90 protein-coding genes, 1 tRNA gene, 2 rRNA genes and 1 riboswitch (2 of these 94 cut by a window edge) are annotated in these 115,343 nt (G+C 71.5%); of the genes, 62 read left to right on the forward strand and 31 right to left on the reverse strand.

Annotation, left to right across the window (positions count from 1 at the left end; genetic code table 11):
- From AC5L3C_RS22350 to AC5L3C_RS22360, 3 genes are all read left to right on the forward strand, one after another.
- A protein-coding gene (locus AC5L3C_RS22350) for an SMI1/KNR4 family protein (RefSeq protein WP_493650524.1) crosses the window boundary here: on the forward strand, positions 1 to 310 show its final stretch. Its footprint begins 710 nt before the window's first position; 310 of the gene's 1,020 nt are visible here — the last part of the coding sequence; its start codon lies off the left edge, out of view; the stop codon is at positions 308 to 310.
- 8 nt (positions 311 to 318) lie between these two features.
- The gene (locus AC5L3C_RS22355; RefSeq protein ID WP_493650525.1) at positions 319 to 3,033 is read left to right on the forward strand and encodes an SUKH-4 family immunity protein; all 2,715 of its coding nucleotides are present in this window, start codon (positions 319 to 321) and stop codon (positions 3,031 to 3,033) included.
- A gap of 243 nt (positions 3,034 to 3,276) precedes the next feature.
- The gene (locus tag AC5L3C_RS22360) at positions 3,277 to 4,161 is read left to right on the forward strand and encodes a cellulose-binding protein (protein WP_493650526.1); all 885 of its coding nucleotides are present in this window, start codon (positions 3,277 to 3,279) and stop codon (positions 4,159 to 4,161) included.
- A 13-nt stretch (positions 4,162 to 4,174) separates the two neighbouring features.
- On the opposite strand, the gene AC5L3C_RS22365 is transcribed toward AC5L3C_RS22360, so the two are convergent.
- Both AC5L3C_RS22365 and AC5L3C_RS22370 read right to left on the reverse strand, forming a co-directional pair.
- A complete protein-coding gene (locus tag AC5L3C_RS22365; RefSeq protein WP_493650527.1) occupies positions 4,175 to 5,791 on the reverse strand; it encodes a sodium/solute symporter in 1,617 nt (538 codons plus the stop codon).
- On the reverse strand, positions 5,788 to 6,225 hold the full coding sequence (locus AC5L3C_RS22370; RefSeq protein ID WP_493650528.1) for a DUF485 domain-containing protein: 438 nt from the start codon (positions 6,223 to 6,225) through the stop codon (positions 5,788 to 5,790). Before AC5L3C_RS22370 ends, AC5L3C_RS22365 begins: the two co-directional genes overlap by 4 nt.
- Positions 6,226 to 6,845: 620 nt before the next feature.
- Between AC5L3C_RS22370 and AC5L3C_RS22375 the strand changes: the two genes are divergently transcribed.
- The 3 genes from AC5L3C_RS22375 (at position 6,846) to mfd (ending at position 14,302) form a co-directional block, all read left to right on the forward strand.
- Positions 6,846 to 7,634: an ABC transporter ATP-binding protein gene (locus AC5L3C_RS22375; protein ID WP_125506006.1), complete on the forward strand. Its 789-nt coding sequence runs from the start codon at positions 6,846 to 6,848 to the stop codon at positions 7,632 to 7,634.
- Positions 7,631 to 10,210 (forward strand): ABC transporter permease, encoded by a 2,580-nt coding sequence (locus AC5L3C_RS22380; RefSeq protein ID WP_493650529.1) that lies wholly within the window; start codon positions 7,631 to 7,633, stop codon positions 10,208 to 10,210. The genes AC5L3C_RS22375 and AC5L3C_RS22380 overlap by 4 nt, the downstream gene beginning before the upstream one ends.
- 558 nt (positions 10,211 to 10,768) lie before the next feature.
- The gene (gene mfd, locus AC5L3C_RS22385) at positions 10,769 to 14,302 is read left to right on the forward strand and encodes a transcription-repair coupling factor (RefSeq protein ID WP_493650530.1); all 3,534 of its coding nucleotides are present in this window, start codon (positions 10,769 to 10,771) and stop codon (positions 14,300 to 14,302) included.
- 81 nt (positions 14,303 to 14,383) lie between these two features.
- Here the strand turns inward: mfd and AC5L3C_RS22390 are convergent, their stop codons facing one another.
- The gene (locus tag AC5L3C_RS22390) at positions 14,384 to 14,569 is read right to left on the reverse strand and encodes an antitoxin (protein WP_125506009.1); all 186 of its coding nucleotides are present in this window, start codon (positions 14,567 to 14,569) and stop codon (positions 14,384 to 14,386) included.
- 166 nt (positions 14,570 to 14,735) lie between these two features.
- Here AC5L3C_RS22390 and AC5L3C_RS22395 point away from each other — a divergent pair, with 166 nt between their 5' ends.
- Positions 14,736 to 15,515 (forward strand): HNH endonuclease family protein, encoded by a 780-nt coding sequence (locus tag AC5L3C_RS22395; RefSeq protein WP_493650531.1) that lies wholly within the window; start codon positions 14,736 to 14,738, stop codon positions 15,513 to 15,515.
- A gap of 44 nt (positions 15,516 to 15,559) precedes the next feature.
- Entirely contained in the window at positions 15,560 to 16,303 is a 744-nt protein-coding gene (locus tag AC5L3C_RS22400) for a GNAT family N-acetyltransferase (protein WP_493650532.1), read from the forward strand.
- A 19-nt stretch (positions 16,304 to 16,322) separates the two neighbouring features.
- Here the strand turns inward: AC5L3C_RS22400 and AC5L3C_RS22405 are convergent, their stop codons facing one another.
- The gene (locus AC5L3C_RS22405) at positions 16,323 to 16,802 is read right to left on the reverse strand and encodes a hypothetical protein (RefSeq protein ID WP_493650533.1); all 480 of its coding nucleotides are present in this window, start codon (positions 16,800 to 16,802) and stop codon (positions 16,323 to 16,325) included.
- Between the two features lie 201 nt (positions 16,803 to 17,003).
- Here AC5L3C_RS22405 and AC5L3C_RS22410 point away from each other — a divergent pair, with 201 nt between their 5' ends.
- The 14 genes from AC5L3C_RS22410 to AC5L3C_RS22475 all read left to right on the forward strand — a co-directional run bounded on the left by AC5L3C_RS22410 (position 17,004) and on the right by AC5L3C_RS22475 (position 34,494).
- A complete protein-coding gene (locus AC5L3C_RS22410) occupies positions 17,004 to 19,103 on the forward strand; it encodes an N-6 DNA methylase (protein WP_493650534.1) in 2,100 nt (699 codons plus the stop codon).
- 307 nt (positions 19,104 to 19,410) lie between these two features.
- The gene (locus AC5L3C_RS22415; protein WP_493650535.1) at positions 19,411 to 20,043 is read left to right on the forward strand and encodes a hypothetical protein; all 633 of its coding nucleotides are present in this window, start codon (positions 19,411 to 19,413) and stop codon (positions 20,041 to 20,043) included.
- A 38-nt stretch (positions 20,044 to 20,081) separates the two neighbouring features.
- Positions 20,082 to 21,578, forward strand: coding sequence for a serine/threonine-protein kinase (locus AC5L3C_RS22420; protein WP_260605001.1), 1,497 nt, complete (start codon positions 20,082 to 20,084; stop codon positions 21,576 to 21,578).
- Between the two features lie 170 nt (positions 21,579 to 21,748).
- The gene (locus tag AC5L3C_RS22425) at positions 21,749 to 22,396 is read left to right on the forward strand and encodes a SurA N-terminal domain-containing protein (protein WP_493650536.1); all 648 of its coding nucleotides are present in this window, start codon (positions 21,749 to 21,751) and stop codon (positions 22,394 to 22,396) included.
- Between the two features lie 73 nt (positions 22,397 to 22,469).
- Positions 22,470 to 23,465 (forward strand): nucleoside triphosphate pyrophosphohydrolase, encoded by a 996-nt coding sequence (locus AC5L3C_RS22430; RefSeq protein ID WP_493650537.1) that lies wholly within the window; start codon positions 22,470 to 22,472, stop codon positions 23,463 to 23,465.
- Between the two features lie 268 nt (positions 23,466 to 23,733).
- Positions 23,734 to 25,023 carry a cytochrome P450 family protein gene (locus AC5L3C_RS22435; protein WP_493650538.1) on the forward strand — a complete coding sequence of 430 codons (1,290 nt, stop codon included), beginning with the start codon at positions 23,734 to 23,736 and terminating at the stop codon, positions 25,021 to 25,023.
- 267 nt (positions 25,024 to 25,290) lie between these two features.
- Positions 25,291 to 26,163 carry a transglycosylase family protein gene (locus tag AC5L3C_RS22440; protein WP_493650539.1) on the forward strand — a complete coding sequence of 291 codons (873 nt, stop codon included), beginning with the start codon at positions 25,291 to 25,293 and terminating at the stop codon, positions 26,161 to 26,163.
- Positions 26,164 to 26,418: 255 nt separating this feature from the next.
- A riboswitch (cyclic di-AMP (ydaO/yuaA leader) is annotated at positions 26,419 to 26,587 on the forward strand.
- Between the two features lie 4 nt (positions 26,588 to 26,591).
- Positions 26,592 to 27,293 carry a LysM peptidoglycan-binding domain-containing protein gene (locus AC5L3C_RS22445; protein ID WP_125506020.1) on the forward strand — a complete coding sequence of 234 codons (702 nt, stop codon included), beginning with the start codon at positions 26,592 to 26,594 and terminating at the stop codon, positions 27,291 to 27,293.
- 267 nt (positions 27,294 to 27,560) lie between these two features.
- Positions 27,561 to 28,847, forward strand: coding sequence for a phosphopyruvate hydratase (gene eno, locus AC5L3C_RS22450; protein WP_125506021.1), 1,287 nt, complete (start codon positions 27,561 to 27,563; stop codon positions 28,845 to 28,847).
- A 101-nt stretch (positions 28,848 to 28,948) separates the two neighbouring features.
- Positions 28,949 to 29,428: an FtsB family cell division protein gene (locus AC5L3C_RS22455; RefSeq protein WP_493650540.1), complete on the forward strand. Its 480-nt coding sequence runs from the start codon at positions 28,949 to 28,951 to the stop codon at positions 29,426 to 29,428.
- A 31-nt stretch (positions 29,429 to 29,459) separates the two neighbouring features.
- A complete protein-coding gene (locus AC5L3C_RS22460) occupies positions 29,460 to 30,047 on the forward strand; it encodes a DUF501 domain-containing protein (RefSeq protein WP_493650541.1) in 588 nt (195 codons plus the stop codon).
- The gene (locus AC5L3C_RS22465) at positions 30,044 to 31,009 is read left to right on the forward strand and encodes a Ppx/GppA phosphatase family protein (RefSeq protein ID WP_493650542.1); all 966 of its coding nucleotides are present in this window, start codon (positions 30,044 to 30,046) and stop codon (positions 31,007 to 31,009) included. The genes AC5L3C_RS22460 and AC5L3C_RS22465 overlap by 4 nt, the downstream gene beginning before the upstream one ends.
- Before the next feature lie 420 nt (positions 31,010 to 31,429).
- Positions 31,430 to 32,821 (forward strand): NAD(P)/FAD-dependent oxidoreductase, encoded by a 1,392-nt coding sequence (locus AC5L3C_RS22470; RefSeq protein WP_493650543.1) that lies wholly within the window; start codon positions 31,430 to 31,432, stop codon positions 32,819 to 32,821.
- A gap of 374 nt (positions 32,822 to 33,195) precedes the next feature.
- Positions 33,196 to 34,494 (forward strand): class I SAM-dependent methyltransferase, encoded by a 1,299-nt coding sequence (locus tag AC5L3C_RS22475; RefSeq protein ID WP_493650544.1) that lies wholly within the window; start codon positions 33,196 to 33,198, stop codon positions 34,492 to 34,494.
- Positions 34,495 to 34,575: 81 nt separating this feature from the next.
- On the opposite strand, the gene AC5L3C_RS22480 is transcribed toward AC5L3C_RS22475, so the two are convergent.
- Together AC5L3C_RS22480 and AC5L3C_RS22485 are read right to left on the reverse strand one after the other, a co-directional pair.
- Positions 34,576 to 37,104: an ABC transporter permease gene (locus tag AC5L3C_RS22480; RefSeq protein ID WP_493650545.1), complete on the reverse strand. Its 2,529-nt coding sequence runs from the start codon at positions 37,102 to 37,104 to the stop codon at positions 34,576 to 34,578.
- Positions 37,105 to 37,172: 68 nt separating this feature from the next.
- On the reverse strand, positions 37,173 to 37,943 hold the full coding sequence (locus AC5L3C_RS22485) for an ABC transporter ATP-binding protein (protein ID WP_493650547.1): 771 nt from the start codon (positions 37,941 to 37,943) through the stop codon (positions 37,173 to 37,175).
- A gap of 390 nt (positions 37,944 to 38,333) precedes the next feature.
- Here AC5L3C_RS22485 and AC5L3C_RS22490 point away from each other — a divergent pair.
- From AC5L3C_RS22490 to AC5L3C_RS22500, 3 genes are all read left to right on the forward strand, one after another.
- A tRNA-Leu gene (locus AC5L3C_RS22490) sits at positions 38,334 to 38,420 on the forward strand.
- A gap of 116 nt (positions 38,421 to 38,536) precedes the next feature.
- On the forward strand, positions 38,537 to 39,712 hold the full coding sequence (locus AC5L3C_RS22495; RefSeq protein WP_493650548.1) for a 4-hydroxybenzoate 3-monooxygenase: 1,176 nt from the start codon (positions 38,537 to 38,539) through the stop codon (positions 39,710 to 39,712).
- 227 nt (positions 39,713 to 39,939) lie between these two features.
- On the forward strand, positions 39,940 to 40,833 hold the full coding sequence (locus AC5L3C_RS22500) for a Bax inhibitor-1/YccA family protein (protein ID WP_493650549.1): 894 nt from the start codon (positions 39,940 to 39,942) through the stop codon (positions 40,831 to 40,833).
- Positions 40,834 to 40,917: 84 nt separating this feature from the next.
- On the opposite strand, the gene AC5L3C_RS22505 is transcribed toward AC5L3C_RS22500, so the two are convergent.
- Entirely contained in the window at positions 40,918 to 41,148 is a 231-nt protein-coding gene (locus AC5L3C_RS22505; protein WP_073888630.1) for a DUF4287 domain-containing protein, read from the reverse strand.
- A 101-nt stretch (positions 41,149 to 41,249) separates the two neighbouring features.
- Here AC5L3C_RS22505 and AC5L3C_RS22510 point away from each other — a divergent pair, with 101 nt between their 5' ends.
- Positions 41,250 to 41,561 (forward strand): hypothetical protein, encoded by a 312-nt coding sequence (locus AC5L3C_RS22510; protein ID WP_125506030.1) that lies wholly within the window; start codon positions 41,250 to 41,252, stop codon positions 41,559 to 41,561.
- A 60-nt stretch (positions 41,562 to 41,621) separates the two neighbouring features.
- Here the strand turns inward: AC5L3C_RS22510 and AC5L3C_RS22515 are convergent, their stop codons facing one another.
- The 3 genes from AC5L3C_RS22515 to AC5L3C_RS22525 form a co-directional block, all read right to left on the reverse strand.
- On the reverse strand, positions 41,622 to 42,413 hold the full coding sequence (locus AC5L3C_RS22515; RefSeq protein WP_493650550.1) for a hypothetical protein: 792 nt from the start codon (positions 42,411 to 42,413) through the stop codon (positions 41,622 to 41,624).
- Between the two features lie 310 nt (positions 42,414 to 42,723).
- The gene (locus AC5L3C_RS22520) at positions 42,724 to 43,944 is read right to left on the reverse strand and encodes an acetyl-CoA C-acetyltransferase (protein WP_493650551.1); all 1,221 of its coding nucleotides are present in this window, start codon (positions 43,942 to 43,944) and stop codon (positions 42,724 to 42,726) included.
- A 155-nt stretch (positions 43,945 to 44,099) separates the two neighbouring features.
- On the reverse strand, positions 44,100 to 45,155 hold the full coding sequence (locus AC5L3C_RS22525; protein ID WP_493650552.1) for an SGNH/GDSL hydrolase family protein: 1,056 nt from the start codon (positions 45,153 to 45,155) through the stop codon (positions 44,100 to 44,102).
- A gap of 161 nt (positions 45,156 to 45,316) precedes the next feature.
- On the opposite strand from AC5L3C_RS22525, the gene AC5L3C_RS22530 reads away from it, so the two are divergent.
- On the forward strand, positions 45,317 to 46,705 hold the full coding sequence (locus AC5L3C_RS22530) for a cystathionine beta-synthase (RefSeq protein WP_493650553.1): 1,389 nt from the start codon (positions 45,317 to 45,319) through the stop codon (positions 46,703 to 46,705).
- 366 nt (positions 46,706 to 47,071) lie between these two features.
- Here the strand turns inward: AC5L3C_RS22530 and AC5L3C_RS22535 are convergent, their stop codons facing one another.
- Complete coding sequence (locus AC5L3C_RS22535; RefSeq protein ID WP_493653977.1) at positions 47,072 to 47,494, reverse strand: hypothetical protein; 423 nt, start codon at positions 47,492 to 47,494, stop codon at positions 47,072 to 47,074.
- Between the two features lie 219 nt (positions 47,495 to 47,713).
- On the opposite strand from AC5L3C_RS22535, the gene AC5L3C_RS22540 reads away from it, so the two are divergent.
- Both AC5L3C_RS22540 and AC5L3C_RS22545 read left to right on the forward strand, forming a co-directional pair.
- Complete coding sequence (locus AC5L3C_RS22540) at positions 47,714 to 48,556, forward strand: MurR/RpiR family transcriptional regulator (RefSeq protein ID WP_493650554.1); 843 nt, start codon at positions 47,714 to 47,716, stop codon at positions 48,554 to 48,556.
- A 119-nt stretch (positions 48,557 to 48,675) separates the two neighbouring features.
- On the forward strand, positions 48,676 to 49,260 hold the full coding sequence (locus AC5L3C_RS22545) for a hypothetical protein (RefSeq protein ID WP_493650555.1): 585 nt from the start codon (positions 48,676 to 48,678) through the stop codon (positions 49,258 to 49,260).
- Positions 49,261 to 49,328: 68 nt separating this feature from the next.
- Here the strand turns inward: AC5L3C_RS22545 and AC5L3C_RS22550 are convergent, their stop codons facing one another.
- Positions 49,329 to 50,750, reverse strand: coding sequence for a type III PLP-dependent enzyme domain-containing protein (locus tag AC5L3C_RS22550; protein ID WP_493650556.1), 1,422 nt, complete (start codon positions 50,748 to 50,750; stop codon positions 49,329 to 49,331).
- A 144-nt stretch (positions 50,751 to 50,894) separates the two neighbouring features.
- Between AC5L3C_RS22550 and hutU the strand changes: the two genes are divergently transcribed.
- The 4 genes from hutU to hutI all read left to right on the forward strand — a co-directional run bounded on the left by hutU (position 50,895) and on the right by hutI (position 56,408).
- Entirely contained in the window at positions 50,895 to 52,565 is a 1,671-nt protein-coding gene (hutU, locus tag AC5L3C_RS22555) for a urocanate hydratase (protein WP_493650557.1), read from the forward strand.
- Positions 52,566 to 52,660: 95 nt separating this feature from the next.
- The gene (locus AC5L3C_RS22560) at positions 52,661 to 53,863 is read left to right on the forward strand and encodes an allantoate amidohydrolase (protein WP_493653979.1); all 1,203 of its coding nucleotides are present in this window, start codon (positions 52,661 to 52,663) and stop codon (positions 53,861 to 53,863) included.
- Positions 53,860 to 55,203 (forward strand): formimidoylglutamate deiminase, encoded by a 1,344-nt coding sequence (locus AC5L3C_RS22565; RefSeq protein ID WP_493650558.1) that lies wholly within the window; start codon positions 53,860 to 53,862, stop codon positions 55,201 to 55,203. Before AC5L3C_RS22560 ends, AC5L3C_RS22565 begins: the two co-directional genes overlap by 4 nt.
- A gap of 20 nt (positions 55,204 to 55,223) precedes the next feature.
- Positions 55,224 to 56,408 carry an imidazolonepropionase gene (hutI, locus tag AC5L3C_RS22570; RefSeq protein WP_493650559.1) on the forward strand — a complete coding sequence of 395 codons (1,185 nt, stop codon included), beginning with the start codon at positions 55,224 to 55,226 and terminating at the stop codon, positions 56,406 to 56,408.
- Between the two features lie 169 nt (positions 56,409 to 56,577).
- Here hutI and AC5L3C_RS22575 read toward each other — a convergent pair whose 3' ends face one another.
- Positions 56,578 to 57,492, reverse strand: coding sequence for an RNA polymerase sigma factor SigF (locus AC5L3C_RS22575; protein WP_125506043.1), 915 nt, complete (start codon positions 57,490 to 57,492; stop codon positions 56,578 to 56,580).
- Positions 57,493 to 57,755: 263 nt separating this feature from the next.
- On the opposite strand from AC5L3C_RS22575, the gene AC5L3C_RS22580 reads away from it, so the two are divergent.
- Together AC5L3C_RS22580 and AC5L3C_RS22585 are read left to right on the forward strand one after the other, a co-directional pair.
- The gene (locus AC5L3C_RS22580; RefSeq protein WP_493650560.1) at positions 57,756 to 58,133 is read left to right on the forward strand and encodes an STAS domain-containing protein; all 378 of its coding nucleotides are present in this window, start codon (positions 57,756 to 57,758) and stop codon (positions 58,131 to 58,133) included.
- 242 nt (positions 58,134 to 58,375) lie between these two features.
- Positions 58,376 to 58,933, forward strand: coding sequence for an ATP-binding protein (locus AC5L3C_RS22585; protein WP_125506045.1), 558 nt, complete (start codon positions 58,376 to 58,378; stop codon positions 58,931 to 58,933).
- Between the two features lie 239 nt (positions 58,934 to 59,172).
- Here AC5L3C_RS22585 and AC5L3C_RS22590 read toward each other — a convergent pair whose 3' ends face one another.
- Complete coding sequence (locus AC5L3C_RS22590; protein WP_493650561.1) at positions 59,173 to 60,669, reverse strand: oligopeptide:H+ symporter; 1,497 nt, start codon at positions 60,667 to 60,669, stop codon at positions 59,173 to 59,175.
- A gap of 514 nt (positions 60,670 to 61,183) precedes the next feature.
- On the opposite strand from AC5L3C_RS22590, the gene AC5L3C_RS22595 reads away from it, so the two are divergent.
- Both AC5L3C_RS22595 and AC5L3C_RS22600 read left to right on the forward strand, forming a co-directional pair.
- The gene (locus AC5L3C_RS22595; protein ID WP_493650562.1) at positions 61,184 to 61,861 is read left to right on the forward strand and encodes a response regulator transcription factor; all 678 of its coding nucleotides are present in this window, start codon (positions 61,184 to 61,186) and stop codon (positions 61,859 to 61,861) included.
- A 25-nt stretch (positions 61,862 to 61,886) separates the two neighbouring features.
- Positions 61,887 to 63,161 (forward strand): sensor histidine kinase, encoded by a 1,275-nt coding sequence (locus AC5L3C_RS22600; protein ID WP_493650563.1) that lies wholly within the window; start codon positions 61,887 to 61,889, stop codon positions 63,159 to 63,161.
- Between the two features lie 280 nt (positions 63,162 to 63,441).
- Here the strand turns inward: AC5L3C_RS22600 and AC5L3C_RS22605 are convergent, their stop codons facing one another.
- Entirely contained in the window at positions 63,442 to 63,981 is a 540-nt protein-coding gene (locus AC5L3C_RS22605; RefSeq protein ID WP_493650564.1) for a GtrA family protein, read from the reverse strand.
- A gap of 154 nt (positions 63,982 to 64,135) precedes the next feature.
- Here AC5L3C_RS22605 and AC5L3C_RS22610 point away from each other — a divergent pair, with 154 nt between their 5' ends.
- The 4 genes from AC5L3C_RS22610 to AC5L3C_RS22625 all read left to right on the forward strand — a co-directional run bounded on the left by AC5L3C_RS22610 (position 64,136) and on the right by AC5L3C_RS22625 (position 68,237).
- Positions 64,136 to 65,275: a 5-(carboxyamino)imidazole ribonucleotide synthase gene (locus AC5L3C_RS22610; protein ID WP_493650565.1), complete on the forward strand. Its 1,140-nt coding sequence runs from the start codon at positions 64,136 to 64,138 to the stop codon at positions 65,273 to 65,275.
- Positions 65,272 to 65,796, forward strand: a complete 525-nt coding sequence (gene purE / locus AC5L3C_RS22615; protein WP_125506050.1) for a 5-(carboxyamino)imidazole ribonucleotide mutase — start codon at positions 65,272 to 65,274, stop codon at positions 65,794 to 65,796. The genes AC5L3C_RS22610 and purE overlap by 4 nt, the downstream gene beginning before the upstream one ends.
- 14 nt (positions 65,797 to 65,810) lie before the next feature.
- Complete coding sequence (locus AC5L3C_RS22620; protein ID WP_493650566.1) at positions 65,811 to 66,989, forward strand: dipeptidase; 1,179 nt, start codon at positions 65,811 to 65,813, stop codon at positions 66,987 to 66,989.
- A gap of 120 nt (positions 66,990 to 67,109) precedes the next feature.
- A complete protein-coding gene (locus tag AC5L3C_RS22625) occupies positions 67,110 to 68,237 on the forward strand; it encodes a dipeptidase (protein WP_493650567.1) in 1,128 nt (375 codons plus the stop codon).
- Positions 68,238 to 68,271: 34 nt separating this feature from the next.
- On the opposite strand, the gene AC5L3C_RS22630 is transcribed toward AC5L3C_RS22625, so the two are convergent.
- Together AC5L3C_RS22630 and AC5L3C_RS22635 are read right to left on the reverse strand one after the other, a co-directional pair.
- Positions 68,272 to 68,664: a VOC family protein gene (locus AC5L3C_RS22630; protein WP_125506053.1), complete on the reverse strand. Its 393-nt coding sequence runs from the start codon at positions 68,662 to 68,664 to the stop codon at positions 68,272 to 68,274.
- Positions 68,665 to 68,679: 15 nt separating this feature from the next.
- Positions 68,680 to 69,039 (reverse strand): VOC family protein, encoded by a 360-nt coding sequence (locus AC5L3C_RS22635; protein WP_125506054.1) that lies wholly within the window; start codon positions 69,037 to 69,039, stop codon positions 68,680 to 68,682.
- Positions 69,040 to 69,170: 131 nt separating this feature from the next.
- Between AC5L3C_RS22635 and AC5L3C_RS22640 the strand changes: the two genes are divergently transcribed.
- Positions 69,171 to 69,677 carry a CGNR zinc finger domain-containing protein gene (locus AC5L3C_RS22640; RefSeq protein WP_493650568.1) on the forward strand — a complete coding sequence of 169 codons (507 nt, stop codon included), beginning with the start codon at positions 69,171 to 69,173 and terminating at the stop codon, positions 69,675 to 69,677.
- 347 nt (positions 69,678 to 70,024) lie between these two features.
- Here the strand turns inward: AC5L3C_RS22640 and AC5L3C_RS22645 are convergent, their stop codons facing one another.
- On the reverse strand, positions 70,025 to 71,368 hold the full coding sequence (locus AC5L3C_RS22645; RefSeq protein WP_493650569.1) for a UDP-glucose dehydrogenase family protein: 1,344 nt from the start codon (positions 71,366 to 71,368) through the stop codon (positions 70,025 to 70,027).
- 181 nt (positions 71,369 to 71,549) lie between these two features.
- Between AC5L3C_RS22645 and AC5L3C_RS22650 the strand changes: the two genes are divergently transcribed.
- The gene (locus tag AC5L3C_RS22650; RefSeq protein WP_493650570.1) at positions 71,550 to 72,707 is read left to right on the forward strand and encodes an acyl-CoA dehydrogenase; all 1,158 of its coding nucleotides are present in this window, start codon (positions 71,550 to 71,552) and stop codon (positions 72,705 to 72,707) included.
- Between the two features lie 52 nt (positions 72,708 to 72,759).
- On the opposite strand, the gene AC5L3C_RS22655 is transcribed toward AC5L3C_RS22650, so the two are convergent.
- Entirely contained in the window at positions 72,760 to 73,923 is a 1,164-nt protein-coding gene (locus tag AC5L3C_RS22655) for a phospholipase D-like domain-containing protein (RefSeq protein ID WP_493650571.1), read from the reverse strand.
- A 225-nt stretch (positions 73,924 to 74,148) separates the two neighbouring features.
- Here AC5L3C_RS22655 and AC5L3C_RS22660 point away from each other — a divergent pair, with 225 nt between their 5' ends.
- The gene (locus tag AC5L3C_RS22660; RefSeq protein WP_125506059.1) at positions 74,149 to 74,514 is read left to right on the forward strand and encodes a four-helix bundle copper-binding protein; all 366 of its coding nucleotides are present in this window, start codon (positions 74,149 to 74,151) and stop codon (positions 74,512 to 74,514) included.
- Positions 74,515 to 74,574: 60 nt separating this feature from the next.
- On the opposite strand, the gene AC5L3C_RS22665 is transcribed toward AC5L3C_RS22660, so the two are convergent.
- Positions 74,575 to 75,849 carry an LCP family protein gene (locus tag AC5L3C_RS22665; RefSeq protein ID WP_493650572.1) on the reverse strand — a complete coding sequence of 425 codons (1,275 nt, stop codon included), beginning with the start codon at positions 75,847 to 75,849 and terminating at the stop codon, positions 74,575 to 74,577.
- A gap of 119 nt (positions 75,850 to 75,968) precedes the next feature.
- On the opposite strand from AC5L3C_RS22665, the gene AC5L3C_RS22670 reads away from it, so the two are divergent.
- Positions 75,969 to 76,526, forward strand: coding sequence for an acyl-CoA thioesterase (locus AC5L3C_RS22670; protein WP_493650573.1), 558 nt, complete (start codon positions 75,969 to 75,971; stop codon positions 76,524 to 76,526).
- Positions 76,527 to 76,789: 263 nt separating this feature from the next.
- Here AC5L3C_RS22670 and AC5L3C_RS22675 read toward each other — a convergent pair whose 3' ends face one another.
- Positions 76,790 to 78,265 (reverse strand): LCP family protein, encoded by a 1,476-nt coding sequence (locus AC5L3C_RS22675; protein WP_493650574.1) that lies wholly within the window; start codon positions 78,263 to 78,265, stop codon positions 76,790 to 76,792.
- Positions 78,266 to 78,394: 129 nt separating this feature from the next.
- Here AC5L3C_RS22675 and AC5L3C_RS22680 point away from each other — a divergent pair, with 129 nt between their 5' ends.
- Entirely contained in the window at positions 78,395 to 79,444 is a 1,050-nt protein-coding gene (locus AC5L3C_RS22680) for a glycosyltransferase family 2 protein (protein WP_493650575.1), read from the forward strand.
- 55 nt (positions 79,445 to 79,499) lie between these two features.
- Here AC5L3C_RS22680 and AC5L3C_RS22685 read toward each other — a convergent pair whose 3' ends face one another.
- The 4 genes from AC5L3C_RS22685 to AC5L3C_RS22700 all read right to left on the reverse strand — a co-directional run bounded on the left by AC5L3C_RS22685 (position 79,500) and on the right by AC5L3C_RS22700 (position 85,421).
- Positions 79,500 to 81,080: an LCP family protein gene (locus tag AC5L3C_RS22685; protein WP_493650577.1), complete on the reverse strand. Its 1,581-nt coding sequence runs from the start codon at positions 81,078 to 81,080 to the stop codon at positions 79,500 to 79,502.
- Positions 81,081 to 81,274: 194 nt separating this feature from the next.
- Positions 81,275 to 83,047: an LCP family protein gene (locus AC5L3C_RS22690; protein WP_493650578.1), complete on the reverse strand. Its 1,773-nt coding sequence runs from the start codon at positions 83,045 to 83,047 to the stop codon at positions 81,275 to 81,277.
- Between the two features lie 244 nt (positions 83,048 to 83,291).
- Positions 83,292 to 84,503, reverse strand: coding sequence for an LCP family protein (locus tag AC5L3C_RS22695; RefSeq protein ID WP_493650579.1), 1,212 nt, complete (start codon positions 84,501 to 84,503; stop codon positions 83,292 to 83,294).
- Between the two features lie 156 nt (positions 84,504 to 84,659).
- Positions 84,660 to 85,421: a TIGR03089 family protein gene (locus tag AC5L3C_RS22700; RefSeq protein ID WP_493650580.1), complete on the reverse strand. Its 762-nt coding sequence runs from the start codon at positions 85,419 to 85,421 to the stop codon at positions 84,660 to 84,662.
- Between the two features lie 129 nt (positions 85,422 to 85,550).
- Between AC5L3C_RS22700 and AC5L3C_RS22705 the strand changes: the two genes are divergently transcribed.
- Together AC5L3C_RS22705 and manB are read left to right on the forward strand one after the other, a co-directional pair.
- Entirely contained in the window at positions 85,551 to 86,927 is a 1,377-nt protein-coding gene (locus AC5L3C_RS22705; protein ID WP_493650581.1) for a peptidoglycan recognition protein family protein, read from the forward strand.
- Between the two features lie 108 nt (positions 86,928 to 87,035).
- Positions 87,036 to 88,118 carry a mannose-1-phosphate guanylyltransferase gene (gene manB / locus AC5L3C_RS22710; protein ID WP_493650582.1) on the forward strand — a complete coding sequence of 361 codons (1,083 nt, stop codon included), beginning with the start codon at positions 87,036 to 87,038 and terminating at the stop codon, positions 88,116 to 88,118.
- Between the two features lie 165 nt (positions 88,119 to 88,283).
- Here the strand turns inward: manB and AC5L3C_RS22715 are convergent, their stop codons facing one another.
- From AC5L3C_RS22715 to AC5L3C_RS22730, 4 genes are all read right to left on the reverse strand, one after another.
- Positions 88,284 to 89,285, reverse strand: a complete 1,002-nt coding sequence (locus AC5L3C_RS22715; RefSeq protein ID WP_493650583.1) for a DNA-3-methyladenine glycosylase family protein — start codon at positions 89,283 to 89,285, stop codon at positions 88,284 to 88,286.
- Positions 89,286 to 89,391: 106 nt separating this feature from the next.
- Positions 89,392 to 90,693 carry a coenzyme F420-0:L-glutamate ligase gene (locus tag AC5L3C_RS22720; RefSeq protein ID WP_493650584.1) on the reverse strand — a complete coding sequence of 434 codons (1,302 nt, stop codon included), beginning with the start codon at positions 90,691 to 90,693 and terminating at the stop codon, positions 89,392 to 89,394.
- Positions 90,690 to 91,649: a 2-phospho-L-lactate transferase gene (gene cofD, locus AC5L3C_RS22725; protein ID WP_493650585.1), complete on the reverse strand. Its 960-nt coding sequence runs from the start codon at positions 91,647 to 91,649 to the stop codon at positions 90,690 to 90,692. The genes AC5L3C_RS22720 and cofD overlap by 4 nt, the downstream gene beginning before the upstream one ends.
- Before the next feature lie 33 nt (positions 91,650 to 91,682).
- A complete protein-coding gene (locus tag AC5L3C_RS22730) occupies positions 91,683 to 92,186 on the reverse strand; it encodes a cysteine dioxygenase (RefSeq protein ID WP_493650586.1) in 504 nt (167 codons plus the stop codon).
- A gap of 721 nt (positions 92,187 to 92,907) precedes the next feature.
- Here AC5L3C_RS22730 and AC5L3C_RS22735 point away from each other — a divergent pair.
- The 3 genes from AC5L3C_RS22735 (at position 92,908) to AC5L3C_RS22745 (ending at position 98,423) form a co-directional block, all read left to right on the forward strand.
- Positions 92,908 to 93,171, forward strand: coding sequence for a WhiB family transcriptional regulator (locus AC5L3C_RS22735; RefSeq protein WP_003975777.1), 264 nt, complete (start codon positions 92,908 to 92,910; stop codon positions 93,169 to 93,171).
- A gap of 213 nt (positions 93,172 to 93,384) precedes the next feature.
- Positions 93,385 to 96,972, forward strand: coding sequence for a glycosyltransferase family 2 protein (locus AC5L3C_RS22740; protein ID WP_493650589.1), 3,588 nt, complete (start codon positions 93,385 to 93,387; stop codon positions 96,970 to 96,972).
- On the forward strand, positions 96,969 to 98,423 hold the full coding sequence (locus tag AC5L3C_RS22745) for a DUF5719 family protein (RefSeq protein ID WP_493650590.1): 1,455 nt from the start codon (positions 96,969 to 96,971) through the stop codon (positions 98,421 to 98,423). Before AC5L3C_RS22740 ends, AC5L3C_RS22745 begins: the two co-directional genes overlap by 4 nt.
- A 243-nt stretch (positions 98,424 to 98,666) precedes the next feature.
- Here the strand turns inward: AC5L3C_RS22745 and AC5L3C_RS22750 are convergent, their stop codons facing one another.
- Positions 98,667 to 99,137 (reverse strand): metallopeptidase family protein, encoded by a 471-nt coding sequence (locus AC5L3C_RS22750; RefSeq protein WP_493650591.1) that lies wholly within the window; start codon positions 99,135 to 99,137, stop codon positions 98,667 to 98,669.
- 284 nt (positions 99,138 to 99,421) lie between these two features.
- Between AC5L3C_RS22750 and AC5L3C_RS22755 the strand changes: the two genes are divergently transcribed.
- The 8 genes from AC5L3C_RS22755 to AC5L3C_RS22790 all read left to right on the forward strand — a co-directional run bounded on the left by AC5L3C_RS22755 (position 99,422) and on the right by AC5L3C_RS22790 (position 108,048).
- Positions 99,422 to 99,841 (forward strand): DUF3499 domain-containing protein, encoded by a 420-nt coding sequence (locus AC5L3C_RS22755; protein WP_493653980.1) that lies wholly within the window; start codon positions 99,422 to 99,424, stop codon positions 99,839 to 99,841.
- 116 nt (positions 99,842 to 99,957) lie between these two features.
- Positions 99,958 to 101,325, forward strand: coding sequence for a phosphomannomutase/phosphoglucomutase (locus AC5L3C_RS22760; RefSeq protein WP_493650592.1), 1,368 nt, complete (start codon positions 99,958 to 99,960; stop codon positions 101,323 to 101,325).
- 501 nt (positions 101,326 to 101,826) lie between these two features.
- On the forward strand, positions 101,827 to 101,997 hold the full coding sequence (locus AC5L3C_RS22765; protein ID WP_079057723.1) for a Trm112 family protein: 171 nt from the start codon (positions 101,827 to 101,829) through the stop codon (positions 101,995 to 101,997).
- Between the two features lie 83 nt (positions 101,998 to 102,080).
- Positions 102,081 to 103,208 carry an SIS domain-containing protein gene (locus AC5L3C_RS22770; RefSeq protein WP_493650593.1) on the forward strand — a complete coding sequence of 376 codons (1,128 nt, stop codon included), beginning with the start codon at positions 102,081 to 102,083 and terminating at the stop codon, positions 103,206 to 103,208.
- Between the two features lie 117 nt (positions 103,209 to 103,325).
- A complete protein-coding gene (gene manA / locus AC5L3C_RS22775) occupies positions 103,326 to 104,477 on the forward strand; it encodes a mannose-6-phosphate isomerase, class I (RefSeq protein WP_493650594.1) in 1,152 nt (383 codons plus the stop codon).
- A 137-nt stretch (positions 104,478 to 104,614) separates the two neighbouring features.
- Positions 104,615 to 105,595: a cation diffusion facilitator family transporter gene (locus AC5L3C_RS22780; protein WP_493650595.1), complete on the forward strand. Its 981-nt coding sequence runs from the start codon at positions 104,615 to 104,617 to the stop codon at positions 105,593 to 105,595.
- A 266-nt stretch (positions 105,596 to 105,861) separates the two neighbouring features.
- On the forward strand, positions 105,862 to 107,319 hold the full coding sequence (ahcY, locus tag AC5L3C_RS22785; RefSeq protein ID WP_493650596.1) for an adenosylhomocysteinase: 1,458 nt from the start codon (positions 105,862 to 105,864) through the stop codon (positions 107,317 to 107,319).
- Between the two features lie 114 nt (positions 107,320 to 107,433).
- On the forward strand, positions 107,434 to 108,048 hold the full coding sequence (locus tag AC5L3C_RS22790; protein ID WP_493650597.1) for a hypothetical protein: 615 nt from the start codon (positions 107,434 to 107,436) through the stop codon (positions 108,046 to 108,048).
- A 21-nt stretch (positions 108,049 to 108,069) separates the two neighbouring features.
- Here AC5L3C_RS22790 and AC5L3C_RS22795 read toward each other — a convergent pair whose 3' ends face one another.
- Positions 108,070 to 109,032 (reverse strand): RDD family protein, encoded by a 963-nt coding sequence (locus AC5L3C_RS22795; protein WP_493650598.1) that lies wholly within the window; start codon positions 109,030 to 109,032, stop codon positions 108,070 to 108,072.
- Positions 109,033 to 109,126: 94 nt separating this feature from the next.
- Here AC5L3C_RS22795 and AC5L3C_RS22800 point away from each other — a divergent pair, with 94 nt between their 5' ends.
- From AC5L3C_RS22800 to AC5L3C_RS22810, 3 genes are all read left to right on the forward strand, one after another.
- Positions 109,127 to 110,125, forward strand: coding sequence for a stage II sporulation protein M (locus AC5L3C_RS22800; RefSeq protein WP_493650599.1), 999 nt, complete (start codon positions 109,127 to 109,129; stop codon positions 110,123 to 110,125).
- Positions 110,126 to 110,677: 552 nt separating this feature from the next.
- Positions 110,678 to 112,205 (forward strand): 16S ribosomal RNA (locus AC5L3C_RS22805).
- A 313-nt stretch (positions 112,206 to 112,518) separates the two neighbouring features.
- Positions 112,519 to 115,343 (forward strand): 23S ribosomal RNA (locus tag AC5L3C_RS22810) (it continues 301 nt past the right edge of the window).
- Together the 16S and 23S rRNA genes form the textbook arrangement of a ribosomal RNA operon.

Here is a 115,343-nt window from a genome sequence, read left to right on the forward strand (position 1 = left end):
GTGCTTGCGTGACCATCTCACCAAGGACTATCTGTGCGTGGCGTTCGTGCAGGGCGGTCTGCTGGCGGTGAAGGTGCGGGGCGAGCGGCAGGGGTCGGTGTGGTTCTGCGCGTACGACGACGTGCGGGACGTGGATCCGTCGTGGCAGCCGGCCGAGCGGGTGGAGCGGCTGTTGCTGGCGTGCGGTGACGACTTCGACGCGTTTCTGTCGCGGCTGGCGGGTTCTCCGCCGGAGTTGGAGACGGTGGCGAATCTGATGGTGGACGGCGGGTTCGCGCGTGTCGTTCCGGTTTCTTCCGCGGGAGAGTGAGTCTCGGCATGGTGACGTTCGCGCAGGCGCAGGAGCGCGCTGAGGAGTGGGTCAACGGGGATGTTCCGTCGTACCAGCACCGTGAGGTGCGGGTACGGGAGTTCGGTCTCGGTTTCGTGGTGTGGGCGGAGGACCGTGCGGACGGGCCCCGTTCGGACGGTGGCGGGCAGCGGCTGGTGATCGCCCGTGACAGTGGTGAGGCGACGCTGTGGCCCGCGCTGCCGGTGGGTGAGGTGATCCGCCGGTACGAGGAGGAGTACGGCCGTGATGCGGCGGCGCCGGCTCCGGAGCCGGCGCCGGCGGCGCGGGTGGATCTGAATCAGACGTCGTTCCTGCTGAGTCCGCCGGAGTGGTTGCAGGAGGCGGCGGACCGGCTGGGGATTCCGGACCGGCGCGGGGAGGGTGCGGGGGGCGGCCCGGAGGCCGCTCCGGCCGCGGCTTCGGCTGCGGGGTCCGCGGCGGGGCCGGTTCCGGGCGCGTCTTCGGGTGGGGCTCCGACGCAGGGTGGGGCTCCGGCCCAGGCTCCGGCTGCGGGCCCGCAGGACGCGCCGGCGGGTCCGGGGAGCGGGGCCGCGTGGCCCGCTGCCGGGACGGGCGGTGCGCAGCCGGGTGCCGGTGTGCCCGAGGGGGCGACTCCGTGGGCGGGTACGGACACCAACGCCGACGCCGGTGAGGACCGTTCCGTTCCGCTGCCGCAGACGGTGTTCGCGCCGCAGTTGAGCGAGCCCGGTGACGGCGGGGCGCCGTCCGGCCTCTCGGCGCCGGCGGATGCGCAGACCGCGCTGATGTCGGGCGGCAGCCAGCTTCCGCCGACGGCGGTCGCGCCGGCGCTTCCGGATCCCGGCGCGGGGCAGGGGACGCCGCCGCCCGCGTCGCCGCCCGCGTCCGCGCCCCCGCAGTACGGCTATCCGCAGGCCGGCGCGCCGGGTACGCCCGCGCCCGGTACGCCCGCGCCGGGCACACCTGCGCCCGGTACGCCCGGTCCGGGCACGCCCGCGCCGTCCGCGCCGACGCCTCCGCCGCCCGGTCCCGGTACGCCCGGGCGGCCGCTCGCGCCGCACGCGGGGGACATCGCCGACGCCGAGACCAGCAAGGCGGCCCCGCCGCCGCGCCGCGGCTCCGGTGCGACGCCGCCGCCTCCCGGGGCCCCCGGAACCCCGGGTGCGCGTCCGGGCGGCACGCCTCCGCCGCCGTCCGGCGGTACGCCCCCGCCCGGCGGCACCGCGGGCGGGTATGTGCCGACGCAGCTGGTGTCGTCGCTCGGCGGCCCGGAGGGGGTCGGTACGCCGCCCCCGCCCGCCCCGCCGAACGCGCCCGGCGGTACGCCGCCCGGCGGCGTCCATCACGCGGCGACGATGCTCGCCGACCCGGGAAGCATGGGCGGCGGCGCCCCGGGAACGCCTCCGCCTCCGGGCCCGCCCGGCGCCCCGGGAACGCCTCCGCCCGCGGGTCCGCCCAGCGCTCCCGGTACGCCCGCGCCTCCGGGCCCGCCCGGTGCCCCCGGGGCGCCCGGCGCTCCAGGCGCTCCGGGCGCCCCCGGCGCCGGACCGGGCGGCCGTCCGCCGGTGCACCACGCGGAGACCGTGCTGGCCGCGCCTCCGGTGTCCGGCCCCGGTACGCCTCCGCCCCCCGCTCCTCCGGGTGCGCCCGCCGGCGCTCCTCCGCCGCCCCCCGGGGCGGTGCCTCCGCAGGGGGTTCCGGGGTCCGGGCAGCCTCCGGCGTACGGCTATCCGCCGCAGCCCGGCGGTCAGCCGACGGTCGGCCCCGGCTACCAGGCGGTGCTGCGCTACCGCGCGCAGGACGGTTCCGAGCAGCAGCTGATCCGGCGTTCGGCGCCGGGTACACCGCATCCGGAGTGGCAGATCTTCCATGAGCTGCGCGGCATGAACGTGCCGCCGGACCAGGTGCTGGAGCTGCACACCGAGCTGGAGTCGTGCGAGCTGCCGGGCGCGTACTGTGCGCGGATGATCCGGGAGCAGTGGCCGCAGGCGCGGATCACGAGCATCGCCCCGTACGGCACGGATCACGCCAGCCGGCAGCAGGGCATGCAGCAGCTGCTGGCCCACCAGGGCGAGCTGCACCAGGTGGCGGACGGTCCGGCGCGTCCGGCGCCGGTGCGTGCGCCGGTTCCGCCGGTGCAGCCGGCGCCGCCGCTTCCGCCGGAGGCGGTCGCGCAGGAGCTGGCGGGGGCGTTCGGGCCGGGGGTGTTCCGGTTCGAGCAGGCGGCGGTGTCCCGGCAGGGTGTGCCGCCGGTCGTGGCGCACACGCTGGTGGTGGCGGGGCTGCCGATGGACATGGGCCCGTTCTTCTGGGCGCAGGCGCAGCCGGGCCGTCCGGTGCCGACGCTGGCGGAGCTGGCCGCGGAGCGGGGTGTGCAGGCGGCGTCGGACGCGGGCTCGTACCTGGTGATGGGCAGCGACTTCGGCAAGGCGATCTGTGTGCAGTACGGCACGGCGAACATCGTGGCGGTGCCGGTGGAGGCCGGGCCGGGCGGTGCGCCGGTGCCGCCGCAGTTCGTGAACACCGGGCTGCCGGAGTTCGCGCGCTGTCTGGCGCTGCTGGGGCGGATGTGGCGGCTGCGGTTCGGGCTGAACCAGGAGCAGGCGGGCCGCTGGACCGTCGACTTCCAGGCGCAACTGGCCGCGCTGGACCCGGCGGCGCTGGGGTCGCCGGAGAGCTGGTGGTCGGTGCTGCTGGAGCAGATGTGGGACGGACTGCTGTGACGCGGCGGCGCTGAGCCCGCATGACGCGAGGAGCCGGGTCCGGTCGTGGAGGCGACCGGGCCCGGTTTTCGCGTCTTCCCCCCGGCTCTCCTCCGCGTCCCTCCGCCCGCTCCGCTCTCCCCTCTGCGGAGTGTCGCGTTATGAACACTTCCGTGTGATCCATCAAGATGTGCGCGATTCATCCCATTTCGCACTCGGTCGTCGTGGTGGGCTTCGTGTCCGTCGGTGGAGAGGGGTTCCAGGGTGAGCAGCGCATCGGTGTCGTCGCAGGGCTTCGAGGTCGTGCGGGGGCGTGGCTACCGTCCCTTGCAGGTGATCGCCTACGTCGAGACCCTCTCGGAGGACCGTGACGCGGCCTGGGAGCGGGCGGCGCGGCTGACGGTGCTGGCCAGGGAGATGGAGGAGGACCTGGAGCTGCTGCGCGCCCGGGTGGCGTCGCTTCCGGAGCAGACGTACGAGTCGCTCGGGGAGAGTGCCCGGCGGCTGTTCGAGCTGGCCGGTCAGGAGGCGGCGGCCGTGCGGGAGGCGGCCCGGCAGCATGCGCGGGACCTGACGGATCTGGCGCGGGACGACGCGGCGGGCATGACGGAGGCGGCGCGGGCGTACGCGGACCGGGTGCGTGGGGCGTCGGACGAGCAGGCCCGGGAGCGGCTGGCCGCGGCCCGCGCGGAGGCCGACGAGATCCGGATCGCGGCCCGGCTGGAGGTGAAGGAGGAGCGCGGGCGGGCGCTGGCGGCGGTGCGGGAGATGCGGGAGCGCACGTCCGGGATGCTCGCGGAAGGGGCGCGGGAGCAGGCGGCGCGGCTGGACGAGGTGGAGCGGGAGGAGGCCGAGCGGGTGGCCGCGCTGGACGCCCGGCAGGCGGAGGCGGAGGAGCGGGCCCGGGGTGTGCTGGCGGAGGCGCAGCAGGTGTTCGCCGAGGCGGAGGAGGCGGCGCGGCGGCGTGCGGAGGAGGCGCGGGAGCGCGCGGCTGAGGTGCTTGCCGAGGCGCGCGCCCGCGCGGAGGGCATCGCGCGGGAGACGGAGCGGGTGCTGCGCGACCATGCCGACCGGCGGGAGGACGTGCAGACGCACATGGATCATGTGTGCGCGTCGCTCAGCGCGCTGACGGGCCGGGTGGTGGAGTGAGGGAGGCGGGGTGTCACATCCTCCTGCGGGTCGCTCCGGCGAGGATCCAGCCCTCCACCGCCTCGTACTGGCGCCGTTGTTCCTCCGCGCGCCCGCGGCCGGAGGCGACGGTGCCGAGCCAGCCGCAGAGGAAGCCGACGGGGATGGAGGCCAGGCCGGTGGTGGTGAAGGGGAACCAGTTGAAGTCGGCGTCGGGGAAGGCGGCGACGGGTGAGCCGGAGACGAGGTTGGTGCCCGGCATGAGCAGCAGCACGGACAGGGAGCCGCCGATGAGGGTGGCGAGCAGGCCCGTGCGGGTGTAGCGGCGCCAGAAGAGGCTGTAGACGAGGGCGGGGGCGATGGCGGAGGCGCCCAGGCAGAAGGACAGGGTGATCAGGGGGTGCAGGCTGTGGTGCTGCACCAGGGTGGCGAGCACGATCGCGGGGACGCCCACGGCCAGTGCGGACAGGCGGGCCGTCATCATCTCGCGGCGCGGTGACATCTCCTGGACGCGGGCGGCGAAGACGTCGTGGGCGAGGGAGTTGGCGCAGGCGAGGATCATGCCGGCGACGGAGGCGAGGACGGTGAGGAAGACCGCGGTGGTGACGGTGGTGAAGAGGAACGTTTCAGCCGTGGAGAGCTCCGCGCCGAACGCGGCCTGGGAGCCGAGCAGGTAGGCGGTGTTGCCCTGCGGGTCGGCCTGGGCGAGGGCGGCCCGTCCGACCAGGGCGGTCGCGCCGAAGCCGATGACGGTGAGGACGAGGACGAACAGGGCCACGCCGGAGACCGCCCACGACATCGAGCGGCGCACCTGGCGGGCGCTGTTGGCGGTGTACATGCGCATGGTGATGTGGGGGAGGCAGGCGCCGCCGAGGACGACCGTCAGATGCGACGTGATCATGTCCCAGCCGGGGCTGACGCCGCCGGTGAACTGAAGGCCCGAGGCGAGGAACGCGTCGCCGACGCCGCTGCCCGCGGCGGCCGCCTCGAACAGCGCCCCGGGGCTCCAGTCGAAGCGGTGCAGGACCAGGGCGGCCACGACGATGCCGGAGCCGAGCAGCAGCACGATCTTGAGGATCTGGATGAGGGCGGTGCCCTTCATGCCTCCGATCGCCGCGTAGCTGATCATCAGCGCGCCCACGCCGATGATGCAGCCCGTCTGCAGGGCCTCGCCGGAGAAGCCGAGGATGAACCCCATGAGCTGCCCCGTTCCGGCGAGCTGGACCAGCATCAGCGGCAGCAGCGAGGCGAGGGTGACGGCGCTGGCGGCGATCCGTATCCCGCGCTCCTGGGGCATGCGGCGGGTCAGCGCGTCGCCCATCGTGAACCGGCCCGCGTTGCGCAGGGGTTCGGCCAGCAGGAACATCAGCAGCATCAGGGACAGGGCGGTGCTCAGGGCGAGCACGATGCCGTCGTAGCCGAACAGGGCGATGATGCCGCCGGTGCCGAGCACGGTGGCGGCGGAGATGTAGTCCCCGGCGATGGCCAGGCCGTTGCGCATGGGGGACAGGGAACCGTAGCCGGTGTAGAACTCGTCGAGGTCGTCGCGGTCGGGGCCGGTCATCACACACAGCAGGAGGGTGACCGTGGCGACGGCGGAGAAGCCGACGAGGGCCATGGCCTGGGTGTCGCCGCCGAACTGGGAGTTCATCGGGTGGCCTCCCGCTTGGCGTCCAGGGCGCTCTGACGGCGGATCAGCTCCGCGAGGGGGTCGACGCGGCGGCGGGCGGTGCGCTCGTACAGGACGATCGCCAGCCAGGTGACGGGTACTTGGAGCACGGCGAGGAGCAGCCCGGTGGGGACGCCGTCGGTGACGGTGCCGGCCATGAAACCGGGGGCGAACGCCGACAGGACGAGGAAGAGGACGAAGTATCCGAGCGCGGTGAGGGTGGCCGTACGGCGTTGCAGGCGGTAGGCGCCGCGCAGCCGGCGCAGGTCGGAGTGGTGTCCGAGCGGGGCGTGCTGAGGGGCGCGGCGCGGTGCGGGGGCGGGCGGGGCCGGCGGCAGCCAGGGGTAGGTGGGGTAGGCGGGGGAGGCGGCGTTCGGCGGGTGGGGACGGGGGTGCGGGTACGGGTCGGTGGGCATCCCGTTCTCCTTGCGTGGCTCGAATGCGTGCGGGGACGGCAGGGAGGGGGTGGGGAGTGGAGCCCGCACGTTACTCGCGCGTAGGGGAGGGTGCTGCGTTTTGGCCGAACTGAGCGGTCGGTATGTGCTCTCCGCGGCGTTTCCCCGGTCTGACCTGAGGGGTTACCTGGATTAACTCATACTTTTTGAGCCATCAGGTCCCCTCGGCCGGCCCCGGCTCGGCCTCGACGCGATCGGACTTGACCCTGACGCGACGGGAGGGTGGAGCCTCGGATGCGCCGGCCGGAGGAGCCGACCCCGAGACGGACTCCTCCCGTCGGCTGAAGCCCCTAGGGGTACCTCCGTACGACGGCTCGGGGAGGGTTCGTACCGACGGAGGACGAGACGGGGCGGCAGCCGTCCTTAACCTGGCTTTACGCCGCCGGGGGGTGGGGCGGCACAGCAGCGGGGGTGGGGTTTTCCCCAGGAGAAGACTGCGCTGAACACCAGCGCGCCCGACCCCCTCCCACCGCGAGACTTGCAGCACAGGCACGAGGACGCACCGAGCGGCCGCCGCACCACGGGGGCGGCGGCCGACGGGCACCGCATTTCACTTTGCTGACCGACATAGGAGACTTACCGTGACATCGGCTGTGACCATTCCCAGGCACGGGGGTACTGGAGGGCCTACGGCCGTTGCCGCGCGGGCGCGGCAGGTCGTGAAGGCGTACGGGTCCGGCGAGACCCGTGTCGTCGCCCTCGACCACGTCGACGTGGACATCGCGCGGGGACAGTTCACCGCGATCATGGGCCCCTCCGGGTCCGGCAAGTCCACCCTGATGCACTGCCTCGCCGGGCTCGACACCGTGACGTCCGGTCAGATCTACCTGGACGAGACCGAGATCACCGGACTGAAGGACAAGAAGCTCACGCGGCTGCGCCGGGACCGGATCGGGTTCATCTTCCAGGCGTTCAACCTGCTGCCGACGCTGAACGCGCTCGAGAACATCACGCTGCCCATGGACATCGCCGGCCGCAAGCCCGACAAGGGGTGGCTGGACCGGGTCGTGGAGACCGTCGGACTCGCCGAGCGGCTCAAGCACCGGCCGACCCAGCTGTCCGGCGGCCAGCAGCAGCGCGTCGCCGTGGCACGGGCGCTGGCCGCCCGGCCGGACATCATCTTCGGTGACGAGCCGACCGGAAACCTCGACTCCCGCGCGGGCGCCGAAGTCCTCGGCTTCCTGCGCCGCTCGGTCGACGAGCTGGGCCAGACCATCGTGATGGTCACCCACGACCCCGTGGCCGCCTCCTACGCGGACCGCGTGCTGTACCTCGCCGACGGCCGCATCGTCGACGAGATGCACCAGCCCACCGCCGAGCAGGTCCTGGACCGCATGAAGGACTTCGACGCCCGGGGGCGCACGTCATGACCGTGCTCAAGACCTCGATGCGCAACTTCTTCGCGCACAAGGGGCGCATGGCGCTGTCGGCGATCGCGGTCCTGCTGTCGGTGGCGTTCGTGTGCGGCACCCTGGTGTTCACCGACACCATGAACACCACGTTCGACAAGCTGTTCGCGGCCACGTCCTCGGACGTCACCGTCAGCCACAAGGACGCCTCCGACACGGGGGAGACGGACGCCGGCAACGGCAAACCGCCGGTGCTGCCGGCGTCCGTGCTCGAGAAGGTCGAGGCCGCCGCCGGCGTGCGGTCGGCCGAGGGCACGGTGGCCTCCACCCAGGTGACCGTGGTCGACGGCGACAACGACAGTCTCTCGCCGAACAGCGGCGCCCCGACCATCGTCGGCAGCTGGAACGGCAACGACGCCCGCACCATGGAGATCACCTCCGGTACGGAGCCCGAGGGCGCCGCCCAGATCATGGTCGACGCCGACACCGCCGACAACCACGACCTGAAGCTCGGCGACGAGATCCGTGTCATCGGCGCGGTCGGCACCCACACCGCGAAGATCTCCGGCATCGCCGACTTCACCGTCACCAACCCCGGTGCCGCGATCTTCTTCCTGGACACCCGCACCGCCCAGCAGGCCCTGGTCGGCGAGAGCGACGTGTACACCAGCGTCAACGTCACCGCCGCGGACGGCGTCAGCGACGACCAGCTGAAGAAGAACGTCACGGCCGCGCTCGGCGGCGGCTACAAGGTGATGACCGCCGAGGAGACCGCGGAGGCCAACCAGGAGAGCGTCGGCGAGTTCATGGACGTCATGAAGTACGCCATGCTCGGCTTCGCCGGGATCGCGTTCCTCGTCGGCATCTTCCTGATCATCAACACCTTCTCCATGCTGGTCGCCCAGCGCACCCGGGAGATCGGCCTGATGCGGGCCATCGGCTCCTCCCGCCGGCAGGTCAACCGCTCGGTGCTGGTGGAGGCCCTGCTGCTCGGCCTGATCGGCTCCGTCCTCGGCGTGGGCGCGGGCATCGGCCTCGCGGTCGGCCTGATGAAGCTCATGAGCTCGATCGGCATGGAGCTGTCCACCGACGACCTCACGGTCGCCTGGACGACGCCCGCGCTCGGCCTGATCCTCGGGGTCGTCGTCACCGTGCTCGCCGCCTACCTGCCCGCCCGGCGCGCCGGGAAGATCTCCCCCATGGCCGCGCTGCGCGACGCCGGCACCCCCGCCGACGCCAAGGCCGGCTGGATCCGGGCCGCGATCGGTCTGGTCCTCACCGGCGCCGGCGGCTTCGCCCTCTACCTGGCCGGAACCGCCGACACGGCCGGCGACGGCTCGTTGTGGCTGGGCCTGGGCGTGGTGCTGTCCCTGATCGGGTTCGTCGTCATCGGACCGGTGCTGGCCAGCGGCGTGGTCCGCGTCCTCGGCGCGATCCTGCTGCGGGCCTTCGGACCCGTGGGCCGCATGGCCGAGCGCAACGCCCTGCGCAACCCGCGCCGCACCGGCGCGACCGGCGCCGCGCTGATGATCGGCCTGGCCCTGGTGGCGTGCCTGTCCGTGGTCGGCTCCTCCATGGTCGCCTCGGCCACCGAGGAACTCGACAAGGCGGTCGGCACGGACTTCATCATCCAGGACGACCTGGGCCAGCCGATCACCCCGGAGGCCGTGAAGGCCGTGAAGTCGACGCCGGGCATCGACCGGGTCACCGAGTACAAGTGGACCGAGGCCGACTTCACCACGCCCGACGGCAAGACCACCGACGACACCGCGATCACCGCCGCCGACCCGACGTACGCGACCGACCTGCGGGTCGAGACCGTCGCCGGCACGCTCGCCGACGCCTACCGGCCCGACTCGATGTCCGTCCACGAGGACTTCGCCAAGGACCACGGCGTGCGCATCGGCTCGACGATCGACGTCGCCTTCAAGGACGGCACCACGGGCACCCTGACGGTCCGGGCCATCACCAGCAGCGAGGGCATGATCGACGAAGGTGCGATGTACACGTCCATCGACACCCTCGCCACGTACGTCCCGGCCGACAAGATGCCCCTGGACCAGCTGGTCTTCGCCTCGGCGAAGGACGGGCAGAAGGACGCCGCGTACACGGCGCTGAAGGCCTCGCTGGACGGCTTCCCGCAGTACGAGGTGCGTGACCAGACCGACTACAAGGAGGCGCTGAAGGACCAGATCGGCCAGCTGCTGAACATGATCTACGGCCTGCTGGCCCTGGCGATCGTCGTCGCGGTCCTCGGTGTGGTGAACACCCTGGCCCTGTCGGTGGTGGAGCGCACCCGGGAGATCGGCCTGATGCGGGCCATCGGCCTCTCCCGCCGGCAGCTGCGCCGCATGATCCGCATGGAGTCGGTCGTGATCGCCCTGTTCGGTGCGCTGCTGGGCCTCGGCCTGGGCATGGGCTGGGGCGCCACCGCGCAGCAGCTCCTGGCGCTGGAGGGGATGAAGGTCCTCGACATCCCGTGGCCGACGATCACCGGCGTCTTCATCGGCTCGGCCTTCGTGGGCCTCTTCGCGGCCCTGGTCCCGGCCTTCCGCGCCGGCCGCATGAACGTCCTGAACGCCATCGCCACCGATTAGCCACCGCACACGGGGGTTGCGGGGGAACCACCGGCGCCGGAAGTCCCACGGGGGACTCCCGGCGCCGGTGCGTGCGCCCTCAGCACCCCGTCTCCTCGAGCCACCGAGCCGGGCGTCCGGCTTCTCGGGTCACCGGGTCGGGTGGCGCGGGTGGGCGTGCGGGTTTCGTGCTTCGGCTTCCGAGACGCCGAGTCGGGTGGCGTGGGCGGGGGTGCGTGGCCTGTACGCTCCGGGCTTCCCGAGTCACCGGGTCGGGTGGCGTGGGCGGGGTGTGCGGGCTGCGTGCTTCGGCTTCTCGAGTCACCGAGTCGGGTGGTGGGTGGGCATAGGCCCGGGGGTCCAGGGGGCGGAGCCCCCTGGTGGGCCGGCGGCAGCGCCGCCCACCGGGTCCAGGAGGCGGAGCCCCTGGTGGGCCGGCGGCAACCCCGCTCACCGGTCGGCCGGCGTTGTCCACAGCCCCCCGCACCCGCGGACGCGGCGACGTACCCTTGACACCCCCGGCCCGCAGCGCGCGTCGGGCCCGTCGTGTTGCACACCCCCGGAGGGAACCCGCCCCGCATGAGCCTGCACGGTCTGCTCGACGCCGTAGTCAAGGACCCCGCCCTCGCGGAAGCGATCACCGCGGCCGCGGACGGCAACCGCACGCACGTCGACCTCGTCGGCCCGCCCGCGGCCCGCCCCTTCACCATCGCCGCCCTGGCCCGCGACACCGCCCGCCCCGTGCTCGCCGTGACCGCGACCGGCCGCGAGGCCGAGGACCTGGCCGCGGCCCTGCGCTCCCTCCTCCCGCCCGAGGACATCGTGGAGTACCCCTCCTGGGAGACGCTCCCGCACGAGCGGCTCAGCCCGCGCAGCGACACCGTCGGCCGCCGCCTCGCCGTCCTGCGGCGCCTGGCCCACCCCCGCCCCGACGACCCCGACACCGGCCCGGTCTCCGTCGTCGTCGCCCCCGTACGCTCCGTGCTCCAGCCGCAGGTCAAGGGCCTGGGCGACCTGGAGCCCGTCGCCCTGCGCACCGGACAGACCGCCGACCTGAACGACACCGTCGAGGCCCTCGCCGCCGCCGCGTACGCGCGCGTGGAGCTCGTGGAGAAGCGGGGCGAGTTCGCCGTACGGGGCGGCATCCTGGACGTCTTCCCGCCCACCGAGGAACACCCCCTGCGGGTGGAGTTCTGGGGCGACGACGTGGAGGAGATCCGCTACTTCAAGGTCGCCGACCAGCGCTCCCTGGAGATCGCCGAGCACGGCCTGTGGGCGCCGCCCTGCCGCGAACTGCTGCTCACCGACGACGTACGCGAGCGCGCCCGGACCCTGGCCGAGGCCCACCCGGAGCTGGGTGAACTGCTCGGGAAGATCGCCGAGGGCATCGCCGTGGAGGGCATGGAGTCCCTGGCCCCCGTCCTCGTCGACGACATGGAGCTGCTGCTGGACGTGCTGCCCAAGGGCGCCATGGCCGTCGTCTGCGACCCGGAGCGGGTGCGCACGCGCGCGTCGGACCTGGTGGCCACGTCGCAGGAGTTCCTGCAGGCCTCCTGGGCGGCCACCGCCGGCGGCGGGGAGGCGCCCATCGACGTCGGCGCCGCGTCCCTGTGGTCGATCGCGGACGTCCGCGACCGGGCGCGCGAGCTGGACATGATGTGGTGGTCGGTGTCGCCGTTCGCCGCGGACGACCAACTCGACCCGGACACCCTCAAGCTCGGCATGCACGCCCCCGAGACCTACCGCGGCGACACCGCGCGGGCGCTGGCCGACGCCAAGGGCTGGCTCGCCGACGGTTGGCGCACCGTGTTTGTCACGGAGGGTCAGGGCCCGGCGGCCCGTACGGTCGAGGTGCTCGGCGGCGAGGGCATCGCCGCGCGTCTCGACACCGACCTCGGTGGGATCAGCCCCTCCGTGGTGCACGTCGCCTGCGGCTGCATCGACCACGGCTTCGTCGACCCGGCACTCAAGCTCGCCGTCCTCACCGAAACCGACCTGACCGGCCAGAAGGCGTCCGGCCGCGAGGGCGCCCGGATGCCGGCCCGGCGCCGCAAGACCATCGACCCGCTCACCCTGGAAGCGGGCGACTACATCGTGCACGAGCAGCACGGCGTGGGCCGCTACATCGAGATGGTGCAGCGCACCGTGCAGGGCGCCACCCGCGAGTACCTGGTCGTGGAGTACGCCCCCGCCAAGCGCGGCCAGCCCGGCGACCGGCTCTACATCCCCACCGACCAGCTGGAGCAGATCACCAAGTACGTCGGCGGCGAGGCGCCCACCCTGCACCGGCTCGGCGGCGCGGACTGGACCAAGACCAAGGCGCGCGCCAAGAAGGCCGTCAAGGAGATCGCCGCCGACCTGATCAAGCTGTACAGCGCGCGCATGGCCGCCCCCGGCCACGCCTTCGGCGCCGACTCGCCCTGGCAGCGCGAGCTGGAGGACGCCTTCCCCTACGCGGAGACGCCCGACCAGCTCACCACCATCGCCGAGGTCAAGGAGGACATGGAGAAGTCGGTCCCCATGGACCGGCTGATCTGCGGCGACGTCGGCTACGGCAAGACCGAGATCGCGGTGCGGGCCGCGTTCAAGGCCGTCCAGGACGGCAAGCAGGTCGCGGTGCTGGTGCCGACCACGCTGCTGGTGCAGCAGCACTTCGGGACGTTCAGCGAGCGGTACGCGCAGTTCCCGGTGGTCGTCAAGGCGCTGTCCCGCTTCCAGACCGACACGGAGGCCAAGGCGGTCCTGGAGGGGCTGCGGGAGGGTTCGGTGGACGTCGTCATCGGCACCCACCGCCTGTTCTCCTCGGAGACGAAGTTCAAGGACCTGGGCCTGGTCATCGTCGACGAGGAGCAGCGCTTCGGCGTCGAGCACAAGGAGCAGCTGAAGAAGCTGCGGGCCAACGTGGACGTACTGACCATGTCCGCCACACCGATCCCGCGGACCCTGGAGATGGCGGTGACCGGCATCCGCGAGATGTCGACCATCACCACCCCGCCGGAGGAGCGCCACCCGGTGCTCACCTTCGTCGGGCCGTACGAGCAGAAGCAGATCGGCGCGGCCATCCGCCGTGAACTCCTGCGCGAGGGCCAGGTCTTCTACATCCACAACCGGGTGGAGTCCATCGACCGCGCGGCGGCCCGGCTGCGCGAGATCGTGCCCGAGGCGCGCATCGCCACCGCCCACGGCCAGATGTCGGAGTCGGCGCTGGAGCAGGTCGTCGTCGACTTCTGGGAGAAGAAGTTCGACGTGCTGGTGTCGACGACGATCGTCGAGTCCGGCATCGACATCTCCAACGCCAACACCCTGATCGTCGAGCGCGGCGACAACTTCGGCCTCAGCCAGCTGCACCAGCTGCGCGGCCGGGTGGGCCGGGGCAGGGAGCGCGGCTACGCGTACTTCCTGTACCCGCCGGAGAAGCCGCTGACCGAGACGGCGCACGAGCGGCTCGCCACGATCGCCCAGCACACGGAGATGGGCGCGGGCATGTACGTGGCGATGAAGGACCTGGAGATCCGCGGCGCGGGAAACCTGCTCGGCGGTGAGCAGTCGGGCCACATCGCGGGCGTCGGCTTCGACCTGTACGTGCGGATGGTCGGCGAGGCGGTCGCGGACTACCGGCGCCAGCTGGAGACCGGGGAGATCGAGGAGGAGCCGCCGCTCGAGGTGAAGATCGAGCTGCCGGTCGACGCGCATGTCCCGCACGACTACGCACCCGGCGAGCGGCTGCGCCTGCAGGCGTACCGCGCGATCGCCTCGGCCAACTCCGAGGAGGACGTCAAGGCCGTCCGTGAGGAGCTCGTCGACCGCTACGGCAAGCTGCCGGAACCGGTGGAGAACCTGCTGCTGGTGGCGGGGCTGCGGATGCTGGCCCGCGCGTGCGGGGTGGGCGAGATCGTGCTCCAGGGCAGCAACATCCGCTTCGCGCCCGTGGAGTTGCGCGAGTCGCAGGAGCTGCGGCTGAAGCGGCTGTACCCGGGCGCGGTCATCAAGCCGGCCGCCCACCAGGTGCTGGTGCCGCGCCCGAAGACCGCGAAGGTGGGCGGGAAGCCGCTGGTCGGACGGGATCTGCTCGGCTGGGTCGGGGAGTTCCTGACGTCGGTGCTGGGCTCCTGACGCCGGTCCCCGGCCGCCCTCGTACAGCGTGCCGTCCACGGCTCGGGTCGCCGTGGACGGCACTGACGACTGCGCGAGGCCTTACTGCTGGTCGGGGCGGTCGCGGTCCATGCCCATCCGGCGTTCGGCCTGTTGCTGCGCGGTGTCGATCTGCTGCTCGTACTTGCCGCCGGTCCTCTCGTTCATCTTCTTTTCCGCGGCGTCCGAGGCCTGCTTGGCCTTGTCGCGTGCGGCCTTGTTGCCCTTGAGCTTGTCGAGGATGCCCATCCAGAGCTCCTTCCGGAGATGACTCAAAACAGACAATACGCGCGGTTCGGGGTGAATGCCCAAGGGGGCCTTGAATTGGTCTGGACCTGTCGCTCGTTACGGTGAGATCCGGGATCGGCCCGCCCCCGCCGGGGCAGGGATACAACAGGAGTGAGGGAGGGGCGCGGTGACGCGACACAAGGGGCGGGGCCGGCGGCTTCGGTGCACGGGATCGGCGGTGGCCGCCGCGGTGGTCCTGCTCGCCGGCTGCGAGCAACTGCCGGACACCGGCTCCCCGGCCGGCGGCGGCAGCGCGTCGGCCGCACCCGGCGGACGTGCCGTCAGCCCGCTGGACAACCCCGACGGCACCGCACCCGGCCTCGCCCCCGTGACAGGTGAGAAGAACCGCGCGGCCGCCGTCGCCCTCATCGAGAAGGTGGCCACGAAGGGCCGGGGACCGAAGACGGGTTACGACCGGGACGAGTTCGGCTACGCCTGGATGGACACGGCGGACGGGGTGCCACTGGCGAGGAACGGCTGTGACACCCGGAACGACCTGCTGAAACTTCATGGGCGGGACGTCGAGTTCCGCAAGGGCTCCGACTGCGTGGTCGTGTCGATGGAGCTGTACGATCCGTACACCGGCAAGGACATCGCCTGGAAGAAGGCGAAGGCGGCCGAGGTGCAGATCGACCACGTGGTCCCGCTGTCCTACAGCTGGCAGATGGGGGCCGCCCGCTGGCCGGAGAGCAAGCGCGAGCAACTGGCCAACGACGTGCTGAACCTGCTCCCGGTCGAGGGGCGCGCCAACTCGGCGAAGGGGGACTCCGGCCCCGCCTCCTGGCTCCCCCCGAACAAGAGCGTCCGCTGCGCCTACGCGGTCCGCTTCGCCCAGGTCGCCGTCAAGTACGAACTGCCGGTGACACCGGCCGACCGGCGGATGATGCTGGAGCAGTGCGGCGGCTGACACATCGTTTCCCCTGTTCACGGGTGTGCGCCTACCGTGACGGCATGGACTTCACGGTATCGAGCCTCGCCGACCGCCCCGACCGGGCGGCGGATGTGCAGGACATGGCGGACACCTGGCCGGAGTTCGTGCTCGAGGACATGGTGGGCTACGGGTACTTCCCGCGCATCGCCGCGGAACTGCCCGAGTACGTGCTCTTCGCCGAGGACGACCGCAGTGACGTGGTCGCCAGTGCGTACAGCGTGCCGTTCGCGCTCGGCGCCGAGGGGCGCGGCCGGCTGCCCGCGCGCGGCTGGGACGAGGTCATGGTGTGGGCCTTCTCCGATCTGCGCCGGGACAGGCGCCCCGACACCGTCAGTGCCATCTCGGTCTCCGTCGCCCCGCACGCCCAGGGCCGCGGGCTGTCCGCCGTGATGCTCTCCGCGCTGCGCGACAACGCCCGGGTGCGTGGCTTTCGTGAGGTCGTGGCCCCCGTGCGGCCCAGCGCCAAGCACCTGGAGCCGCGTACGCCCATGGAGGAGTACGTCCGTCGCGTGCGTCCGGACGGTCTGCCGCAGGACCCCTGGCTGCGGGTGCACGCCCGGGCCGGGGCCACCGTGGAGTCGGTGGCGCCGGCCTCGATGACGGTGGCCGCCTCGGTGGAGCACTGGCGTGACTGGACCGGGCTGCCCTTCGACACCGACGGCGAGGTCCTGGTGCCGGGCGCGCTGGCGCCGGTGCGCTGCGAGGCGGAGCGCGGATACGCCGTGTACGTCGAGCCCAACGTGTGGATGCGGCACCCGCTGTGAAGCGCGGGGCGGCCTGCTGTCAGAAGTTGCCGTTGCCGATCAGTTCGCCGTCGGCGTCGTAGACGCTGACGAGGCCGTTGTCGCTCTGCTTCCAGTCGGCGAACGCGGAGGTGATGAGCTTGGCGGGGCCCATGCCCTCGCCCATCATGCCGCCGGTGAAGTCGGTGTGGACGTCCGCGGCGTCGAGGATGTTGTTCTGCTCGTCGGCGCCCTGGACCTTGGTGACGTGGGAGACGGCCTCCTTCTCCTTGGCCGTCCCGTTCTTCTCCACGAACGCCTTGAACCGCTCGGCCTGGGACGCCTTCTCGGTGCCCTCGTCCTCGGCGGCCCCGGTGTCCGGCGCGTCGTCCTGCTTGGTGTCGCCCGCCTGCCGCTGCGCGGAGGCGGAGGAGTCCTTGCCGGTGGAACCGCCGTCCGAGTCGCCGGAGTTCGCCGAGACGGCGCCGATGACGACGATGCCCACGACGGCGCCCAGCGCGATCTTGCTCTTCATGCCCATGGTTGTTCCCCTCCCTACGGCGGCGACCGCCACCTTGCCGGCGACCGCCCGTTCGCGGGGCCAATGAGAACAGAGTGCGTGAACCGAGTCAACATGGTTCACGTGGTGCTGAAAGTGCACGAGCGTGAACCAGGGCATCGTGTGTGTCTCGGTATGCTCGGGGCCACACGTGGACCGAGGGGAGCGGGGCGGGTGCCGGGCATGCAGGACAACGCGACAGAAGTGACCGCCGCCGGGATCGCGCGGCTGGCCGGTGTCGGCCGCGCCGCCGTCAGCAACTGGCGGCGCCGGCACGCCGACTTCCCCCGCCCGGTCGGCGGCACCGAGGCCAGCCCCTCCTTCGCGCTCACCGAGGTCGAGGGGTGGCTGCGCAGCCACCGCAAACTGGCCGAGGTGCCCCTCAGGGAACGCGTCTGGCAGCAGCTCGCCGGCCATCCGGCGGGACCCGTCACCGCCCTCACTCACGCCGGCTGTGTCCTGCTCCTCATCCACGACCGCTCCCCGGACTGGCTCGGGATCAGCTCCGGCACCGACGAGCGGCTCGCCGCGATGCTTCCCGCGGCACTGGAGCGCGTGCTCACGCCACGCCTTGATCCACCGGACGGATCACGTGTGAACTCCCCGAACACTGTGAACTCCGGCCCAGGCGCCCCGGCCGTCTCCGCCTCCGCCCTTGAGCTCCCCACCGGCCCTCAACTGCTCCCCTCCGCCCCCCTCCTGCGCGGCGTCGCCGAACTCGCCGCCGCGCGCGGTGCCCGGCACACCTTCGAGTTCCTGCTCGGCCGCCACCTCGACGCCAACCCACGCCAGTACACGCCCACCCCCGCCGAACTCGCCGCCCTCATGGCCGGCCTCGCCGGCACCCCCCGCACCGTCCTCGACCCGGCCTGCGGCACCGGCGCCCTGCTCCGCTCCGTCGCCCACCGCCCGGGCCAGGAGCTGTACGCCCAGGACAGCGCCCCCGAACTCGCCGCCCTCACCGCGCTGCGCCTCGCCCTGCACACCCGCGCCGGCGTGCGCGCCGTGGCCGGCGACACCCTGGGGGCCGACCCCCGCCCGGAGGTGAGGGCCGACGCGGTGCTGTGCCACCCGCCGTTCAACGAGCGCAACTGGGGCCACGACGAACTCGCCTACGACCCGCGCTGGGAGTACGGCCTTCCCGCCCGCACCGAGTCCGAACTGGCCTGGGTGCAGCACGCGCTCGCCCGGCTGCGGGACGGCGGCACCGCCGTGGTGCTGATGCCGCCCGCCGCCGCCTCCCGCCGCTCAGGGCGCCGGATCAGGGCCGACCTGCTGCGCCGGGGCGCGCTGCGCGCCGTCGTCGCGCTGCCGGCCGGCGCGGCGCCCCCGTACAACCTCCCGCTGCACCTGTGGGTGCTGCGGCGGCCCGAACAGGCGCCGGTGCAGCCGGAGGTGCTGCTCACCGACGCCGGGCAGTTCGCCGTCGGGGGACGCGGCGGGCCCGACTGGCCCGGGGTACGGGAGACGGTCCTGGACGCTTGGCGCGCCTTCGACCGGGCCGGCCGGCTCGACGAACGCCCCGGACTGGCCCGCTCCGTGCCGGTCGTCGAACTCCTCGACGACGACATCGACCTGACCCCGGCCCGCCGGCTGCCGCCCCCCGCCGCGGCGGCCGACGCGGTCCGGCTCACCGACGTACGCGGCCGGCTCGACGAGACGCTGCGCCTGACCGCCGACCTGGCCCCGCCGCCCGCCCAACCCGCACCGCCCGCGGGCTCCGGCCGGCCGCCGTTCACCACCGTCGGTGAACTGGCGCGCGGCGGCGCCCTGGTGATGCGGACCGGCGGCCACGGCGGGCACGCGCGCGTGCCCGTGCTCACCGACCACGACGTCCTCGCCGGCACCGCCCCCTCCGGGACGCTGCCGGAGAGCGAGGAGGAGGCGGTGCTCACCGAACCGGGCGACGTCGTCGTCCCCGTGCTCGGCTCGGGCGCCGTCGCGCGGGTCGTCGACGAGGCGAGCGCCGGAGCCGTCCTGGGCCGCAACCTCGTCCTGCTGCGCCCCGACCCGGCCGTGCTCGACGCGTGGTTCCTCGCCGGCTTCCTGCGCGGCACCGCCAACCACCGCCAGGCCAGCAGCTACGCGTCCACGGCCACCCGGCTCGACGTGCGCCGCATGCGGCTGCCCCGGCTCCCACCGGACGAACAACGCCGCTACGGCGCCCGCTTCCGCGCCCTCGACGCCTTCGAACGCGCCCTCAAGGAGGCGGGCCGACTGGGCGAACAACTGGTCCGCGAAACCTACGACAACCTCACCGACGGAACCATTCCACCGAACTGACCCCGCGGGACGCCCCCGACGCCGGTCCCCGCGAACGTGCCCTCGGGTGAGCCCGCGGACCGCACCCTCGGGCGCGCCCGCCGGACCGAGCCTGCCGCGTCCCGCGCGAGGACTCCGAGCGGCCCGGACGCCGCCCCGCGGGGCACCCGCGCGGGGTGCCGTGAATGCCCCCGCGTGGTAGCTCGGCCGGTGGTGCCGGGCGATCAGGACGACAACGGTTCGGTACATCCGGGACCCGTTGTCGCCATCGGCCTATACGCTCGGAGTCTCGACCGAGTTCCCATCGCGATCCTGTCCAGGAGCAGTCATGTACGGCCACGGCGCGGCGCCGCCCCCACCCAGCGGCGCATCGGTCATCACGCAGCGTGTGCTGTACGCCGCCGCCGGAGTCCTCTGCTGCGGGCTGCTGGCCTGCGTACCGCTCTTCCGCATCGCCTTCCTGCGGGGACGCACGCTCGACTGGGCGGTGGCCTGGGTGTGCATCCCGCTGACCATCGCCTGTGTGGCGGTGGCCGGTGCGCTGCCGGAGTCGGACTCCCGCACCGGCCTCGCCGTGTTCGTGATGCTGCTGTCCGGCGCGGCCGCCTCCGCGTACTACCTGATCGTGGACATCCTCCACCACCGGCGCCTGGGCCGCCCGTACGCGGCCGGGCCGGTGCCCTCGCCGCACGCGACGACGATGCAGGCGCCGGGACCCCAGGCCCCGTTCGGCTTCCCGCAGCAGGCGGCCTCGCCCTACGCGCCCACCCCCGTCCCGCAGCCGCAGGCCCCGCACACACCGGTGCCGCCCACCTCCGTACCGCCGCAGCCGGGGCAGGCGCAGCGCCCCGCGCCGGCCCGGATCGACCAGGTGCGCGCCGAGCTCGACGAACTCAGTGACTACCTGCGCCGGCAGGACGGCCAGCAGGGACAGCACGGCAACGGCGAAGGCGGAAGGTGAGCGTGACGACGGGACGTGTCGTCGCCGGCCGCTACGAACTGTCCACGCTCATAGGTCAGGGCGGCATGGGACAGGTCTGGACGGCCTACGACAAACGGCTGGACCGGCGCGTGGCGGTGAAGCTGCTGCGCCCCGACAAGGTGGCCGGACAGGAGGCCGACGAACTGCGCCGCCGCTTCGTGCGCGAGTGCCGGGTGACCGCCCAGGTCGACCACCCCGGCCTGGTCACGGTGCACGACGCAGGCAGCGAGGGCGAGGAGCTGTTCCTCGTCATGCAGTACGTCGACGGCGCCGACCTCGGCGACCACCTCGCCGAACACGACCCCTACCCGTGGCAGTGGGCGGCGGCCGTCGCCGCGCAGCTGTGTGCCGTACTGAGCGCCGTGCACGCCGTGCCGATCGTCCACCGCGACCTCAAGCCGCGCAACGTGATGGTGAAGCAGGACGGCACCGTCACCGTGCTCGACCTCGGCGTCGCCTCCGTCATGGACGCCGACACCACCCGCCTGACCCACACCGGCACCCCCATCGGCTCGCCCGCCTACATGGCGCCCGAGCAGGCGATGGGCGGCGCGGTCGGCCCGTACACCGACCTGTACGCGCTCGGGGTGCTGATGCACGAGCTGCTCAGCGGCGACGTGCCGTTCGCGGGATCGACGGCGCTCGGGGTGCTGCACCGGCACCTGTACGAGCCGCCCGTGCCGGTGCGCCGGATCCGCCCCGAGGTGCCCGAGGCCCTCGAGACCCTGGTGCTGCGGCTGCTCGCCAAGGACCCGCAGCACCGCCCCGACTCCGCGCAGGAGGTCTACGAGCACCTGTCGCAGCTGCTCCCCGCGCGGGGAACGCCCACCGGCGCGCCCCTGGACCCCACCCGCCCGTTCCTGCGCCCGCAGGCCCCCTGGCCGGATCGCGCGCGCACGCCCGCGCCGCAGCCCGCCCCCGCCGCGCCGCCCGCGCCCGCCGCGGAGAAGGCCGACGTCGCCGCCGCCGTGGACGAGGTGAAACGGCTGCTCGGCGAGGGCCGCATCACCCAGGCCGTGGACATCCTCGGCGCGATCCTGCCCGTCGCCGCCGAGCAGCACGGGGAGCACTCCCCGGTCGTGCGCACCCTGCGCAAGCAGTACGCGGCCACCCTCCTGGACGACGGCCAGTACCGGCGTGCCCTGCCCGAGCTGCGCCGCCTCGCCGACGAGCGCGCCGCCGAGGCGGGCCAGGCCGACCCGCAGTCCCTGCGCTACCGCTACGAGGCCGCCCAGTGCCTGGAGCAGCTCGGCGAACCGGCGGCGGCGCTCGCCGAGTACCGCGCGCTGCTGGCCTACTACGAGAACCAGTACGTGGCCGCCGGTGACCCGCAGCTCGCCCACGACGTCCGCCGCCGCATCGGCCATCTGCTGCTCGCCCTGGGCGACCGGCCCGCCGCGCACGACACGCTGGCCCGGCTGCTGCACGACGTGGAGCGCGTGCACGGCCCCGGGCACCCGCTGGCCGCGGACATCCGCCGGACCCTGGGGTGGCTGGGACAGGTGCGCGGATAGCGGGCAGCGGACCGCAAAGGGGGCCATACGGCCGGACGGCGGGCCGGGGCGGTGCCGGAAGTCCTGGTGAATCGTTGGTCGAATGGGTTGGCCAGAGCTTGGCCGATGCCTACCATCGATCACCGCAAGACTTTGTGCACCGCCGCACAAGCTCTCCTCAGGAGGTCTCCTTGCACCGCCGCCGTCGCACCGCGTTCCTCCTCACCGCCGCGATCGCCGCAGCGCCCTTGCTCACGGCCTGCGGGAACGACGCGCACCCCGGTGCCGCGGCCGTGATCGGCGGGGAACGGATCACCGTGTCGCAGCTGGAGAACCGCGTCGACGAGGTCCGCGAGGCCCAGCGGGCGGCCGTACCGGACGAGGCCCAGTACCAGCAGGCCATCGCCCGCACCGGCAGCCTGACCCGCGACACCCTGCACGGCATGGTCCTGGACCGGGTGCTGGAGCACGCCGCGCGCGACGCCGGGGTGAAGGTCACGGACCGCGAGATCCAGCAGATGCGCTCCGACCTGGAGGAGCAGGCCGGCGGGTCGCGGGCCCTGGAGGACGCCTGGCTCCAGCAGTACGGCATCCCGCCGCAGCGCCTCGAAGAGAACCTCCGCCTCCAGCTCCAGGCCCAGAAGCTCGCCCAGCAGCTCGGCACGGACACCAGCCGGCCCGATTTCTGGCAGGCGCTGTCCGAGGCGGGCAAGGAGCTCGACATCGACCTTAACCCGCGCTACGGCGAGTGGGACGTGGAGAAGAGCAGCCGCGTCGACGCGCAGGTGCCGTGGGTGAAGGACGTCAGTGCCGCCTCCGCCGCGCCCCGGAACCTCTGACGCGACCGGGCCTGTGGACAAGCCGCCTGTGGACAACTCGGGAGCCGTCGGTGGCGTGGGCTAGTTTCGGAGCGTGAACGCAAACAGCTCCGCACCGACTCCCGAGGACGGCGGCCCCGGCCGTGCCGTCCTGCTCACCACCAGCCACCGCGTCGCGCCCGGCCTGCTGTCCTGGCCCGCCTGGCAGGTCCTGCACGCGGCCGACCGGGTGCTGTGCGCGGACGGCACCCACCCGCAGCTGCCGTATCTGCGGGAGGCGGGGATATCGGTCGAGGAGGCCTCGCCGACCGCCGAGGAGATCGTCGACGCCTGCGCGGGCGGGCGGACGGTGGTCGTCGTGGCGACCGGGGAGGGCGAGCCGGCGCTGACCGACGGGCTGGCGCGGCTGGCCGGGACGGGCAGGGTCCGGATGCCCGAGCTGGAGCTGCTCCCCGCCTCCTACGACCTGCCGGGCGCCCGTCTGCTCGACCTGGTCCAGGTCATGGACCGCATCCGGGCGGAGTGCCCGTGGTCGTCCCAGCAGACCCACAAGGGCCTGGCGAAGTACGGCATCGAGGAGGCGTACGAACTCGTCGAGGCCATCGAGGAGGGGGACCGGCAGGAACTGCGGGAGGAACTGGGCGATGTCCTCCTCCAGGTCGTCTTCCACGCCCGCATCGCCGAGGAGCACCCGGAGGAGCCGTTCTCCGTCGACGACGTGGCGGGCGGCATCGTGGCCAAGCTGATCCACCGCCACCCGCATGTCTTCGGCGAGGAGCGGGCGGAGACGCCGGAGGACGTCAAGGCGCACTGGCTGCGGACCAAGGCGGAGGAGAAGCGGCGCAGCTCGGTGACGGAGGGCGTGCCGCTGGGGCAGCCCGCCCTCGCACTGGCGGCGAAACTGGCGTCGCGGGCGCGGACGGCGGGGCTGGAGGTGCCGTTGCCGGCGGGGGAGGGGGTCGGCTACGAGCTGCTGGCGCTGGCGGCGCGGGCGGAGGCGGCGGGGACCGACCCGGAGGCGGCGCTGCGAGCGGCGGCCCGGACCTACCGCGACGCGATCCGCGCGACGGAGGAAGGCCCAGCGGACTGAGCGGCGGCGCCCCCTGGCTCCTTCCCCACGCCCGGTCCGACACACCCAGGGGCGCGGGGGACTGCGCGCCCGGCCCCCGCTCACCCGCACCTGCCCGGCGTCCGTGTGTACAGGGGCGCGGGGAACTGCGCGACCGGCCCCCGCTCACCCGCACCTGCCCGGCGTTCCCGGCGTCCGTGTGTACAGGGGCGCGGGGAACTGCGCGCCCGGCCCCCACCCACCCGCACCCGCCCGACGTCCCCAGCCCTCCGAGCTCTAGGTTCAGCCCATGTCAGACCAGCCCCGCCCCGCCGCCCCGCAGGGCCACCGTCCGCACCCCGAGCTGTTCAGCCGGGAGTTCGCCGCGAACCCCTACCCCGCCTACGCCTGGCTGCGCGAGCACGCCCCCGTGCACCGGACCCGGCTGCCCAGCGGAGTGGAGGCCTGGCTGGTCACGCGGTACGCCGACGCCAAGCAGACCCTCGCCGACAACCGCCTGTCCAAGAACCCCGCGCACCACGACGAGCCGGCCCACGCCAAGGGCAGGACCGGCATCCCCGGGGAGCGCCAGGCGGAGCTGATGACGCATCTGCTGAACATCGATCCGCCGGACCACACCCGGCTGCGACGCCTCGTCAGCAAGGCGTTCACCCCGCGCCGCGTCGCGGAGTTCGCCCCCCGCGTGCAGGAGCTCACCGACGGACTCATCGACCACTTCGCCGACCGGGGCTCCGCCGACCTCATCCACGAGTTCGCCTTCCCCCTCCCCATTTACGCCATCTGCGACCTGCTCGGCGTCCCGCGCGAGGACCAGGACGACTTCCGGGACTGGGCGGGCATGATGATCCGTCACGGCGGCGGCCCGCGCGGCGGGGTCGCCCGGTCGGTGAAGAAGATGCGCGGCTATCTCGCCGAGCTGATCCACCGTAAGCGCGAGGCCCTGCCCGCCGAGCCCGCCCCCGCCGAGGACCTCATCTCCGGTCTGATCCGCGCCTCCGACCACGGTGAGCACCTCACCGAGAACGAGGCCGCCGCCATGGCGTTCATCCTGCTGTTCGCGGGCTTCGAGACCACCGTGAACCTGATCGGCAACGGCACCTACGCCCTGCTCACCCACCCCGGCGAGCGCGAGCGCCTGCAGCGGGCGCTCGCCGCAGGGGACCGCGGGCTGCTGGAGACCGGCGTCGAGGAACTCCTGCGCTACGACGGCCCGGTGGAACTGGCCACCTGGCGGTTCGCCACCGAGCCGGTCACCATCGGCGGGCAGCGCATCGCCGCGGGCGACCCGGTGCTCGTCGTGCTCGCCGCCGCGGACCGGGATCCGGAGCGGTTCGCCGACCCGGATGTGCTCGATCTGGGCCGGCGCGACAACCAGCATCTGGGATACGGCCACGGAATTCACTACTGTCTGGGTGCCCCGCTGGCCCGTCTGGAGGGGCAGACCGCGCTCGCCACGCTGTTGACCCGGCTGCCCGATCTGCGGCTCGCGGGGGCACCGGAGGAACTCCGGTGGCGCGGCGGGCTCATCATGCGCGGTCTGCGCACGCTTCCGGTGGAGTTCACTCCCCCGCAAAAGTGACAGACCGGGCTCCGGCCCACTGCCCCGAGGCGGGCCGGCGTAAACATGACAGACCCTCAAGTCTGTGATCTTCACGTGATCTGCGCGGCATTAACTTGTGACAAGTGATCGTCTGCGGATACTTTCACCTCTCAAGTGCGGCACTCCGTCACGGGCTTCCATCGCCGCGCCGGTCTTTGTCGTCGTGTGAAAGGTCTCCGCATGCTCTCCGGGAACGGTCGACACCGTCGCCCCCGCCAGGCGCCGGCTCTCCTCGTCACAGCCGGAGTGACCGGCTCCGCCATCGCGATCCCGCTCCTCGGGGCCGGCAGCGCCAGCGCGGCCGACGGTTCCACCTGGGACCGCGTCGCCGAGTGCGAGAGCGGTGGCAAGTGGAGCCAGAACTCCGGCAACGGTTACTACGGCGGCCTGCAGCTGACCCAGGAGGACTGGGAGAAGTACGGCGGCCTCGACTACGCGCCCAGCGCCGACCAGGCCAGCCGCGGCCAGCAGATAGCCGTGGCCGAGGCGATCCTCGCCGACCAGGGCGTCGGGGCCTGGCGCACCTGCGGCCTGCTCTCCGGTCTGAACCAGGACTCTCCCGCGGCCGACGTCGACACCGGCACGTCCGGCTCGTCGAACTCGTCCGGATCGTCGGGAACGGGCCGTACGTCCTCCTCGCCCTCCTACACGCCCTCCGACGATTCGTACGGCACGGACAGGGGCAAGGAGACCCCGGAGGGTTCGGGTGACGAATCGGGTGAACCCGGCAAGTCGACCCCGTCGAGCAGTCCGTCGAGCAGTGACGAGGACGGCGACAAGAGCCCGGGCGGCAGCGCCTCCCCCTCCGCCTCGGCCACGTCCGACGGCGACAAGGCGGACAAGGCGGAGCAGAGCGACCGTTCTTCGGCGGACAGCGACGAGGGCGCCGGCCGCCACCGCGGCGCGAGCGCCGACGAGGGCGAGGGCGAGGAGGGCGAGTCCGAGTCGTCCGGCCGGCACGCACGCGGACTCGACGCCTGGGGCAGTGCGGGGACCGGCTCCTCGGCAGCGGACACCGGTGACAGCGCGGCGTCCCTCACCGACTCCCTTGCGGCCGACGACGGATGGCGCGCGCTGCACACCGTGAACGCTCAGCTCATCGGCATCGACCTGGGCTAGATCCAGCCGGTCAGGAGTGTGGCGGCACGGTCGAACCGGGCGAAAAGCGGCATCCGAAATCGCCCGGCCGGAAGGTCAGTTGGAGTCATGTTTCGCGCTGAATGTCCGGTTTAAAGGCTGTGAGAGATAGGTCTCAGAAGCCGTGATCGTCTTTGATATTCCGCGAAATCCGTGACTACGGTCGTGACCGCTCGCCATCGCGGGCCCCGGTTGCCGCCACGCCGAATCCTGCCGGCGGCGACACGGGAACAGTCGTCGCGTCATGCGCCGTAGGCAGGAGCGGGGGACCCAAGGTAAGTGCCCTTTCCGGTGATTGACACCGGTTCGGGCTTGGGGTGGAGCCGCCTCCCGGGAGGGACGCGGCCGGGCAACTCAACCGGCCCGAACCCGACAGCTCACCTCGCAGGCGTCGGTGAGGGGATCCATCCATGCTGTTTTCCGGCAAGGGCAAGCACCGTCGTCCGTCCAAGGCCACCCGCGCGATCGCCGTCGCCGGCGTCGCCTCCGCCGCCGTCGCCGCCCCGCTGATGGCGGCCGGCAACGCCTCCGCCGCCACCGCGTCCGAGTGGGACGCCGTCGCCCAGTGCGAGTCCGGCGGCAACTGGTCCATCAACACCGGCAACGGTTACTACGGCGGTCTGCAGTTCTCCGCCTCCACCTGGGCCGGCTACGGCGGCACCAAGTACGCCGCCACCGCCGACCGGGCCACCAAGGCCCAGCAGATCGAGATAGCCGAGAAGGTCCTGGCGGGCCAGGGCAAGGGCGCCTGGCCGGTCTGCGGCAAGAACCTGTCCAACGCCGCCTACACCGGCTCCTCCGCCGGCGACTCGGCCGGCTCCGCGCAGAGCACCCAGCCCCGCGAGAGCGAGCAGAAGGCCTCCCGCTCCGCCGAGCGCCCGGCCGCCGAGCAGGCCCAGCCGAAGGCCGAGAAGAAGACCGTCACCACGCCCACCGGCAAGAAGGTCGAGAAGGGCGACGGCGAGTACGAGGTCGTCAAGGGCGACACTCTCAGCTCCATCGCCGCGGAGCACGACGTCGAGGGCGGCTGGACCGAGCTGTTCAAGCTGAACGACGACATCGTCCAGGATGCCGACCTGATCTACCCGGGCCAGCAGCTGCACCTGAAGTAAGGCAAGGCCGCAGGTCCCACCCCGTCCCCACGGGCTCCCCGCCCCGGTGCGTCTCCCCCCGTACGCACCGGGGCGGGGTCATGTGCGTGCGTCGCTTTCCGGTCACGGTTTCCCGGAACCACTTTGTTCCGTTCAGAAACAATCTACGCTCGGTTCTGTCCATGAGGTGGGCGGCAGCGTGGCCGAACGCCCGGAGCCGGTTAGGCTCAGTCCCGCAGGGCCCTCGTGGCCTTGCTCACCCGCGTCACATCCAAGAAGGAGATGCTCGTGCCGTCCATCGACGTCGTCGTAGCCCGGGAAATCCTGGACTCCCGAGGCAACCCCACGGTCGAGGTCGAGGTCGGCCTCGACGACGGCAGCACGGGTCGTGCCGCCGTCCCGTCCGGCGCCTCCACGGGCGCCTTCGAGGCCATCGAACTCCGTGACGGCGATGCCGGCCGTTACCTGGGCAAGGGCGTCGAGAAGGCCGTACTGGCCGTCATCGAGCAGATCGGTCCGGAGCTCGTCGGCTACGACGCCACCGAGCAGCGCCTGATCGACCAGGCGATGTTCGACCTGGACGCCACCGACAACAAGGGCTCCCTCGGCGCCAACGCCATCCTCGGCGTCTCGCTCGCCGTCGCCCACGCCGCCTCCGAGGCCAGCGACCTCCCGCTCTTCCGCTACCTGGGCGGCCCCAACGCGCACCTGCTGCCGGTGCCGATGATGAACATCCTGAACGGCGGCTCGCACGCCGACTCCAACGTGGACATCCAGGAGTTCATGATCGCCCCGATCGGTGCGGAGTCCTTCTCCGAGGCCTTGCGCTGGGGCGCCGAGGTCTACCACACGCTGAAGAAGGTCCTGAAGAGCAAGGGCCTGGCCACCGGCCTCGGCGACGAGGGCGGCTTCGCCCCCGACCTCGGCTCCAACCGCGACGCCCTCGACCTCATCCTCGAGGCGATCAAGGAGGCCGGCTACACCCCCGGCGAGCAGATCGCCCTGGCTCTGGACGTGGCCGCCTCCGAGTTCTACAAGGACGGCGTCTACACCTTCGAGGGCAAGGAGCGCTCGGCCACCGAGATGACCGAGTACTACGCGGAGCTCGTCGACGCCTACCCGCTCGTGTCCATCGAGGACCCGCTGTTCGAGGACGACTGGGAGGGCTGGAAGACCATCACCGCCAAGCTCGGCGACAAGGTCCAGCTCGTCGGCGACGACCTGTTCGTCACCAACCCCGAGCGGCTCGCGCGCGGCATCGACGAGGGCGCCGCCAACGCCCTGCTGGTCAAGGTCAACCAGATCGGCTCGCTCACCGAGACCCTGGACGCCGTCGAGCTGGCCCAGCGCAACGGCTTCAAGTGCATGATGTCCCACCGCTCCGGCGAGACCGAGGACGTCACCATCGCCGACCTGGCCGTCGCCACCAACTGCGGCCAGATCAAGACCGGCGCCCCGGCCCGCTCCGAGCGCGTCGCCAAGTACAACCAGCTGCTGCGCATCGAGGAGATCCTCGACGACGCCGCGGTCTACGCCGGCCGCAGCGCCTTCCCGCGGTTCCGCTCCGAGGGCTGAGCGCCCGTTCGCAGGCGGCGTCGTACGTACGTCCCCGTACTCGGTCCCGTACCGTGTGCGGGGACGTACGCGCGTGTGACGGTGGAACGAGAGGCGGGATCATGGCGGCGAAGGACCGGGACCGTTTCTCCACCGCGACCAGGATCCGGCTCATCGGCGAGCAGACCGCCGCCCGGGTCTACCGCTCGCAGACCCGCCGGCAGGCCCGCCGCTCCCGGCTGACCGGACGGGCGGCGCTGCTCGTGCTGGTGGTCTGCTCGCTGGTGGTGGCCCTGGCCTACCCCATGCGGCAGTACGTCTCCCAGCGGGCGGACGTCGCCGACCTCGAGCAGGAGCAGGAAGAGACCCGCCAGCGGGTCGAACGGCTGCGCGACATGAAGGCGCGCTGGCAGGACGACGCCTACGCCGAGCAGGAGATCCGCCGGCGCCTGCACTACGTCATGCCCGGCGAGACCGGCTACATCGTCGTCGACCAGGACCCGGACGGGGAGTCGCGTACGGACCTGGAGGCGGCCGACCGGCCCTGGTACTCGAACGTCTGGGACGGCGTCGACAAGTCCGACGCCGCAGCGACCCAGTGACCCTTTGCAGAAAGCCGTAGAAGAGACACAGATGGAAACCCCTCCGCCCACGACCCCGCGCACCGAGCCCACCGACGCGGACGTCGAGGCCTTCAAGCAGCAGTTGGGCCGGCCGCCGCGCGGGCTGCGCGCCATCGCCCACCGCTGCCCCTGCGGACAGCCGGACGTCGTGGAGACCGCGCCGAGACTGCCCGACGGCACCCCCTTCCCGACGCTGTACTACCTGACATGCCCGAGGGCGAACTCCGCGATCGGCACGCTGGAGGCCAACGGCGTGATGAAGGAGATGACGGAGCGGCTGGGCACCGACCCGGTGCTGGCGGCCGCGTACCGGGCGGCGCACGAGGACTACATCCGCCGCCGCGACGAGATCGAGGAGCTGAAGAACTTCCCGAGCGCGGGCGGCATGCCGGACCGGGTGAAGTGCCTGCACGTCCTGGTCGCCCACTCGCTGGCCGCAGGCCCCGGCGTCAACCCGCTGGGCGACGAGGCGCTGGCGATGCTGCCGCAGTGGTGGAGCAAGGGCCCCTGCGTGACCCTTCCCGGGACCGAGACGGAGACCGGGGCCGAGACGGAGACCGGGACCGAGGCCGGTACGGCGCGGGAGGAGGGCCGGTGACCCGGGTCGCCGCCATCGACTGCGGTACGAACTCCATCCGTCTCCTCGTGGCCGACGCCGATCCGGCGACGGGCGAACTGACGGACCTGGACCGGCGGATGACGATCGTGCGGCTCGGCCAGGGCGTCGACCGCACGGGCCGGCTGGCGCCGGAGGCGCTGGAGCGCACCTTCGCCGCCTGCCGCGAGTACGCGGAGATCATCAAGGAGCACGGCGCCGAGCGCCTCCGCTTCGTCGCCACCTCCGCCTCCCGCGACGCGGAGAACCGCGACGAGTTCGTGCGCGGGGTGCTGGACATCCTGGGGGTGGAACCCGAGGTCATCACCGGCGACCAGGAGGCCGAGTTCTCCTTCACCGGCGCCACCAAGGAGCTGACCGGGCGGGCCGACCTGCGCCGTCCGTTCCTGGTGGTGGACATCGGCGGCGGCTCGACCGAGTTCGTCGTCGGCGACGACCACGTGCGCGCCGCCCGCTCCGTGGACGTGGGCTGCGTACGGATGACCGAGCGGCACCTGGTGCACGACGGTGCCGTGACCGACCCGCCCGCCGAGCGGCAGATCGCGGCGATGCGCGCGGACATCGAGGCCGCCCTCGACCGCGCCGAGGAGACCGTCCCGCTGCGCGAGGCGCACACCCTGGTGGGCCTCGCGGGCTCGGTGACGACCGTGTCGGCGATCGCCCTGGACCTCCCCGCGTACGACTCCGCGGCCATCCACCACTCGCGCGTCTCCCTCGGCCGCGTCCGCGAGATCACCGAGTGGCTGCTGCGCTCCACCCACGCCGAGCGTGCCGCGGTGCCCTCCATGCACCCCGGCCGGGTCGACGTGATCGGCGCCGGGGCCCTGGTGCTGCTCGCGATCATGGAGCGGATCGGTGCGGAGGAGGTCGTGGTGTCGGAGCACGACATCCTCGACGGGATCGCCTGGTCCGTGACCCAGGTCTCTTTCGCTACTGACGAGTAGCACTCCGCTGAGCAGTCGGAATAGCGTTTGAGCGCCGCCCTGGGGCCCCTCGCGGGGCCCCTTCGGAGGGGTCGCCCGGGAAAGTTCGTGAAGTTCTTCACAAGGAAATGTCCCCGGTGGGGCGAAGAAGCGGCCCCGGCTGACCCGTTCGGGGCCGGGGTGCCTCATTGAACACGTTCAGAAGGTGCTGCGGGGCCTCGCGCGACCCTCTGCGGCGCCGGTCGGCCGACCGGTCTCACAGACCCCACTCGTCGACAGAGAGGCAGCTCACGCGCCCTTGACACTGCCTCGTGGGGTGCTCCGGATCCCTGTCCGAGCTGTGGTCTGGATCAAGAAGTGCGGGATGGTAACACAGGCCCCGCACGACCTTGTGAAGGGGCGCACGAGGTACCCCCCTGAGGCGGGTGGATACTCGATGGCATGAGCACCACGGAGCGTCCCAGGATCCTCGTAGTAGGCGGTGGGTACGTAGGCCTGTACGCAGCTCGGCGCATCCAGAAGAAGATGCGTTACGGCGAGGCGACCGTCACCGTCGTCGACCCGCGGTCGTACATGACCTACCAGCCCTTCCTCCCCGAAGCCGCCGCCGGCAGCATCTCCCCGCGGCACGTCGTCGTCCCGCTGCGACGCGTGCTCCCCAAGGCGGAGGTCCTCACCGGCCGGGTCACCACCATCGACCAGGACCGCAAGGTCGCCACGGTCGCCCCGCTGGTCGGCGAGGCGTACGAGCTGCCCTTCGACTACCTGATCATCGCGATGGGCGCCGTCTCCCGCACCTTCCCGATCCCGGGCCTGGCCGAGCAGGGCATCGGCATGAAGGGCATCGAGGAGGCCATCGGCCTGCGCAACCACGTCCTCGAGCAGCTCGACAAAGCTGACTCCACCACGGACGAGGAGATCCGGCGCAAGGCGCTCACCTTCGTCTTCGTGGGCGGTGGCTTCGCCGGCGCGGAGACCATCGGTGAGGTCGAGGACATGGCCCGGGACGCGGCCAAGTACTACACCAACGTCTCTCGCGAGGACATGCGCTTCGTCCTCGTCGACGCCGCCGACAAGATCCTCCCCGAGGTCGGTCCCAAGCTCGGCACGTACGGCAAGGAGCACCTCGAGAGCCGCGGCGTCGAGGTCTACCTGTCCACCTCGATGGACTCCTGCGTCGACGGCCACGTGGTGCTGAAGAACGGCCTCGAGGTCGACTCCAGCACCATCGTGTGGACGGCGGGCGTCAAGCCCAACCCGGCGCTGGCCCGCTTCGGCCTGCCGCTGGGTCCGCGTGGCCACGTCGACACCGAGCCGACGCTCCAGGTCAAGGGCACGGACTACATCTGGGCCGCGGGCGACAACGCCCAGGTCCCGGACCTCGTGGGCCGCAAGGCCGGCAACGAGAACGCCTGGTGCCCGCCGAACGCCCAGCACGCGCTGCGCCAGGCCAAGGTCCTCGGCGACAACGTGATCTCCGGCATGCGGGGCTTCCCGCAGAAGGAGTACAGCCACGCCAACAAGGGCGCGGTGGCGGGCCTCGGCCTGCACAAGGGCGTCGCGATGATCGTCGTCGGCAAGATGAAGATCAAGCTCAAGGGCCGTCTCGCCTGGTACATGCACCGCGCGTACCACGGCATGGCGATGCCGACGTTCAACCGCAAGATCCGCGTCTTCGCCGACTGGACGCTCGGCATGTTCCTCAAGCGCGAGGTCGTGTCCCTGGGCGCGATCGAGTCCCCGCGCGAGGAGTTCTACGAGGCGGCCAAGCCGGCGCCGGCGCCCGCGGCGGCCAAGCAGGAGCCGAAGAAGACCGAGGCCAAGGCCTCCTGACCTCCGGTCATCCCGGAAAGGGGCCGCCCGCCATCCGTGGTGCGGGCGGCCCCTTCTCCCTTTTCCCACGACCGCCCCTTTGCCACGACCGCCCACCCCGATCCCCCTGCGGGTGCTTTGTCAGCTCCCGAGCCGGGTGGCGGGTGGGCAAAGGCCGGGGGTCCAGGGGGCGGAGCCCCCTGGCCGGGGAGTACAGAGGGGCCCCCGCCCCACACACCGGCCCGTGCGACAACCCGCCCCGCCCGCGCAGCCCATACAGGTGCCGTTTCCTCGTTTTGCCCAGATGTGATGCGCGCCGGGGACTGCCAACGGCCGCCCCGGGTGTTTACGTGGTGAAGGACATTCCGGGATTCCCCGTCACGGAGGTGTACACCATGGCAGACGCCGCCCTACGGCTGAAGGGCATCCTCGAGCAACTGATCGGCGCGCCGCTCCCCGTCCGCATCCGCACCTGGGACGGCTCCCAGGCCGGTCCCCCCGACGCCCCGACCCTGGTCGTACGCAACCGGCGCGCCCTGCGCCACCTCCTGTGGAAGCCGGGCGAACTCGGCCTCGCCCGCGCCTGGGTGGCCGGCGACCTCACCATCGAGGGCGACCTCTACACCGCCCTGGACCACCTCGCGGGACTCATCTGGGAGCGCGACGAGGACGCCCGCCCCCTCACCCAGGCGCTGCGCGACCCCTCCTTCCGCTCCGCCGTCCGCGGACTGATCGCCCTCGCGGGCCACCCGCTGCCGCCCGCCCCGCCCCCGGAGGAGGCCCGCCGCCCCCGCCGCGGGCTGCACACCAAGCACACCGACAGACGCGCCATCAGCCACCACTACGACGTCGGCAACGACTTCTACGAGATCGTCCTCGGCCCGTCGATGGTGTACTCCTGCGCCTACTGGTCCGCCCCGCCCCCGCAGGGCACCCTCGAACAGGCCCAGCACTACAAGCTGGAACTGGTCTGCCGCAAGCTCGCCCTCGAGCCCGGACAGCGCCTGCTCGACGTCGGCTGCGGCTGGGGCTCCATGGCCATCCACGCCGCCCGTGAGCACGGCGTGAACGTCGTCGGCATCACCCTGTCCCAGGAGCAGGCGGCGTACGCCCGTAAGCGCATCGCCGACGAGGGCCTGACCGACCGCGTCGAGATCCGCGTACAGGACTACCGGGACGTCGCCGACGGGCCCTACGACGCCATCGCGTCCATCGGCATGGCCGAGCACGTCGGATCGGAGCGCTACCTGGAGTACGCCACCGTCCTGCACCGCCTCCTGCGGCCGGGCGGACGGCTGCTGAACCACCAGATCGCACGCCGCCCGCAGCGCGACGAGTCGGCGTACCAGGTGGACGACTTCATCGACGCCTACGTCTTCCCCGACGGCGAACTCTCCCCGCTCGGCACCACGGTGTCCCTGCTGGAGCGCTCCGGATTCGAGGTGCGCGACGTCGAGTCGCTCCGCGAGCACTACGCGCTCACCCTGCGCCGCTGGGTGGCGAACCTGGAGGCCGACTGGGCTCGCGCGGTGGCCCTCACCAGTCCGGGACGCGCCCGCGTCTGGCAGCTGTACATGGCCGCGTCCGCCCTCGCCTTCGAACGCAACCGCATCGGCGTCAACCAGGTCCTCGCCGTCCGTACCCCCGAGTCGGGCGCCGCCGGGCTCCCCCTGCGCGCCCGCACCTGGAACTGACGCACCCCCACGCGACCACGGGCCCCGTTCCACCAGGAACGGGGCCCGCGCCATCACCGCATCCGCATCCGCAGCCGCCGGCTACTCCGCCTTGATCGCCTGGAGCATGTTCATCCGGGCCGCCCGCCGGGCCGGCCACAGTGCCGCCAGCACACCCACCACGGCGGCCAGCGCCAGGAAGACCCCCATCCGGGCCCACGGCAGGACGAGTTCGTACGTCTCCATGCTCGACCCGACCAGCTCACCGGCCGCCCAGCCGAAGAACACGCCCAGGCCCAGGCCGAGCACCGCGCCGAACAGCGAGATCACCAGGGACTCCAGCCGGACCATCCGCTTGATGCCCTTGCGGTCCAGGCCGATCGCGCGCAGCATGCCGATCTCCTGGGAGCGCTCGAACACCGACATCGCCAGGGTGTTGATGACGCCGAGGACCGCCACGATCACCGCCATCGCCAGCAGTCCGTAGACCATGTTCAGGACCAGGGTGAACATCTGTGCGATCTCGTTGGACAGGTCCTGCTTGTCCTGGACCTTGATCACCGGGTTGTTGCCGAGGGCCTTCTCCAGCGTGTCCTTCGCCGCGTCGGAGGCGCCGTCGGCGGTCTTCACCATGACCATCATGTCGGCCGGCTCCGACAGGTGCGGGTCGACGACGGAGGTGTCGACCATGATGCCGCGCATCATCTCGTTGGCCTCGTAGACACCGGCGACGGTGACCTTCTGCTTCTTGTCGTCCCCGAAGGTGAGCGTGATGTCCGAACCGACCTTCAGGCCGTACGTCTTCGCGTCGTCCTCGTCCACGACGACCCGGTTGCCGCCGACCTCGAAGGCGCCCTCGACGACCGGGAACTCGGTCAGCTTCGCGATCGCGGCGCCGTTGACGCCGGTGATGTTGTCGTGCCGGCCGTCGATCCGGACGTAGGTGTTGCGCAGCGGGCTGACGGCGGTCACGTCGTCGGACTGCCTCAGCTCCTTCTCGACGTCGGGCGACAGGTTGTGCCCGTTGGCCATGGACACCATGTAGTCCGCCTCGATCGCGGAGGCCGCCATCTTGTCGATGGCCGTCTGCAGGCTGCCGGCCATCACCGTCATACCGGTGATCAGGGTGAGCCCGATCATCAGCGCGGACGCGGTGGCGGCGGTACGACGCGGGTTGCGCACCGAGTTCTGCCGGGCCAGCTTCCCGGAGACACCGAAGACGCGCAGTACCGGGGCAGCGGCGGCGATCAGCGGCCGGGACAGCAGCGGGGTCAGGATGAAGACACCGATGATCAGCAGGACGGCGCCGAGCCCCATCGGGGCCTGACCGTCGGTGCCGTCCATCGTCGTGGCCACGAGGACCACCGCGACACCGGCGGCCGAGACCAGCGAGCCCAGCGTGTTGCGCAGCACCAGCGACTTGGTGGTCGGCTGGGCGTGCAGCGCGCTCATCGCCGCCACCGGCGGGATCTTCGCGGCCCGGCGGCCGGGCAGCCACGCGGCGAGCATGGTCACGAGAATGCCGACCGCGAACGCGGACCCGACCGTGCCGGCGGTGATCACCAGCGGTCCCTCGGGCATGGGCGCGTCCAGCGTCCCCATCAGGGAGCGCAGTCCGGCGCCGATGCCGACACCCGTGGCGAGCCCGATGAGGGCGGCGACCGTGCCGACCACGAACGCCTCGATCAGCACCGACCGCGTGATCTGCCGCCGGGAGGCGCCGACCGCGCGCATCAGGGCCAGTTCCTTGGTGCGCTGGGCGACCAGCATGGTGAAGGTGTTGGCGATGATGAACGTACCGACGAAGAGCGCGATGCCGGCGAACACCAGCAGGCCCTGCTTCAGGCCGCTCATCGAGGAGGCGATCGCCTCGGCCTGGTCGTCGGCGAGCTTCGTGCCCGTGACGGTCTCCACCGCGTAGGAGCTCAGCGCGTCCTCCAGCTGCGTGCGCAGCTCGGTGTCGCTGACGCCGTCCTTCGCCTTGACGGCGATCTCGTCGAACGTGCCCGGCTCGGCGAGCAGCTTCTGCGCGGTCGGCGTGTCGAACAGGGTGAGGCTGCCGCCCGCAGCGACGTTGCCGTCGTCGGTGGTGAAGATGCCGGTGATCTTCGGCTCCAGGACCGGGCCGTCGACCGACATCCGTACGGTGTCGCCGACCTCGTAGCCGGTCCGCTTCGCCGTCTCGGAGTCGATGAGGATCTCGCCCTCGCCCTTCGGCGCGCGCCCGCTGACCAGCGGGAACCGGGGGTCGTCGGTCCCCCAGTAGTTGCCGCCCTCGGACTGGAAGCCGTTGCCGATCAGCTTGCCGTCCTTGTCGGCGAGCGCGGTGAAGCCCTTGACGGTGCCGATGGCCTGCGCGGCGCCGGGCACGTTGGCGCTGGCGTCGACGAGTTCACGGGTCAGCTTCTCGTACTCGCCCTCCTCGGCGCCCTCGCCCTCCTTCCACTCGCCGGTGACGGCGACGTCGACGTGATCGAAACCCTTGGCGGACTGCTTCTGCAGGGCCTGGGAGAGGCTGTTGGTGAAGACCAGGGTCCCCGACACGAAGGCCACGCCGAGCATCACGGCGAGGACGGTCATCAGGAGCCGGGCCTTGTGCGCGAGGACATTGCGCAAGGCGGTTCGGAACATGGGAGTCTTCTCGAGTCCAGACGTACGAGGGAGTGGGGAGGGGCGGGCGGCGCGGCCGGGCCGCGGTGTCAGCTGGTGCGGCCCTTGGCGTCGAACCGCTTCATCCGGTCGAGCACCGAGTCGGCCGTCGGCGCGTGCATCTCGTCCACGATCCTGCCGTCGGCGAGGAAGACCACACGGTCCGCGTAGGCGGCGGCGACCGGGTCGTGGGTCACCATCACCACCGTCTGCCCCAGCTCGCGCACGGAGTTGCGCAGGAAGCCCAGGACCTCGGCGCCGGAGCGGGAGTCGAGGTTTCCGGTGGGCTCGTCGCCGAAGATGATGTCGGGCCGCGAGGCCAGCGCCCGCGCCACGGCGACACGCTGCTGCTGGCCGCCGGACAGCTGGGCGGGCCGGTGGCCGAGCCGGTCCGCCAGCCCGATCATCCGGATCACGGTGTCCAGCCACTGCTTGTCCGGCTTGCGGCCGGCGATGTCCATCGGGAGCGTGATGTTCTCCAGGGCGGACAGCGTCGGAAGCAGGTTGAACGCCTGGAAGATGAAGCCGATCTTGTCCCGGCGCAACTTGGTCAGCTGCTTGTCCTTCAGCGAGCCAAGTTCGGTCTCGCCGATGCGTACGGAACCCGAGGAGAAGGTGTCGAGCCCGGCCACGCAGTGCATGAGCGTGGACTTGCCGGAGCCGGACGGCCCCATGATCGCGGTGAACTCGGCCTGGTGGAAACCGACGGAGACCCGGTCCAGGGCGACCACCTGGGTCTCGCCCTGGCCGTAGATCTTCGACAGCTCCGTGGCGCGCGCGGCCACGGCGGTGGCCCGGTCGGCGATGGGTGCGGTGGTCACGGGATGGATGCTCCTGTCGGGACGGTCGTGCTCTCGGGTACGGCGTCCATCGTTCCGCCCCTTTGCCGCCGTGTAGTCACCCGCTGCTCCGGTTCCGGAGGGCGACTCGGGACGGACCCCGGGTCGTGCCGTCATACCTGGGGATGACGGCACCACCTCGGCGGCCGTGCCGAGAACGGGTGGAGTGCCCTTGTTCGGACGGTGAAATTCCGTCATTCCGCATGCGTGGCGGGTCGTCAGCCGCGACGCTGGTGGCACGTGCTGACGGCGAGTTCCCGAGTCTGATGCCCCCTCAGGCGCCAGTAAAATAAGACAAGATCGGGCCATCCCGTCGCTGACGACGTGTAGGTCACCGATAGGCTCGGAGTCGCGAAGCGGAGCCCACGGCCTGCCCGGATGGTGGAATGCAGACACGGCGAGCTTAAACCTCGCTGCCCCTCAGAGGGCGTGCCGGTTCAAGTCCGGCTCCGGGCACCATCACGCTTTCCCCCTTCCCTGATCGCCGCCGCCCTGCGGCGTGCTCGCGTCGTCGTTGACACCGGGTGTATGCGGCTGGAAACTCGCGGGCGGTCGGGTGGCGAAGGGGGCGGGCGATGCGGACCTGTGTGGGGATCATCGGGGCGGGGCCGGCCGGGCTGGTGCTGGCGCGGTTGCTGCATCGGGCCGGGATCGGGGCGGTGGTGCTGGAGGCGCGGGACCGGGGGTACGTGGAGCAGCGGCAGCGGGCCGGGGTGCTGGAGCAGGGGACCGTGGATGTGCTGCGGGCCGCCGGGGCCGGGGCGCGGCTGGACCGGGAGGGACTGCGGCACGACGGGATCGAGCTGCGGTTCGAACGGCGGCGCCATCGCGTGGACTTCCCGGGGCTCACCGGCGGGCGGTCCGTGACGGTCTACGCGCAGACCGAGGTCTGCAAGGACCTCATCGCGCTCCAGCTGGACGAGGGCGGGCCGTTGCTCTTCGAGGCCGAGGCGGTGGCGGTCGAGGGTGTGGACACGGCGTCCCCGCGCATCCGGTTCCGGCACCAGGGGCGCGAGGACGTGCTGGAGTGCGACTATGTGGCCGGGTGCGACGGGTTCTGGGGAGTGTCGCGCTCCGCCGTCCCCGCCGGGGTCGGGCGTGTGTTCGAGCGGACGTATCCCTTCGGCTGGCTCGGCATCCTCGCCGATGTGCCGCCCTCCCACGACGAGCTGGTCTACGCCCGCCACGAGCGCGGCTTCGCCCTGCTGTCCATGCGCACCCCGGCCGTGTCCCGGCTCTACCTCCAGGTCCCCGAGGGGACCAAGGCGGAGGAGTGGGGCGAGGAGGAGATCTGGCGGGAGCTGGAGCTGCGGCTGGAGACCGCCGACGGCTGGCGGCTGCGGCGCGGGCCCGTCACCCAGAAGTCGGTCACCCCCATGCGCTCCTACGTCCACGAGCCCATGCGGTACGGCCGGCTCTTCCTCGCCGGGGACGCCGCCCACATCGTGCCGCCCACCGGGGCCAAAGGGCTGAATCTCGCCGTCGGGGACGCGGTGGTGCTCGCGCGGGCGCTGGCGCACGAGAAGGAGACCGGTTCGGCCGAACTGCTCGACACCTATTCCGCGACCTGCCTGCGCCGGGTCTGGCAGGCCGAGCGGTTCTCCTACGACATGACCGCCCTGCTGCACCGCGCCCCCGGCGCCACCGCCTTCGAGGACCGCCTCCAGCTCGCCCGCCTGGACCGTCTCACCTCCTCCCGCGCCGCGGAGACCGACCTCGCGGAGGCCTACACGGGGTTCCCGCTGGCGTAGGGCGGGATCACGTCGTGGGGCGGGATCAAGCGGATGATCTCCGGCCGGTTCCGGGCAGGTACCGGGTCGGTCATGGTTCGCTCCCCCGCGGTGAGGGGAATCACCCGTCCGCGTAGCGTGTTGCGCAGCACGACGAGGGAAAGATCCTCCCCAAGCATTAGGGTCATTCCTTTGCCTACCTATTACTCTTGAGCCAAGGCCGCGCCGTGTGGCCATGGAGGAGTGAAATGAGGAGCAGAAACCCGGTCTTCTCGCGACGGGGGTTCAGCCGCGACAACGGCTACGCGGGCTTCAACACCGCGCCGCAGGCCGGGGGTCCCGCTGTCGCCACGCAGGCCAACCCGTACGCGCAGCCGACGGGCAACCCGTACGCCCAGAACCCCTACGCGCAGCAGGACCTGCAGCACGGCGCCCCGCCGCAGGCCCCGGCCACCACCGGCCGGATGACGCTCGACGACGTCATCGTGCGCACGGCCGGCACGCTCGGCCTGCTCATCGTGACGGCCGCGCTCTCCTGGGCGCTGCTGCCGGTCGACGACGCCAACATCAGCCGGTCCTACGGCATCGGCATCGGTGCCGCGCTGATCGGCATGGTGCTGGCGCTGGTGCAGTCCTTCAAGCGCAAGCCCACGCCCGCGCTGATCCTGACGTACGCGGCGTTCGAGGGTGTCTTCCTCGGCGTCATCTCCAGCATCGTCGACAACCGCATCGCCGACGGTGCGGCCATGCAGGCCGTGCTCGGCACGATGGCGGTCTTCGCCGGTGTGCTGGTGGCCTACAAGGCGGGCTGGATCCGCGTCAACCGCCGCTTCTACGGCTTCGTGATGGCGGCCGCGCTCGGCTTCATCCTGCTGATGGCCGTGAACCTGCTGTTCGCCGTGTTCGGCGGCGGTGACGGCCTCGGCTTCCGCAGCGGCCCGCTCGGCATCGTCTTCGGCATCGTCGGCATCATCCTCGGCGCCTGCTTCCTCGCCCTGGACTTCAAGCAGGTCGAGGACGGCATCGCCTACGGTGCGCCGCGCGAGGAGGCCTGGTTCGCCGCCTTCGGCCTCACGCTGACGCTGGTGTGGATCTACATGGAGTTCCTGCGGCTCATCGCGATCTTCAACAGCAGCGACTGACCGCGGGCGGCGTCCCGCACGCCGCCGACGGCAAGGGCAAGGGCCCCGGTGTTCACCGGGGCCCTTCGTCCGTTCGCGCGCGCGTCAGAGCAGTTTGCGCGCTGCCCTCCTCAAGTCGTACTCGTGGACGATCGCCTTGGCGTGGCCGTACGCCAGGTCGTACTCGTGCCGGAGCCAGCTGACCTTCTCCTCGAAGCGGAAGAGCGACGGGCCTTCTTCGACGGTGCGCAGCCAGTCGGAGATCTCACGACCGGTGCAGTGGGGGATGCGGGCGAGCAGGTTGCGATGGGTCTCTTCGGAGAAGACTTGGGACATCGGCGCCTCCGGACGCTGGGATGTAAGCCGGTCCTTCAGGTCACCGTGCCTGAGCGTTCGCGCGTTGGCAACAGTCCTGCCGCGCCGCGTACCCTCACCGCGTGGTTGATACGACGCCCTTCACCCGTGCCGTGGATCATTTCGCCGACCGCCTGCGGGCCGCGCCGCAGAGCCGGTTGCAACGGGGCGGGGCCGCCGAAGCACTTGCCCTGGCCAGGGAGTTGGCACGGCGCACCCAGCTCGTCGAGGAGCCGGGCAGCGCGCCCCGCGAGATGCCCGACGCCGGCATGTTCGCCGCCGCCGACCAGATCACCGTCGCCGGACACGACCTGGCCCTCGTACTGAAGAACGACCAGGAGGTCGAGGAGGCCGTCCGGCTCGTGGAGGAGGCACGCGAACGCGCCGGGGTGTGACCCGGCGCGGAGGGGGCCCGAGGGGCGGGGGACTGTCAGGGCCTACAGCGCCTACAGCGCCTACAGGGACGCGATGACGCGGTCCGCCAGGATGTAGACGCTCTCCTCGCCGCACGAGAAGGTCAGCGTGTACGCCCCCGAGACGCCGGAACCGCCCAGCAGGAACGGGGTCTCACCCGCCCGCAGCGCCCCGGCCAGGCGCTCCGCGGTCTCGCGGTGGCCCGGCGTCATGCACAGCGTCGTCCCGTCGGCGAACACATAGACGTCCAGGGTGCCCAGCGGACCCGGGCGGACGTCGCTCAGCTCGGTGCGCTCGGCGGCCAGTTCCTCCAGGATGGACACGGTGCGCTCGTGGTCGTTCACGACCGGTGACGGGTGGGGTACGAAGTCCGGGTGGGAGGGGTGACGGCGGCGGGCCGCGGCCAGCTCGGGGGAGTCCCCGGCGTGCTCCTCGGGGGCGTCCGTACCGGCCGCGCCGGGCTCGCTCACCGGCTCCAGGCCCGCGAAATCGGCCTGCCGGGGCAGGAACAGCTCGCTGTCGGCCAGCCCGAGGAGGGTCGGCGCGTCCGCGCTGTCACGCGCCTCCTGGGCGGCCCAGAAGGCGCGCGCCTCAGCGAGCTCCCGCTCCCGTTCCTCGGCGAGGGCCTCGGCCACCGCGGCACGTATCTCGTCGGTGTCGGCCGCGCGGGCGGAGGGGACACGCGCGCGCGTGGCGGCGGCCTGCCGGCCGGCCAGCTCGGTATGCAGGGCAGCGACCTGTCGGCGCAGCACCAGGATGCTGCGCAGGACGGCGACGCCCACGGCGCCGGTGGCGGCCGTGGTGATCAGCAGGGCGATCGGCATGGCGCTCACTGACGTACTCCCGGTTCAAAGTCGACCCCCGACTTCCTACATCAGCTTGAAGGGTGGACTATCGATCTGTCAGTGCGTAACGTCACGAAACGGACAGTTCTTTGGGGGTGTCCCCCTGAGGGATGCGGCGTTGACCTGCGGGGATCCCCTCGGCGAGAGGGATAGGTCACATCCTGAACGAGATTGGATCACGGAACGGCCCGGCCCCCGGTGACGGCCGGGGACCGGGCCGGATTCTCACCCACGGTGCGGAGACGGCTACCGTGCGCCCGCGCGCGGAGCGGGTGGCGTCCGCGCGCCGGCGCGGGGCTCAGCTCAGGCGCTCGATGACCATCGCCATGCCCTGGCCGCCGCCGACGCACATCGTCTCCAGGCCGAACTGCTTGTCGTGCCACTGCAGGGAGTTGATGAGCGTGCCGGTGATGCGGGCACCGGTCATGCCGAAGGGGTGGCCGACGGCGATGGCGCCGCCGTTGACGTTCAGCTTCTCCAGCGGGATGCCGAGCTCGCGGTAGGAGGGGATCACCTGGGCGGCGAACGCCTCGTTGATCTCGACCAGGTCGATGTCGTCGACGGTCAGGCCGGCGCGGCTCAGGGCCTGCTTGCTCGCCTCGACCGGGCCGAGGCCCATGATCTCCGGGGAGAGGCCGGAGACGCCGGTGGAGACGATCCGGGCGAGCGGGGTGAGCCCCAGCTCGCGGGCCTTGGTGTCGCTCATGATGACGAGCGCGGCGGCGCCGTCGTTGAGCGGGCAGCAGTTGCCGGCGGTGACCAGTCCGTCCGGGCGGAAGACCGGCTTCAGGCCCGCGACGCCCTCCATGGTGACGCCGGGGCGAGGGCCGTCGTCCTTGCTGACCACCGTGCCGTCGGGCGTCGTCACCGGGGTGATCTCGCGCTCCCAGAAGCCGTTCTTGACGGCCTCCTCGGCGAGGTTCTGCGAGCGGACGCCGAACTCGTCCATCTCCTGGCGGGTGATGCCCTTGAGGCGGGCCAGGTTCTCGGCGGTCTGGCCCATCGCGATGTACGGGTCGGGCACCAGGCCGTCCTCGCGCGGGTCGTGCCAGGTCGACCCCTCCGACTCGGCGACGGCGGCGGTACGGGCCTCGGCCTCGGCGAACAGCGGGTTGTGGGTGTCCGGGAGGCTGTCGGAGTTTCCCTTGGCGAAGCGGGAGACAGTCTCGACGCCGGCCGAGATGAACACGTCGCCCTCGCCCGCCTTGATGGCGTGCAGGGCCATGCGGGAGGTCTGCAGCGAGGACGAGCAGTAGCGGGTGATCGTGCAGCCGGGGAGGTGGTCCATGCCCATCTGCACGGCGACGACGCGGCCGAGGTTGTTGCCCTGCTCGCCGCCGGGGAGGCCACAGCCGAGCATCAGGTCGTCGATGTCCCTCGGGTCCAGCTCGGGGACCTTGGCGAGGGCGGCCTGAATGATCGAGGCGGTCAGGTCGTCGGGGCGTACGTCCTTCAGGGAGCCCTTGAAGGCGCGGCCGATGGGGGAGCGGGCGGCGGAGACGATCACGGCTTCGGGCATCACGGGCTCCTGGGGCATGCGAGGGCGGACTGCTTGGGAAGTTACCCGGCCGTACGGGCGGGGTCACGACTCCCACGGTGTGACATCGACCGCAACTGTCCAAGCGCTTGCTTTGTTCCGCGGCTCCCGCGCGGCTGCCCGCTGATACGGCGGGCCTACGCGGTGTCGTCGCGGGTGTTCGGGCCGCCGTAGGACACGACTGCCCGAGGAGACGGTGCTTCCGGGACGCGGCGGCGGCGTCGGCGTTTCAGCAGGGCCCACGGCCCCCGCGGTCCCGTGGGCATCGCCGCCGTCACCTCCGTGCCCGCCTCCGACGCCGCCTCCGCCGCCGCCCGGGCCACCGGCAGGAACCCCTCGCGGCGTGCCGCGTCCGGCCGCTCCTCCTCCGCCGGCCACAGCCCCAGCACCGCGCAGACCGTCGGCAGCACCGCCATCGCGGCCGTCGCGTACCCCTCCGTCGAGGGGTGGTAGCTGTCGGGTCCGAACAGCTCCCGCGGATTCGCCGCGAACTCCGGACCCAGCAGATCCCCCAGCGACACCGTCCGCCCGCCCTGCTCCACCGCGCCGATCGTCTGCGCCGCCGCCAGCTGCCGGGACGCACGCCGGGCCAGCCAGCGCAACGGCTGCTGCACCGGCTCGATCGTGCCGAGATCGGGGCACGTGCCGACCACCACCTCGGCGCCGGCCGTCCGCAGCCGGCGCACCGCCGAGGCCAGATGACGTACCGACTGGGTGGGCGGCATGCGATGGGTGACGTCGTTGGCGCCGATCATGATCACGCAGATGTCCGGCACCCGCGACGGATCCGCCAGCGCCAGCGTGACCTGCCGGTCCAGATCGTCGGAGCGCGCCCCGGGCACCGCGACCGTGCTCAGCCCCACCGGACGCTCCGCGATCGCCGCGACCCCCGACGCCAGCAGCGCGCCCGGCGTCTGCCCGGCCCGGTGCACCCCCTGCCCCGCCGCCGTGGAGTCGCCGAGCATCGTCAGCCGCAGCGCCGGTTCCCCCGGCACCGTGTACGCGGCGCCGTACAGACCGTCGGCGTTCGGTACCCGAGGACTCGTGCCGTTGTTCACACGGCGCCGCGCCAGCTGCGCCTCCGCGAGCAGCAGACCCACCGTGGCCGCGCCGGCCAGGCCGATGCCACCGCCGCCGTACGCCGCACCGGCCGCGATCCGCCGGGCCACCCGCGCCCTCGACATGCCCGTCATGCCCGCCGCCACCTCCTCGAAGCCGTACCCAGTGCTTGCCCCGTACGGACGGTGCTCCAATCCCCACGCGGTGTGAACGACCCGCGCGGCTTCCGTCACGCGAGGGCCTACGCTGGTTCGACCACGACGACCACCTCTTTTGCAAGCATCCGGAGACAACGGTGCAATTCCACGACTCGATGATCAGCCTCGTCGGCAACACCCCGCTGGTGCGGCTCAACAGCGTGACCAAGGGCATCAGGGCCACCGTCCTGGCCAAGGTGGAGTACTTCAACCCGGGCGGCTCCGTGAAGGACCGCATCGCCCTGCGCATGATCGAGGCGGCCGAGAAGAGCGGGGAGCTGAAGCCCGGCGGCACGATCGTCGAGCCGACCAGCGGCAACACCGGGGTCGGGCTCGCCATCGTGGCCCAGCAGAAGGGCTACAAGTGCATCTTCGTCTGCCCGGACAAGGTGTCCACGGACAAGATCAACGTCCTGCGGGCCTACGGCGCCGAGGTGGTCGTCTGCCCGACCGCCGTGGCCCCGGAGCACCCCGACTCCTACTACAACGTCTCCGACCGGCTGGTGCGCGAGACGCCGGGGGCCTGGAAGCCGGACCAGTACTCCAACCCCAACAACCCGCTCTCCCACTACCACTCCACCGGCCCCGAGCTGTGGGAGCAGACCGACGGGAAGATCACCCACTTCGTGGCCGGCGTCGGCACCGGCGGCACCATCTCCGGCACCGGGCGCTATCTGAAGGAGATCAGCGGCGGCGCCGTGCAGGTGATCGGCGCGGACCCCGAGGGTTCGGTGTACTCCGGCGGCTCCGGGCGGCCGTACCTGGTCGAGGGCGTCGGCGAGGACTTCTGGCCGACCGCCTACGACCGTGACGTCGCCGACGAGATCGTCGCCGTCTCCGACAAGGACTCCTTCCAGATGACCCGGCGCCTGGCCAAGGAGGAGGGCCTGCTGGTCGGCGGCTCCTGCGGGATGGCCGTCGTGGCGGCCCTCGAGGTGGCCTCCCGGCTCGGCGAGGACGACGTGGTCGTCGTGCTGCTGCCGGACAGCGGTCGCGGCTACCTCAGCAAGATCTTCAACGACGAGTGGATGGCCGACTACGGGTTCCTGGAGGACACCGGCCCCAGCGCCCGCGTCGGCGACGTCCTCGACGACAAGGAGGGCGGCCACATCCCCTCCCTCGTCCACATGCACCCCGACGAGACCATCGGCCAGGCCATCGAGGTGCTGCGCGAGTACGGCGTCTCGCAGATGCCGGTGGTCAAGCCCGGCGCCGGTCACCCGGACGTGATGGCCGCCGAGGTGGTCGGCTCGGTGGTGGAGCGGGAACTGCTGGACGCGCTGTTCAGCAAGAGCGCCTCGCTCGAGGACCCGCTGGAGAAGCACATGTCCCCGCCGCTGCCGCAGGTCGGCTCCGGCGAGCCCGTCGCGGACCTGATGGCCGTCCTGGGCAAGGCGGACGCGGCGATCGTCCTCGTCGAGGGCAAGCCGACCGGCGTGGTCAGCCGCCAGGACCTGCTGTCCTTCCTCGCCAGGAACGAGAAGTGACGGGGCGTCGGGCGGCGTCGCCGCCGAACGCGCGGTGACCGGCGGGGTGTTGGCGCGCCCGTGAGCTTCCCGGACTTCGTGGAAGCGGTACGAGGGTGTCACGTGCGCGCAGCACTCGCTTAACACGCGCCCCGCATAGTGGTGGGTGTCGGCAGGGCGGCGGAAGAAACTCCCCCGGGCATCAGCACCAGGAGGGTTCTCCGTCCGGCCGGCGACGGAACGGCGTCACGGACCTCCGGAGCGGCTCCCGGACCTCCAAGGACGCCCGGACGCGCAGTCATCTCAACGGGCGCGCGTCCCCCGCGGGGACCGCCGTCGTCCCGCCCCCCGATGACGGGGGTGCGGCGGTCCCCGCGCAATCCGTCCTCAGTCCTCCCAGTCGCCGTCCCGCCCGTCCCGGCGGCGGCCGAACAGACCGGGGTTGGTCCGCACGGCCTGCACGACGTTGACGCCGACGATGCCCGCCCAGGCGACCAGCAGACCGGGCAGGTCGGCCACGCCCCCGCCGATCGCGGACAACGGCACCGCCAGGACCAGCGAGACGATCCCGAACCCGAAACGCTCGCCCCAGGAGTCCGTGACCTTCGGCGACCGCGAGTCCCTGGCCACCGTCATCTGGTGCTCGGCGAGCTGCCGGCGCACCCGGCGCTCCACGGCGCCGTCGATGCGCTGGTCGACCTTCTCCAGGAACGAGTCGACCAGGGCGGACTCGTACTCCTCGCCGAGTTCCCTGCGCGCCTGCAGGGAGGCGTTGAGTTCCTTCTTCAGCTCGGCGTCCCGCGCGTCCATTCCGGTCATGGAATCCACGGTAGGCAGGCACGGGCCCGGTGGCACTGGGGGTAACCCCCCTCTCGGGGCTGGGGCCCGCCCCGCCGGACACCGTGTGTGATCTACGCCCCCTCACCACGCGTGCACGGCCGCGACGTCCCGTTCGCCTGTATAACGGCATGCAGAGGTCACGACGGATGAATGGCCGAGAGGCCGAGGAGTCGAGGGGGACGTCAGGTCATGAGCGGCACCGAGAGCCCCGCCGCGCGCCTCCAGGCGCTCTTCGAGGGGCACCGGCTGACGCCCACCCAGCGGCGCATCGCGCACAGCATGGTGCGGCGGGCCGCGGACGTGCCGTTCCTGTCCAGCGTGGAGCTGGCCGAACTGGCCGGGGTCAGCCAGCCCTCCGTGACCCGGTTCGCCGTCGCCCTCGGCTTCGACGGCTACCCCGCGCTGCGCCGGCATCTGCGTGAGGTCGCGCCCGCCGGACCCGCGCCCGAAACCGGCTCGTACAACGAGTACCAGCAGGCCGTCGAGGCCGAGATCGAGAACCTGCGCCACCTCGCGGACGCGCTGGCCGACACCGGGCCCGTGCAGCGGGCGGGGCGGGTCCTCGCGGGCAGCCGCCCGCTGCCCGTGCTGGGGCTGCGGGCCGCCGCGGCGCAGGCCCACGGCTTCGCCTACTTCGCCGCCAAGGTCCACCCCGACGTACGGCTGCTCAACGAGGGCGGCACGATGCTCCACGACCGCATCGACGCCGCCGCCCGCGCCGGGGCGAGCGCCCTGCTGTGCTTCGCGCTGCCGCGGCATCCCCGGGAGGTCGTCGACGCGCTCGCCCACGCCAGGGAGACCGGGCTGACCGTCGTCACCGTCGCCGACTCCGCGTTCGCGCCGGTCGCCAAGGTGTCCGACCTGCTGCTGCCCGCCGCCGTCGGCACCGGGCTGGCCTTCGACACGGCGTGCGCGCCGATGCTGCTGGGCCGGGTGCTGCTGGAGGCCATGTGCGACGACCTGCCGGACGCGCAGGCACGGCTCGAGGAGTTCGACGCGAAGGCGGCGGCGCGCGGGCTGTTCGTGGACTGACGGCGGGGCCGTTTTCTCAGACCCCTCTCACCTTGCGTGGTTAGCCTCCCGCTCCTAAAACCATTGCTCAGGCATCAGGCATCGCCTGCAGAGACACCGGAGGACGGGAGGCCGGAGACGTGACGCGCGGAGGACAGGGACTGGCCCGGGTGGCCGTCGTCGTGCGAGCCGGGGCCGCGCCACTGTGGTGGCTGGGATTTTTCGCCGCGGGCATCGGGGTGCTGGTGCCCGGACTGACCGGACGCCGGATCGGTGTCCTGACGGGCGCCGCGCTGTTCCTCGTGGCGGCGGCCGTCGTGGCGTACGGGCGGCGCGGACGGTACCGCGCGCTGGCCCGCACGGCGGCGCGGGCGGGCCGGCACGATGTGCTCCAGGACCGCGCGGTGAGCGTGCGCAACTGGCGTCGCGCGCACCGGTGGTGGCTGCTGCTCGCCTTCCTCGCCGCTCTGGGCACGGCGTTCGCCGCCCCGGCCGCGGGTGGGCTGCTGCTCGCCGGGTGCGGGCTCGGGCTGTGGCTGAAGGCGGCCTGGATCGGCCGGCGGGAGCAGGCGGACGACGTCCTGCTGTGGGTGCGCGTCGACTGGCTCCGCGCGGGGGCGGGGCGGCCTGCCGGCAAGGCGGTCAAGGCGTACCGGACCACGGGGATCGCGGCGGGGGATGCCGCGCCGGGCGGCTCTCGCCGGAGGAGCGCGGCGCTGGTGTAGTGCGGGTGCCCTGGGGGCGCGGGTGCCGTGTTGTCCGCGCAGTTCCCCGCGCCCCTGGGGGTTGTCGCTCAGGGGGTCGGTGTGGTCAGGGCGTCGGTGTGGGCGGCTCCGGACTCGGTGACGATCTCCTCGACGGTCTGGGCCCGGCGGACCGTCGCGAAGGCGACGCCTCCCTTTCCGTCCGGGGCGAAGCCGTGGACGGCGGGGCGGGGGAGCGAGTTGTACGCGTAGTGGTGGGCGAAGTAGTACGCGCCCGTGTCCAGCGCCGCCGCGTAGTCACCCTGCTCCAGCAGCGGCAGCTGCTGTCCCTGGGCGAGCAGGTCGCCCGCGAAGCAGGCCGGTCCCGCCACATCCTGCACGACCGCCGGTCCCTCCTTGGGCCGCCCCTTCGCGTCGTAGGCGGCGATCCTCAGCGGCCACGACTGCGGTGCGTACACCGTGCGCGTCGCCACCTGGACGCCCGCGTGCGTCACCGCCACCGGACGCCCGCCCGCGCTCTTGGCGTACTCCACGCGGGCCACTACCGTGCCGTGCTTGGCCAGCAGTGACCGTCCGAACTCGGTCACCAGGCCGTACCGCCCGTCGAACAGCCTTGGGACCGTCTCACGCAGCAGCCGCGCGTACTCCCCGTACGTCGGGCTCGTCTCCTCGGACGCGAAGTTCACCGGCAGTCCGCCGCCGATGTCGATGGTGTCGATCTGCTGCCGTCCAGCCCGCCGGTTGATCTCCTCCGCCAGGTCGTACGTCTCCGCGATCCCCCGCGCCATCATCGACAGCGCGATGCCCTGGGAACCGGAGTGCGCGTGCAGCCGGGTCAGCCACGGCCGGTCCAGATACGCCCGCACCACCCACTCCCGCGCCCCTTCGTCGCGCAGCGCCACCCCGAACTTCGAGGTCGCCGTCGCCGTCGAGAGCGCCTCGATGGAGCCGCCGCCGACCTGCGGGTTGACCCGTATCCCGATGGGGGAGCGGGAGCCGGAGGCGGCCATCAGGGCTTCGATGCGCTCCAGCTCCTGCGGATTGTCCGCGTTCACGGCGATGCCCAGCGCCATCGCCTCCCGCAGCTCGGCGAGGGTCTTCGCGGGCGAGTCGAGGACCGTCCGCTCCGGTGCCACCCCCGCGGCCCGGGCCAGCGCCAGCTCACCCGGGCTCGCCACCTCCGCGCCGATGCCCTCCTCGCGCAGCAGCCGCAGCACCGGCACCAGCGGGCTCGCCTTCACCGCGAAGGCGTGCAGCACCGGTGTGCCGGGTGCCGTCACCGCGTCGAACGCCGCCCGCAGCCCGGCCGCCGACTCGCGTATGCCGGTGACGTCCAGCAGGGCCACCAGGGGGGTGCCGCCGTCGAGCAGTCCCTGCTCCACGGCGGCCCGCACCGCCTCGTCCCGCCGGGCCGCCCGTCCGGCGCCCCGCGGGTCCACCTCGTCCGTTGGACCGTTGCCGTAAGCCACCGTGTCCCCCGTCCGTCCGGGGTTGTCCGTGTCAGCGCACATGCATCCAGCCAAACATCCCTCGCCCGGCGGTGCCGACACACCCCCCGTCTTGACTAGCTCTATTCAGAAGCTGAGGATGTGAATATCCGCAGTAGTCGTCCGCAGTGATCGTCCGCAGTGATCCGCAGCATCAGGAGGCACACCATGGCCGGACCCGGACCCCGCCCCGTCCGAGCGCCGCGCGGCACCGAACCGAGCGCCCTGGGCTGGCAGCAGGAGGCCGCCCTGCGGATGCTGCAGAACAACCTCGACCCCGAGGTCGCCGAGCACCCCGACAAGCTCGTCGTCTACGGCGGCACGGGGAAGGCCGCCCGCGACTGGCGTTCCTTCGACGCGATGGTCCGCACGCTGAAGACCCTCAAGCAGGACGAGACGATGCTCGTCCAGTCCGGCCGCCCGGTCGGCGTCATGCAGACCCACGAGTGGGCCCCGCGCGTCCTGCTCGCCAACTCCAACCTCGTCGGCGACTGGGCCAACTGGGAGGAGTTCCGCCGCCTGGAGGCCCTCGGCCTGACCATGTACGGGCAGATGACCGCCGGCTCCTGGATCTACATCGGCACCCAGGGCATCCTCCAGGGCACCTACGAGACCTTCGCCGCCGTCGCCGCGAAGAGGTTCGGCGGCACCCTCGCCGGGACCATCACCCTCACCGCCGGCCTCGGCGGCATGGGCGGCGCCCAGCCGCTCGCGGTCACCATGAACGACGGTGTCGCCCTCTGCGTCGACTGCGACCCCCGCGCCATCGACCGGCGCATCGAACACCGCTACCTCGACGTCAAGGCCGACTCCCTCGACCACGCCCTCCAGCTGGCCGTCGAGGCCCGGGACCGGCGCACGCCCCTCTCCATCGGCGTCCTCGGCAACGCGGCCGAGGTGGTCCCGCAACTGCTCTCCATGAGCGCGCCCATCGACATCGTCACCGACCAGACCTCCGCGCACGACCCGCTGGCGTACCTGCCCCTCGGCATCGCCTTCGAGGACATGGCCGACGCCGCCGCGAAGGACCCGGCCGGTTTCACCGCCCGCGCCCGCGCGTCCATGGCCCGGCACGTCGAGGCGATGGTCGGCTTCCAGGACGCCGGCGCCGAGGTGTTCGACTACGGCAACTCCATCCGCGGCGAGGCACAACTGGCCGGGTACGAGCGGGCGTTCGCCTTCCCCGGGTTCGTGCCGGCGTACATCAGGCCGCTGTTCTGCGAGGGCAAGGGCCCGTTCCGCTGGGCCGCGCTGTCCGGCGACCCCGCCGACATCGCCAGGACCGACCGGGCGATCCTGGACCTCTTCCCGGAGAACGAGTCCCTCGCCCGCTGGATCAGGATGGCCGGGGAACGGGTCCACTTCCAGGGGCTGCCCGCGCGCATCTGCTGGCTCGGGTACGGCGAGCGCGACAAGGCCGGTGAGCGGTTCAACGACATGGTCGCGAGCGGGGAGCTGGCCGCGCCGGTCGTCATCGGGCGGGACCACCTCGACTGCGGTTCGGTCGCCTCCCCCTACCGGGAGACCGAGGCGATGCTGGACGGCTCCGACGCGATCGCCGACTGGCCGCTGCTGAACGCCATGGTGAACGTGGCGTCGGGGGCGTCGTGGGTGTCCATCCACCACGGTGGCGGCGTCGGCATGGGGCGGTCGATCCACGCCGGACAGGTGACGGTGGCCGACGGGACGGCGACGGCGGGCGAGAAGATCCGGCGCGTGCTGACGAACGACCCCGGCATGGGGGTGATCCGGCACGTGGACGCCGGGTACGACATCGCGGAGTCGGTGGCGGACGAGCGGGGTGTGCGGGTGCCGATGCGTGAGGGTGATCCGGCGTGAGCGACGGCATCCGGGGGGTGGGGGCCGGGGCGTCGTCGCGGCCCGGGCCCGGGCGGGGCGACGGTGCACCGCCTGGTGGGAGCTCCTTCCATGAGATGTGGGAGCAGTTGCGGCCCATCGGGCGGCACCGCGCTTCCGGTGGGTACCGGCGGTTCGCCTGGGGTGAGGCCGACGGCGAGTGCCGGGCGTGGTTCGCGGCGCAGGCGCGCGGCCGGGGGCTGGAGTACGAAGTCGACCGGAACGGCAATCAGTGGGCCTGGCTCGGCGATCCCGCCCGGGGCGACGCCGTGGTCACCGGTTCGCATCTGGACTCCGTGCCCGACGGCGGAGCCTTCGACGGGCCCCTCGGCGTCGTGTCCGCCTTCGCCGCACTCGACGAACTGCGCCGCAGGGACGTCCGGCTCGCCAAACCCCTCGGCATCGTCAACTTCGGTGACGAGGAGGGCGCGAGGTTCGGGCTCGCCTGTGTCGGCTCCCGGCTCACCGCCGGCGCGCTGACCGTCGAGCAGGCGCACCGGCTCACCGACGCGGACGGCATCACCCTCCCGCAGGCCATGGAGCGGGCCGGCCACGACCCCGGCACCCTCGGCCCCGACCCCGGACGGCTCGACCGCATCGGAGCCTTCGTCGAACTCCACGTGGAACAGGGCCGCGCCCTGGACCTGTCCGGCGACCCCGTCGGCATCGCGTCCGCGATCTGGCCGCACGGGCGGTGGAGGTTCGACTTCCGGGGAGAGGCCAACCACGCCGGCACCACCCGGCTCCCCGACCGGCGCGATCCCATGCCGGTGTACGCCGAGACCGTCCTCGCCGCCCGCCGCGAGGCCGAACGCGCCGGCGCGGTCGCCACCTTCGGCAAGATCGCCGTCGAGCCGAACGGCGTCAACGCCATCCCCTCCCTGGTGCGCGGCTGGCTCGACTCGCGCGCCGCCGACCAGGAACGCCTGGACGCCGTCGTCGGCGGCGTGCGGAAGGCCGCCCGCGCCCACGCCGCCGCCCACGGCGTCGACGTGGACGTCGAACGCGAGTCCTTCACCCCCGTCGTCGAGTTCGACCACGCCCTGCGCGACACACTCGCCCGCATCCTGGGCAGCGACAACGACCTCAAGGTGCCCGTCCTCGGCACCGGCGCCGGACACGACGCCGGGATCCTCGCCGGACGCATCCCGACCGCCATGCTGTTCGTGCGCAACCCCACCGGCGTCTCCCACTCGCCGGCCGAGTTCGCCACCGAGGACGACTGCGTGGCCGGGGTACTCGCCCTCGCCGACGTACTGGAAGGACTGGCCCGCACGTGACTGCCACCCAGCGGACGTACTGGCTGGAGCACGCCTGGCTCGGCACCCACGTCGAGCCGGGCGTGGCCCTCACCGTCCAGGACGGCCGCATCACCGCCGTCCACCCGGACACCCCCGCCCCGCCGCCCGGGGCCGAGATCCTGCGCGGACTGACCCTGCCGGGCCTGGCCAACGCCCACAGCCACGCCTTCCACCGCGCCCTGCGCTCCACCGTCCAGGTGGGCTCCGGCACCTTCTGGACCTGGCGCGAGATCATGTACGCCACGGCCGAACGGCTCACCCCGGACACCTACCACGCCCTCGCACGGGCCGTGTACGCCGAGATGGCGCTGGCCGGCGTCACCACCGTCGGCGAGTTCCACTACGTCCACCACGCCCCCGGCGGCACCCCCTACGCCGACCCCAACGCCATGGGGGAGGCGCTCGTCGCGGCCGCCGCCGAAGCCGGAATCCGCATCACCCTCCTCGACACCGCCTATCTCTCCTCCGGCTTCGGCCGGCCGCCCACCGCCCACCAGCTCCGCTTCTCCGACGGCGACGCGGACACCTGGGCCGAACGCTGTTCACTTCTCAAGGAACGGGATCACGCACGGATCGGGGCGGCGGTCCACTCCGTCCGGGCCGTACCGGCACGGCAGCTGGCCACCGTGGCCCGCTGGGCCGAGGAGCGGCGGGCCCCGCTCCATGTGCATCTGTCCGAGCAGACCGCCGAGAACGACGCCTGCCGCGAGGCGCACGGGTGCACCCCCACCCAGCTCCTGGCCCTGCACGGCGTCCTCGGACCGCGCACCACCGGGATCCACAACACCCATCTCACCGCCGAGGACGTCTCCCTCATCGGCGGCAGCGGCACCGGCACCTGCATGTGCCCCACCACCGAACGCGACCTCGCCGACGGCATCGGCCCCGCCGCCGCCCTGCAGAACGAGGGCTCCCCGCTCAGCCTCGGCTCCGACAGCCACGCCGTGATCGACCTGTTCGAAGAGGCACGCGCGATGGAGCTGAACGAACGGCTGCGCACCCGCACCCGGGGCCACTGGACGGCCGCCGCCCTGCTGCGGGCCGCCTCCGCCGACGGACACGCCGCCCTCGGCTGGGACGGCATCGGCACCATCGAGGCCGGAGCGCGCGCCGACCTCGTCACCCTCGCCCTCGACTCGGTCAGAACCGCGGGGCCACTGCCCAGGCTCGGCGCCGAGACGGCCGTATTCGCCGCGACCGCGGCGGACGTCCGGCACACCGTCGTATCGGGACGGCACGTCGTGCGCGACGGGGAGCACACGCTCGTCCCCGATGTCCCCGGAGCGCTCGCAGAGGCAGTCGAAGCCCTGCGCGCCTGACGACCCCCCATGAGGACACCATGAGCAGCACCGTCATCAGCAACATCGCCACGCTGGTCACCAACGACCCCTCCCTCGGTGATGCCTCTCCCCTCGGTCCGGTCCGCGACGCGGCCGTCGTCATCGAGGGCGACCGCATCGTGTGGACCGGTGCGTCAAGCAAAGCACCCGCCACTGACAACCGGGTCGACGCCGAGGGCGGTGCGGTCCTGCCCGGCTTCGTCGACTCCCACTCCCACCTCGTCTTCGCGGGCGACCGCACCGAGGAGTTCAACGCCCGCATGTCCGGCCGCCCCTACAGCGCGGGCGGCATCCGCACGACCGTCGCCGCCACCCGCGCCGCCACCGACGCGCAGCTGGAGGCCAATCTGACCCGCCTCCTCACCGAGGCGCTGCGCCAGGGCACCACCACCTTCGAGACCAAGTCCGGCTACGGCCTGACCACCGAGGACGAGTCCCGCGCCCTCAGGCTGGCGGCCCGCCACACCGACGAGGTCACCTTCCTCGGCGCCCACATCGTGGCCCCCGAGTACGCCGACGACCCGGCCGGATACGTCGCCCTCGTCACCGGCGAGATGCTGGACGCCTGCGCGCCGCACGCCCGCTGGATCGACGTCTTCTGCGAGAAGGGCGCCTTCGACGGCGACCAGGCCCGCGCCATCCTCACCGCGGGCCGGGCGAAGGGCCTGCACCCGCGTGTCCACGCCAACCAGCTCTCGTACGGCCCCGGCGTCCAGCTCGCCGTCGAGCTCGACGCGGCCAGCGCCGACCACTGCACCCACCTCACCGACGCCGACGTGGACGCGCTCGCCCACAGCCGCACGGTCGCCACGCTGCTCCCCGGCGCCGAGTTCTCCACCCGCGCCGCGTGGCCGGACGCCCGCCGGCTGCTGGACGCGGGCGTCACGGTCGCGCTGTCCACCGACTGCAACCCCGGCTCGTCCTTCACGTCCTCCGTCCCCTTCTGCATCGCGCTGGCGGTGCGCGACATGGGGATGACACCCGACGAGGCCGTCTGGTCGGCCACGGCGGGCGGTGCCAGGGCCCTGCGCCGCGACGACATCGGCCGCGTCGCCCCGGGCGCGTACGCGGACCTGCTGCTGCTCGACGCCCCCTCCCACGTGCAGCTGGCCTACCGCCCCGGCGTGCCGCTGGTCCGCACGGTCTGGCAGAAGGGGCGCAGGATCGAGCGGCGCTGGGTGTGAGACGGCGGGCGACGCCGGCGGGCCCGCCCGCAAACGCGGCGCGCCCCGCGCCCGGCGGGCGCCCGGTGCCCGGGATGGGCATCCGGCGCCCGCAGGGCGCGGGGCGCGGTCACGTCGCTCCGCGGGAGCGGGTGGGGAAGCGGCCCGCCGTCCGGCGGGGGCCGTCCCGTCACTCCTCGACGGTGAGTCCCTTGCGCAGTTTCACCAGGGTCCGCGACAGCAGACGGGAGACGTGCATCTGGGAGATGCCGAGTTCCTCGCCGATCTCCGACTGGGTCATGCCCGCGACGAAGCGCAGGGACAGGATCTTCCGGTCCCGCGGCGGCAGCTCGGCGATCAGCGGCTTCAGCGACTCGACGTACTCGATGCCCTCGAGCCCGTGGTCCTCGTAGCCGATGCGGTCCGCCAGCGCGCCCTCCGCGTCGTCCTCCTCCGGCTGGGCGTCCAGCGAGGAGGCGGTGTAGGCGTTCGACGCCGCCATGCCCTCGATGACCTCGTCCTTGGTGATGCCCAGGCGGTCGGCGAGCTCGGCCACTGTCGGCGCGCGGTCGAGCTGCTGAGCCAGTTCGTCACCGGCCTTGGCCAGGTCGAGCCGGAGCTCCTGCAACCGGCGCGGTACGCGCACGGACCAGGAGGTGTCACGGAAGAAACGCTTGATCTCGCCGATGATGGTCGGCATCGCGAACGTGGGGAACTCCACACCGCGCGACAGCTCGAAACGGTCGATCGCCTTGATCAGGCCGATGGTGCCGACCTGGATGATGTCCTCCATCGGCTCGCTGCGCGAGCGGAAGCGGGAGGCGGCGAACTTGACCAGGGCGAGGTTCAGTTCTACGAGGGTGTTGCGGACATAAGAGAATTCGTGGGTGCCTTCCTCCAGCGACTCGAGGCGCTCGAAAAGGGTCTTTGAGAGCGCCCTCGCGTCGACCGGGCCCACCTCGTCGTACCGGGGGATCTCCGGCAGTCCGGCGAGTAGGTCTTCCGGGACGACACCCAGGTCGTCCTGCTCGATGGGATCCAGATGTTCCGGAGGGAGTGTCGACGTCGCTTCAGGGGTAGGCGATGCGTCGAGCCGGGGTGACATGATGTCCTCCATCGTTCTCGGCATATGGCTGCCGAAGCCGATTACGTGCACTGCGGTGTGCGGCGCCTCCAAAGCCGGCCGTGTCGGGTACGTGTCCTCACTAGCCCTACCGGCTCTCGCAAGTTCACCGCAAGTGCGTTCTGTGTGCATATGTCTGTTTGTGCGTGATTGTTAGAGTGTCGATGCGTGGCTGGAAGGCGTAATGTTCGAAGGCGTCAGCACAAGGCGTCAGCAAGCAGCCACGACCTCGGGAGAGAGACGGCATGGACCGCGGGACAGTCGGCAGCGCACAGTCGGGCCGGCTTCTGGTCGAGGTGCGAGAACAGGGCCCCACTGCCGTCGTGACTCCGGCGGGTGAGTTGGACCACCACACCGCCGATCTGTTGCGTGAGCCACTGGAGGACTGCCTCGCCAAGGGATTCAAGCGGCTTGTCATCGACTGCTCCCGGCTGGAGTTCTGCGACTCCACGGGGTTGAACGTGCTGCTCGGTGCGCGGCTGAAGGCCGATGCGGCCGGAGGCGGGGTGCACCTCGCGGGTATGCAGCCGGTCGTCGCGCGCGTGTTTGAAATCACGGGCGCGGACGCGGTGTTCACCGTGCACGACACGCTCGAGGCGGCCCTGGCCGACGATTCGGCGTGACCGCCGGGGGGCCGCCGGGCGGGGCGATCCCGCCGCACCCGTCGCCGGGGGGCTCCCCCCGGGGCGTCTTTTCGTGCGAATACGGGGGTGTCCCCTCGCCGCGCTCGGGCAGGAGACCTCCTGAACGTGCCGGACGTGGTGGTCGCGAGGGTGCCGGGAACCGGATGCGCCGTGCACGCGTGAACGACCGAGTACGGAAACTTTTGAATCGTGAACTGGTGACACGGTGAGGTGAAGCGCTGATGAGCACCACCCGGCCCTATTCGCCGGGCGACCGCGGCCCCGAGCCCGGCGGCGCTTCCGGGACGCCCGCGGACGCGGTGCCGGCCGGCGGCGCGCGCGACGACGGCGTGGCCGCGCCGGTCGCGCCGTCCGATGCCCGGGGTGGCGGCGGCCGGGTCCGCCGGCTGAGCTTCGACGGCCAGAGCGGCGTCGTGCCGCTCGCCCGTGACTTCACCCGTCAGGCGTTGTACGACTGGGGCTGGCTGCCGGCCGCGACCGCGGATCAGCGGGCCGCGGCGGAGGACGTGCTGCTCGTCGTCTCGGAGCTGGTCACCAATGCGTGTCTGCATGCGGAGGGGCCGGATCGGCTGGCCATCACGTGCGACAAGAAGGTGATCCGGCTGGAGGTCACCGACCGGGGGTCGGGGCAGCCGTCGCCGCGTACTCCGCACCGGGCGGGGCGGCCCGGGGGGCACGGCATGTTCATCGTGCAGCGGCTGTGTCTGGACTGGGGCGTGGTCCGGGCCCCGGACGTCGCCGGCAAAACGGTCTGGGCGGAACTGGGCACCCCGTCGTAACGCGGCCCGCCCAAGGTTTTTCTCGCCCCCGCCGCCCCTTCCCGTCCCGAACCTGGGGGCTGCGCCTCCAGACCCCCCTTTTCGGCCCTTCGGGCCTCGTCCTCAAACGCCGGACGGGCTGAAATTCAGCCCCTCCGGCGTTTGAGGAGCGGGGTCCGGGGCGGAGCCCCGGGTCGGGACGGGAAGGGGCGGCGGGGGCGAATGAACGTCCCCGGGTCACCCTCCCGGCGAGGGACCGGTCAACGGACGTCGCCCATCAGGGCCTTGACCTTGCTGCGGTACATCCACACCGCGAAGCCCGCCGCCACGGCGAGCGTCGCCTCCATCGCGACAATGCCCGTCCGGTTCAGATCGACCCCGGCGATGGACAGCAGCCCCGTCGTGGCGTCACCCGCGGTGACGGCCAGGAACCAGACGCCCATCATCTGCGAGGCGTACTTCGCGGGCGCCATCTTCGTCGTGACCGACAGCCCGACCGGGGAGAGCAGCAGCTCACCGACGGTCTGCGTGAAGTAGATCGCCACCAGCCACAGCGCCGCCGCCTTGTGACCGCCCTCGGCGATCGACAGCGGGGCCAGGAAGAGGAAGAAGGACACGCCGACCAGCGTCAGACCGGACGCGAACTTCACGATCGTGCTCGGCTCCTTGCCGCGCCGGTTCAGCGCCAGCCAGATCCAGGCGAAGACCGGGGCCAGCGCCATGATCAGGACCGGGTTGACCGACTGGTACCAGGAGACAGGGAACTCCCAGCCCAGCACGCTGTTGTCGGCCGAGGAGTCGGCGAAGATCGACAGGGTCGAGCCGCCCTGGTCGTAGATCATCCAGAAGATCGCGGCGGCCACGAAGAACCAGATGTACGCGGACATCTTCGACTGCTCGGCGCGGTCGAGGTCCTTGTCGCGCTTGATGCGGGCGATCACCATCACCGGGACGATCACACCGAGCAGCGTCAGCGGGACCAGGATCCAGTTCAGGGTGTAGTTGCCGGTGACGCCGACGACGGCGTACGCGACGGCGGCGATGCCCGCCCACAGCGCGGCCTTGCGCAGCGTCGCGGACTTCTCCCGGTCGGAGAGCGGCTTGGGGACGACGCTGGACTGCGGGTCCAGGTGGCGGCTGCCGAGCAGGAACTGCGTCACACCGAGGCCCATGCCGACCGCGGCGAGCGCGAAGCCCAGGTGCCAGTTGACGCTCTCACCGATGGTGCCGATGACCAGCGGCGCGGCGAAGGCACCCAGGTTGATGCCCATGTAGAAGACGGTGAAGCCGCCGTCGCGGCGCGGGTCGTCCGGGCCCCGGTAGAGCTGGCCGACCATCGTGGAGATGTTGGCCTTCAGCAGGCCGGAGCCGATGGCGACCAGGCCCAGCCCCGCGTAGAAGGTGCCGGAGGACGGCAGGGCCAGCGTCAGGTGGCCCAGCATGATGATGCCGCCCGCGACGGCCACGGTCTTGCGGGGACCCCACACACGGTCGCCGAACCAGCCGCCCGGCATCGTGAGCAGGTACACCAGCGAGAGGTAGACGGAGTAGATCGCGGTGGCGGTGCCCGCGCTCAAACCGAGTCCGCCCGGTGCGACGAGGTACAGCGGGAGCAGGGCCCTCATGCCGTAGTAGGAGAATCGCTCCCACATCTCGGTCATGAAGAGTGTGGCCAGTCCGCGGGGGTGGCCGAAGAAGGTCTTCTCGGAGCCGGGGGTGCCCGGGGTGACCGAGTCCTTCGTCAGGCTGGACGCCATGGTCGTTCCTTGCTGTCGGGACGCGTCGCGCGAGCGTGCACGCGCCCGGTGGGGGGGGCGGCCGGCACCGGCGGGCCGTACCGTCCACCCCACGCCCGGGGGAGGCCGCCCCGGATCGCGGAGCGGCGGACGGCGACCACCGGGATCCACGCCTTCGCCGCGCGTCCATGCGCGGGTGAGGCCCGGCCACAGGTCATTCCTTCCGGGGCCGGCGGAACACCGGCCCGCACACAAAAGAGACCCTCGGCGTCAACTGCGCCAAAGGTCCCCATGGTGCAACAGGCGTTGATTCACCATACGGCACGACAGTGCCGGATATGGAAGGACTTGAGACACGGATCACAGGTGATGGAGCAACCGGATCACTCATTCGAAGGTCTTCCTCAGGATCGCACCCCATACCCGCAGGTCCGTACCAGGGGTGTGGAAGGTGAGAGGCGGGTGTGACGCGGGTAAGAGACGAGCCCGGCGATCACGCCCCTGGGCTTACCGCGGCGGGTCTACCATCACTGGCATGACCCGTGTACTGCTCGCCGAGGACGACGCGTCCATCTCGGAGCCACTGGCCCGCGCCCTGCGCCGGGAGGGCTACGAAGTCGAGGTGCGTGAGGACGGACCCAGTGCACTCGACGCCGGAATGCAGGGCGGCGTCGATCTGGTGGTGCTCGATCTCGGGCTGCCCGGCATGGACGGCCTCGAGGTCGCCCGCCGGCTGCGCGCCGAGGGGCACACGGTTCCGCTGCTGATCCTGACCGCGCGCGCCGACGAGGTGGACACGGTCGTCGGTCTGGACGCGGGTGCCGACGACTACGTCACCAAGCCGTTCCGCCTGGCCGAGCTGCTCGCCCGGGTCCGGGCCCTGCTGCGGCGCGGCTCCACCGAGCCCCAGCAGTCGCCCGCCACCCACGGGGTGCGTATCGACGTCGAGTCGCACCGGGCGTGGATGGGCGACGAGGAGCTCCAGCTCACCGCCAAGGAGTTCGACCTGCTGCGGGTCCTGGTGCGGGACGCGGGCCGGGTCGTCACCCGCGACCAGCTGATGCGGGAGGTGTGGGACACCACGTGGTGGTCCTCCACCAAGACCCTCGACATGCACATCTCCTGGCTGCGCAAGAAGCTCGGGGACGACGCGGCGAATCCGCGCTACATCGCCACCGTGCGCGGTGTGGGTTTCCGCTTCGAGAAGAGCTGAACCCCTCCGGGGTGGGTAAGAGGACATGCGCCGCCGTCTGATCCAGTCCACGCTCGCCGTGGTGCTCGTCGTGATCGCCGTCTTCGGTGTCTCGCTGGTGATCGTGGAGACCCGCACCATCAGCGAGACGGCCAGGGAGCGGGTGGAGTCCGAGGCGGTGCGGCTGGCCAGCATCGTCGACAGCCGGCTGCTGGTCGAGGACAAGGTGACCGCCGAGATCCTCGACGACCAGATGCCCGAGGACCGGTACGCCGTCGTCCGGATCCCCGGCAAGCCGCCCATCGAGGTCGGCACCAAGCCCGAGGGCGACGTCATCAGCGCCTCGGCGCCCGGCGAGGAGGGCGAGACGGTCACCGTCCAGGAGCCGCGCTCCTCGGTGACCCGGGAGGTCGGCCGCACGCTGCTGATCATCGCTCTGGTGGCCCTCCTCGCGGTGGTCGCGGCGGTGCTGCTGGCGGTCCGCCAGGCGAACCGGCTCGCCTCCCCGCTCACCGACCTCGCGGAGACCGCCGAGCGGCTCGGCTCCGGCGACCCGCGCCCCCGGCACCGCCGCTACGGCGTCCCCGAGCTGGACCGGGTCGCGGACGTGCTGGACGCCTCCGCCGAGCGCATCGCCCGCATGCTGACCGCCGAGCGGCGTCTGGCGGCCGACGCCTCCCACCAGCTGCGCACCCCTCTCACCGCGCTGTCCATGCGCCTGGAGGAGATCACCGTCACCGACGACCCGGACACGGTGAAGGAGGAGGCGACGATCGCGCTGACGCAGGTGGAGCGGCTGACGGACGTGGTGGAGCGGCTGCTGACCAATGCCCGCGACCCGCGCACCGGCTCCGCGGTCACCTTCGACCTGGACGAGGTGATCAAGCAGCAGCTCGCCGAGTGGCGCCCCGCCTACCGCAGCGAGGGCCGCGCGATCGTGACCTCCGGCAAGCGGGAGCTGCGGGCGGTGGGCACGCCGGGCGCGGTGGCCCAGGTGCTGGCCGCGCTGATCGAGAATTCGCTGATGCACGGCGGCGGCACGGTCGCCCTGCGCACCCGCGTCACCGGCAACCAGATCGTGGTCGAGGTCACCGACGAGGGCCCCGGCGTCCCCGCCGAGCTGGGGGCGCGGATCTTCGAGCGGGCGATCAGCGGGCGCAACTCCACCGGCATCGGTCTCGCGGTGGCCCGGGACCTGGCCGAGGCGGACGGTGGCCGCCTGGAGATGCTCCAGGCCAGCCCCGCCGTCTTCGGCCTCTTCCTGTCCCGCACACCCCCACAGCGCTCGAACGACGAGGACAACGGCCGCACGGTCCGCTGACCGCCCGCACGGCACGCGGACGACGCGACAGCACGCGGCGCGGGCAAGCGGGGGGTGTGCCTCCGGCGGGCCGAAGTCTGCCCGGCGGGACCGGGCGAGGCTGCCCGGCGGGACCGGACGCGGCGCCGGCGGGACCGGGTGCGGACCGGCGGGACCCGGCTGGGTGCGGTAGGGCGGGGCGTGGTTCGGGCAGGTGTCGGGTGCGGCCGGCGGGGCGGGGCGCGGGTCGGCCGGGGTGTGCCCGGCGGGACCGGGTGCGGCGCGGCAGGGCGGTGCGCGGCTAGGGCACCCGTTGCTTCGGGCGGTCCCCGGTGACCGGGCCGGTGCCCGCCACCGTTCCGCGGACGGGCAGGGCGCGGAAGACCCAGGTGCGGTACGACCAGAAGCGGAACAGGGTCGCGACGGCGATGCCGAGGAACTTGAAGATGTTGCTCTGCAGCGGGCTGTCCCAGCCGAAGCCGTACGTCGCCGTGTACAGCACGCCGTTCTCGATCACCAGACCGACCGCGCTGAACAGCAGGAACAGGCTCATCTCCCGGGTACGCCGGGACTTGTCGCGGTCGCGGTAGGTGAAGTAGCGGAAGCCGATGTAATTGAAGATGATCGCCACGATCGTGGCGATGACGCTCGCCCGGACCACGTGCAGGTCGGTGACCTGCCGGACCAGGTTGAACACGAGGAAGTTGACCAGCAGGCCCGCCCCGCCGACCGCGCCGAACTTCAGCAGCTCGCGGACGAGCCCGTCGATCCGCCGGCGCAGTGTGCCGCGCGGAGCCGGTGCCGGGGCCCTGGTCGGAGGCCCAGAGGAACCGTGTCCCATGGTCGTGCTGGCCCCCGTCCATCGGTTGGCGTCAACGCGACCATGCTAACCACCCGTCCTCGCGATCTTCCTGCGGACGGAGGCCCCGCACCCCGGCCCCGAGGGGAGCGGGCCGGGAAATCGGCCACCGTGGCGCGACGGATACCCTGGGGACGTGACGTTCCCGGTAGTCGGCATGGTCGGCGGTGGCCAGCTCGCTCGTATGACACACGAGGCGGGCATCCCGCTCGGCATCAGGTTCAAGCTCCTCAGTGACACTCCGCAGGATTCCGCGGCGCAGGTCGTCGGCGATGTCGTCGTCGGCGACTACCGCGACCTGGAGACGCTGCGCGCGTTCGCGCGCGGCTGCGACGTGATCACCTTCGACCACGAGCACGTGCCCACCGAGCACCTCAGGGCCCTGGAGGCGGACGGCATCCCCGTCCGCCCCGGCCCCGACGCGCTCGTGCACGCCCAGGACAAGGGCGTGATGCGCGCGAAGCTCGACGCGATCGGCGTGCCCTGCCCCCGGCACCGCATCGTCGCCGGCCCCGAGGACGTGGCCGCGTTCGCCGCCGAGGGGGAGGGCTTCCCCGTCGTCCTCAAGACGGTCCGCGGCGGCTACGACGGCAAGGGCGTGTGGGTCGTCGACTCCGCGAAGGAGGCCGCCGAGCCGTTCAAGGCCGGGGTGCCGGTCCTCGCCGAGGAGAAGGTCGACTTCGTGCGCGAGCTGGCCGCGAACGTGGTCCGCTCCCCGCACGGCCAGGCCGTCGCCTACCCCGTCGTCGAGTCGCAGCAGGTCAACGGCGTCTGCGACACGGTCGTCGCGCCCGCGCCCGGCCTCGACGAGATCCTGGCGCTGCGCGCCGAGGAGATGGCGCTGAACATCGCCAAGGAACTCGGCGTCGTCGGCCACCTCGCGGTCGAGCTCTTCGAGACCCGCGACGGCCGCATCCTCGTCAACGAACTCGCGATGCGCCCGCACAACTCCGGCCACTGGTCCATGGACGGGGCGGTCACCTCCCAGTTCGCCAACCATGTCCGCGCCGTCCTCGACCTGCCGCTGGGCGACCCGCGTCCGCGCGCGCAGTGGACGGTCATGGTCAACGTCCTCGGCGGCGACTACCCGGACATGTACTCCGCGTACCTGCACTGCATGGCCCGCGACCCCCAGCTGAAGATCCACATGTATGGCAAGGACGTGAAGCCCGGCCGCAAGGTGGGCCACGTCAACACCTACGGCGACGACCTGGACGACGTGCTGGAGCGCGCCCGTCACGCAGCCGGCTATCTGAGAGGCACGATCACCGAATGAGCCCAGTTGTCGGCATCGTCATGGGGTCGGACTCCGACTGGCCCGTCATGGAGGCTGCGGCCAAGGCCCTCGACGAGTTCGAGATCGACTACGAGGTCGACGTCGTCTCCGCGCACCGCATGCCCCGCGAGATGATCGCGTACGGCGAGCAGGCCGCGGACCGGGGCCTGAAGGTGATCATCGCGGGTGCGGGCGGCGCCGCCCATCTGCCCGGCATGCTCGCCTCGGTCACCCCGCTGCCCGTCATCGGGGTGCCCGTGCCGCTGAAGTACCTCGACGGCATGGACTCCCTGCTGTCCATCGTGCAGATGCCGGCCGGTGTCCCGGTCGCCACCGTCTCCGTCGCCGGAGCGCGCAACGCGGGCCTGCTCGCGGCCCGGATCCTCGCCTCCCACGACGAGGAACTCCTCGGCCGGATGCGGGAGTTCCAGCAGGAGCTGAACGACCAGGCCACCGAGAAGGGCAAGCGGCTGCGCGCCAAGGCCGAGGGCTCCGGCAACGGCTTCGGCTTCGGCGCGTGAGCGGGGTGGCTGCCATGACGACCCTCGACGACGCCCGTGCGCTGCTGGCCGAGTTCCCCGTCGTCGACGGGCACAACGACCTGCCGTGGGCGCTGCGCGAACAGGTCCGCTACGACCTGGGCGCCCGCGACATCGCCGGCGACCAGTCCGCCCAGCTGCACACCGACATCCCCCGGCTGCGGGCCGGCGGGGTCGGCGCGCAGTTCTGGTCGGTGTACGTCCGCGCGGACCTGCCCGACCCGGTGCCGGCGACGCTGGAACAGATCGACTGCGTACGGCAGTTGCTGGCGCGTCATCCGGAGGACCTGGCGCCCGCGCTGACCGCCGCGGACATGGAACGGGCGCGCGCCCAGGGCCGTATCGCCTCCCTCATGGGCGCGGAGGGCGGCCATTCCATCGCCGACTCCCTCGGCACGCTCCGGGGACTGTACGACCTCGGCGTGCGGTACCTGACCCTCACCCACAACTTCAACGTGGCCTGGGCGGACTCGGCCACCGACGAGCCCGCCGTGGGCGGTCTGTCGGCCTTCGGCCGCGAGGTGGTCCGGGAGATGAACCGGCTCGGCATGCTGGTCGACCTCTCCCATGTCGCCGCGACGACCATGCGGGACGCGCTGAACGCCACCTCCGCGCCGGTGATCTTCTCGCACTCCTCCGCCCGCGCGGTCTGCGACCACCCGCGCAACATCCCGGACGACGTGCTGGAGCGGCTGCCCGCCAACGGCGGCATCGCGATGGTGACGTTCGTGCCGAAGTTCGTGCTCCAGGCGGCCGTGGACTGGACCGCCGCGGCCGACGAGAACATGCGCGCGCACGGCTTCCACCACCTCGACACCACCGCCGAGGCGATGAAGGTCCACCGCGCGTTCGAGGAGACCCACCCGCGCCCGGTCGCGACGGTGTCCACGGTGGCGGACCACCTGGACCACATGCGGGAGGTCGCCGGCGTCGACCACCTCGGCATCGGCGGCGACTACGACGGCACGGCCTTCACCCCCGACGGCCTCGGCGACGTCTCCGGCTACCCGAACCTGATCGCCGAACTCCTCGACCGCGGCTGGTCGAGGACCGACCTGGCCAAGGTGACCTGGCGGAACGCGGTACGGGTGCTGGGCGCCGCGGAGGACGTGGCCCGCGACCTGCGCGCGACCCGCGCACCGTCCAACGCCACCCTGGAGTCCCTGGACGGCTGACCGGCCCCACCCCTCGGAGCCCACGAGGGCATACCCCGAACGCCGCGTCCACCAGGAACCGCGTCGCCGCTCCGTGCGACGGTGACCGTACTGCCCTGGTCACGACGTACGGAGCCCGTGATGGCCGATCTCCAGGACGATCTGCGTCCCGCCACCGAGGTGGGGCGTGCCGACGAGCCGTACCCGGAGGAGGCGGTGATCGTCGGGCCGGAGGCGTACGAGCCCGTCTCGGACCCGGACGACACCCCGCTGACCCGGGCCCGTGCCGTCCTCGCCGCGCACCCCGTGGCCGACGGCTGCAGCGGCCTGCCCTGGGTGCTGCGCCGGCTGCCCTGGTACGACCTGGAACTGGGGGAGAGCGCCGTCGAGGCGGACGTGCCCCGGCTGCGCGGGGGCCAGGTGGGGGCCGTGTTCTGGTCGCTGCGGCTGCCCGAGGGGTACGACGGCGACCGGGCCGTCGGCACGACCCTGGAGCAGCTGGACCTGGCGAAGGCGGTGGTCTCCGCGCATGACCAGGGCCTGCGGCCCGCCCGCAGCGCGGGGGAGGTCGTCGACGCCCGCAACTGCGGCCGGGTCGCCGTCCTGTTCGGCCCCGCGGGCGCCGCGGCCCTCGGCGACTCGCTGAGCGTCCTGCGCTCGCTGCACACCCTCGGCGTGCGCGTGCTGACCCTGACCGGCACGAGCTGGGCGGGGGCCGCGGGGCTCACCCGGTTCGGTGACGAGGTCGTCCGCGAGATGAACCGGGTCGGCATGCTCGCCGACCTGTCGCACGCCTCAGCGCCGACGATGCAGCGGGTCCTCGCCATCTCCAAGGCGCCCGTGCTGTTCACCCGCTCGGCCGCCCACGCCCTGCGCCCCCACCCGGCCAACCTCCCCGACGAGCTGCTCACCGAGGTGGGTGAGGCCAAGGGCCTGTGCATGGTGCCGCTGACCGCCGAACAGACCGGCCCGACCGTCCGGGACGTCGCCGACCACCTCGACCACGTCCGCGATGTCGCCGGAGCGGAGTGCGTCGGCCTGTCCGGCACCTTCGACACCGGCAGCGCGCATCCGCAGGAGCTGAGCGACACCTCCTGCTATCCGAGGCTGGTCGCCGAACTGCTGCGGCGCGGCTGGGAGGAGGCCGACGTGGCCCTCCTGACCTGGGGAAACGTACAGCGGGTGCTGCGCGGTGCGGATTTCGCGGCTCATACCGCCCAGCAGCGCCGGCCACCGTCGACGGCGACGATCGCGGCGCTCGGCGGCTGAGACCGCGGTGCTCGGCGGCTGAGCTCGCGGCGCTCTACGGCTGTGCGATCCGGCACAGGCAGAACGGATGCCCCGCGGGGTCGGCGTACACGCGGAAGCCCTTGGCCTCGTGGTCCTCCCGGTCCAGCACCCGTGCCCCCAGCGCCAGCACCTTCTCCTCGGCCGCGTCGACCTCCTCCCAGGTCCCTCCCGCGTCGAAGTCGAGATGGAACTGCTGGGAGTCGTGGTCGGCCCGCGGCCAGTCCGGCGGCGCGTATCCCGGCGCCCGCTGGAAGGCCAGCCGCGGCCCGGCGGGGATCTGGAGCACCACCCAGTCCGGGTCCTCCTCCACGGGCGTGCCCCCGCCGACGGCCGCGTAGAACACGGCGAGCTCACGCGGATCGGGGCAGTCGACGACGACACTGCGCAGGCGTGCCACGGCGGCCATGAACTCCTCCCGGTGTCAGCAGGCGCACAGGCAGAACGGGTGCCCGGCCGGATCCGCGTAAACCCGGAAGGTCCGCGACCGGTCCTCCGTGTCCAGGGGGGTCGCGCCCCGTGCCAGCACCTCCTTCTCGGCGGCGTCCAGGTCCTCGACCGTCAGGTCCAGGTGGTATTGCTGCGAATGGTCCGCCGCCGGCCACCGCGGCGGTACGTGTCCCGGCGCCGCCTGGAAGGCCAGCGTCGGTCCGCCGGGCACCTCCAGGTCCACCCAGGTGCCCTCGCCCTCCACCGTGCCGCCCACGATCCCGGCGTAGAAGGCGGCCAGTTCCCGCGGTTCGGGACAGTCCAGTACGACGGCGCCCACCTTGGCCACGGACATGTCGTTCTCCTCGGAGTCTCGGGGTCGTTGTTACCGGTATCCGCTGGCATCCGGTAACCGTTACTGCATGCTGCACCATAGGGGGTAACGCCGCAAGGGGAATTCAGGGAGCCGAGAGGTACGGTCCGCACATGAGTGAGAGATCGGCCCCGCCCGGTGGGCTCGCCCTGGTCCAGGCCCTGGTCAACACGCTGGACATCGAGACGGGCGGAGACGCGCTGGACACCGCGGAGGGCCGGGCGCCGTTCGGTCTCACCGAGGGTGAGGCCGGTGCCGCCCGCGAACTGCGCGAGTCCCTGCGCGCGACGCTCCTCGCCCACGCCGGCCACCCTGCGCACCGTGCGGTCACCCCGCTGGGCGAGCTGCTCGCGCGGGCGCCGCTGGTGGTCACGGTCGACCCGGCCGACGGCTCGGCCGCGCTCGCGCCCGTGGACGCCGGGTCCCTGCTCTCGCGGGTCGCCGCGGCCGTCGCCGAGGCGGTCGTGGCGGGCACGTGGCACCGGCTCAAGGCCTGCGAGGCCGACACCTGCCACTGGGCGTACTACGACCGCAGCCCGGCGGGGCGCGGCCGCTGGTGTTCCATGCAGGTGTGCGGGGCGCGGGCGAAGATGCGCCGCTACCGGGAACGCTCCGCTTAGGGCGCGGGTGGGGTCGTGTGCAGTCTGCGGCGCCGTCGTGGCTGGTCGCGCAGTTCCCCGCGCCCCTTTTGGGGTGAGGGTGCGTGGCTTTCTGCGGCGCCGTCGTGGTTGGTCGCGCAGTTCCCCGCGCCCCTTCTTGTGGTGGGGGTGTGTGGTCGTCTGCGGCGGTGTTGTGGTTGGTTGCGCAGTCTCCCGCGCCCCTTTGGGGCGTTTGCCGGGCCGGGCGCGACATCGCAGGTCCGCTGGAAGGGCGCATAGGCGCACCGGGTGCGCGGGGGTTTGGCAGAATGTTGCGGGACGCCGGTTCGGCCGACTGAGCCTCGGCCGAACCGGCGTCACCCGTGCTGTCAGGCGGCGGGGCGGCCCATCGCGCGCAAGCGCCACCCGGCCCGCCGCCAGATCTCGGGGTCGAGCGCGTTGCGGCCGTCCAGGATCAGCTTCTGCGCCGCCACCTCACCCAGCTCCGCCGGGTCCAGCTCGCGGAACTCCCGCCACTCCGTGAGATGCAGGACGATATCCGCGCCCCGCACCGCCTCCAGCGCCGACTCGGCGTACCCCAGGGTCGGGAAGATGCTGCGGGCGTTGTCCATGCCCTTCGGGTCGTACACCGTGACCTGGCCGCCCTGGAGGTGGATCTGCCCGGCGACGTTCAGCGCCGGCGAGTCCCGGACGTCGTCCGAGTCCGGCTTGAAGGTCGCGCCGAGCACCGCCACCCGCTTGCCCAGGAACGGCCCGCCGCCCAGCTCCTGCCGGGCCAGCTCCACCATCCGGCCGCGCTGGCGCATGTTGATCGAGTCGATCTCCCGCAGGAACGTCAGCGCCTGGTCCGCGCCCAGCTCGCCCGCGCGCGCCATGAACGCCCGGATGTCCTTGGGCAGGCAGCCCCCGCCGAAGCCGATCCCGGCGCGCAGGAACTTCCTGCCGATCCGGTCGTCGTAGCCGATGGCCTCCGCCAGGCCGGCGACGTCACCGCCGGTCGCCTCGCACAGCTCCGCCATCGCGTTGATGAAGGAGATCTTGGTGGCGAGGAAGGAGTTCGCGGAGGTCTTCACCAGCTCAGCCGTCGGGAAGTCCGTCACCACGAACGGCGACCCCTCCTCGACCGGAGTGGCGTACACCTCGCGCAGCAGCTTCTCCGCGCGCTCGCTGCGCACGCCCACCACGATCCGGTCCGGGTGCAGCGTGTCCTGGACGGCGAAGCCCTCGCGCAGGAACTCCGGGTTCCACGCCAGCTCCGCGTCCCCGCCGGCCGGAGCGTGCTCCGCCAGGTAGGCGGCCAGCCGGTCGGCCGACCCCACCGGCACCGTCGACTTGCCGACGACCAGCGCGGGACCCTTCAGATGCGGCGCGAGCGAGGCGATCGCGGAGTCGACGTACGACATGTCGCAGGCGTACTCGCCGTGCCGCTGCGGGGTGTTCACACAGACGAAGTGGATGTCGCCGAACTCGCCCACCTCGGCCCAGTCCATGGTGAACCGCAGCCGGCCGGTCGACCCCTCGATCCCGGCGGCGTGCCGGCGCAGCAGCTCGTCGAGGCCCGGCTCGTACATCGGGACCTCACCGCGCCGGAGCTTGTCGATCTTCTCCGGTACGACGTCGAGGCCCAGCACCTCGAACCCCAGCTCCGCCATGGCCGCCGCGTGGGTCGCGCCGAGATAACCGGTGCCGATCACGGTGATCTTCAGGGCCATGGATTCTCCAGGGGTCAACGGCATGCAGGGCGCGCCCGAGCATATCGGGGAGGCGCGGAACCGAGCCGTCGGGCTGTCGTCAAGCTCACCTATCCACGACCGGGAACGAAGGCATAAAATTGGAGTTACTTAACGGTAGTTAGCGTGACCAGCATCGCAGCGTTTTGGAGCGTGAGAGACCTTGGCCGGATCGGCTGACTTCGACCTGTACCGCCCGTCCGAGGAGCACGACATGCTCCGCGACGCCGTCCGCTCGCTGGCCGAGGCGAAGATCGCGCCGTACGCCGCCGCGGTGGACGAGGAGGCCCGCTTCCCCCGGGAGGCGCTCGACGCGCTCGTCGCCAACGACCTGCACGCCGTGCACGTGCCCGAGGAGTTCGGCGGCGCCGGCGCGGACGCCCTCGCGACGGTCGTCGTGATCGAGGAGGTGGCCCGCGTCTGCGCGTCCTCCTCCCTCATCCCCGCCGTGAACAAGCTGGGCTCGCTGCCGCTCATCCTCTCCGGCTCCGAGGCACTGAAGAAGAAGTACCTGGCCCCGCTCGCCAAGGGCGACGCGATGTTCTCGTACTGCCTCTCCGAGCCGGACGCCGGTTCCGACGCCGCCGGCATGAAGACCAAGGCGGTCCGCGACGGAGACCACTACGTCCTCAACGGCGTGAAGCGCTGGATCACCAACGCCGGCGAGTCCGAGTACTACACGGTGATGGCCGTCACCGACCCCGCCAAGCGCTCCAAGGGCATCTCCGCCTTCGTCGTCGAGAAGTCCGACGAGGGCGTCTCCTTCGGCGCCCCCGAGAAGAAGCTCGGCATCAAGGGCTCGCCCACGCGCGAGGTCTACCTGGACAACGTGCGCATCCCCGCCGACCGCATGATCGGCGAGGAGGGCACCGGCTTCGCCACCGCGATGAAGACGCTGGACCACACCCGCATCACCATCGCCGCCCAGGCCCTCGGCATCGCCCAGGGCGCCCTCGACTACGCCAAGGGCTATGTCCAGGAGCGCAAGCAGTTCGGCAAGCCGATCGCCGACTTCCAGGGCGTCCAGTTCATGCTCGCCGACATGGCCATGAAGATCGAGGCCGCCCGTCAGCTCACCTACGCCGCCGCGGCCAAGTCCGAGCGCGGCGACAGCGATCTCACCTTCCAGGGCGCCGCCGCCAAGTGCTTCGCCTCCGACGTCGCCATGGAGGTCACCACCGACGCCGTCCAGCTCCTCGGCGGCTACGGCTACACCCGCGACTACCCGGTCGAGCGGATGATGCGCGACGCCAAGATCACGCAGATCTACGAGGGCACGAACCAGGTCCAGCGGATCGTGATGGCCCGCAACCTGCCGTAGTCCCGCCGGAGACGGTTCCTCCCGGGCCGGAGCGTTCCGGTCCGGGAGGCGGTCACAGGAAGCGCCGGATCGGGGTGACCGCCGCCTCGGCCAGCCGCTCGGTCAGCGGGCGCCGCCGCCAGCGGGCCGGGTCCACCGGCTCGCTCAGCTTGCGGTCGGCGTCGAAGTCGGCGTCGAGCTGCGCGGTGAACCCCTCGTCGAGGACGGCCAGCATGACCTCCTCGTCGTGCTCCAGCGAGCGGCGGTTGAAGTTCGTGGACCCGATGAGGGAGCAGACGCCGTCCACCGTGATGATCTTCGTGTGGAGCATGGTCGGCTGGTACTCCCGCACCTGAACGCCCGCGTCGGTCAGCGTCTGGTAGTGCTGCCGTCCGGCCAGCAGACAGGCCCGCTGGTCGGTGTGCGGCCCCGGCAGCAGGATCTCCACCCGCACCCCGCGGCGGGCGGCGTCGGCCAGCAGCCCGACGAAGTAGGCGTCGGGCGCGAAGTAGGCCGTGGCCAGCCGGAAGCGCTCCCGGGCCGAGGTGATCACCACGCGCAGCAGCGTCTGCATGTCCTGCCAGCCGAAGCTCGCGGAGCCCCGCACCACCTGGACCGTGGCGCTGCCGGGCTGTTCCTGCGCGGTGAACCGGTCGTGCTCGTCGTACAGGTCGTCGTGGCACTCCGCCCAGTTCTGGGCGAAGGCCGCCGCGATGCCGTCCACGGCCGGTCCCCTGACCCGGACATGGGTGTCGCGCCACTCGTCGGGGTTGCGGGCGTCGCCGCACCACTCCTCGGCGATGCCGACGCCCCCGGTGAAGGCGGTGTGCTCGTCGGTGACCAGTACCTTGCGGTGGCAGCGGTGGTTCTGGCGCATCGGTGACAGCCGCGTGGGCTTGCGGAACCAGGCCACCTGGACGCCGGCCGCCGCCATCGCCCGGAGCAGTTCCGGCTCTATCTCCTTGGCCCCGAAGCCGTCCAGCAGCAGCCGTACGCGCACCCCGGCGCGGGCCCGGTCGGCCAGGGCGGCAGCGAACTCGTGGGCGATGTCGCCCCGCCAGTACACGAAGGTCATCATGTCGACGGTGTGCCGCGCCTCGCGGACCGCCGCCAGCATCGCGGGGAAGATCTGGTCGCCGTTGCGCAGCGGAACGAGCTCGTTGCCCTCGGTCGCGGCGATGCCGATGAGCCGCTCCAGCCGTCTGCGCAGCCTCTGCTTCTCCGTCTGTGGTGTCATGGCGCTCTCCCTGTGCCGCTCGCCGGCCCTCGTCGTGTCCCCGGTCCGACCCGGGCGGCCCCTCTTCCTTCCGTTGCCCCCGCTGGGCCCGGACATCCGTGCCGGGTACGGACACCCGCGGAAGCGGACGGGTTCGGTCCGTCCTGTGGTGGTCTTGGGGCGAGGGGCGTAGGACGGAGGGGCGAGGGCCGAGCGCCGGCCCCCGCCGTCCCCCTGGGAGGAACCATGACCCAGCAGCAGCCCACCATGGAACCGATGAGCCGGCAGATGCAGGACTGCGTCCAGGCGTGCATGGACTGCCACGCCGTGTGCGAGGAGACCATGAGCTCCTGTCTGCACATGGGTGGCGAGGCCAGCATGCCGGTCATGCGCGCGCTCATGGACTGCGCGGAGATCACCCGCATGTGCGCGGACATGATGATGCGCCGGTCGCCGCTGGCCAATGAGATGTGCATGATGTGCGCCCAGGCCTGCGACATCTGCGCCGAGGCGTGTCTGTCCATGCCCGAGGACGACCGGATGACGGCCTGTGCCGACTCCTGCCGCCGCTGCTCCGAGATGTGCCGGGCGATGGCGGGCGCCACGATGTGACACCCCGGAAGACGCGTCGGGGGCACCCCGTGGAGGGGTGCCCCCGGCCGCGTCCGGACGTCAGTTGCCCTTGACGGTGACCTTCTCGTCGTTGTTCAGCTGGTTCACCAGCTGCTTCACCTTCGCCTTGTCCCAGACCAGGTTGCCGCCGCTGGATCCCGAGATCGGCATGTTCATGGAGGTGCCGTCGCCCCCGCTGACGCCCTTCATCGACCAGAACATCTCGGCCAGGTCGAAGACGCTCATGTCCTCGTCGACGATCAGGGAGTCCAGGCCGGCGCCCATCGTCGGGTAGAGCCTGAAGGGGTTGAGGACCGTGCTCGGCGTGGCCACCTGGTTGGCCAGGGCCGAGAGGAACTTCTGCTGGTTCTTCGTGCGGTCCAGGTCGGAGCCCGCCAGCGCGTACCGGGTGCGGACGAAGGCGAGGGCCTCCTCGCCGTTCAGGGTCTGCTTGCCCTTCTTGAAGTCGGCGCCGGACTTGGTGTCCTTGATGTCCTGCGGGATGTCCATCTCCACCCCGCCGACCGCGTCCACGATGTTCGCGAAGCCGGCGAAGCCGATCTCGACGTAGTGGTCGATGCGCAGGCCGGTGTTGTGCTCGACCGTGCGGACCAGCAGTTCGGGTCCGTCCTCGGCGTACGCGGCGTTGAGCTTCACCTGCCGTCCGGTCCCCGGGTAGGTTTTGCCCGACTCGGAGCCCACGAAGGACGGGATCTCGACGTTCGAGTCGCGGGGCAGCGAGATGAGGGTCGGCGCGTTGTCACCGGCGTGCAGGATCATCATCGAGTCCGTGCGCTTGCCCTCGGCGGACCCGGTGTGCAGGTTCTTCTTGTCCTCGTCGGACAGGCCCTCGCGGCTGTCGGAGCCGACGATCAGATAGTTGGTGCCCTCGCCCTTCTCGGGCCGCTCGATCACCTTCGACAGGTCGACCTCGCGGTTGAGCTTGCTGTCGGCCCAGAAGTACGTGCCGACGGTCGTCACGACCAGCACGGTCACCAGCGTGATCGCCGTCCACTTGATGCGGCGGCGCCAGTCGGGTGCCGGGCGCTGCGGGCCGTAGCCGCCGTCACCGCCCGGTCCGCCGGAGCCGCCGCCGGGCGAGCCGTAGACCTGGCCGGTGTTGTAGCCGCTGTCGTGGCCGTCGGCGCCGTGGCCCTGCCCGTCCACGTACGACGGCTGCCGCGGGACACCGCCGGCGCCCTGCCCGGGAGGGGCCGCCGGGCCGCGGCGGACCTGCCGCATGACACGGGCGCCCTCGGGCCGTGCGCTCGAGCTCCCGCGTCCGTAACGGCCGCCGCGGTTTTCGTCGGACCATGCCTCGGGCCAGTCATTCATGGGAGACAGTGTGCAGGTCCCAGCTGTGCGCCATACAAGGGTCGTCGGAAATTGGACCAAGGCTGTTGCGAAGCCAACACATATCGGGGCCGGTGATGCCACGGCATAAGGTGGAGTCCATGACAGACCAGGCCCCAGCCGCAGCGAAGGAGAGTCCGGACATCCCGGGCAAACCCATCGCGGCGTCCCGTACGACTCTCAGCCACATCATGACCCACAACGACACCAACCTCCTGGGCACGGTGCACGGCGGGGTGATCATGAAGCTGGTCGACGACGCGGCGGGCGCCGTCGCCGGGCGGCACTCCGGAGGGCCGGCCGTCACCGCGTCCATGGACGAGATGGCCTTCCTGGAACCGGTCCGCGTCGGTGACCTGGTCCATGTGAAGGCACAGGTCAACTGGACCGGCCGGACCTCGATGGAGGTCGGCGTGAAGGTGCTGGCGGAGCGCTGGAACGAGTCCGCCCCGGCCACCCACGTCGGCTCGGCGTACCTGGTGTTCGCGGCCGTCGACGCGGACGGCAGGCCGCGCCGGGTGCCGCAGGTGATACCGGACACCGAGCAGGACAAGCGCCGCAACCAGGAGGCCCAGATCCGCCGCACCCACCGGCTGGCCCGCCGCCGGGCGATCATGGACCTGCGGGAGAAGCGCGCCGCGGAGGGCATCGAGGATTAGGGTCCGTCGTTCGGATCACGCCGCAGACGCGGGGCCCGGCACGCGCATCTGCGGCGTTGTCGTCGGTTGCCAGGGCTCCGCCCTGGCGTCCTCCTCCGTCTTGCAGCCGCACGCACCAGGCCCCGCTCACGGCGCTGACAAGGCGCCGCCGGTGTCCTGCGGCGTGATCCGAACGACGGACCCTGGCCAGGCGTTCCCTCACCCCTGCGGCAAGCCGCTCGTCCCGTGACCTGAGCCGGCCGGACCCGGACCGCGGGGGCGGCTCAGGAACAGCTCACCTCGTCGCCCCGCACCACCCCGAACTCGCCCTGCCCGGGGTCCTCGGCCCGCACCTTGCGCACCTTGACGAAGTCGGCGCCCGCGATCACCTTCAGCGTGGCGCCCTGGCCCTTCACCGCGCGCAGCTCGCTGCCGGGTAGCGCCGCCGCGAGGGACTTCGCGGACCGGTCCCAGCGCGGGTCGTAGGCGACGACCGTCCGCTCCACGTCCCGCTCGGCCGCGTTGGCCGGGGCACGGGTGGTGTTGAAGCCGGTCGCCGCCAGCGCCGCGTCCACCCGCCGGCCGAGGCCCGCGGTCCGGGTGCCGTTCTCGACCTGGACGCGGATCTGCCGCGGGTCCACCGGCACCCGCCGGGCCGCGTCGGGCGCGGGGCGCGCGGCGAGCGGCTGGTCCCGGCGCAGCGCGTCGAAGATGTGCCCGGCCTTCTCGGCGTCCCACTTCAGCGTCGATCCGACGCCCTTCACCGCGTACCCCATCTTCTCGATGGGCACCGTCGTGAACTCCGAGGAGGACGGCGAGAAGTTCCGCATCGCCCGGCCGAGGTCCAGCAGTTCGCCGGTGCCGAAGCCCTCGTCCGCGCGGACCGAGCCGAGCACCGCGCGGGTCACGTCCCGGAACTTCATCGGGTTCAGCAGGATCCCGGAGGAGGTCGCGCGGTCCACCAGCGCCGCCATGAAGTGCTGCTGGCGACGCATCCGGCTCAGGTCGGAGCCCCCGTCGACATGCCGGGCCCGGACGTACTGAAGGGCCTCGCCGCCCCTGAGGGTGTGACGGCCGGCCGCCAGGTCCAGGCCCGTGTGGCTGTCCTTCAGCCGCCGGTCGGTGCAGATCTCCACGCCGCCGACCACGTCCACGGTCTTCATGAAGCTGGTGAAGTCGACCTCCAGATAGTGGTCGATCTTCACGCGGGTCATCTTCTCCACCGTGCGCACGGTCAGCTGCGGCCCGCCCTCCGCGTACGCCGCGTTCAGCTTGACCGGGTGCGACGCGTGCCGCTCGCCGCTCACGCGGTCGGTGTGCGGGGGCGTGACGGCGTAGGAGTCACGGGGCAGGCTGACCACGCTGGCGCGGTCCCGGTCCTCCGAGATGTGCACGATCATCATGGTGTCGGTGCAGTGGCAGGGCGTGCCGCCGAGCCGGTACTTCTCCCGCTCCTCCTTGCCGATCCTCTCGCGGCCGTCGGTGCCGACGAGCAGGATGTTCATGCCGTGGCCGGCCTCGGGCCGGTTCTTCATGTCCCGGAACGGGTCGACCCGGGCGATGTCCTCCTCGAGGCCGCTGAGCACCGCGTGCCCGATCCCGGCGGAGGCGAGCACCACCACCGACAGCGTGGTGACCGTGCGCATCACCCAGCGCGGCTTGCGGCGCGGGGGCACCGGCGGACGCGGCCCCGGGCGGGACTGCCGCGGGGGGTGCCGGTGCGTGGAGCGGGGCCGGGGGGACCGCTGCGACGTGGGCACGGGTAACACCTCCGGACGACGGCCGTGCGCGGATTCGTCAGCACCGTAGGCCGATACGATCTGCGGCCCGGCGCACAGCACCCCGGCGCGCGCAACCGTGTCCCCCGTTCGCGGTAACGTGAGCCTCCTATGAACGCCAATCCCGACGTGCGGCACCCCGCCGTTTCCGTGATCATGCCCGTCCTCAACGAGGAGCGGCACCTGCGCGGCGCCGTCCGCGCGATCCTGGCCCAGGAGTACGCCGGCGAGATGGAGGTCGTGATCGCCCTCGGTCCGTCCACGGACCGCACGGACGAGATCGCCGCCGAGCTCGTGGCCGAGGACCCGCGGGTGCACACGGTGCCCAATCCCACCGGCCGTACCCCGGCCGCCCTCAACGCGGCGATCAAGGCCTCGCGCCATCCGATCGTGGTCCGCGTCGACGGGCACGGCATGCTCTCGCCGGACTACATCGCCACCGCCGTGCGGCTCCTGGAGGAGACCGGCGCGCAGAACGTCGGCGGCATCATGCACGCCGAGGGCGAGAACGACTGGGAGCGCGCCGTCGCCGCCGCGATGACGTCGAAGATCGGTGTGGGCAACGCCGCCTTCCACACCGGGGGCGAGGCGGGGCCCGCCGAGACGGTGTACCTCGGCGTGTTCCGGCGCGAGGCGCTGGAGCGGCAGGGCGGCTACAACGTGGAGTTCATCCGCGCCCAGGACTGGGAGCTGAACTTCCGCATCCGCGAGGCGGGCGGGCTGATCTGGTTCTCGCCGGAGCTGAAGGTGTCCTACCGGCCCCGGCCGAGCGTGCGCACCCTGGCCAAGCAGTACAAGGGCTACGGCCGTTGGCGGCACGTCGTGGCCCGCTACCACTCCGGGTCCATCAACCTGCGCTACCTCGCCCCGCCGGCGGCGGTGTGCGCGATCCTGGCCGGCGTCGTGGTGGGCGCGGTACTCACCCCGTGGGGCCTCGTGGTCCCCGGCGGCTACCTCGCGGCGATCGTGGCGGGGTCCATACCGGCCGGCAAGGGCCTGCCGGTGAAGGCGCGGCTGCGGATTCCGGTGGCGCTGGCCACCATGCACATGTCGTGGGGCTGGGGCTTTCTGACCAGCCCGCGCTCGCTGGCGAAGAAGGTCATCGCCTCGCGCCGTCCCGCCGTGCACGCGGAGCCGCAGGCGGACGCGCCGACCGCCTGACACCCCCGTCGTACGAGGGCCCCCTTCCCGGCTGCGGGAAGGGGCGCCCGCGCGTTCACCAGCTGTAGGCGGGGTTGACGTGCATGCACGCCTTGTCGTCGGCCCCGTTGAGCGCGTTCGCCGACTCGGGGGTGGTGTTGTCCTCCTCGGGCGCCTTGTACGCCGTGCCCTCGCGCCAGTCGGCGCCCACCACGACGGTCACGCCGGAGACGTCGGTGGACCGCTTCACCTGGCTCACCGGGACACCGAGGGCGTCGGCGACGCGCCGGGCGTCGCCCTCCAGGTCGGCGCTGGGGTAGCGCACGAGGGTCCGCTCCTCGCTGAGCGCGCTGGTGGTGTCGGCGGTCGTGGCGGTGAAGCCCATCTCCCTGAGCGTCCCGGAGACCGTGCCGGCCCGTCCGGAGGCGGCCCCGAGGGTGTCGGTGCGGGTGCCGTTGCGCACCAGGACGGCGATCTCGGCGTCGTCGGCGGCCGGGTCGGCGGGAGCCTCGGTCTTCTTGTCCGGCTTCTTGCCCTCGGCGTCCTTGCCGTCGAGGGCGATGTCCTCGCGCACGAGACGGAACAGCTTCTCGGCGTCCTCGGTCGGCTCCACGCGCGCGCCCACGTACCGGTTGGGCATCGTCGTCATGGTGATGCGCTCCGGCTTCACCTTGCGCAGCTCGGTGCTCAGGTCGTAGAGCTTCTTCACGGTGTCGAGACCGTGGTCGACGGTGAGCGCCTCGGTGGCCTTCTCGGCCAGCTTGCGCAGCTTGTTGGGGCTGCTCAGGGTGGCGTTCTCCCGCAGCTGGCGGACCAGCGAGTTCATGTACATGTGCTGGGCCCGGGCGCGGGCGAGGTCGCTGCCGTCCTCGAAGCCGTACCGCGTGCGCAGCCACTGCAACGCCTGCTCGCCCTTGACGGGGTGGGTGCCCTTCTCCAGCTTCAGCCCGGAGCCGTGCCCCTGGCTGTCGCGCGAGTGGACGTTGGCGTCGACGCACACCGGGACACCGCCGACCGCGTCCGCCATGGACACCACGCCCGCGAAGTCGACCATGACGAAGTGGTCGATGTGGATGCCGGTGAGCTCCTGCCAGGTGGCCACGGTGCAGCCCGGACCGCCGTGCCCGAGGCTCTGGTTGGTCATCGTGCGCCCGTAGCTCGCCGGGTACACCGTCCCGTCGTCCGGGTCGGTGCACTTGGGGATCTCGACGAGGGTGTCGCGCGGCATGCTGACCACGGACATGTTGGTCCGGTCGGCCGACAGGTGCACCAGCATCTGCACATCGGCGAGCGGCGTGGAGCCGAACGTCTCCCGGGCGCCGCCGAGTTGCTGGTTCTCCTTGGAGTCCCGCGCGTCACTGCCGATGAGCAGGATGTTCAGCGGGGTCTGCCCGGCCGCGTTGGGCGTCGGCTCGGCGACCTTGTTGTCGCCCAGGTTCAGGGCTTCCTTCTTGATGTTGCCGTTCAGCTGCCGGTAGTAGAGGTAACCCGCCCCGGCAGCGCCGAATATGAGCAGGGCGAGGACGGCGGCGGACCACTTGAGCACCCGGCGCACGCGCCGCGGGCGGGGGCCGCTGTCACCGGCGGGCGGGCCGTCGTCCGGGCCCTCCTGATGCTCCTCGTCAGGGAGCGTCTCCCGCGTGGCGTTCTGCGTCACTGCCCCGGTCCTTCCCACCCCTGGAACTCCTCGCACCGGCCCGTCGGGCCGTCCTGCGTCCTGTTAGACGCTTGAGGGGCGCGTCAGTTGCCCCGAGGTGCGGAGCGAGTTCAACGAATTTCCGGCGGACGGTACGGAGAACGGGCCTGCCGCTCGCCCTCGGGAGGACGTGCGTCAGGCCCGTCAGGTGCCTGCTACTTGGCGCACACGACCTTGTCCGCCGTGGACTTCTTGACGTCCTCGGGCGCCTTCTCCGGCGTGGTGAGCGGCACACCTGCCCCCTTGAAGTCCTTGCCGAGGGTCAGTGTCATCGCGGGCACGCCCTGGGCGTTGGTGACGCTCTCGCCGGGCTTCATCGCCGCCCCGGACAGTCCCATGATCGCGGCCAGCCGGCGCGCCTGGTCGGCCTGGTCGGGGGCGTACTCCAGCGTCGTCTTGCCCAGTTCCTCCTCGGCGTTGCCCGCGTTCTCCGACTTGCTGACGCCCTGCTCGACCTGGAGCCAGCTGAGGGTCTCCTGCGCGCTGCCCGCGGGTGCGCCGCCGTTGAGGATCCGTACCCGCACCTCGGAGGCGGGTGCCTTCTCGCCCTTCAGCCGGGCGGCGACGGCGGCCTTCTCCTTCTTCTCCTTCTGCTTGACCTCGGTGAAGGACACGTCGTTCTTGACCATGTCGAAGACCTGCTGGGCGGACCCCTCCTGCAGGACGACCGTCACCGGCCTCGGCTCGGCGGGGTTGTCTATCACCGGCACGGTGGCGAAGGTCAGGTTCTTGACGTTGAGCTTGCCCAGCTCCAGACCGAGATCCTTGAGTTTGCCGATGCTGTCCAACTGGGAGTCGACGGTGAGCGCCTCGGTCCCCGCCTCCGCCAGCTTGATCATCTTCGACGGGCTGGTGAGCGTGTCGTTCGACTTCAGTTTCCGCATCAGCGAGCTCAGGAACTGCTGTTGCAGCTCGATCCGGCTCAGGTCGCCGCCGAAGCCGACCGAGTGCCGGGTCCGCACGAACGCCAGGGCCTGCTCGCCCTCGATGGTGTGTGTGCCCTTGGGGAGTTTCAGGTGCGAGTCCGGGTCGTCGATGTCCTTGGCCAGACAGACCTCGACGCCGCCGACCGCCGAGGTCAGCGTCTTGACCGCGTTGAAGTCCGCCACCATGAAGTTGTCCGGCGTGATCCCGGTCAGCTCGGTCACGGTGCGCATCGTGCAGCTGGGCGTCCGGCCGCTCTGGCCGAGGCTGGTGTTGAAGCGGGCGCCGGTGGAACCCGGGATCACCTTCTGGCTGCCGTCCTCCTGCTCCGTCGGGCAGTCGGGAATGTCGACTATCAGGTCACGCGGGATGCTCAGCGCGGTCGCGTTGGAGCGGTCCTTGGAGACATGCAGCAGGATCGTGGTGTCGGCGTGCCCGGCGCTGCCCTTGTCGCCGTAGCCCTCGTTGCCCGAACCGGTGCGCTTGTCCGTGCCGATCAGCAGGATGTTGATCGCCTGGTCCTTCTTGAAGCCACCGGTGGAGGCGCCGTCGTCGGAGACGGACGTGATGTTGTCGTTCAGGTGCTCCAGATACAGATAACCGCCCACACCGACGGCCAGCACCAGGACCGCCATGGTGCCGCTGGTCCACAGCAGGGCCTTCTTGACCTTCGAGCCCTTCTTCGCCGGCCGGCGCCCGCGCCTGCCCGGCGGCGGCTCCTCCGGCGTGCCCCGGCGCCTGCGCTGCGGCGGCACCTCCCGGCCGGGCGTCTCGCGTCCCGGCGCGTCCCGCCCGGGCGCCGAACGGCCGGGCCGCTCGGTCGAACGACCCTGCGCCGGCGGACGGGGTGCGTCCGGGGAACGCGGTCCGCGTTGACCCGGAACGGGCGGCGACTGCGGTACGGAAGGGCTCAGTCGCAGTTCGTATTCACCCGTGTCGGGATTGAGCACCCACTGATCTGCGGGATCGATGTTGTCTCCCCGCCCACGGCTTTGCGCGTCCACGGTTGCTCGAATCCTCCGTCGGGGCCACGCGGCGCCTTTCCCCTCCCAGGCGCTCGAGTCTTCGGTCACTCAGTGCGGTTTCTCAGGACAGTCCTGAGGCAACGGACGCACCGGAGCGCTCACACTAACGGCCCCGATCCGGTCAGGGCGACGCCGGTGACGAATTCCACGTCCTCACAAGGGGGCATTCCACCCATTTCCCTGGACAAGGGTGCCCGTACGTGCAGTTGGATTGGGACAGCTTTTACATACAGGAGTCCTCGGCGGCGGTGTTACCCGAGAAGGTGGGGGCGGGAGAACTGCTGTCGGCCGCCTTCCCGTAATCCCTTTCCGTGGCCTTTCCGTCACGTTCCGTGCCAACGGTCACGGGCGCGTCCGTGCGCAGCCGCTCGAACAGCACCGCCGCCGCGGGCTGCGCGAGTTGGTCGCGATTGACGTCCTCGATGTACGACTCCCGCGGCACGGTGAGGAATTGCACGTCCTCCGGAGGGATCTCGCGCAGACCGCGCACGAGTTCGTACAAACCACGCAAGCTGGCCAGCTCGGGATCGGTGGTGAGCGACGAGGTGGCCGCGTCCAGAACGGGATACAGCTTCACCGGATTCAGCAGCACCTCATTGCCGCGCACCTTGGTGACGAGCGCGCCGAGGAACCGCTGCTGGCGCTCCATCCGGCTGGTGTCGCTGCCGTCACCGAGGGTCTTGCGGGCGCGGACATAGCCGAGCGCCTGCTCCCCGCTCAGCGTCACCCGGCCCGCCGGGAGTTTCAGTTCCGCGTCCTTGTCGTCAATGGGCTCGCGCAGACACACCTCGACACCGTCCACCGCGTCCACCATGTCCTTGAAACCCTCGAAGTCCACGACCACGTGATGGTCGATGCGGATGTCCGTGAGCTTTTCCACCGTGCGGATGGTGCAGGCGGAACCCCCCACCTCGAAGGCGGAGTTGAACGCGGCGAACATCGGCGCGGAACGCGACCCGTCCGGGCGGCGGCAGTCCGGCACGTCCACCATCAGGTCCCGGGGTATCGACACCGCGGTGGCGTCGCGCCGGCCCGCCGACAGATGCAGCAGGATCACCGTGTCGGAACGCTCGGTCCCCGGATCCGGCCCGTAGCGGCCGTTCTCCTCACCGGCGCGCGTGTCGGACCCGATCAGCAGGATGTTCTGGGCGCCCTTGACGAGGGCGGTCGGCCGGTCCTCCTCGAACCGCTCCAGTTCCGCCGCCGCGGCCTCGTCCGGAGTGATGTTCCCGTCCAGCTTCACGTACGCCACCCACCCGGCGCCCGCCGCGGCGACGAGCACGACGGCCAGCGTCAGCCCCGTGCCGTGCGCCCAGCGCCGGCGCCGGCGCCGGATCCGGCCCCGCCCGCTCGGCGAGGACCCCGCCCCCGGGCCCAGGGTGCGCCCGGCCCCCTGCCCCGGCTGTCCGAGGGGCGCGCCTGCGGTGTCGCTCATGGCCGGGTCCACCCCTCACTGCGCACGGGACGGGGACGGCGTACGGGTGTGGTGCGTGCCGCTGACTACGACGATGACCCGGGAGCGCGGGGCGTGGGGGGTGGTGTTGCGCCGAACGGGGGAGTACGGGGCCGCTCCTCCCGGGCCGGCCGGCGGTCATCCCGCGATGACCGTCACCCGCTCGCTCTCCACCCGCTTGGCCAGGTCCTCCTCGCCGAGGCGGTCCAGGTTCCGGCACAGCACCACCGAGCCGCCGGTCGCCAGCGGTGCGTACAGGCCGGAGTTCAGGCCCTCCCAGGTGTCGAACGGCAGCCCCGACAGGATCCGTGACCCCGGACCGGTCAGCCCGATCTCCGGCGCCTCCGCCCGGGCCCGCTCCACCACCTCCGCCCCGCTGAACTCCCGCCCGGCCACGATCAGCGCCGGCTCCTCCGGGTCGACCGGCGCGTACGGCACGAACCGGTCGCCCTGGCCCGGCACCTCGACGGCGTAGTCGGCGAAGCCGTCCGGCGGCTGCGGGAAGCGCCCGCCCAGCGGCCTGAGCGCCAGCGCCATGCGCGGTCCCGAGCAGGCCCGCGCGGCCTCCAGCGACTCCGGCGCCGGACCGCTCACCGCGATGTCGGCGGCCGCCGCGTCCCCGGCCACGTCGGCGACCACGCCCACCGACGCGCACGCCAGCAGCCACACCGCCGTCTGCCAGTGCGCGGGCAGCAGCAGGGCCACCCGGTCGCCGGGTTCGGCGGACAGTTCGTCCTGGAGGAGGTTGGCGGTCTTGGCCACCCAATTGGCGAAGGTGGCCACGGACAATTCGACACGTTCGCCCGTGGTGTCGTCGTAGAAGGTCACCAGGGGGCGTCCCGGGTCCGCGGCCAGCGCGGAACTCAGCAGGTCGGCAGGGGTGCGGTCGGTGGCGTTCACCCGGGCAAGCGTACGCGGCGCCGTCGCCGCGCACCCTCCTCGCACGACACCGGTTCGGGGGAACGGTGTCCGACGGGCCGTCACATGCCCGATGGACATATTTGTCTGACTATGTCCAAGATCAGGGGTATGCGTGGAATTCTTGCTTCCTCAATCGGTGTCACCTGCGCCGCCGCCCTCGCCCTTCCGCTCGCCCCGCCCGCCGCCGCGGCGGCCGCGGGACCGGCGTCCACGGCAGGAGCGGCCACGCGCGCAGCGGTGACGGCCCCGTCCGACGTGCCCGGCAGCACCCAGTCGCTGCCCCTGCGGCCCCTCGCCCACGACCGCGCCACCGGCGCCGCCGTTCTCGGCCTCACCCCTCGGGCCGTACGGCACTTCTCCCTCCTCGGCGTCATCTGGGACGACCCCGCCGCCGAACTCGCCGGCCGGGTGCAGGTCCGTACCCGCTCGGCCGCCGGCGGCGACTGGTCCGGCTGGCGGGACGTCGAGACCCACTACACCGACCACGGCGCCGACCCGGGCACCTCGGAAGCCGCCTCCGGTCAGGTGCGGGGGGCCACGGCGCCGCTGTGGGTGGGGGAGTCGGACGGGGTGGAGGTCCGGGTGCGGCCGGAACCCGGTGAACCGGGCGAAGACCCGGGGGCCGGTGAAGTGCCGGAGCTGCCGTCCGGGCTGCGGCTCGAGCTCATCGACCCGGGAGACGCCGCCGCGGACGCGCGCGAGGGCGTCGACGGCCGTACGGGCCCCGTGACCGCCGCGGCGGCCGCCGCCTCCGCGGCCAACGCCCGGCTCGCGGCCCCGGGCGCCGACGAGATCCCGGAGCTGGACGGAGAGCGGACCCAGCGGGAGTTCCTCGCCCTGCGCGGGGCCGAACTGACCGAGGAACAGCGGGCGAAGCCGCACATCGGGCCGCGCCCCGCCATCGTCACCCGGCGCGGATGGGGCGCCGACGAGGGCCTGCGCAAGGGCGGGTTCGTGTACACCAGCAAGGTCAAGGCGGCCTTCGTGCACCACACCGCCTCCGGCAACAACTACTCGTGCTCGCAGGCGCCTTCACTCATCCGCGGGTTCTACCGCTACCACGTCAGGAGCCTGGGCTGGCGGGACATCGGCTACAACTTCCTCGTCGACAAGTGCGGCCGGATCTACGAGGGCCGGGCCGGGGGCGTGGCCAAGGCCGTCAAAGGCGCCCACACCCTCGGCTTCAACACGAAGACGACGGGCATCGCGGTGATCGGCTCCTACGGCTCCAAGAAGCCGTCGTCCTCCGCGGTGAAGGCCGTCGCCCGGCTCGCCGCGTGGAAACTCGGGCTGCACGGCATGAATCCGCGCGCCAAGACATATCTGACGTCCGGAGGTGGCAATCTCTACCGAAAAGGCAAGAAGGTACGACTGAACGTGATCTCCGGTCACCGGGACGGGTTCAACACCTCGTGCCCAGGGGGGAAGCTGTACAAGAAGCTCGGCACGGTGCGTTCCACGGCGGCCCGCTACCAGGGGCGCTGAGGCGGACCGGCGTTTCTTCCTGCCGGAGAACGGGCTGCGGAACGGTCTGCATACACTGGCCGGCCGAAAGACAGTTCGGCCGGTCCCGGCAGGAAGCGAAGACGACAGGTGACAGAAGCGATCCTCCTGGTCGGCGGCAAGGGCACACGGCTGCGCCCGCTCACGGTGCACACACCCAAACCCATGGTCCCGGCGGCCGGGGTGCCCTTCCTGACGCACCAACTGGCGCGGGCCAGAGCGGCGGGCGTCGAGCACATCGTCCTGGCGACGTCCTATCTGGCCGAGGTCTTCGAGCCGTACTTCGGTGACGGCTCGGCGCTGGGGCTGCACATCGAGTACGTCACGGAGGAGGAGCCGCTCGGCACCGGCGGCGCCATCCGCAACGTCGCCTCCCGGCTGCACTCGGGGCCGGACGAGCCGGTGCTGATCTTCAACGGGGACATTCTCACGGGCCTCGACATCCGGGCGCTGGTGCGGACGCACGAGACGACGGGGGCGGACGTCTCGCTGCACCTGACGAAGGTGACCGATCCACGGGCGTACGGGCTGGTCCCGACGGACGACACGGGGAAGGTGCTCGCCTTCCTGGAGAAGCCGCAGACACCGGAGGAGATCGTCACCGACCAGATCAACGCGGGGGCGTACGTCTTCCGGCGGTCGGTGATCGACGCGATCCCGGCGGGGCGGGTGGTGTCGGTGGAGCGGGAGACGTTCCCGGGGCTGCTCGCGGCGGGGGCGCATCTGCAGGGGATGGTCGACTCGACGTACTGGCTGGACCTGGGGACACCGGCGGCGTTCGTGCGGGGCTCGGCGGATCTGGTGCTCGGGCGTGCGCCGTCGCCGGCGGTGCCCGGCCGCTGCGGTGCCCGGCTGGTGCTGCCCACGGCGACCGTGGCGCCCGGCGCGAAGCTCGCGGGCGGGACGGTGGTGGGCGAGGGCGCGCTCGTGGCGGAGGGCGCGCGCGTCTTCGGGAGCACGATCCTGCCGGGGGCGGTCATCGAACCGGGCGCGGTCGTCACCGACTCGCTGATCGGGACGCGGGCGCGGGTGGGCGAACGATCGGTCCTGACCGGCACGGTCATCGGCGACGGCGCGGTCATAGGCGCCCACAACGAACTCCGCGAGGGCGCCCGAGTCTGGTGCGACGCCCACATCCCGGCCGGCGCCGTCCGCTTCTCCTCGGATCAGTAGGTGCCGCGCTCCCGCGATCCGCACGTACCCACCCCCGCCCTCCGCGGGCAGTTGTGCCGGGTGGGCGCGACGGCACCCCCGTAGCGCCGGGCTGCGCGAACACACCCCCGGGCCACACCAACGCGGCCGACGTTCAGGCACCGGGGCGCGCAGCCCACCCGCGCCTCACAACCGCCCGATGTCCCCGTACGGCATCCGCGGCGCCCGCCGCCCCGGCGCCCGCCCGCTCAACAGAATCAACCGCGCGGCCCGATGCCGCTGCCCCGCATACGGCTCCAGCAGCGCCAGCATCCCCGCATCATCCGCATACCGATCCCCCGCCAGCGCCCACCCCACGATCCCCGGCAGATGCAGATCCCCCACGGTCACCGCATCCACCGCCCCATGACTGCGCTGCACCGTCTCCGCGGACGTCCACGGCCCGATCCCCGACACCAGTTCCAGCCGCGCCTGCGCCGCCTCCGGAGGCATCCGCACCGCCTCCTCCAGCCGCGCCGCGACCCGCACCGCCCGCAGCACCGTCGACGCCCGCTTGTTGTCGACCCCGGCCCGGTGCCACTCCCAGGAGGGGATCAGCGCCCAGGTCCGCGGCGCCGGCATCACCGACATCCGCTCCGGCGCGGGCCCGGGCGCCGGCTCCCCGTACTTCCGTACCAGCAGCCGCCACGCCCGGTACGCCTCGCCGGTGGTGACCTTCTGCTCCAGGATCGACGGGATCAGCGACTCCAGCACCAGCCCGGTCCGCGTCAGCCGCAGTCCGGGCCGCCGGTGCCGGGTCACCGCCAGCAGCTTGTGCCGGGGCACGAAGGCGGACGGGTCGTCGGCCGACCCGAGCATCTCCGGCAGCTGCTCCAGGAGCCAGTCCGCGCCCGGCCCCCACGCCTCGCCCCGGATCTCCCCGGCCCGCTGCGTCACCCGCAGCGTCCCCGGACCCGCCGGTGTCAGGCTGGTCCGCCACACGGAGCCGTCCGGCAGCGCCCGGAACGTCGGATCACCGGGCCCGCGCCGCAGCGGCCCGAGCACCAGGCCGAGGTCCAGGGGGCCGTCCGGCACATATGTCCGCGTACGTGCCGGAGCGGGCGCCTGGCGGGGGACGCCCGCGGGCACGGCGACATGGCCGCCGCGCACGGTCGTGCGGGTCGGGCGGGGAGCGAAACGTCCTGCCACGGGAGTCCCAGGGATGAGAGTGGACCGGAGATCGGCCCGCCGGCAGCGGAGGGCCCCTAAGAGGGTAGGCCCCCGCACCGGAGCAGCAGGCCCCCGCACACCCGGCTCACCGCACGGCGACGAACGCGTCCGCCGTCCGCTCGGGCCGCGGACGCGGGTCCTCGGCCGGGTGGCCCACCGCCACCGCGCCCATCGGGTCCCAGTCCGCCGGCAGGTCCAGGGCGTCCCGGACCACGTCGCGGCAGAACATCGTCGACGACACCCAGGCCGAACCCAGCCGCTCCCCGGCCAGCGCCACCAGGAAGTTCTGTACGCCGGCGCCCGCGGCGACCACGAACATCTCCCGCTCCGCCCCGTCCCGCCGCGCGTCCCCGTAGGTGTGCGAGCCGTCCATGACCAGGCAGGGCACGACCAGGTAAGGGGCGTTGCGCAGGACGTCGCCGCGGCGGACGCGCCGGGCGATGGACTCCTCCGTCCTGCCGTCACGGCGCAGGTCCGCGATCCACGCCTCGCGCATCGCGTCCAGCAGGCGGGTGCGGATCCGGGGGGACTCCACCAGCACGAACCGCCACGGAGTGGTGTGGTGCGGGGCCGGTGCCGTCACCGCCGCCGCGACCGCGCGGCGCACCGCGCCCGGGTCGACCGGATCGTCGGTGAAGGCCCGCACCGTACGGCGCTGGGTCACCGCCTGCCGTACGGCTTCCGAGGTGCCCAGGCGGAACATGTCGTCCCGCGCGCCGCGCACCATCGCCCGCGCGCCCTCGCCGTCCTCGGCCGCCACGGCGTGCGGCAGTCCCCGGACGACGGCCACCGGCAGGCCGGACGCCTTGCCCTTGACCAGGTCGCCCGCCGCGGCGAGTTCGTCGGCGGTGGCGACGATGGTGGCGCCCAGCCGGTTGCCGTGCGCGTCGGTGCCGCCGCGCAGGTCGTCCAGTACGCGTACGCCGGCCGCGCCGATCGCGACGTCCGTCAGCCCGGCACGCCAGGGGCGGCCGGAGGTGTCGGTGACGATCACGCCGACCTCGACGCCGAGCGCGTCGCGCAGGCCCGCGCGGATCGCCCGCGCGGAGGCGTCGGGGTCCTCCGGGAGCAGCAGCACCGTGCCCTCGGGGGTGTTGGAGGCGTCGACGCCGGCCGCGGCCATGACCAGGCCCTGACGGTTCTCCACGATGCGCAGGGTGCCCCGCCGGGCGACCACGCGGACGGTCTCCGCGTCGATCGCGGCCTCCCGGTCGGCCGCCTCGACGATCCGGCCCTCCGCCTTGGAGACGATCTTCGAGGTGACGATGAGGACGTCGCCGTCGGCCAGGTCCGGCTCGGCGGACGCGATCAGCTTGGCCAGGTCGTCACCCGGGCGGATCTCGGGCAGGCCCGGCACCGCCCAGACCCGGTAGCCGGTGCCGCTCATACGGTCCGCACCTCCTCGGCCAGCGTCAGCGCGTCCTGCGCCATCTGCGCGGCCGCGTCGACGTCGGTCATCATCAGCGGGACGGCGCGGCAGCGGATGCCGGCCGCCTCGACGCGTTCCACACAGCCCGCGTCGACGGTGTCGACCAGCCAGCCGTCCAGCAGGCCCGAGCCGTAGTGCTCGGCGACCGCCGGAGCCGTGGACTCCACGCCGACGGCCGCGAGCACCTTGTCGGCCATGCCGCGCACGGGCGCGTCCCCGACGATCGGCGACAGCCCGATCACCGGCACGCCCGCCTCGGCGATCGCCTCCCGGATGCCGGGCACCGCGAGGATGGTGCCCACGGAGACCACGGGGTTGGACGGCGGGAAGAGGATCACGTCGGCCTCGGCGATCGCCTCCAGGACACCGGGGGCCGGCTTGGCCTGCTCCGCGCCGACCGGCACGACCGCCTGGGCCGGCACCGAGGCGCGCAGCCGCACCCAGTACTCCTGGAAATGAACCGCCTTGCGTTCGCCCTCCGACTCGACGGCCACATGCGTCTCCACGCGGTCGTCGGTCATCGGGATCAGCCGCACGCCGGGCTGCCAGCGGTCGCAGAGCGCCTCGGTCACCGCGCTCAGCGGATATCCGGCGGCGAGCATCTGCGTCCGCACGATGTGTGTGGCGAAGTCCCGGTCGCCGAGCCCGAACCACTCCGGGCCGACGCCGTACGCGGCGAGCTCCTCCTTGACGTGGAAGGTCTCGTCGGCCCGCCCCCAGCCCTGCTCCTCGTTGATACCGCCGCCGAGCGTGTACATCACCGTGTCGAGGTCCGGGCAGACCTTCAGCCCGAAGAGGTGGATGTCGTCCCCGGTGTTGCCGATGACCGTGATGTCCGCGTCCGGCGCGGCCTGCTTCAGACCGCGCAGGAACCGGGCACCGCCGATGCCGCCTGCCAGAACCACAATGCGCATGGGGTCATCCTTGCAGGCCGCTACGACATCATGTCAGGCAGTCACCGGGCCGGGCTCCGGCCGTGCCTCGCAGTGCGGGGTGTGCATGGGCATCTCGGTCAGGCCCGGGTAGTAGATGTGCAGGCTGACGGCGCCTTCCAGCGTGTCGTTGACGACATGGTGCGTATAGCCCGGCGCGAACACGCGCTGCGCGCCGGCCGTCAGCGCGCGCGTGCCGCGCGCGGTGTGTTCGGTGAGGGTGCCCTCCAGCACGGTGAGCACGCCGGAGGAGCGGCCGTGGTCGTGCAGTCCGCTGCCCTGGCCGGGCACCCACGACAGCAGCCACACCTCGTAACCGGGGCCGGTGTGCAGCCGGTGGTACCAGCGGCTGGTGGCGTCGTAGCGGACGAGGTGCTCCCACTGGGAGCGGTCGGCGGCGATGGAGCGGGCCAGGCCGGCGAAGTCGGCGACGGTGGCCGGGTGCTCGCGCGGGGGCTGGAGCAGGTGCGGGACTTCAAGGATGTCACCGGCGATCTGGAGGTCGCTGTCGCTGTTCATGGGGGCGGAGGTTCCTTGGCGGGAAGCGGCGGGAAGCGGCGGGGAGGCGGGTGCCGCGCCATGCCCGGATCGCGGGCGGCGGCGAGGGGCGCCTTGGTGGGAACGAGGAAACGGCGGCCGGGTCGCGGGGGACTCGGCGACGGCGGGAGCGCGTGGGGCTCAACAGCCGGAACAGCGACAGCTACAGCGAGCGCGGGCAGCACCGAGGAACCCGGCGGAGCGGGTCGAGGTGAGTGCGCGGTTCGCGAGCATGCCCCCAAGGACAGCGGTTCACTCATTCACTGTCAACTCGACGCCCGGTATGTGGGACGTGGTTCACCTCATCCGGTTCATCTGGCAGGCGAAAGGTTTGCTCAATCGTTTCCCGGGACACAAGGTGCGCACGGCCGAGTGGCCCGCGCGCCGTTGCGATCCTGTGATCCGACTGTGATCCGGTTCGCTTTGTCGCGCGGTCCGGAACGAGATCGATCTCCCGGGCGTCCTCTTCCACAGAGGCTCTGTGGGGGCTGGAAACCCTCGTGGGTCCCGTGCGTGTGTCAAGGTTTAGGGTGATTTGAACACTTTCCGCTCGGCCTTGGTTCCGCAGAGTGAATCAGGGGCCCAATAGCAGATCTCGGCTTGACTCGCCCGGAGCAGCACACTTGTAATTTCACTCGTGTCGTTCAGCCGGAATCGGTAACGGCCGCATCACGGGGACGCGAAAGACAGACGAGGGGCGCACATGACCGAGCTGGTGCAGCAACTGCTGGTCGACGACGCGGACGAGGAGCTCGGCTGGCAGGAGCGCGCGCTGTGTGCCCAGACCGACCCCGAGTCCTTCTTCCCCGAGAAGGGCGGCTCGACCCGGGAGGCCAAGAAGGTCTGCCTCGCCTGTGAAGTCCGCTCCGAGTGCCTCGAATACGCCCTCGCCAACGACGAACGCTTCGGCATCTGGGGCGGGCTCTCCGAGCGGGAGCGTCGCCGGCTCAAGAAGGCCGCCGTCTGACGAACGGCGCGTCACCGCCGTACACCCGTCATCCCCGCACGCACAGCGGCACTTCGTACATACGTCACTTAAGGCCCGTCGCAGGTGGTTGTCCACAGGCGGCGGGCCGCTCCGTTGCCCAGCCGATAGTGTGGTCGCTCGTCCGAGACGCCCCGCTGCCCCCACCGGGCACAGGCGTCCCCCACAGTCCACCGAACCGGGGCCCGTACCTCGATGTCCGTGCACAGCCACACGGCAGCCCGGCAAGACCTCGCTGCCGCCCCAGAGTTCCCGCGTCACGTGGTGACCGCGGTCCTCGTCTCCCACGACGGCGGCCGCTGGCTGCCCGACGCGCTCGCCGGGCTGCTCGGCCAGGAGCGCCCCGTCCAGTTCGCCGTCGGCGCCGACACCGGCAGCGCGGACGACTCCGCACGCCTGGTCACCGACGCGCTCGGCGACGACAACGTGCTGCACCTCGCCCGGCGCACGGGCTTCGGCCAGGCGGTCGAGGAGTGCCACCGCGGCGCCCCGCACCTCACGCCGGACGACCTGCCGTATCTGAAGCGGCCGAGCGGCTGGGACCCGGTCACCCGCAGCTGGCGCGACGACGCCTACGACATGCCGGAACTCCCGCACGGCGAACCGGTGCAGTGGCTCTGGCTGCTGCACGACGACTGCGCCCCCGAGCCGGACGCGCTGGCCCAGCTGCTCGCCGTCGTGGAGAACGAGTACGAGCTCGGCCGCGACGACGTCGCCGTCGTCGGCCCCAAACTCCGCGGCTGGTACGACCGCAGACAGCTCCTCGAGGTCGGCGTCTCCATCGCCAACTCCGGCCGCCGCTGGACCGGTCTGGACCGCCGCGAACAGGACCAGGGCCAGCACGACCACGTACGGCCCGTCCTCTCGGTGTCCACCGCGGGCATGCTGATCCGCCGCGACGTCTTCGACGAGCTCGGCGGATTCGACCGGCACCTGCCCCTCATGCGCGACGACGTCGACCTGTGCTGGCGCGCGCACTCCGCGGGATACCGGGTCCTCGTCGCCCCCGACGCCGTCGTCCGGCACGCCGAGGCGGCCTCCCGCGAGCGCCGCACCGTCGACTGCGTGGGCCGCACCGCCGCCTCCCCGCACAAGGTGGACAAGGCCGGCGCCGTCTACACCCTGCTGGTCAACGCCCGTACCGCCGTGCTGCCCTGGGTGCTGTTCCGCGTCGTCCTCGGCACCCTGCTGCGCACCCTCGCCTACCTCGTCGGCAAGGTCCCCGGACAGGCCGTCGACGAGATCCGCGGCCTCATGGGCACCTTGCTGCGCCCCGAGCGGATCCTCGCCGCACGGCGCCACCGTGGCAGCCCGGTGGCCGACAAGGGCGAACTGCGCCCGCTGTTCCCGCCGCCCGGCGCGACCGTCCGCGTCACCGTGGAACAGGCCGCGAGCAGCATCGTCGGCCGCTCCGACCCCGAAGCCGCCTCCGGCGCGGGGCGGCACGGCGGAGCCATCGAGTCCGGACCCGGCGGCGACGACGCCGACTTCCTCGAGGTCGAGCAGTTCGCCCGCCTCAAGCGCATCGCCCGCAAGCCCGGCCCGGTGCTCTTCCTGGTCCTGCTGCTGGTCTCCCTCGTGGCCTGCCGCGGGCTCCTCGGCGGCGGAGCCCTCGCGGGCGGCGCCCTGCTCCCCGCGCCCGCCGACGCCGGCGACCTGTGGGCCCGCTACACCGACGCCTGGCACCCGGTGGGCGCCGGCGGCACCGGAACCCCACCGCCCTACCTCGCGATCGTGGCGGCCTTCGCCTCCCTCCTCCTCGGCTCCACCGGACTCGCCGTCACGATCCTCCTGGTCTGCTCGGTCCCGCTGGCCGGCTTCACCGCCTACTTCGCCTCCCGGCCGCTCGTCACCTCCCGGCTGCTGCGCGCGTGGGCCGCCGTCGCCTACGCCTTCCTGCCCGCCGCGACCGGCGCCCTGGCCGGCGGCCGCATCGGCACCGCCGTACTCGCCATCCTGCTGCCGCTCATCGCCCGCGCGGGCATCGCCGCGAGCGGGCTCACCAACCCCGACGGCGTGCGCGGCAGTTGGCGCGCCACCTGGGCGTACGCGCTGCTGCTCACCGTCACCACCGCGTTCACCCCGATCGTGTGGCCCCTCGCGCTGGTCCTCGGCGTCGGCGTACTGGCCCTGCGCAGAACCGAGCTCCCGGCCTACGGACCGCGCTTCCTGGCCCAACTGGGCACGCCCCTGCTGGTGCTGGCCCCCTGGTCGCTTTCCCTGCTCCCCTTCGGCTTCTTCCGGGAGACCGGCCTCGAGTACGGCCCCTCCGCCGCGTCCGCCCTCGACCTGCTCGGCGCGAGCCCGGGCGGCCCCGGCACCGCGGGCGGCCTCGTGCTGATCGGCCTGGTGCTCGCCGCGCTCGCCGCCCTGCTGCGCTCCGAGCGCCGCACGGCGATCCTCACCGCGTGGACGGCGGCCCTGGTGGGCCTCGTCTTCGCCGTCCTGTCCAACGACTCGGCCTGGGCGGGCCCCGCCACCCTCGTCTACGGCATCGCCGTCCTGGCCGCCGCCACGCTCGGCGCCGACGGCGCCCGCTCGCGGGTCGCCGAGCAGAGCTTCGGCTGGCGCCAGCCCGTCGCCGCCCTGATCGCCCTCGCCTGCGCCGTCGGCCCGCTGGTCCTCGCCGCCGGCTGGATGATCCGCGGCGCCCACGGACCTGTGGAGCGGCGCGACCCCGTCCAGGTGCCCGCCTTCGTCGCCGAGGAGAGCGGCACCCGCGACCAGGCCCGCACCCTGGTGCTCGACAGCGACTCCACTGCCCGGGTCGGCTATGTGCTGGTCCGCGGCTCGGGCGTGCGGATGGGCGACTCCGAGATCGTGGACGGCCGGAACACCGGACTCGACAAGGTGGTCGCCAACCTCGTCGCCGGTTCCGGCGCCGACCAGGCCGACCAGCTCGGCGGCTTCGCCGTCCGCTACGTCCTGGTCCACCAGGGCGCCCCGCGCGAGGTCACCCGCGTCCTGGACGCCACGCCCGGACTGAGCCGGCTCAGCCAGCAGGCGGGCGGCGCGCTGTGGCGGGTCGACCGGCAGGTCGCCCGCGCGAGCATCGTCCCCGCCGGCGACGGCGAGCCCGAACCCGTCGCCGCGGGCCCGGTGGAGGTCCACACCAAGATCCCCGCCGGCGCCGAGGGCCGGGTGCTCCGCCTCGCCGACGCCGCCGCCGAGGGCTGGACCGCCACCCTGGACGGCAAGCCGCTGACCCGCACCACGGTCGACGGCTGGGCCCAGGGCTTCGAACTCCCCTCCACCGGCGGCACTCTGGCCGTCACCTACGAGGACCCGATCACCCACACCGCCTGGCTGTGGGCCCAGGGCCTGCTCGCCGTGGTCCTCGTGGTCATGGCCCTGCCCGGCCGCCGCCGCGACATCGACGACGACCTCCCCGAGGAACCGTCCGTCCCCGCCGAGGCCCTGGCCGGCGAGGGCCGCCGCGCCCGCCGCCTGCGCGCCCAGGCGGAGGCGGAGGCAGAGGCGGCCGAGGAGCCGACGCCCCCCGAACCGGACTTCCCCACCCCGGACTTCCCCACCGAGCCGCCCCCCGTCCCCCAGCAGCCCGACTACGGCAGCTGGGACGGCACCTACGCGGCGGACGAGTACCAGCAGCAGTACACCCCCGACCCCTACGCCTATCAGCAACAGCCCGACCAGTACGACCCGTACGCCTACCAGTACGACCAGACGTACTCGCAGAGCGGCGGCTACGACCCGAACTACACACAGGGCTACGACACTCCGTACGACCCCAACGGTGAGCGTCCCGAGGGGGGCCAGCAGTGAACCGCACGACCCTGTCCCTGATCGCGGGCGTGGCCGCGCTCGCCGCCGTGACCGGCTTCGCCACCGTGTCGGCCCCCGACACCGGGACCGACGCCCCGGCGAAGGCGGCCGCCCACCTCCCGGTGGAACGCACGAGCCTGGTGTGCCCCCCGCCCAGCACCTCGGACCTGGCCGAGACGACGTACACCTCCTACACACCCCCCACGGAGGGCACGGAGAAGGGCAAGGCCGAACTCCTCCCCACCACCAAGGAATCCGACGAAAAAGCCCTGAAGCCCGCGGAACCCGGCAAACCGGCCACGGGGACTGTCTCAGGAGCCGACGCCCCCGCCCTCATCGGCACCGCGGAGGGCCACTTCGCACCCGGCTGGACCGTGCAGCAGACGACCGAGGTGGCGGCGGGCACCGGCCGGGGCCTGCAGGGCACCACCTGCACGCCCGCCGACACGGAGTTCTGGTTCCCGGGCACCAGCACCGCCGCCGAGCGCACCGACTACGTCCACCTGACCAACCCCGACGACTCGGCGGCGGTCGTGGACATCGAGCTCTACGGCAAGGACGGCGCCCTGAAGACAACGGTGGGGGAGGGCATCACGGTCAAGCCGAACTCCGCCGAGTCGGTGCTGCTCTCCACGCTCACCGGCGAGAAGCAGACCGACGTGACCGTGCACGTGGTGGTCCGCAGCGGCCGGGTCGGCGCGGCCGTACAGGCCCTGGACGACCAGCTGGGCGGCGACTGGCTGCCCGCGTCGGCCGATCCGTCCGGCAGCCTGGTCCTGCCCGGCATCCCGAAGGACGCCACCGCCGTACGCCTGATCGCCTTCACCCCGCGTGACACTGACGTCGACCTGAAACTCCGCCTCGCCTCGCCCACCGGAGCCATCACCCCAGCGGGCCACGAGACGCTGCACGTGAAGGGCGGCATGACGGCGGCCGTCGACCTGGGCGACATCACGCGCGGCGAGGCGGGCTCCCTGTTGCTGACGGCACCGGACAGCTCGGTGCCGGTGGTCGCGGCGGTGCGGGTGCTGCGGGGCGAGGGCGAGAAGCGGGAGTCGGCGTTCATCCCGGCGGCACGGCCGATCGGCACGCGCGCGACGGCCGTGGACAACACGGCCAAGGGCACGGCGCTCTCGGTGACCGCGCCCGAGGGCCCCGCCGAGATCAAGGTGACGGCGTCGGCGGGCACGGAGGGCGGGACGCAGGCGTCCAAGACCTACACGATCAAGTCCGGCACGACCCAGATCGTCGAGGCGCCGGTCCCGTCCGGAGTCAAGGGAACGTACGCCCTCACACTCGAGTCCGAGTCGGACACCCCGGTGTACGCGTCGCGCACGCTGACGAAGACGACGGACGGCGTCCCGTTCTTCACGGTCCAGCCCCTCCCGGACGACCGCGGCACGGTAGCGGTCCCCCAGGCGAACGAGGACCTGTCGATCCTGCAGGAATAGAGGTGCCGTCGTGCCACCCCGCCGACGGATCGCGGCAGGCGCGTGCGGCGGGGAGGGGACGGGGCGGGGGTGTGCGCCCGCAGCGACTGGCGCGTCCGCGCCCCGCACCTCCACCAACAAGCTCAATCGCGCCAGTCCGAGGACGTACACCCCCGGCACGGCCCCGCACCACCCACCCCCGTGGGCGCTACGCGCACCCCCACCCGACGGACAGCGGCGCCGCAGGCATCCACCCCACCACCGTCAGTCCTCCCCGTACCGAGGATCCACGGTCTCCGGCGTCAGCCCCAGCAACTCCGCCACCTGCTCCACCACGACCTCATGCACCAGCGCCGCCCGCTCCTCCCGCCCCTTCGTGCGGATCTCGACGGGCCGCCGATAGATCACCACCCGCGCCGACCGCCCGTCCCGGGCAGCCATCGTCCCACCCAGCGGCACCGCCTCATCGCTCCAGCCCGTCCCTGCCACCGCCCCCGCTCCCACGCCATCCAGCCGCGGCACGTCCAGCACCAGAAAGTCGATGTCGGCAAGCTGCGGCCACCGTCGCTCCAGCCGCTCCACCGAGTCCTGCACCAGATCCGCGAACGTCTCGGCGCGGCTCGCGGCGAGCGGCACCTGAGGTGGTGCGACCGGCCCCCGCATCCCCCGTCCGTGACGATCACGGCGTCGGGGCCCGGGGCCGGTGGGACGAGGAGGGGTCACAGGGCTGTCCATCACTGCGAAGGGTAGTCGTCACGTCGCCGCCCCGCCCGATCCCCCACACCCCTTCGAGCCGCCCCGCACGCCATGTCAGAACATGACCATTCCGGCCAAGGTTGGGCTCGATTCCGTACCCCTCCAAGCCCGATGACCTCAAGGTATTTGACTGCGTTTGTGCCAAGTGGTGACCGAAATCAGAACCACCCCCCTTCCGTGCTCCCCGCGTAGAACCAGGTCAGCGAGGTATGCCCAAAAGGGCATGTGGGACGCTTCACACCACGACACGGTGGATTGACGTGGTGGAGAGTCGTCGCGGCCCGCTCAAGAGTGCGGTACCGTCCAACATCGTGAGCCCTGTACGTCGCTGTTCGCGCACCGCCTGCGGCCGTCCCGCCGTCGCGACGCTGACGTACGTCTATGCCGACTCGACCGCGGTCCTCGGCCCGCTCGCCACCTACGCCGAGCCCCACTGCTACGACCTGTGCGCCGAGCACTCCGAGCGCCTCACCGCACCGCGCGGCTGGGAGGTCGTCCGCCTGCTCGACGGATCCGCCCCGGCCCAGCCCAGCGGGGACGACCTGGAGGCGCTCGCCAACGCGGTGCGCGAGGCGGCACGGCCCCAGGAGCGCGCGGCGGGGGCCGGCGGCTCCCGTACGTCCGACCCGATGGAGGTCGCCCGCCGCGGTCACCTGCGCGTCCTCCGTTCCCCGGACAACTGACCGCCCCATCCGGGCCCCGCCCCAGCGCTCGCAGAAACGTTCGGGTGGTCCCGACCGGACGGTAACCCTCTACGGGTAGTTTGTGGTGACCGACAGGACTTCCGGAAGGGCTGGCCGTGGCTGCTGATCTGTCGCAGATCGTGAAGGCGTACGACGTACGCGGGGTCGTCCCCGACCAGTGGGACGAGAACCTCGCCGAACTCTTCGGCGCCGCCTTCGCCCGGGTGACCGGAGCGACCGCCATCGTCACCGGCCACGACATGCGGCCGTCGTCCCCCGGCCTGTCGGGCGCGTTCGCGCGCGGAGCGGCAGCTCACGGCGTCGACGTGACCGAGATCGGCCTGTGCTCGACCGACCAGCTCTACTACGCCTCGGGCGCCCTGAACCTCCCCGGCGCGATGTTCACCGCCTCGCACAACCCGGCGCGCTACAACGGCATCAAGCTGTGCCGAGCGGGCGCCGCACCCGTCGGCCAGGACACGGGCCTGGCGGAGATCCGGGAGCTCGTCGAACAGTGGAGCAAGTCCGGTGCCCCGGAACCGGCCCCCGGCCCGCCCGGAACGATCACCCGCCGCGACACGCTGGACGACTACGCGTCGCACCTGCGTTCACTCGTCGACCTGACCTCGATCCGCCCCCTGAAGGTCGTCGTCGACGCGGGCAACGGCATGGGCGGCCACACCGTCCCGACGGTCCTCGCCGGGCTGCCGCTCACGCTCGTCCCGATGTACTTCGAACTCGACGGCACCTTCCCCAACCACGAGGCCAACCCCCTCGACCCGGCGAACCTCGTCGATCTGCAGAAGCGGGTCCGTGAGGAGGGTGCCGACCTCGGCCTCGCCTTCGACGGCGACGCCGACCGCTGCTTCGTCGTCGACGAGCGCGGCGAACCGGTGTCCCCGTCCGCGATCACCGCGCTGGTGGCGAGCCGGGAGCTCGCCCGCAACGGCGGCAAGGGCACGATCATCCACAACCTGATCACGTCGTGGTCGGTCCCCGAGGTCGTACGGGAGAACGGCGGCATGCCGGAACGCACACGCGTGGGCCACTCCTTCATCAAGGCCGAGATGGCGAGGACCGGCGCGATCTTCGGCGGCGAGCACTCCGCGCACTACTACTTCCGCGACTTCTGGAACGCCGATACGGGCATGCTGGCCGCTCTGCACGTCCTTGCCGCGCTCGGCGGCCAGGAGGGCACGCTGTCCGCCCTGGTCGCCCAGTACGACCGCTACTCCGGCTCCGGCGAGATCAACTCCACCGTTGACGACCAGGCGGCCCGGCTCGCCGCGATCAGAGCCGCGTACGAGGGGCGTGAAGGCATCACCCTCGACGAACTGGACGGCCTCACCGTCAGCTCGGCCGACTGGTGGTTCAACGTCCGCCCCAGCAACACGGAGCCGCTCCTCCGCCTGAACGCGGAGGCCCGCGACGAGCCCACGATGACCAGGATCCGCGACGAGGCCCTGACCATCATCAGGTCCTAGCGATCCGCACCCCGCCCACGGGGGTGGGTGGTACGGGGCCGCGCCGGGGGTGTACGTCCTCGGACTGGCGCGATGGAGCTTGCCGGTGGGGGTGAACGGCGCGGACGCGCCAGTCGCTGCGGGCGCACACCCCCGTCCCGTCCCCTCCCCGCCGCACGCGCCTGCCGCGCTCCGCCCCATCCGCGTAATCCGCGGGCAGTCGTGCCGCTGGGGCGGCACGGGTGGGCGCGACGGCACCCCGGAAGCGCCGGGCTGCGCGAACACCCCCCGGCCCACACCAACGCAGGGCACCCGCAGAGCGCCGGCTAGTGCAACACCCCCGGCCCACACCAACGCGGGCCAGCGTGCACGCGCCGGCTGTGCAACACACCCTGGCCCACACCAACCCACGGCACTCCGCAAGCCGCCGGCCGTACAAACCCACCCCTACCCAGCCCACACCCCACCCCGCACCGACCAGCGGTACCCTGACCAGCACGTCCACCCAGCGAAGGGACCCCCATGCCACTCGAAGCCGGCCTTCTGGAGATCCTCGCCTGCCCGGCCTGCCACAGCCCCCTCAAGGAGCAGGACACCGAGTTGATCTGCACCGGCCAGGACTGCGGCCTGGCGTACCCCGTCCGCGACGGCATCCCCGTCCTCCTCGTCGACGAGGCCCGCCGCCCGGCATAAGGGGCACCCGGCACAACAACCGGCACCCAGCACACCGCACCGCCACGACGACGCCCCCGATCCGAGATCGGAGCCTGCCGCCCATGCTCGACGAATCCCTGCTCGACTCCCCGGAGGGCCTCGCCGAGGCCGACCGCCGTGCCCTGCTCCGCGGCGCCGCCGAAGCCGGCGCCCGCGTCCGCACCGCCGCGCGGTACGCCGCCGAGGCCGGCGTCAACGACCTCAAGCCCGACGGCCGCCCCCGCGCCGTCCTCATCGCCGGCCCGGGCGCCGCCGCCACCCAGACCGCCGACCTCCTCGGCACCCTGGCCGGCGCGGGCAGCCCCGTCACCCGCCTCGCCCCCACCGGCGTCGCCCCCGCCGCGGGCGCCCTGCGCTGGGAACTGCCCGGCTGGGCCGGCTCCGTCGACCTGCTGCTCATCGCCACCCCGGACGGCACCGAACCCGGCCTGACCCTGCTCTGCGAGCAGGCGTACCGCCGCGGCTGCACCGTCGTCGCCGTGGCCCCCGCCCGCACCCCGCTCGCCGACACCGTCAGCGGCTCCCACGGCCTGTTCGTCCCCATGGCGACCGCCCCCTACGACCACGACGAGCCGCTCGCCGCCTCCGCGCCCGGCGTCCTGTGGGCCCTGCTCACTCCGTTGCTCGCCTTGCTGGACCGCGCGGGCCTGCTCACCGCCCCGCCCGACGCCCTGGAGAAGGTCGCCGACCGCCTCGACACCATCGCCGAACGCTGCGGACCCGCCATCGCGGCCTACAGCAACCCCGCCAAGACCCTGGCCGCCGAGCTCGCCGACGCCCTTCCCGTCGTCTGGACCGAAGGCGTCTCGGCCGGCCCGGCCGGCCGACGTTTCGCCGCGGCGCTCGCCGAACTCTCCGGCACCCCCGCCGTCGTCGCCGAACTGCCCGAAGCGCTCGCCGCGCACAGCGCCCTGCTCGCCGGCCGCCTCGCCGCCAGCGCCGACCCGGACGACTTCTTCCGCGACCGCGTCGAGGAGACGCCCGCCCTGCACGCGCGCGTGGTGCTCCTGCGCGACCGCCCCATCGGCGGCCTCACCGCCGCCCCCGCCGCCCGCGAACTGGCCCTCACCCACGACACGCCGATCAGCGAGCTGGAACCGGAGGCCGGAGGCGAACTGGAGACCCTCGCGGAGCTGATCGCCGTCACCGATTTCGCCGCCGTCTACCTGGCGCTCGCCTCGAGAGCCTGAGCCCGGTCATGCCCGGCAGCCCCTGACCCACCCTCCGCGCAGACGCACGCTGACGCACGCAGACGCACGGCACCGCGCGCCCGCACGAGAACCGGCAGAAGGAACGCAGAGAACCCCATGGACCCCCTCGACAACACCATCCGCCCCTACGCCTGGGGTTCCACCACCGCCATCCCGCGCCTGCTGGGCACCGAGCCGACCGGCGAGCCGCAGGCGGAGATGTGGATGGGCGCCCACCCCGGCGCACCCTCCCGCACCGGGCGGGGCACCCTCGTCGAGGTCATCGACGCCGACCCGGAGCGCGAGCTCGGCCCGGACACCGTCGCCAAGTTCGGCCCCCGCCTGCCCTTCCTGCTCAAGCTCCTCGCCGCCGGGGCCCCGCTCTCCCTCCAGGTCCACCCCGACCTGACCCAGGCGAAGGAGGGCTACGCCGACGAGGAGCGCCGGGGCGTTCCCGCGACCGCCCCGCACCGCAACTACAAGGACGCCAACCACAAGCCCGAACTGGTCTGCGCCCTCACCGAGTTCGACGGCCTGTGCGGCTTCCGCGACCCCCGGCGCGCCGCCGAACTCCTCGACGGCCTCGGCGTGGACTCCCTCAAGCCGTACGTCGACCTGCTGCACGCCCAGCCCGAAGAGGCCGCCCTGCGCGAGGTCCTCACCGCGATCCTCACCGCCGACCCCGAGGAGATGGCCCGCACCGTCACCGAGACGGCCGCCGCCTGTGACCGCCTCGGCGGCGACTACGCCCCGTACGCCGACATCGCCCACCACTACCCGGGCGACCCCGGCGTCATCGCCGCGATGCTCCTCAACCACGTCCGGCTCCAGCCCGGCGAGGCCCTCTTCCTCGGCGCCGGCGTCCCGCACGCCTACCTCGACGGCCTCGGCGTCGAGATCATGGCCAACTCCGACAACGTGCTGCGCTGCGGCCTGACGCCCAAGCACGTCGACGTCCCCGAACTCCTGCGCATCGTCCGCTTCGAGTCCCGCGACCCCGGCGTGCTGCGCCCGGAGGCCGGCCCGGACGGCGAGGAGGTCTACGAGACGCCCATCGACGAGTTCCGCCTCTCCCGCTACGTCCTCCCCGAGGGCGGCGCCACCCACGACCTCACCCTCACCACCCCGCAGATCCTGCTCTGCACCGAGGGTTCCGTGGAGGCGGGCGAGCACGCACTGACCCCGGGCCGGTCCGTGTTCGTCCCGGCCGGTGAACAGGCCCACGTCTCGGGTACCGGAACCCTGTTCCGGGCCACGGTCGTCGCCTGATCACCCCATGACGGCGACCTGACGCGCCGTCCGCGGGCCGTGCTGCAACAATGTCCCACCGTCAAGGGACGGGCACAGCCCCGGGCGGCGCACACGCGCCCGCCCGGGACCGGCGTACGAAGGGACAACGCGGACACATGAGCGCGTCAGGCGGCACCAAGGCGATCGTGGCGGCACTCGCCGCCAACCTCGCGATCGCGGTAGCGAAGTTCGTGGCGTTCCTCTTCAGCGGCTCCTCGTCGATGCTCGCCGAGTCCGTCCACTCGGTCGCCGACTCCGGCAACCAGGGGCTGCTGCTCGTCGGCGGCAAGCGGGCCCAGCGCCAGGCCACCCCGCAGCACCCCTTCGGCTACGGCCGTGAGCGCTACATCTACGCCTTTCTCGTCTCCATCGTGCTCTTCTCGGTCGGCGGCATGTTCGCCCTCTACGAGGGCTACGAGAAGATCAAGCACCCGCACGAGCTGGAGCACTGGTACTGGCCGGTCGGCGTCCTCGTCTTCGCGATCATCGCCGAGACCTTCTCCTTCCGCACCGCCATCAAGGAGTCCAACGTCCTGCGCGGCCGGCGCTCCTGGAAGGAGTTCGTCCGCCACGCCAAGGCGCCCGAGCTGCCGGTCGTCCTCCTGGAGGACCTCGGCGCGCTCGTCGGCCTGGTCCTCGCCCTCGGCGGTGTCGGCATGGCCCTGGCCACCGGGGACAGCGTCTGGGACGGCATCGGCACCCTGTGCATCGGCGTGCTGCTCATCCTGATCGCCCTGGTGCTCGCCGTGGAGACCAAGTCGCTGCTGCTGGGCGAGGCCGCGGGCGCCGAGGAGACCCGGAAGATCGAGGCCGCCGCCGTCGACGGCGACACCGTCACCCGCATCATCCACATGCGCACGCTCCACATCGGCCCGGAGGAGCTGCTGGTCGCCGCGAAGATCGCCGTCCGGCACGACGACACCGCCACCGAGATCGCCTCCGCCATCGACGCCGCCGAGTCCCGCATCCGCGAGGCTGTCCCGATCGCCCGCGTGATCTACCTCGAGCCCGACATCTACAGCGAGGCCGAAGCCGCCAAGGGCCCGGACCCCGAGGCCACCCCCGGCGGCCCAGCGGCGCCGGACACCGACCACTGACCGCGTCGGCCCCTAATTCGGCCTGATGTGTACGCGGCCGGACTGGGGGCCGCCGGGCCTCGCGGTGTAGCTTGGGACGGAGCCAGACGTCGCTGCTGATGGCGGTCGGGCGGTCCCACCGGGGCCGGCCGAGGGAGAGAGGGCCTCCGACGGACTGCGCTGCGCGTACGCGGGCATGCCTGTGTCCTGTTCGGGGCACCCCTGTGTCCGCCGCCGCGCAGACCAGCCGTACCCACCTCGACCCACACCCCGAGGAGCAGCTCGCAATGACGACTGTCGACAACCGACAGGACTTCAAGGTCGCCGATCTCTCCCTGGCCGAGTTCGGCCGCAAGGAGATCACCCTCGCCGAGCACGAGATGCCCGGCCTGATGGCGATCCGCAAGGAGTACGCCGAGGCCCAGCCCCTCGCCGGCGCCCGGATCACCGGCTCCCTGCACATGACCGTGCAGACCGCCGTGCTCATCGAGACCCTGGCCGCCCTGGGCGCGCAGGTCCGCTGGGCGTCCTGCAACATCTTCTCCACCCAGGACCACGCGGCCGCCGCCATCGCCGTCGGCCCGAACGGCACGGCCGACAACCCGCAGGGCGTCCCCGTCTTCGCCTGGAAGGGCGAGACGCTCGAGGAGTACTGGTGGTGCACCGAGCAGGCGCTGACCTGGCCGGACAGCCCCACCGGCGGCCCCAACATGATCCTCGACGACGGCGGTGACGCGACCCTCCTCGTCCACAAGGGCGTCGAGTACGAGAAGGACGGCAAGGCCCCCTCGCCCGACACCGCGGAGTCCGACGAGCACCGCGTCATCCTCGAACTGCTCAACCGCACCCTGGGCGAGAACCCGCAGAAGTGGACCCAGCTCTCCTCCGAGATCCGCGGCGTCACCGAGGAGACCACCACCGGCGTCCACCGCCTGTACGAGATGCAGCGCGACGGCACCCTCCTGTTCCCGGCGATCAACGTCAACGACGCCGTCACCAAGTCGAAGTTCGACAACAAGTACGGCTGCCGTCACTCCCTGGTCGACGGCATCAACCGCGCCACCGACACCCTGATCGGCGGCAAGACCGCGGTCATCTGCGGCTACGGCGACGTGGGCAAGGGCTGCGCGGAGTCCCTGCGGGGCCAGGGCGCGCGCGTGATCATCACCGAGATCGACCCGATCTGCGCCCTGCAGGCCGCGATGGACGGCTACCAGGTGACCACGCTCGACGAGGTCATCGACACGGCCGACATCTTCATCACCACGACCGGCAACAAGGACATCATCATGGCCGGTGACATGGCCAAGATGAAGCACCAGGCCATCGTCGGCAACATCGGCCACTTCGACAACGAGATCGACATGGCCGGCCTCGCCAAGGTCCCCGGCATCGTCAAGGACGAGATCAAGCCGCAGGTCCACACCTGGACCTTCCCCGACGGCAAGAAGATCATCGTGCTCTCCGAGGGCCGCCTGCTGAACCTGGGCAACGCGACCGGTCACCCGTCGTTCGTGATGTCCAACTCCTTCGCGGACCAGACCCTGGCCCAGATCGAGCTGTTCACCAAGCCCGACGCGTACCCGACCGGCGTCTACGTGCTGCCCAAGCACCTCGACGAGAAGGTCGCCCGGCTCCACCTCGACGCGCTCGGCGTGAAGCTGACCACCCTCCGCCCCGAGCAGGCCGAGTACATCGGTGTGAAGGCCGAGGGCCCCTACAAGCCGGACCACTACCGCTACTGAGCCCGGGCTCCCCGGCAGCGAATCCACCCAGGCAGGCCCCCGCACCCCCGTGACGGGGGCCTGCCCCTTGGGCGGACCGGAGACCGGCCCAGACCGTCACGACCCAGGACCCCCATGCCCCGCGGCCGCTATTCGCTCCACGATCCGCACGATCACACCCCCCTCGCGGAAGAGCACTTCCACTGCGCCCCCGGCCCTTCCGGCTGGCGCTACGTCTCCCAGCTCACCGCCCCCTCCGGCGATCACCTGGGCTCGGTCGACCTGGCTCTCGACGAACTCGGCCGCCCCATCCGCCTCGAACTCCACGCCGCGAGCTGGCAGGTCCGCGGCGCCGCCCTCGACGGCGTCACCTGGGTCCGTACGGACCCCACCGGGACCCACGCCACCGAAGGCAATGTGCGCGCCCACGCCTTCACCGGCTCGTCCCCCGCCTTTCTCGTCGCCACCGCCCGTCTCCTGCGCCTCACCCCCTCCATGACGGCCACCCGCGTACGCCTCGTCGCCTTCACCGACCCGGTCCTCGCCCCACGCACCCTGGACCAGTCCTGGGCGCTGGTGAAAAGAGAAACACACACCACTGACAACGGCCCCCTGACCGTGGACGAATACCAGGTCACAGCCCTGGACACGGGCGAACAGCACGCCGTGCACCTCGCTGGCGACGTGGTGCTCGCGGCGCCCGGCATCGAGCTCGAAGACCTCGCATCACCACCGTCGGTCTTCGACTGACGGACAGCCCCGGAGCCGCGTCTACGCCGGCGGTACGAACCCCGTGGCGGGCCGCTCGGCCGACGCCTCCCCACCCCGGTGCCCGGCCCCCGGACGCGCCGGCGGCGGAACGGCGGGCTGCACCACGGGCGGCACGGACGCCCCTGCGGTACCCACCCCACCGGCCGCCCCGGGCGCCCCTGCGGTACCCACCCCACCGGCCGCCCCGATCTGCCCGCCGCCACGCCCGCCGGCCCCGTTCCCGAACGCCCGGCGGGCCTCCCGGGCCTGCCGCTCCTGCACCACCGCCGCCAGATACGCCGCCGGCGGCACCCCCGGCGGTACTGGCGCCCCCGTACGCTCCGCCAGGTCCGACGCCAGCCGCTCCGCCATCGACCAGCCGACCTGCGGATCCAGCTGCCGCATCCGCGTCAGGTACTGACGGACCGCGAGCCAGAGAGCATCGGGTACGGCCGACAGATCCAACCCCGAGAAGCGCCCCGCCAGCCACGGCGGAGGCGGCGGCACGAAGTCGGCACGCGCGGCCGGCACCCGCTCCCGCACGACCAGAGTCCCCGCGAACACATCGCCCAGGCGCCGGCCACGTGCCGAGACCAGCGAGGCGACCACGGCCACGACCCCGAAGGTCATAAGGATTTCGATCACGCCGATCAGCCCCCGCACCAGCGCATGCCGGAACCGGATCGGACCGCCGTCGTCCCGCACCACCCGCAGCCCGCACGCCAGCTTCCCGAGCGACCGTCCCTGACTGAGCGTCTCCACCATGATCGGCGCGCCCACCAGGACCAGGACGAAGACCGCGATCGTGATCGCCATCTGCGCCGCCTGGTCCAGGGAGGCCGTGGCAGCCACGAGACCGATGGTCACGGCGACGTACGCGGCCACGGCCGCCGCCAGATCGAGCAGCACGGCCAGGGCCCTGCTGGGCAGCCTCGCGGGGCGCAACTCCAGCGCCACCGCCTCGCCCGTCACCAGCTCACTCACACCTGCCGCCCTTTCCTGACCTCGCCCCGAACACCGCCAGTCTGCCAAGCTGATGACCCGACCGCCGACGAACACCCGAGGAGCAGGCACACCGATGGACCTCGACGTCTTCGTCTCCGCCCACCGCGCGGAGTGGGACCGCCTCGACGCCCTCCTCCGGCGCCAGCGCCGCCTCACCGGCGCGGAGGCCGACGAACTCGTCGTCCTCTACCAGCGTGCCGCCACCCACCTCTCCCTGATCCAGTCGGCGGCTCCCGATCCCCAGCTGACCGGCCGGCTCAGCCAGCTGGTGGCCCGCGCGCGCAGTGCCGTGACCGGCGCCCGCCGGGCGTCCTGGCGCGACGTCACACACTTCCTGACCCACAGCTTCCCGGCCGCCGTCTACACCTCGCGCCACTGGTGGGTGCCCACGGCACTGCTCTCCACCGCCGTGGCGGTCCTGCTGGGCTGGTGGATAGCCACCCACCCCGACGTGCAGGCATCCATCGCCGCCCCCAGCGAACTGCGCGAGCTCACCCGCCCCGGCGGTCAGTACGAGACGTACTACTCGAGCAACCCCGCGGCCTCTTTCGCCGCCCAGGTCTGGACGAACAACGCCTGGGCCGCGGCCCTCTGCCTGATCCTGGGCGTCTTCCTCGGACTGCCGGTGCTGTGGATCCTCTTCCAGAACATGCTCAACCTGGGCGTCGGCTTCGGGCTGATGTCCTCGGCCGGCCGCCTCGACACCTTCCTCGGCCTGGTCCTGCCGCACGGTCTCCTCGAACTCACCGCGGTCTTCGTCGCCGCCGGTACCGGACTCCGTCTCGGCTGGACCGTCATCGACCCGGGTCCCCGCACCCGACGCACGGCGCTCGCGGAAGAGGGCCGGGCAGCCCTGGCCATGGCGATCGGCCTGGCCCTGGTCCTCTTCGTCTCCGGGGCCATCGAAGGCTTCGTCACTCCGTCGGGCCTGCCCACCTGGGCACGCGTCACCATCGGCGTCGTCGCCGAGCTGGTGTTCCTGACCTACGTCTATGTGGTGGGCGGACGCGCCGGCGCGACCGGGGACCTCGAGGCGTCCGAGCGCAGTGCCGACGTGCCCACTGCCGCCTGATGTGCGGAGGGCCCTGATCAACTGCTAGTCTCCTCTTCGCCCCACGGGAGCCGTTGACACGGCGCGTGTGGGGAGGTAGATTTGAACAGTTGCCTGGAGACGGGGTCTCACCCGGAAGGCGACAGTGAGCATCTAGCCGCTTCTCGACGAGACGATGATTTCGCGGAAGCACCTCCCGATGAATCGGAAAACGAAGGCCGGTCAGTCCGCCCTGAAACTTCTGATAAAGTCGGGCCCGCCGGAAAGGGAAACGCGAAAGCGCGTGGACCTGGAAAGCACCGAGGAAATCGGATCGGAAAGATCTGATAGAGTCGGAAACACCGAAGGGAAGCGCCCGGAGGAAAGCCTGCGAGGGTGAGTACGAAGGAAGCGTCCGTTCCTTGAGAACTCAACAGCGTGCCAAAAGTCAACGCCAGATATGTTGATACCCCGTCTCCAGCTTCTGCTGGGGCGAGGTTCCTTTGAAAAAACACAGCGAGGACGCTGTGTGCGAGGGGACTATTCCTCCTCTCGCACCGCTCTCGTGGTGTTCATCCCGATTACGGGAAAACATTCACGGAGAGTTTGATCCTGGCTCAGGACGAACGCTGGCGGCGTGCTTAACACATGCAAGTCGAACGATGAACCACCTTCGGGTGGGGATTAGTGGCGAACGGGTGAGTAACACGTGGGCAATCTGCCCTGCACTCTGGGACAAGCCCTGGAAACGGGGTCTAATACCGGATACTGAACCGTCTGGGCATCCAGGCGGTTCGAAAGCTCCGGCGGTGCAGGATGAGCCCGCGGCCTATCAGCTTGTTGGTGAGGTAACGGCTCACCAAGGCGACGACGGGTAGCCGGCCTGAGAGGGCGACCGGCCACACTGGGACTGAGACACGGCCCAGACTCCTACGGGAGGCAGCAGTGGGGAATATTGCACAATGGGCGAAAGCCTGATGCAGCGACGCCGCGTGAGGGATGACGGCCTTCGGGTTGTAAACCTCTTTCAGCAGGGAAGAAGCGAAAGTGACGGTACCTGCAGAAGAAGCGCCGGCTAACTACGTGCCAGCAGCCGCGGTAATACGTAGGGCGCGAGCGTTGTCCGGAATTATTGGGCGTAAAGAGCTCGTAGGCGGCTTGTCGCGTCGGTTGTGAAAGCCCGGGGCTTAACCCCGGGTCTGCAGTCGATACGGGCAGGCTAGAGTTCGGTAGGGGAGATCGGAATTCCTGGTGTAGCGGTGAAATGCGCAGATATCAGGAGGAACACCGGTGGCGAAGGCGGATCTCTGGGCCGATACTGACGCTGAGGAGCGAAAGCGTGGGGAGCGAACAGGATTAGATACCCTGGTAGTCCACGCCGTAAACGGTGGGCACTAGGTGTGGGCGACATTCCACGTCGTCCGTGCCGCAGCTAACGCATTAAGTGCCCCGCCTGGGGAGTACGGCCGCAAGGCTAAAACTCAAAGGAATTGACGGGGGCCCGCACAAGCGGCGGAGCATGTGGCTTAATTCGACGCAACGCGAAGAACCTTACCAAGGCTTGACATACACCGGAAAGCATTAGAGATAGTGCCCCCCTTGTGGTCGGTGTACAGGTGGTGCATGGCTGTCGTCAGCTCGTGTCGTGAGATGTTGGGTTAAGTCCCGCAACGAGCGCAACCCTTGTCCCGTGTTGCCAGCAGGCCCTTGTGGTGCTGGGGACTCACGGGAGACCGCCGGGGTCAACTCGGAGGAAGGTGGGGACGACGTCAAGTCATCATGCCCCTTATGTCTTGGGCTGCACACGTGCTACAATGGCCGGTACAATGAGCTGCGATACCGCAAGGTGGAGCGAATCTCAAAAAGCCGGTCTCAGTTCGGATTGGGGTCTGCAACTCGACCCCATGAAGTCGGAGTCGCTAGTAATCGCAGATCAGCATTGCTGCGGTGAATACGTTCCCGGGCCTTGTACACACCGCCCGTCACGTCACGAAAGTCGGTAACACCCGAAGCCGGTGGCCCAACCCCTTGTGGGAGGGAGCTGTCGAAGGTGGGACTGGCGATTGGGACGAAGTCGTAACAAGGTAGCCGTACCGGAAGGTGCGGCTGGATCACCTCCTTTCTAAGGAGCACTTCTCACCAACTCCGGTTGGTCAGAGGCCAGTACATCGGCGAACGTCTGATGCTGGTTGCTCATGGGTGGAACGTTGGCTACTCGGCATCTTCAGCCGCCTCGGGCTGCTAGTACTGCTCTTCGGAGCGTGGAACGCAGACCACGAGAGGCGAGGGTGCCGGGCACGCTGTTGGGTGTCTGAAGGTACGGCCGTGAGGCCGGGAAGCCTTCGGTGCCGGCCCCAGTGAACTCGAGCTTCTGGCTTGGGGTGGTGGGTGGTTGGTCGTTGTTTGAGAACTGCACAGTGGACGCGAGCATCTGTGGCCAAGTTTTTAAGGGCGCACGGTGGATGCCTTGGCACCAGGAACCGATGAAGGACGTGGGAGGCCGCGATAGGCCCCGGGGAGTCGTCAACCAGGCTTTGATCCGGGGGTGTCCGAATGGGGAAACCCGGCAGTCGTCATGGGCTGTCACCCTTGCCTGAACACATAGGGCAAGTGGAGGGAACGCGGGGAAGTGAAACATCTCAGTACCCGCAGGAAGAGAAAACAACCGTGATTCCGGTAGTAGTGGCGAGCGAAACCGGATGAGGCCAAACCGTATGCGTGTGAGACCCGGCAGGGGTTGCGCATTCGGGGTTGTGGGATCTCTCTTTCATGGTCTGCCGGCCATGAGACGAGTCAGAAACCGTTGATGTAGGCGAAGGACATGCGAAAGGTCCGGCGTAGAGGGTAAGACCCCCGTAGTCGAAACGTCAGCGGCTCGTTTGAGAGACACCCAAGTAGCACGGGGCCCGAGAAATCCCGTGTGAATCTGGCGGGACCACCCGCTAAGCCTAAATATTCCCTGGTGACCGATAGCGGATAGTACCGTGAGGGAATGGTGAAAAGTACCCCGGGAGGGGAGTGAAATAGTACCTGAAACCGTGTGCCTACAAGCCGTGGGAGCGTCGCGTTGAGTGCTTGCACTCAACGTCGTGACTGCGTGCCTTTTGAAGAATGAGCCTGCGAGTTTGCGGTGTGTTGCGAGGTTAACCCGGGTGGGGTAGCCGTAGCGAAAGCGAGTCCGAAGAGGGCGATCTGAGTAGCACGCTCAAGACCCGAAGCGGAGTGATCTAGCCATGGGCAGGTTGAAGCGGAGGTAAGACTTCGTGGAGGACCGAACCCACCAGGGTTGAAAACCTGGGGGATGACCTGTGGTTAGGGGTGAAAGGCCAATCAAACTCCGTGATAGCTGGTTCTCCCCGAAATGCATTTAGGTGCAGCGTCGTGTGTTTCTTGCCGGAGGTAGAGCACTGGATAGGCGATGGGCCCTACCGGGTTACTGACCTTAGCCAAACTCCGAATGCCGGTAAGTGAGAGCGCGGCAGTGAGACTGTGGGGGATAAGCTCCATGGTCGAGAGGGAAACAGCCCAGAGCATCGACTAAGGCCCCTAAGCGTACGCTAAGTGGGAAAGGATGTGGAGTCGCAGAGACAACCAGGAGGTTGGCTTAGAAGCAGCCATCCTTGAAAGAGTGCGTAATAGCTCACTGGTCTAGTGATTCCGCGCCGACAATGTAGCGGGGCTCAAGCGTACCGCCGAAGTCGTGTCATTGCGATATGTACCCCCAACGGGGATCGTGATGGGTAGGGGAGCGTCGTCTGCCGGGTGAAGCAGCCGCGTAAGCGAGTTGTGGACGGTTGACGAGTGAGAATGCAGGCATGAGTAGCGATTCACACGTGAGAAACGTGTGCGCCGATTGACTAAGGGTTCCTGGGTCAAGCTGATCTGCCCAGGGTAAGTCGGGACCTAAGGCGAGGCCGACAGGCGTAGTCGATGGATAACCGGTTGATATTCCGGTACCCGCTGTGGAGCGTCAAACATCGAATCCAGTGATGCTAAGCCCGTGAAGCCGTCGGCTGAGTCTTCGGACGAGGTCGGAGTGGTGGAGCCGGTGACCCGAGCTGGTAGTAGGTGAGTGATGGGGTGACGCAGGAAGGTAGTCCATCCCGGGCGGTGGTTGTCCCGGGGTAAGGGTGTAGGACGTCAGGTAGGTAAATCCGCCTGGCAATAGTCTGAGACCTGATGCCGAGCCGATTGTGGTGAAGTGGATGATCCTATGCTGTCGAGAAAAGCCTCTAGCGAGTTTCATGGCGGCCCGTACCCTAAACCGACTCAGGTGGTCAGGTAGAGAATACCGAGGCGTTCGGGTGAACTATGGTTAAGGAACTCGGCAAAATGCCCCCGTAACTTCGGGAGAAGGGGGGCCACGCTCGGTGATCCGATTTACTCGGTGAGCTGGGGGTGGCCGCAGAGACCAGCGAGAAGCGACTGTTTACTAAAAACACAGGTCCGTGCGAAGCCGTAAGGCGATGTATACGGACTGACGCCTGCCCGGTGCTGGAACGTTAAGGGGACCGGTTAGCTCACTTTCGGGTGGGCGAAGCTGAGAACTTAAGCGCCAGTAAACGGCGGTGGTAACTATAACCATCCTAAGGTAGCGAAATTCCTTGTCGGGTAAGTTCCGACCTGCACGAATGGCGTAACGACTTCTCGACTGTCTCAACCATAGGCCCGGTGAAATTGCACTACGAGTAAAGATGCTCGTTTCGCGCAGCAGGACGGAAAGACCCCGGGACCTTTACTACAGTTTGATATTGGTGTTCGGTTCGGCTTGTGTAGGATAGCTGGGAGACTGTGAAGCCTGGACGCCAGTTCGGGTGGAGTCGTCGTTGAAATACCAGTCTGGTCGTGCTGGATGTCTAACCTGGGTCCGTGATCCGGATCAGGGACAGTGTCTGATGGGTAGTTTAACTGGGGCGGTTGCCTCCTAAAGAGTAACGGAGGCGCCCAAAGGTTCCCTCAGCCTGGTTGGCAATCAGGTGTTGAGTGTAAGTGCACAAGGGAGCTTGACTGTGAGACCGACGGGTCGAGCAGGGACGAAAGTCGGGACTAGTGATCCGGCGGTGGCTTGTGGAAGCGCCGTCGCTCAACGGATAAAAGGTACCCCGGGGATAACAGGCTGATCTTCCCCAAGAGTCCATATCGACGGGATGGTTTGGCACCTCGATGTCGGCTCGTCGCATCCTGGGGCTGGAGTCGGTCCCAAGGGTTGGGCTGTTCGCCCATTAAAGCGGTACGCGAGCTGGGTTTAGAACGTCGTGAG

This window comes from Streptomyces speibonae (assembly GCF_984686075.1).

Coding starts and splice junctions, on each gene's coding strand:
- AC5L3C_RS22355 (WP_493650525.1), top strand. CDS start 319: ATGGTGACGTTCGCGCAGGCGCAGGAGCGCGCTGAGGAGTGGGTCAAC.
- AC5L3C_RS22365 (WP_493650527.1), bottom strand. CDS start 5,791: ATGAACTCCCAGTTCGGCGGCGACACCCAGGCCATGGCCCTCGTCGGC.
- AC5L3C_RS22370 (WP_493650528.1), bottom strand. CDS start 6,225: ATGCCCACCGACCCGTACCCGCACCCCCGTCCCCACCCGCCGAACGCC.
- AC5L3C_RS22380 (WP_493650529.1), top strand. CDS start 7,631: ATGACCGTGCTCAAGACCTCGATGCGCAACTTCTTCGCGCACAAGGGG.
- mfd (WP_493650530.1), top strand. CDS start 10,769: ATGAGCCTGCACGGTCTGCTCGACGCCGTAGTCAAGGACCCCGCCCTC.
- AC5L3C_RS22390 (WP_125506009.1), bottom strand. CDS start 14,569: ATGGGCATCCTCGACAAGCTCAAGGGCAACAAGGCCGCACGCGACAAG.
- AC5L3C_RS22400 (WP_493650532.1), top strand. CDS start 15,560: ATGGACTTCACGGTATCGAGCCTCGCCGACCGCCCCGACCGGGCGGCG.
- AC5L3C_RS22405 (WP_493650533.1), bottom strand. CDS start 16,802: ATGGGCATGAAGAGCAAGATCGCGCTGGGCGCCGTCGTGGGCATCGTC.
- AC5L3C_RS22410 (WP_493650534.1), top strand. CDS start 17,004: ATGCAGGACAACGCGACAGAAGTGACCGCCGCCGGGATCGCGCGGCTG.
- AC5L3C_RS22415 (WP_493650535.1), top strand. CDS start 19,411: ATGTACGGCCACGGCGCGGCGCCGCCCCCACCCAGCGGCGCATCGGTC.
- AC5L3C_RS22435 (WP_493650538.1), top strand. CDS start 23,734: ATGTCAGACCAGCCCCGCCCCGCCGCCCCGCAGGGCCACCGTCCGCAC.
- AC5L3C_RS22445 (WP_125506020.1), top strand. CDS start 26,592: ATGCTGTTTTCCGGCAAGGGCAAGCACCGTCGTCCGTCCAAGGCCACC.
- AC5L3C_RS22455 (WP_493650540.1), top strand. CDS start 28,949: ATGGCGGCGAAGGACCGGGACCGTTTCTCCACCGCGACCAGGATCCGG.
- AC5L3C_RS22460 (WP_493650541.1), top strand. CDS start 29,460: ATGGAAACCCCTCCGCCCACGACCCCGCGCACCGAGCCCACCGACGCG.
- AC5L3C_RS22470 (WP_493650543.1), top strand. CDS start 31,430: ATGAGCACCACGGAGCGTCCCAGGATCCTCGTAGTAGGCGGTGGGTAC.
- AC5L3C_RS22475 (WP_493650544.1), top strand. CDS start 33,196: ATGGCAGACGCCGCCCTACGGCTGAAGGGCATCCTCGAGCAACTGATC.
- AC5L3C_RS22480 (WP_493650545.1), bottom strand. CDS start 37,104: ATGTTCCGAACCGCCTTGCGCAATGTCCTCGCGCACAAGGCCCGGCTC.
- AC5L3C_RS22495 (WP_493650548.1), top strand. CDS start 38,537: ATGCGGACCTGTGTGGGGATCATCGGGGCGGGGCCGGCCGGGCTGGTG.
- AC5L3C_RS22500 (WP_493650549.1), top strand. CDS start 39,940: ATGAGGAGCAGAAACCCGGTCTTCTCGCGACGGGGGTTCAGCCGCGAC.
- AC5L3C_RS22505 (WP_073888630.1), bottom strand. CDS start 41,148: ATGTCCCAAGTCTTCTCCGAAGAGACCCATCGCAACCTGCTCGCCCGC.
- AC5L3C_RS22520 (WP_493650551.1), bottom strand. CDS start 43,944: ATGCCCGAAGCCGTGATCGTCTCCGCCGCCCGCTCCCCCATCGGCCGC.
- AC5L3C_RS22525 (WP_493650552.1), bottom strand. CDS start 45,155: ATGACGGGCATGTCGAGGGCGCGGGTGGCCCGGCGGATCGCGGCCGGT.
- AC5L3C_RS22535 (WP_493653977.1), bottom strand. CDS start 47,494: ATGGACGCGCGGGACGCCGAGCTGAAGAAGGAACTCAACGCCTCCCTG.
- AC5L3C_RS22540 (WP_493650554.1), top strand. CDS start 47,714: ATGAGCGGCACCGAGAGCCCCGCCGCGCGCCTCCAGGCGCTCTTCGAG.
- AC5L3C_RS22550 (WP_493650556.1), bottom strand. CDS start 50,750: ATGTGCGCTGACACGGACAACCCCGGACGGACGGGGGACACGGTGGCT.
- hutU (WP_493650557.1), top strand. CDS start 50,895: ATGGCCGGACCCGGACCCCGCCCCGTCCGAGCGCCGCGCGGCACCGAA.
- AC5L3C_RS22560 (WP_493653979.1), top strand. CDS start 52,661: ATGTGGGAGCAGTTGCGGCCCATCGGGCGGCACCGCGCTTCCGGTGGG.
- hutI (WP_493650559.1), top strand. CDS start 55,224: ATGAGCAGCACCGTCATCAGCAACATCGCCACGCTGGTCACCAACGAC.
- AC5L3C_RS22575 (WP_125506043.1), bottom strand. CDS start 57,492: ATGTCACCCCGGCTCGACGCATCGCCTACCCCTGAAGCGACGTCGACA.
- AC5L3C_RS22580 (WP_493650560.1), top strand. CDS start 57,756: ATGGACCGCGGGACAGTCGGCAGCGCACAGTCGGGCCGGCTTCTGGTC.
- AC5L3C_RS22585 (WP_125506045.1), top strand. CDS start 58,376: ATGAGCACCACCCGGCCCTATTCGCCGGGCGACCGCGGCCCCGAGCCC.
- AC5L3C_RS22590 (WP_493650561.1), bottom strand. CDS start 60,669: ATGGCGTCCAGCCTGACGAAGGACTCGGTCACCCCGGGCACCCCCGGC.
- AC5L3C_RS22595 (WP_493650562.1), top strand. CDS start 61,184: ATGACCCGTGTACTGCTCGCCGAGGACGACGCGTCCATCTCGGAGCCA.
- AC5L3C_RS22600 (WP_493650563.1), top strand. CDS start 61,887: ATGCGCCGCCGTCTGATCCAGTCCACGCTCGCCGTGGTGCTCGTCGTG.
- AC5L3C_RS22605 (WP_493650564.1), bottom strand. CDS start 63,981: ATGGGACACGGTTCCTCTGGGCCTCCGACCAGGGCCCCGGCACCGGCT.
- purE (WP_125506050.1), top strand. CDS start 65,272: ATGAGCCCAGTTGTCGGCATCGTCATGGGGTCGGACTCCGACTGGCCC.
- AC5L3C_RS22620 (WP_493650566.1), top strand. CDS start 65,811: ATGACGACCCTCGACGACGCCCGTGCGCTGCTGGCCGAGTTCCCCGTC.
- AC5L3C_RS22625 (WP_493650567.1), top strand. CDS start 67,110: ATGGCCGATCTCCAGGACGATCTGCGTCCCGCCACCGAGGTGGGGCGT.
- AC5L3C_RS22630 (WP_125506053.1), bottom strand. CDS start 68,664: ATGGCCGCCGTGGCACGCCTGCGCAGTGTCGTCGTCGACTGCCCCGAT.
- AC5L3C_RS22635 (WP_125506054.1), bottom strand. CDS start 69,039: ATGTCCGTGGCCAAGGTGGGCGCCGTCGTACTGGACTGTCCCGAACCG.
- AC5L3C_RS22640 (WP_493650568.1), top strand. CDS start 69,171: ATGAGTGAGAGATCGGCCCCGCCCGGTGGGCTCGCCCTGGTCCAGGCC.
- AC5L3C_RS22645 (WP_493650569.1), bottom strand. CDS start 71,368: ATGGCCCTGAAGATCACCGTGATCGGCACCGGTTATCTCGGCGCGACC.
- AC5L3C_RS22655 (WP_493650571.1), bottom strand. CDS start 73,923: ATGACACCACAGACGGAGAAGCAGAGGCTGCGCAGACGGCTGGAGCGG.
- AC5L3C_RS22660 (WP_125506059.1), top strand. CDS start 74,149: ATGACCCAGCAGCAGCCCACCATGGAACCGATGAGCCGGCAGATGCAG.
- AC5L3C_RS22665 (WP_493650572.1), bottom strand. CDS start 75,849: ATGAATGACTGGCCCGAGGCATGGTCCGACGAAAACCGCGGCGGCCGT.
- AC5L3C_RS22670 (WP_493650573.1), top strand. CDS start 75,969: ATGACAGACCAGGCCCCAGCCGCAGCGAAGGAGAGTCCGGACATCCCG.
- AC5L3C_RS22680 (WP_493650575.1), top strand. CDS start 78,395: ATGAACGCCAATCCCGACGTGCGGCACCCCGCCGTTTCCGTGATCATG.
- AC5L3C_RS22695 (WP_493650579.1), bottom strand. CDS start 84,503: ATGAGCGACACCGCAGGCGCGCCCCTCGGACAGCCGGGGCAGGGGGCC.
- AC5L3C_RS22705 (WP_493650581.1), top strand. CDS start 85,551: ATGCGTGGAATTCTTGCTTCCTCAATCGGTGTCACCTGCGCCGCCGCC.
- AC5L3C_RS22720 (WP_493650584.1), bottom strand. CDS start 90,693: ATGAGCGGCACCGGCTACCGGGTCTGGGCGGTGCCGGGCCTGCCCGAG.
- cofD (WP_493650585.1), bottom strand. CDS start 91,649: ATGCGCATTGTGGTTCTGGCAGGCGGCATCGGCGGTGCCCGGTTCCTG.
- AC5L3C_RS22730 (WP_493650586.1), bottom strand. CDS start 92,186: ATGAACAGCGACAGCGACCTCCAGATCGCCGGTGACATCCTTGAAGTC.
- AC5L3C_RS22735 (WP_003975777.1), top strand. CDS start 92,908: ATGACCGAGCTGGTGCAGCAACTGCTGGTCGACGACGCGGACGAGGAG.
- AC5L3C_RS22740 (WP_493650589.1), top strand. CDS start 93,385: ATGTCCGTGCACAGCCACACGGCAGCCCGGCAAGACCTCGCTGCCGCC.
- AC5L3C_RS22750 (WP_493650591.1), bottom strand. CDS start 99,137: ATGGACAGCCCTGTGACCCCTCCTCGTCCCACCGGCCCCGGGCCCCGA.
- AC5L3C_RS22765 (WP_079057723.1), top strand. CDS start 101,827: ATGCCACTCGAAGCCGGCCTTCTGGAGATCCTCGCCTGCCCGGCCTGC.
- AC5L3C_RS22770 (WP_493650593.1), top strand. CDS start 102,081: ATGCTCGACGAATCCCTGCTCGACTCCCCGGAGGGCCTCGCCGAGGCC.
- manA (WP_493650594.1), top strand. CDS start 103,326: ATGGACCCCCTCGACAACACCATCCGCCCCTACGCCTGGGGTTCCACC.
- AC5L3C_RS22780 (WP_493650595.1), top strand. CDS start 104,615: ATGAGCGCGTCAGGCGGCACCAAGGCGATCGTGGCGGCACTCGCCGCC.
- ahcY (WP_493650596.1), top strand. CDS start 105,862: ATGACGACTGTCGACAACCGACAGGACTTCAAGGTCGCCGATCTCTCC.
- AC5L3C_RS22790 (WP_493650597.1), top strand. CDS start 107,434: ATGCCCCGCGGCCGCTATTCGCTCCACGATCCGCACGATCACACCCCC.
- AC5L3C_RS22800 (WP_493650599.1), top strand. CDS start 109,127: ATGGACCTCGACGTCTTCGTCTCCGCCCACCGCGCGGAGTGGGACCGC.